Origin of the sequence: Micromonospora sp. 067-2 (assembly GCF_046549295.1) — a bacterium.
Lineage (GTDB): Bacteria > Actinomycetota > Actinomycetes > Mycobacteriales > Micromonosporaceae > Micromonospora.
The window spans coordinates 1-83,515 of record NZ_JAJPWB010000015.1 but is presented as its reverse complement, the minus strand read 5'-3'; the positions used below and the strand labels follow the sequence as shown (position 1 = coordinate 83,515).

The window sequence follows — 83,515 nt, the reverse complement described above, 5'->3', positions numbered from 1 at the left end:
AACGCGGTAGCGGGGCTGTCCGTAGTGCGGGGTGGGCACCTGCTCACCGTACCTGGCACTTGTCTTACCAAGTGCCAACCAAGTGACCCGTTTCGACGTCTAGACAACTCATCCACTTGTAGATACGTTTCCTGGTGTGCGGCTGAGGTGACGGCCCGTGTCAGGGGTGGTCTCGCGTCGGCCCTGGTCGCACCTAATGCGCGGCGTCCTGTCGGACCGGTTGCGGTAGTCGCGCGTACAAGTTGGCTCGGCGATACCCGACCCGTCCGGCGTCGGACGATGCGCCGTGCCTTCATCCGGGCCGGTGGCCGGCCGCATTCCCCCGTGGCTGGCCACCGGTTCCCGCCTACCTGTGGAGGTGCGATGTCCGGCTCTCATCGTCGAAACCATTGGTTCTCGTCCTGGTGGTCTCAAAGGCGCCCAACCGCCCGGGGTGCCAGCAGCATCGGTCGGGCGAGTTCTCGCGCGGCTTCTACGACCTCCTCGCCTCAGTGGTCAGCGGGCGTCACCCAGCAATTGCCTGTGCTCCGGTACGCGCCCTTGATGACGCGGGCCCAGCTCTTTCGAGGCAACGGCGGGCGGTGGCCGCGATGAGCCGTACGAACAAGCCGGCCGCCGTCACTAGCCACCCGGACTGGTGCGTCCCGGATCGCTGCGGTTACCTGGTGCCGCCGGTGATGACGCACATGGCTCGCCGTCATCGCGGCCCAATGCAGCGGGCAGGCGACAGTCGGGCGGGCGGACTCGTCGTTACCTACCTCATCAGCAGTGAGGCTCTGGGTGGCCCCATGGTCGGTGTTCACGTGACGTGCCGAGCCGGGAACGCCTGGGCGGAACTGTCCTTGCCGCAGGCAGCCCAACTGGTCGAGCAACTTCGCGAATCGGTGGCGCAGGCCACCGGACAACAGGGGGCCGGCGATGAGTAGGGGTGCTGACACCCCAGAGGGCCCGTCGCAGTCATCGATCGCACCTGTCGTGTGCCCGATCTGGTGTCGAGGCTGTGGACCGAACGACCCGATGCACCGCGGGCTTCTCTCCACCATCGGACGGGAGCGGACCGGCTGGGTCACCGTCCAATTGGTCGTCGACCGGTTCGCTCGCCGGGATCTGGCCGTGAAGCTCGACGCGACCCGATACGGCGCGACGCAGACCGTACTCCTGTCGCCCGCGCAGGTAGACCGTCTCATTGACGAGCTGGTCTACGCCCAGCTGGAGATGCTGACACCGGCAGATGGTGGCGAGCAGGCCGGAGGGACGGGGTGAACGCCAACACCCGTCGGGGCTCAGCCGTTCCTCGTACTCCTGGCCTGCGCCCTGCGCGGCCACCGCGAGCAGCGGTAGCCGTACCGCCGGTTCCTGAGCGGCCCGCCGGCGGGACCACCTGGCAGACGTTGGAACGTCTAGGGGGTACGGTGACCGGTGTGCAAGGCCGGGACTGGCGCCCTCGCTACCTGCAACTCGCGGAGGAGTTGCGGGCGAAGATCGTGAGCGGCGAACTTGCCCCCGGCACCCTGATGCCCAGCGAAACCGAGTTGGCCGACACCTCGGGCCTGTCGCGCACAAGTGTCCGCAACGCCATCCGGCAGCTCCGGGAATGGGGCCTGGTCCGCGCGGAGCAGGGGCGCGGCACCTACGTGCGGGCGCCTCGCCAGCGGGTACGCCGTCGTAACACCGAGCGGTACCAGTGGGAGAAGGACCGGGTCCTGCTCGGCGAGGACGAGCGGCTGAAGACTGGCGCCACTGAGCACGACACCGGCCTGACCGTCGACGACCTGAAGTTCCACGCCGAGTATTCGCGGGTGGAGGCTGATGCGGAGATGGCAGCAGCCTTGCAGGTCGAGCCGGGTACGCCGCTGCTGCGCCGGGTCTACTGGACGTCCTCCCGGCACGAGAACGCGCCGCTGACCGTGTCGTACTCCTACCTGCCGTACGACCTCGTGGCCGCGAACCCGGACCTGCTCGACGCAGGCAAAGAACCGTGGCCGGGCGGCACGCAGCACCAGCTCCACACGCTCGGCATCGAGCTGGACCGAATCGACGACGAGATCCGCGCCCGCCCACCGTCGCCCGATGAGGCCGAGCTGTTGGACATCGACCCGGGCGTCTCCGTGCTCACCGTGCGGAAGACCTCGACCGACACCACCGGCCGAGTCGTCGAGGTCGCCGACGTGGTGATGCCGGGCGACCGCACCGAGCTTGTCTACTCCCACAAACTCCAGCGGTGGAAAACTTGACGCAGCTCGTCTCACTCATCACCCCGGTCCACGCGCCCAGCATCGAGCACCTGCCCGGCGCCTACGAGTCGTTGGCCAAGCAAGAGATGCCTGACGGCTGGGACTGGGAATGGCTCGTCCAAGAGGACGGGCAGACCGGCGCCCTGGTCGACGCGCTCCCTGACGATCCCCGGATCAGTCTTGGCACCGGCCGTCCCGGTGGGCCAGGTGTTGCCCGTACCCTCGCTCTTTCCCGAGTCTCCGGGCAACTCATCAAGGTGCTGGACGCCGACGACCAGTTGACCCCCGGCGCGCTCGCCCGGGACATCGCCGCGTTCGACGGACACCCGCAAATCGGCTGGACCACCTCGCGGGTCCTCGACCTGCTGCCCGACGGGTCGACCGCCGGATGGGACAAGGACCCGGCCGGCGGGGTCATCGACCGCGGCTCGGTCCTGACGTTCTGGCAGACCAACGACTACCGGTCATCTGTGCACCCCGCGACCCTGTGCCTGCGGCGAGATCTTGTCTTTGCCCTGGGCGGCTGGATGGCCCTGCCCGCCTCCGAAGACACCGGCCTCCTGCTCGCCGCCAACGCGGTCACCGCGGGCTACTTCACCCGGGAGTACGGCCTGCTCTACCGCAAGTGGCCCGGTCAGGTCACCAGCCAGGCCGCGCACCGGGAACCAGCCGAGTACCAGGCACGCATGAGGATCATCGAGGCCCGAGCCAACGCCTTGGCCTCGATGATCCCGAACGGCTTCGGCGGCAGCGCTACGGCGTAGCCTCGTGCCCCGGCATCCCGTGGGTACGCCGCCGCTCCTTCATCTCCGCCTCGAAGATGTGCCGCCGACCGCCGGCCAGCTTCTCCCGCGCGTCCCGCTCGATCTCCTGGAACGCGGCGTAGTAGCCGTCATCGAACTCCTCCACGATCTGGAACGTCCAGCGGCCTGGCAGTACGTTGCGCCCCAGCAGTTCCTTCTGAACACGTTCGGCCATGTCCCTATGGCCGGCATCGTGCAAAAGTGCGACGACTCTGTCGAGAACAAGGTCCGCTCCGCCTACTAGCTGATGGGCAGAGTAGAGGCATCCTCGTACCCGATGAACCGTCTCTAGCGCTTTGCTCAGCTCGCCAAGTGCCTCGATCGTCGTATCGTCGACTCCCGCTGGTCGCTGGTGAGCGCTGTCTGAGCTACGTGCAGTCTCTCTCTTCGTCACGGCGATACGTTACCCTGTTCAACGCCTGCCAATCTCCGAATAGACAGCCTGGGTCAATTCCCTGGATCAATGGTCTCTGGACCGTTCTCGGCTTCCTCTTCCGCGTAACTCAGAAGGGCGTTTTGCATTCGCGCACCCGTCAGGTTGGCGTCATGTATGTTCGCGCCTGCCAGTGAGGAGAAGTGTAAGGTCGAATTCGAAAGGTCAGCGGATGTTAGTTGCGCGTCTGTTAGATCGGCCCTGCGGAGGTCCGCAGATCGAAGACCCGCGTAGCTAAAGTTAACTTCGCGCAATTTTGCCGCCCGCAGGTCGGCTCTACGTAGGTTTGCTGAGAAGAGGTTTGCTCGATAGAGGTTCGCGCCTTCGAGATTTGCCTCTACCAGATGGGCGTTGGCCAACTGGATTCCGCTCATGTTCGCTCCCGAAAGCCGCGAGTTGGCGAATCTGGCGCCCTCCATGCGGGCGGAATAGAAGGATGCCTCTCGTAGATTGGTAGCGTCGAACACTGCGAAGCGGGCTGTTGCTCCAGATAAGTTCGAGTCTTGCAAATCGGAACCAGAGAAATCTGCGTCGTCGAGCTGGGCATCTCTAAGGTTGAGCGACCTTAGGTGCAAGTTTCGAAAATCGAGCAGATGTCTCTCCACCTCACGCTTAGTCGGCCGATGAGCTAGCGCGGTGAAGGCTGCTTGTACATCAGCGAACGGCTCAGCCGGAAGAATAGGGCGTGGATAGATCGTGGGCGAGCTGTCGTCCCGATTGTTCGCCCTTGGCGCGCGTTCCCGTATAAAGGACGAAAGTACCTCTACGCAGTCGAGATAGTGGTCAGCCGAGTCGCGCATCACGTGATCTAGCGCCCTGATTCCGCCAATTCGGATATAGAGCTCGCTAGAGCCGAGCCGTTCCAACGCTTTGGCGAACCGGTCAGTGACTTGTCCGCGGTGAGCCAGGCGATAGTTGCGGGCGGTGTAGAGAAGGCCGGCACCCACAACCAACGCGCCGGCGATCGAGACGGTTAGTAGACGAGCGTTGTGCGCGGCAACAAGTCGGGCTTCTGGAGTTGCTGCGGCGAGGTCATCTACCGCCAGCATTCTCGGTGCACCCCACAGGGCTAAGGCGTACATGACCAGTCCCGCGAGGAAGAGCGGAAGCGTCCAGAATATAGGTCGGATCGTGGCTCGTTTCCGGAGTTCCCGCAAGGAGCTAGTCTGCAATTGCTTCCATATCTTGAGCCGCCACCACGCATTCTTGAGCCTCTGCACGTTCTCATGATGACGGTTTCGGCTTGCCATAGCATCCCTCAGGGACATAGCACGCAAAGCGTGCAGAACGGTCGTGCATGGCTCGACGCTTGTTGACTTGTCTGCCAAGCGCGGTCTACCTTGGATCGCAACTTGGCAGACAAGTTAACAAGTTGGAGGTTGAGCGATGGCTCTGCGCGGCGGTACGAGGTTCGCGGTGCGGTGTGAGGACGTGTTCCCGGCGGGGTGCGCGTTGGTGCCCGAGTCTTTGGGCGAGGTCGAGGACTACGACGAGAAGACCGGGCGGCGTAGCCCGGCGAAGGACAAGCTGACCGGCCAGCGGGTGTGGCAGGTCCGGGTGATGGACCTGGATCCGGAGCTGGGGAAGCGGTCGCGGGAGACGACGGTGAAGATCTCGGCGGACTTCCAGCCGGTGCCGCCGACGGGTGGCCTGTTCGAGGCGGTGGAGTTCGAGGGCATGACCGTCACGCCGTACGTGGGCAACAACGGTCGGATGGCGTATTCGCTGCGGGCGACCGGGATGCGTGCCCCGGCGGGCGTGGCGACGAAGGCGGCGCAGTAGCCGCATCTGGTGGGGGCGGGGCTGTGAGGTCTTGGCGGACGGCAGCCCCGCCCTCTGTCTCTTTCCCCTGCTCTGTCGAGAGAGGTAGTGACATGTCCAAGCGTATGCCTGCCGTCCTGCGGCGGCTCGTCGTGGCGGGTGCGCGATGAGGCGTCGGCCGCGGGGCGAGGTCGTGATGACGACCGCCGGTGACCTGATGGTGATCCGGCCGCGTCGTCTTGAGTTGCCGGTCTGGCTGATCGCGGTCGGCCTGGTGCTGCGGTGGCTGTGGCGGGGCCTGTGGTGGTGTCTTCGCCACCCGGTCGCCGTCGGCCTGGTCGTGACTGGGGTGAGCCTCTACCGGGAGTTCGGCCGGTCCGGCGTAATCGTGCCCGTGGTCCTGGCCGCTGCCGTGTCGGCGGTGTGGCGGTGGCGGCACGAGTCGTCCTGGTGGTCCTGGTGCGCCGGCCCGATCCTCGGCCGGTTTCGTCAGCTCTTTGTCTATCGGCGGGCTTGGCGTGAGGCGATGACGCTCTGCGGCCTGGCCAAGGTGTACGACCATCGCACCGTCCTGCCGGAGCTGCTGCGGGTCCGCTCGAATCAGGCGCTAGACGTGCTGACCATCCGCATGGTTCGCGGTCAGACGCCGAAGGAGTTCCAGAAGGCAACGGCAAACCTGGCGTACGCCTTCGGCCGGCGGCACGCCCGGGTCTACTCCGAGCGCCCCGATGACCCGCCCATCCGGTCCGGCTACTGGGCGCTGGTCCTGACCGCGGTCGACCGGCTGCGGTTCCGGGATCGGCCGTCAGTGGTCTACCTGGTGGTGGTCCGCACGGATGCGCTGCGCACCCTGGTCGACCCGTTCGACGTCCCATCGGTGCCCGACTTCACCGCTCTACCCCTGGCTCGACGGGAAGACCTGCGGCACTGGTGCCTGCACCTGCTCGCCACGCACGTCCTCATCGGCGGCGCCACCCGTTCCGGGAAGGGCTCGGTGCTGTGGTCGCTGGTCCGCGTCCTGGCCGGCGGGATTTCCTCCGGGCTGGTCCGGCTCTGGGTGATCGACCCCAAGGGCGGCATGGAGTTCGCCATGGGTCAGCCGCTGTTCGCCCGGTTCGCCTGCAAGTCGTTCGAGGCCATGGCCGATCTGCTCGACGAGGCCGTGACAGTCATGCGGGAGCGGCAGACCCGGCTTGCCGGCGCGGTGCGGGTCCACACTCCGACCCTGGCTGACCCCCTGGTCGTAGTCGTCATCGACGAGATGGCGGCACTGACCGCCTACCTCCAGGACGTCGACCTGCGCAAGCGCATCGCCGGGTCGCTCGGGCTGCTGCTGTCGCAGGGTGCCGGCGTCGGTGTCCTGGTGGTGGCGGCGTTGCAGGACCCCCGTAAGGAGGTGCTGCCGTTCCGGGACCTGTTCCCGACCCGGATCGCCCTCGGCCTGACCGAGGCCGCTCAGGTCGACCTCGTGTTGGGCGACGGTGCCCGCAACCGGGGTGCCCTCGCCGACCAGATGCCCCGCTGGGCCAAGGGCGTCGGCTACGTGATCCTCGACGGCACCCCCGAGCCAGCCCGGGTCCGCTTCTCCTACATCTCCGACGACCACATTCGGGAGCTGGCCGCCGAGTACCCGGCGCCGGCCGACGCGGCGGACATCCTCGCGCAGGTCGGCCGGGAAACCGCCACCGAACCGGCCCGCCCGCCCCTGCCCCGGCAGCGTCGCGGACCACTGCTGCCCGACTCGCTGCTCAACATCCTCGACCGGGACACCGACGGGGGTGAGCCGCGGTGACCGCCCCGACCGATGGCCGCACCTTCTACCGGCTCCGCGCACCCGGCACCGACGGCGCCACCAGCACGGCGGTGTCCGTGCGCGTCGACCCCGACCGGCCCGACGCGTACCCGGTCTATCTCGCGGTCGGTGGCGGCCGGCGCCGCATGTACCTGACCCCCGACGAGGCATGGGCGCTGTGGCGCTGCCTCTCCGAAGCGGTGGCCTCCCTCGGCGAGCCACCCGACCACATCCGTACCCGCGTCGCCCCGGCCCGGAGGTAACCGATGTCCCTCAAGAGCTTCTTCCTCGGCACCCACCGCCTCAAGCCGCTGCACATCGAACTCAACGGCTCCCCGGACCGGCTCGCCGGTGCCCTGCACGGCCTGGCGCACATGGTCAACCGCCGCCGCGACCTCAACGGCCAACAGATCAGCATCACCCTGACCATCCGCGACAACGGCAGCGGCCGATGATCCGCGCTGAGTCCGGCGTCCGGGTGCTGATCCTGCTCGCCATCGGCACCATGGCCGGCGCCGCCGCCTTCACCCACGTCCACGACCTGACCGTTGCCCACGGCCAGCCCGACTGGATCGGCTGGGCCAACGCCGTAGCCGTCGAGCTGATGGCCATCTACCTCGGCCTGGAGATCCGCGCCCGCCGCCGTGACGGTCGACCCGTCGGCCTGGTCGGCGTGCTCCTGATCGCGTTCGCGCTGCTCTCCCTCGCCGCGCAGGTCGCCGAAGCCGAACCCTCCGTCTGGGGCTGGATCGTCGCGGCCGTGCCGTCGCTGGCATTCCTCGCCCTGGTCAAGGTTGTCCTGTCCAGCGCACCCACCGTCCCGCCGGCACCCGAGCCGGACCAGCCGCAGGCCGATTGGTACGACGAGCCGCAGCATGTCGAACCCGCGCCGCCGGCTCCGGTGATGCCGCCGGCATCAGCCGCGGTCCTGCCTCCGATCAAGGCCATCCAGCCCAACCGGCCCCAGGTCGTCGGGATCATCCGATGACGGCTCCGACCCTGCCCGGTCTCGAACCCGCCCCGACCCCGGTTTCACCTCGGCCGGGGTCGCGGGCGGCCCGCATGGCGCTACCCCGCTCGATCGACGTGCTCAAGGACATCGCCATTGAGTACGGCGTCTGCGTGCGCCCGCTCGCCATGCGCCGCACCGACCTTGACACCGGCCTGACCGAAGTTATTGACCTGCCCTGCGGCGCGACCCGCGAGGACAAGTGCCCGCCGTGCGCCAAGAAGAACCGTCGGCTACGGCAAGCCCAGATCCGCGAGGGCTGGCACCGCGACGACGAGCCACTACCCGGCCCGGAACCCGCAACCGAGGCACAGAAGTCACTGATCCTGTTCCGCGCACACCTGGAGTTCTCCCGCGACGAGGCGGTGAGGGCGGCCCAGTGGGATCAGGTGACCGACCTCGACGAGGCTATCCGCGAGGTGGAGGAAGCCATCGCCGCTGAGGGCCTGCGCGGGCGCGTCGGACCACCGCACGCCAGCGACGACGAGGACCAGGACGACGAGCCGGGCCCGCGGCGCAAGCGCTCCACCAAGCGGCGCCAAGATGCTCCCGAACTGCCTCGGCGCAAGGTCGAGCGGCGCACCGTCGGCAAGACCTACACCGCCCCGGACGGCTCGACCTACCAACCATCGATGTGGCTCACGCTCACCCTCGACTCGTACGGCCCGGTCCGCCCCGACGGCACCCCCGTCAACCCGGCCAGGTACGACTACCGCCGCGCCGCCTGGGACGCGGTGCACTTCCCCCGGCTGCTCGACCGGTTCTGGCAGAACCTTCGGCGGTGCGAGGGCTGGAACGTCCAGTACGCCGGCTGCGTCGAGCCGCAACGCCGTCTCGCACCGCACGCCCACTTCGCCATCCGGGGCACCATCGCTCGGGACGTGCTCCGCACCGTGGCGGCGGCGACCTACCACCAGGTGTGGTGGCCCGGGGTCGACGTCCAGCGCTACACCCTCGACCGGCTCCCGATCTGGGACGAGCAAGCAGCGGCATGGGTCGACCCCGACAACCGCGAGCCACTGACCACCTGGACGGAAGCCCTCGACACCATCGACGACAACCCGGAGGCGGAACCGGTACACGTCGTGCGCTTCGGAGCCCAGGTCGACGCCCGTGGCGTCATGCCCGGCACCGAGGACGCCGAACGGACCATCCGGTACGTCACGAAATACATCACCAAGCACACCGGCGACTGCCACAAAGCGACTACCGATCGACAACGCAAGCACCTCGACCGGCTCTGGCAGCACCTCCAGCTGACCCCCTGCACCGACCGGTGCGCCAACTGGTTGCTCTACGGCGTCCAACCGCGCAAGGCACACGCCAAGCTCAAGCCCGGCCGCTGCAAGGGCAAGGTCCACCAGCGCGACACCCTCGGCATCGGCGGCCGGCGCATCCTCATCTCCCGCGACTGGTCCGGCAAGACCCTCGCCGACCACAAACACGACGCGCGGGCCTGGGTGCGGGCACTGCTCGGCGTCACCACCGACGGCACGCAGCTCGTCGACGACCAGGGCGCCACCACCGAACGGGTCCGGCACGCCTGGGAGTTGGCCCGACCCGATGACCCGGACGTCGGCCCGATGACCCACCGGCTCATGCGGTCGATCAGCGAACGCGCCCGCTGGCGCTCCGAACTGCTCGCCGCCAAGGACCGGGCAGCGCAAGGGTCTTCAGATCTTTCGGCAACTCAGCACAGCGCACAACACGACGGGGAGGAAACGCAGTGAACGAGGAGTTGTTGACCGTTCCGGAAGTGCTCGCCGAGCTGCGCGTACCGCGCTCTACCTGGTTCTACTGGCGGCAGACCGGCAAGGGACCACGGGTGATCAAGCTCCCGAACGGGCAGCTGCGGGTCCGCCGGTCGGCGCTCGGTCGGTGGCTCGGCGACCTGGAGCAGGACGCCGCATGAAGAGCTACGAGGTCCAGATCTGGGAGATCGCCAAGCGCGCCGACCGTAAGGCTCGGCCGTGGCGGGTCCGCTGGGCGGTGAGCGGCCAACGCTTCGAGGACATGTTCCGTACCAAAGCCCTGGCGCACTCGTTCCGCGCCGAGCTGGTCCAGGCGGCCAACGCGGGGGAGCCCTTCGACCCGGCCACCGGCCGCCCGGTCTCCGAGGCCAGAACCAAGAACCCCACCACCTGGTACGCCCACAGCCGCGCCTACGTCGAGATGAAGTGGCCTCGGGCGGCGGCCAAGACCCGGCGCTCGATCGTCGAAGCGCTGACCGCCATCACGGTGACCCTGACCCGTCCAGGGCGGAGGGGTCGACCCACTGACGCCCTGCTCCGTGAGGCGCTGTACCTCTACGGCCTCAACCCACGTCGCTGGTCCGACGAGATCCCGCCCGACCACGCGGCGGCCCTCGCTTGGCTGGAAACCGCGTCCCTCCCGGTAGTCGAGCTGGACTCGCCCGCGATGATCCGCCGCGTCCTCGACAGCCTGTGCGTACGCCTCGACGGCAAGCCCGCGGCTGCCTCCACCGTCCAAAGGAAGCGGGCCACCTTCTACAACGTGCTCGGGTACGCCGTCGAGCTGGAGCTGATCGCTTCCAACCCGGTCGACCGGGTCCAATGGACCGCTCCCGAGGTCGCACAGTCCATCGACCGTCGGGTGGTGGCGAACCCAGCCCAGGTCGCCACACTGCTGGAGGCGGTGAAATCTCTCGGCAAACGCGCCGACAAGGTCACCGCGTTCTTCGGCTGCCTCTACTACGCGGGGATGCGTCCCTCGGAAGCGGCGGACCTACGGCGGGAGGACTGCGACCTTGCCGGCCGGTGCGCCGACTGCGGGGCCGACTTCGACGACCTGGCGGCCGTCAAGCCTTCCCGGTTCTGCGACCACGAGAAGATCGAATATCGCTGGGGCCGCCTGGTGCTCGCCGGCACCTCGCCGCGCGCCGGGTCGCACTGGACCGATGACGGCGGCTCCCACGAGCGGCGCGGACTCAAGCACCGGGGGAGGGCCGAGACTCGTACGGTCCCGATCCCGCCTCGGCTCGTCGAGCTGCTGTGCGCGCACGTCGAGAATCACGGGGTCGGCCCGGACGGTCGGTTCTTCCGAGGCCTGCACGGTGGGCCGCTGTCGGAGTCGGTCTACGACCGGTGGTGGAAGCTCGCCCGCGAGAAGGCGCTGACCGAATCGCAGGTCGCCTCGCCGCTCGTCCGCCGGCCCTACGACCTGCGGCACGCGGCGGCCTCGCTCTGGCTGAATGCCGGCGTTCCGCCGACCGAGGTCGCCCGGCGCCTGGGCCACGGCGTCGCCGTCCTGCTCCGCGTCTACGCCAACTGCATCGACGGGGGAGACGACACCATGAACGACAAGATCGGCGACGCGCTCCGATGACCCGTCTCACCCGGCGGTTTCATTGCTCCACGGGCCAAGCCCTCAACACGACATTGCCGCGCGCCGATACCCTCGCCGCCATGAGCGAAGACGGGGCCCGATCCTACGACCGGCCGGCCACCCGACGCGGCCGCCGAGGTCTGGCCTTGGCTGCCGCCATGCTCACCCTCGCTGGCTGCGCTGACCCAACCGAGCAAGGTCGGCAGGAGGCTACGGACATGGCGCTGAGGGATGCGAAGGTCTATACCCGCGACGCCGAGGTCGCCGCGATCAGTCGCACTGAACTAGGCAACGGGTCCGTGCGCTACTTACGCAAGCATCTCGCAGAGTCGAACGGGCAGGTGTTGGACTCCTGGAGCAGTTCAGGCATGGCCGAGCCGGGGCCGGTGGTCGGTTGGGTCGACGTCGCGCTGACCCGCACATCGTCTGACAGCGTGTTTTCCAAGGGCGCCACGGTGACCACCTGCATGCGCTTCGAGGTGTCCTGGTCTGACGGTAACGGCGCCGAGTACTCCCACCACGTCAAGGACTGCCCAGCGGACTTGTCGCCCCCTCCGGCCCAATAGCTGGCACCGATGCCAGCCCGGGGCCTGCAGTCATGCGACCGCCGAGCTGTCTCCCGGCGTGGGCACATGGTGGGCAGCTGGTCAACCGAACGTTGCATGAGGAAGAAGAACAGCAGCTCAAAGAGGTTGAGGTGGGCAAGATCCCGGACGCCCTGTAAATCCGTCGCGAAAGCTTCGAAGGTTCGAATCCTTCACCCGCCACCAGGTGCAGACACGGCCCCTGATCAGTAGATAATGCTGATCGGGGGCCGCTGTCGTTTGTTTGGCCGAGTCCGGCTGGGTCCAGCCGTTGACGACTGGTTGTCGGCAGATGGTGGGCAGGTTGATCTTGCCTCTCAGGGCTCTTCTGAGGCTTTGACGCTGGCGCTGTGGCGATTTGCTGGGCTGACGTGCTGTTCGTCGGTCGGATCCCCGCTGTCCGTGACGCCCCCGTACCCATTGGCGGCCCAGCTACTCGTGGCCTGCTTCGTGTGTAGCCGCCTCGCTCATTCGCCGGTGGAGGAGGGCGGCGCCGCGGAGGAGCAGAGCGAGTAGGACGCCGATGATGCCGGCCGTCAGCAGGGTCCAGGGGTCCCCCATGATCAGACGCACCAGTGCGTAGGCGGCCAGCGCAACGAGCACAGCCAGTAGAGCCCACCAGAGCCGGCGGTAGATCCGGCCGGCGCTGGCTAACCTTCTCCTGAGTAGCCCGGCGCTCTCGCCCGAGCGGGTGTAGATCAAGGTTCCGACGATGACGGCAACGGCAATCTGCGCGGTGGCGCCACCGATGGCGAAGGGCAGCCCGGGCAGCTCGCCAGCGATCACCATGGCTGTACCACTCGCGGTGAAGCCGGTCAGGCCAAGGAATACCAGCGTGCCGATCCAGATGCTCCTACGCGCGCTGCGCCGGGCTGCGGCCGGGTCGACGAGCGGCACACGATCGTTGCGTACGTCCATGGGGTCAGGTCTCCGTCAACTCTTGATGTTCCAGTCCAAGGTCTTGCCGCCATCGTGGACGCGCCCGTTGGAGATGTCGGAGACCAACGTCGGCCAGTTGCCGCCCGGAAGCCCGTCGCTGTTGTGCAGGCGTTGGTCCAGGTCGCGCATCTGCGTCCATAGGGTGGTCAGGTAGGCGATGGCCGCTGTGACGACGGCGACGGTCAGACCGATGGCCTTGGCGGTGGAAGCACCCGCGGCGGCTGCGGCTGGAGGCGCTGCGACAACGGTTCCGGCAGCTACCACCTCCGCGATCAGCTCCACGATGTATGGCGCCAATACCGCGGCGATGCCGAGCCAGAAGGCGATGATTCCTGCGGCGACCTTCCAGAGGGCGTCGTCGAGTTCATCGGTTGCGGCCTTGATGTTGGCGAGGGCCTTGGCTTGGAGCGGGAGCAGGCCGGTGTACGCGGTGGCGGCAACCCCGGTCCAGTACTCGTCGACCTGTAGTTGCCCCGCATCGACCCTGCCGGCCTGCGCGTGCGCTGGCCCGCCGACGTCGCGGGTCCAGGTCTCGCCGTGCGAGTACAACGTCCAGGGCACGCCCCAGCGGGTGAGGAACTTGCCCACCTCGGAATAGAACCGAAGGACGAGCTCGTTGAAGCGCCGCAGCAGGTCCAGCGCATCCTGGGCGAATGGCCCGAGCCAGGCAAGTGCGCTGTTCACCCGCTCGACGAGCTGGTTGGAGAGCCGTTCGATGCGGCGCATGGCCTCTTCGATAGTGCTGATGAGTTGGTTGAACTCCGCCTCGGACAACGGCAGCGGGCGAGGAAAGGGGTGGGACACCAGCCGGCCTCTCAGTAGATGTTGTTGAGCCGGTGCACGCCGTCCGCCTCGTCGCGTTCATAACCGTCCGCGGTGTGGCGCAGCGACATCGCGATCGTCTCGAAGGTCTTGCTGCCCTCGTTGAGTAGCCGAATCAAGCGGTCCTGGAGCAACTGGTATACGTCGACCAACCCGACCTGGTCACCAATGTAGGAGAAGTGCAGCGCAGCGAGCTCGAGCCGGGCGGCGACCTGGGCCGCGTCTCGCAGAACGTCGCCGGAGTCGTCCCAGACAGCCGCGTCCTTGCGCAGCATCTCGATCGACACCTTCAGCTTCTCGGGGCCGGGAGGTGGCATGCTCACTCACTCCTTCGGGCTTGTCGCGGCGTCAAGCCGAGGTTGGCGAGAAGCTGCGCCGGATCGCCGGTCATCCGCTCGAGCTCGTCGTACGGCCAGGAGTTCCGCAGCCGGCTGGCTTGCTCGCGGTCCGCGTACGCCTGCTGTAGGGCTTGGGTGACCGCAGCTCCCACCTCATCGGCGTGTGCCGAGCGCAACCACGCCTCGTCGATGACTACCGCCGACAGTCGGTCACCGCTGAGCGTCACTCGTGCGCGGTCCTCCGGGTCCGAGGTGGTGGACGTGGTGAGTGCTGCCCGTTCCGCTTCCGCCGTGAGGTCGTCGAGACGGGCGAACGAGTCGGTGAGCACGTGGAACAGTCCCCGGGCAAAATTGACAGCCGACTCGCCTCCCGGCTCAGTCAGGCCAGGCCCTGGCGGCAACGCAGCCGGCGCAGGTGCATCCGGTTCGTTCCCCGCCGCTTGGCTGACGCCGTGCGACCATGCCTCGATCCGCCTGCGGGCCGCCTCGTCGGCAGCCTCGACGATGGCTGCGCCCAACTGGTCGCCGCTGATCCGTCTGCGCCCGTGGAAGAGAACGGTGACTTCACCGATTCGGCCGTCCGCGGCCAAGACCACGTGCACGATCTCGTCTGGATCCCGGGCGGACACCTCGGCTGTTTCCCGTTCGCCGGCCGCGAAGCGCCGCGCCAGGTCTTCCGCCTGGAGGCGGAGCTCTTCAAGTTCCGCGATGTCGTCCAGCGGATCTCCCACGAATCGCTCTCCATCGATCAGGTTGTCGCTGGTCACCACAACCTAACGTGCGCGCCCCGCTACCGCTGTCCCTGGTTCGGCACTCGCTCGCGCCGGACGCCAGCTGGAGCTCGTCGACTTCGGCCAGCGGCCTCGGCGTTCCGCTCTGCTGCTCGACGAGTTCTGGCGGAGACCGGCGGGGCACCGTTGCATCCAGCCTGACGCCACCCGGGCCGGGGCTGCACCATTGGCGGGAACTGGACCGGGTACTGGCGCTGTCGCCAAGAGGCGGTATGGTGGTCGATGGCCGGACACGGAGCGCGGGGGTCGGCGTACTGCCTGCCAACGTCACGGACGGTGACCATCGTGGCGAATTCGAGTGCCTGTCTACGGCTGGACCGAATTGCGTTGAAGGTCGTTATCAACGTTGTGCGAAGCGGTGCGGCGCTCATCAGGCCCTTGATCTGGCCCGGCGCGACGAGGCTGGTGGGCCGAACGGCGGGAAGTCACAGACGGTGGGCCAGTCGGGGCGCTCGCCACTTTCCTGGTCGCCTGCGCTATGGCACGATCGTGGAACCTCCATCAACGTTGTACATCTCCCGACAGGAGCGATCATGTCTGGTCGAAGGCTGGGCCGACTGTGTGGGTCACTCCTCCTCGTTCTCGCTGCCGCCGCCATTGCCGGGTTCCACATCGGTCTTCCTGGCGGCGTGGGTGGCGGTTACCAGGCTGCTGACCTCATCTGGACCATCGGTACGGAGAACACTGTCGTCGACAGTGGTCGCTGAGGGGTTCAGTCCATCCACGCCCGACGGCGGTCACCACACAAGCTGTAGGGAGCGGCATGGCGCCGCATGATCGCTCGCGACGTCGATCAACGGATCGTGTGTGGTTCATAACCGCGCCGTTGGTGTTGTTCGCGGCGGTCTGTTCCACGATCACCGGGCTGGTGTCCGACCAGCGCTTCGGTGAATGGCTGCTCGCGCTCGTGTTGCTGGTCGCCATGGTCGGCATGGGTCTGCCGGTCCTCAACTTCGTCGTCCGCCGGCAGTCGTTCGGCATGACGCTCACCGAAATTCCGCTGGTCCTCGCGCTCCTCCTGCTGCCGCCGCTGACGGTCGTCGCGATCTACACGGTGGCGTCCATGCTCACGCAGACGCGGCACCGGTTCGCGCCGGTCAAGTTCTGGTTCAACGTGGCCAAGGCGGCCGCGGGCACCTCCCTCGCCGTCCTCGTCCTTCAGGCGCTACCGCCGCTGAAGAAGGTCGACCAACCCGGCACCTGGCTGGGTCTCTTCGCGGCCGTGACGGCAGTGATCTTCGTGAGCCTCGCGAGCATCGTCAGCGTGCACACCCTGCTGCAGGGCTGGCAGGCGGGTCGGGACGCTCTTCGCAGCGCACGTCCCGCTCTGCTGACCGCCGCGATAAACGTCTCGCTCGGTCTGATCATCCTGATCGCCGTCATGACCACCTGGTGGTCCGTGGTGCTGCTGGCCGCGCTCGGTGGGGCGCTGGTGCTGGTCTACCGCTCCTATGCGGAGTTCTTCCGGCAACACCGGACCCTGGCCGCGATGTACGACCTGACCCGTGCCATCGGGGAACGGGGTCAGGACGGCACGCTCGTCGATGCTCTCCTGGGTCGGGTCCGAGCCCTCATGCAGGCCGAGTACGCGACTCTCTGGCTGCCCGCCCAGGGCCGCCATCCCGAGGTGCTGCTCACCGCCAGGGTCGACGACCCAGGTCTGCTGGACGTCGTGCTGACGCCGGCTTCCCTCCGTCAGCGCGCCGCGGACGAGAAGCGGACCGTCGCGGTGGGACGTGCCTTCGACAGGGAGTCGAGCGAGCGCCAGGCGCTGAGCCACGACAAGATCAAAGACGTCATCGTGGTGCCGCTCCGGTCCGGCCAGGCGGTCGTCGGCACGCTGGAGGTCGCCAACCGGCTCAGCGATGTCGGTCATTTCACCCAGGGCGACATCCCGATCTTCGAGACGGTGGCCGCGCACGCCGCGGTGGCCCTGGAGAACTCCCGGTTGGTCGACCAGCTGCGGCATGACGCGTACCACGACGCGCTGACCCGGCTGCCCAACCGTCGGCGGATCAGCGGGGCGCTGGAAGAGTCGGTCAAGATCCGCGCGCCCGGCGAGGTCGTCGCGTTGCTGCTCTTCGACGTCGACGGGCTGCGGCAGGTCAACGAGTCGCTCGGCCACGCGGCCGGGGACAAGGTCCTCGCCGAGGTCGCCGCCCGGTTGCGGGCCAGCGCGCCGTCGTCGGCCCTGGTGGGCCGCGCCGGCGGGGACGAGTTCCTGGTGACGCTGCGGTTGGAGAGCGCCGACGAGGCACTGGAGCTGGCCGGCCAACTGCGTGACCAGATCCGCGACGAGATGGTCTTCGACGCGCTCACCCTCGACGTGGACACGGCAGTCGGTGTCGCCGTACACCCGGATCACGGCAGCGACGCGGCGACACTGCTGCTCCGGGTCGACCTCGCCGCCACGGCGGCCAAGTCGGTGCCGGGCAGCGTTCAGCTCTTCAATCCGGGGCTGGAATCCCGGTCACTGCACCGACTGGGTCTGGCCGGCGACCTGCGTCGCGCGTTGGACCAGGACGAGCTGGAGGTCTACTTCCAGCCCAAGGTGACCCTGCGGGATCGTCGCCTGGTGGGGGTCGAGTGCCTGGCCCGGTGGGAGCACCCGACGCACGGCGCGGTCGCCCCGGAGGACTTCGTCGCGGTGGCCGAGCACACCGGCCAGTTGAGCCGGCTCACCGAGGTGGTGCTCCGTGAGGGGCTCCGACGCAGCCGGGACTGGGCCGAGGCCAACCAGCCGTTGCCCATCGCGGTCAACCTCGCCGCCCGGTCGCTCACCGACCAACATTTCCCCGACCGGGTGCAGGAGCTGTTGACCGAGTACGGGGTGCCGGCGCAGCGACTGACCCTGGAGATCACCGAGGCGGGGGTGCTGGACGGCACCGACCGACCCATCCCGACCCTGCACCGGCTGCGGGATCTCGGCGTCCGCCTGTCGGTGGACGACTTCGGCACCGGCGACTCGTCGCTGGCCCATCTGCGGCGGCTGCCGGTGCACGAGGTGAAGGTGGACCGCTCCTTCGTGCAGGGCATGGCGACCGATCCGGGGGACCTGGCCATCGTCAACGCGGTGGTGACCCTGTCCCAGCAGTTCGGCCTGGCCGTGGTCGCGGAGGGCGTGGAGAGCGAACTGACCCTGGAGTTGCTCCAGGACATCGGCTGCGAGATCGGTCAGGGCTTCCTGTTCAGCCGACCGCTGCCGTACGAGCGGCTGGCCGCCTGGTTCGGCGCCCAGGCCGACCCGGAAACGATCTCGGTTGGAGAGCTTCCCCGCCTTCGGATTGTGCCCTGAGCTGGGCGTAGACGATCACCGGGGATCCGATTTCACCTGTCGGGCCGGGCCGTGTACTCTTACTTCTGCGCGCCCCACGGGGAGTTCGCGCAGGCCCCCTTAGCTCAGTCGGCAGAGCGTCTCCATGGTAAGGAGAAGGTCTACGGTTCGATTCCGTAAGGGGGCTCGAGGGTTCAGCTGGACCCACCGCGGCGGTGTAGCTCAGATGGTAGAGCAAGCGGCTCATAATCGCTGTGTCGCCGGTTCAAGTCCGGCCACCGCTACTTGCGTCTGCCGGGCTTTACTCCGGTGGTCGTGGGAATGGGCGCCACTGGCGCCCACTTTGCATGTCTGCGCAGTCAGCGTCTAGGCTGACGCGTCGTAGTTGTTTCCGTTAGCGAGGAAGGCACTCCGCCGTGGCGAAGGCTACCGATGTCCGGCCGAAGATCACTTTGGCGTGTGTGGAGTGCAAGGAGCGCAACTACATCACGCGTAAGAATCGGCGTAACGACCCCGACCGCATCGAGCTGAAGAAGTTCTGCCCGCGCGACGGTCGGCACACGGTTCACCGCGAGACCCGCTGACCTGCGGCCGGCCTTCCCGCCGGCCGTTGTTGATGCTTTCCGATCGCCGATCTGACCGGTATGGCGCGGCTCCGCCGCCGCCGACCGAGCAGATCGGCGATTGTGTTTCCCGTGTAGGTTCGCGGCATGTCTCTGGACCCTTCCTTCGTCGGCCGGACGTACCCGCCGACCGCCCCCTATCAGGTGGGCCGAGAAAAGATCCGTGAGTTCGCGAACGCCATCGGCGCCACCGACCCGGCCCACCACGACCCGGCGGCGGCACAGGCGTTGGGGCACCCGGACGTGGTCGCCCCACCGACCTTCCCGGTGGTCGTCACGGTGGCCGCGAGCCACCAGATCGTCGGGGATCCGGCGCTCGGCGTCGACTACAGCCGGGTGGTCCACGGTGACCAGCGGTTCGCGTACACCCGGCCGGTCGTCGCCGGGGACGAACTGGTCTGCACCAGCACCATCGAGGACGTCACCACCCGCGGTGGGCACGGCTTCCTGACCACCCGCACCGACGTCAGCACCGTCGCCGGCGAACCGGTCGTCGCTGTCTGGTCCAAGATCGTCGTACGTGGGGAGGCGTGACATGGAGCTGCCAGCCAAGACGTTCCAGGTGACCCGTGCGGACCTGGTCCGCTACGCCGGCGCCTCCGGTGACTTCAACCAGATCCACTGGAGCGACCGGTTCGCCACGAAGGTGGGGCTGCCCGGGGTGATCGCGCACGGCATGTTCACCATGGCGCTGGTCGGGCGGGCGATCACCGAGTGGGCCGGTGCGCCCGACGCCGTGGTCGACTACGGCGTCCGCTTCACCCGGCCGGTGGTGGTCCCCGACGACGACCAGGGGACCGAGATCGAGGTCACCGCCGTGGTCCGCGAGGTCACCGAGGACGGCCTCACCCGGCTCGATGTGACGGCGACCTGTCGGGGCGAGAAGGTGCTCTCGCAGGCCCGCGCGACCATCCGTACGACGCGCTGACTCCCGCCCGCCACGCGTGGCGGGTGGACCGGTTGGGAAAGTCGGTCGGCTACCCGTACACTGGTCCGCCGTGGGGCAAGTGACCCCTGCTCGGTCGTCTGTGGCCGCGTGGGGCGAGTGTTGCCGCACAGGGGTGTAGCTCAATTGGCAGAGCAGCGGTCTCCAAAACCGCAGGCTGCAGGTTCAAGTCCTGTCACCCCTGCGCCTCAGGCCTGACCGTTCCCGTGGGTCGCGCCGCCGAGATGGCGGCGCTCGGCCCGTGGTGGTGGCATTGGCGGGGTGGTTCCGAGGCATCGGGCCCTCTGGTCGATCCACCGGCCGCGGCCCGTCGCGGAACGGCTGGTCCGGCCGGCGTGACCAACGCCGCGCACGCCGCCCGGCGTGCGACCCCAGATTCCGCGACGGAGGGCGAAGTGGCCGACAACAAGCGGCGCGGCGACGACGACGGCGACGATCGTCTGGACGACGAGATCGTCGACGACGTAGCCGACGACGACGCCACCAGCGCGGACGAGCCGGTCTCCCGGGGGGGCACCGCGACGCGGTCCCGTGCCCGGGCGGAATCGGCGGACAGCCGGCCGACCACCCGGTCGGAAACCGGTCGGGTGGGCGTGTTCGGCCGCATCGCCCGGTTCTTCCGCGAGGTCGTGGCCGAACTGCGTAAGGTCATCTGGCCGACGCGCAAGGAGTTGCTGACGTACACCGCCGTGGTGGTGACCTTCGTCGCGGTGATGCTGACGATCGTGGGTTTCCTGGACTTGGGCTTCGCCAAGGCTGTGCTGTTTGTCTTCGGCAACTCGAGCTGACCGGCTGCCTCCAGAGCCGATAGTGACGGAAGTGAGCGAGCGTGCCTGAGTACGACGAGACCGCCGGACCGGTGGACGAGCAGTCCACGGTCGCGACGGCGGCTGGTGACGAGTCGGTTGAGGCCGCCAGCGAGCCGGAGTTCCCAACCACCGAGCCCGCGCCGGACGAGGAGTACGACCCGGTCGCCGAGCTGCGGCAGAAGCTGCGCTACGCGCCGGGCGACTGGTACGTGGTGCACTCCTACGCCGGCTACGAGAACAAGGTCAAGACCAACCTCGAGACCCGGATCACGAGCCTCGACATGGAGGACTTCATCTACCAGGTCGAGGTGCCGACCCGGGAGGAGGTCGAGGTCAAGAACGGCAAGCGGTCGCAGATCCAGGCCAAGGTCTTCCCGGGCTACATCCTGGTTCGGATGGAGCTGACCGCCGAGTCGTACTCGTGCGTCCGCAACACCCCGGGTGTGACCGGCTTCGTGGGCGCGACCGACCGGGCCGACCGGCCCGCGCCGCTCTCCCTCGACGAGGTGCTGAAGTGGCTGGCGCCGGCCATCGAGACCGAGCAGAAGAAGTCGAAGCCCGAGATCAAGGTCCTCGACTTCGAGGTCGGCGACTCGGTCACCGTCACCGACGGCGCGTTCGCGTCCCTGCCGGCGACGATCAGCGAGATCAACGCCGACCAGCAGAAGCTGAAGGTGCTGGTGTCGATCTTCGGTCGGGAGACTCCGGTGGAGCTCAACTTCAACCAGGTCGCCAAGATCTGACCGGTCGTCGGCGGCGGGCGCGACCCGCCGCCGACGTCGGCGTACGCCCTCCCGCTCGACCTCGGCGGACGAGTGGGCTGCGGCCTGCGCTACTCTTGAACGTCGCCGCTGTCGCACCGCGCTGACCGTGCGCGCCTCGAGGGCGGCGTCAGCCGCATTTTCCCAGCTCCAAGCCCCAGGAAGTGACATGCCTCCGAAGAAGAAGCTCGTCAAGACGTTCACGCTTCAGCTGCCGGCGGGCCAGGCCACGCCGGCGCCGCCGGTCGGCCCCGCGCTCGGCCAGCACGGCGTGAACATCATGGAGTTCTGCAAGTCCTACAACTCGCAGACCGAGTCCCAGCGGGGCGACATCGTCCCCGCCGAGATCAGCGTGTACGAGGACCGGTCCTTCACCTTCGTGCTGAAGACCCCGCCCGCCGCCCGGTTGCTGATCAAGGCTGCCGGTGTGCAGAAGGGCTCGGGCGTTCCGCAGAGCGAGAAGGTCGGCTCGGTGAGCCGCGCCCAGCTGCGTGAGATCGCCGAGAAGAAGATGGCCGACCTCAACGCCAACGACCTGGACCAGGCCGAGAAGATCATCGCCGGCACCGCCCGGTCGATGGGCATCACCGTCAACGACTGACGTCGGCCCCGTCCAACGACCTGACCGTGGGAGGGCCCGCGCTTCGGCGGCCCGCCAGAGACCACAGGAGTAATCAGCAATGCAGCGTAGCAAGAGCTACCTCAAGGCCGCCGACGTCATCGACCGGTCCAAGCTCTACACCCCCTCCGAGGCCGTGAAGCTGGCCAAGGAGACCACCAACGTCAAGTTCGACGCCACGGTCGAGGTCGCGATGCGCCTCGGCGTCGACCCCCGCAAGGCGGACCAGATGGTCCGCGGCGTGGTCAACCTGCCGCACGGCACCGGTAAGACCGCCCGCGTGATCGTTTTCGCCGCTGGCGCGAAGGCCGAGGAGGCTGTCGCGGCGGGTGCGGACGAGGTGGGCACCGACGAGCTCGTCGCCCGGATCCAGGGTGGTTGGCTCGACTTCGACGCGGCGATCGCCACGCCGGACCAGATGGCCAAGATCGGCCGGATCGCGCGGATCCTGGGCCCGCGCGGTCTCATGCCGAACCCGAAGACCGGCACGGTGACCATGGACGTCACCAAGGCGGTGCAGGATATCAAGGGCGGCAAGATCACCTTCCGGGTGGACAAGCACTCCAACCTGCACCTGATCATCGGCAAGGCGTCCTTCTCGGAGAGCCAGCTGGTGGACAACTACGCGGCGGTGCTCGACGAGGTGCTGCGCGCCAAGCCGTCCTCGGCGAAGGGCAAGTACCTCAAGAAGGTCGTCCTGACCACCACGATGGGTCCGGGCGTTCCGGTCGACCCGAACGTGGTGAAGAACCTGCAGGAGGGCTCGGCCGAGGCCTGAGCCGACACATCGCTCCACCGGGGCGCCGCCACCACCGTGGCGGCGCCCCGGCGCGTCCGGGGTGTGGCAGTCTCGACCGCATGTGGCTGGAGAACGTCTGGTTGCGGTACCACCGGCGTGGTCCGTGGGTGCTGCGCGGCGTGGACGTGCGGATCGGTCCCGGTGAGGTCGCGGTCGTGCTGGGCCGCAACGGAGTGGGCAAGTCCACCCTGCTCCAGGTGGCCGCCGGGGTGCTGCGACCGGGCCGCGGCCGGGTCACCGACCGTCCCGGGCGCGTGGGCTGGGTGCCGGAGCGGTTTCCGGCCGACCAGCCCTTCACGGTGGCCCGCTACCTGACCGGGATGGCCCGGATGGCCGGGCTGGACGCTGCGGCCGCCAGCGAGGCCGTGACGGCCTGGACCGACCGGCTCGGGCTCACCGCTCACCACGCGGTCCGCCTGCCGGAGTTGTCCAAGGGCACCGCGCAGAAGGTGGGCCTCGCCCAGGCCATGCTGCGTCCGCCGGGCCTGCTGGTGCTCGACGAGCCGTGGGAGGGCCTGGACGCCTCCACCCGTGAACTGGTTCCCGAGCTGATCGACGAGGTGCTGACCGCCGGTGGTGCGGTCCTGGTCAGCGACCACCGCGGCGAGACGGTCCGCCTGCCGCAGGCGCGCCGCTGGACGGTGGCCGACGGCACGGTGACCGAGGAGCCGTCACCACCGGACGAGGCGATCGCCGTGGTTGAGGTCGCGGTGCCGGCCGCGCGGGTCGCCGGCGCCGTCGCCCGCTTACGCGCCGAGGGTCACCACGTGCTGCGGGTACGCCCCGACGGGTCGCCGCCCCGGCCGGCGGAACCGGGGTCCGTGGTCGAACAGACCGCGGGGGAGGCCCGATGAACGCTCTGATCCGGATGCGGTTGGCCGGTTTCCTGCGAACCGGGCGGGCAGTCGCCCCGTTGCTCGCCGGGCTCGTCGTGCTCGGCACCCTGTACGGCGGCGGCCGGGCCCAGCCGGCGGAGGCGTACGGCGTCTCCGCCGTGGTGCTCTTTCCGGTGCTCGCCTGGCAGACCAAGATCCTGCTGGACGTCGAGCCGGACGTGCAGCGCCGGCTGGCCCAGGTGACGGTCGGGGTGGCCCGGGAGCGAGTGGCCGGGCTGTTCGCCGCCGGCGTGGCGGCGCTGGTGGGGGTGGCCGTCGCGCTGGCCTTCCCGTGGCTGGTCGGCGGGGTCACCGGCCCGGTCGACGCGGGGGGCCGTCCGGTGGCGGTGGGCGTCGCGCTGGGGGTGTGGGCGCACCTGCTGGTCGTACCCGCTGCGGTGGCCCTCGGTGCGCTCGCCAGCCGGGCGTCCGTGAGCAGCGCGGGGTACGGCGTCGCGGTGCTGGCTCTCGGCGGCGTCGGCGCGGTGGTGCTCGGCCTGACCGGCTCGGTGGTGCCCTGGCTGGCACCGCCGATCATGGCCACGGCCCGGACCGTCGCGGGCGACGCGGCCGCGCTCACCCTGCTCGGGCTCACCGCCTGGGCGGTCGCCTGGAGCGCGACAGCGGTCGGCGGATACCTGTGGCGGCGGCGGGCCCGGAGCTGAGGCACCCGAACGGCCCGCCGCTCGGTGGCCTGGCTCACGGGGATCGATTTGGCGCTGGTCACCGGGTCGCGTATTCTTCACAAGTCATCCGTGTTCTCATGGATGAGGAACCACCCAGAGACCGCTGGTCACCGTGCTCCGGCACGGTCGAAGGCCCCGCGACAACGGGCGACCCGCGCAGGGCGGCAAGCGTAACTCGGCAGAGAGCATGGTCCGCCGACCGTGACGATCCGCCGGCCCTCGCCCCGTGCGCCCTGCGCCGGGGCTTTTTCGTTGTCGTACGGCCTCCGCCCCCGATCCGGCTTCGGCCGTGACGGGGACCAGCCTCGAGTAACGAGAGAGGAGGGACATGGCGGACAAGCCGATCCGGGCCGACAAGGCCACGGCCGTCGCTGAGCTGACCGAGAACTTCCGCAGCGCGGGCGCCACCGTGCTGACCGAGTACCGCGGTCTGACGGTTTCCCAGCTCACCCAGCTGCGGCGCACGCTCGGCGCCGAGACCAGCTACACGGTCGCGAAGAACACGCTGGCGAAGCGTGCTGCGACGGACGCGGGCATCACCGGCCTCGATGAGCTGTTCACCGGTCCTACCGCGCTGACTTTCGTTTCGGGCGACGTCGTCGAGGCGGCGAAGGGGCTTCGCGACTTCGCGAAGGCCAACCCGAAGCTCGTCATCAAGGGCGGCGTCTTCGAGGGCAAGGCCATTTCCGCGGCCGAGGTCACGAAGCTCGCCGACCTGGAGTCCCGCGAGGTGCTGCTGGCCAAGCTGGCCGGCGCGATGAAGGGCAACCTGAGCAAGGCCGCGGCCCTGTTCCAGGCCCCGCTGTCGAAGACCGCCCGTCTGGCGGCTGCCCTGCAGGACAAGCGCGAGAAGGAGGGCGCCGAGGCGGCCTGAGGCCCCCACGGCGCACCAGATTCTTACTTATCAGAAACAGGAAAGGACGCCAGACATGGCGAAGCTCAGCACCGACGAGCTGCTCGACGCGTTCAAGGAGATGACGCTGATCGAGCTCTCTGAGTTCGTGAAGCAGTTCGAGACGACCTTCGAGGTCACCGCCGCCGCTCCGGTCGCGGTCGCCCAGGGCGGCGGCGGCGCCGCTGCTGCCCCGGTCGAGGAGGAGCAGGACGAGTTCGACGTCATCCTCGAGGCTGACGGCGGCAAGAAGATCCAGGTCATCAAGGTCGTGCGCGAGCTGACCGGCCTGGGCCTCAAGGAGGCCAAGGACGCGGTCGAGGCCGCGCCGAAGGCCATCCTCGAGAAGGTCAACAAGGAGACCGCCGAGAAGGCCAAGGCCAAGCTCGAGGGCGAGGGCGCCAAGGTCACCCTCAAGTGACCTGACGCTCCACCAGCGCGTGCCCCGCTCGGTCGAGCGCGGACACGATCGCGTCGCGGCGGGCGGTGATCCGACACGGATCGCCGCCCGCCGTGTCGGTTGGTCCGGGCAACGACCCGTCCTGAGCTGGGTGCCGACAACCACCGACGGGGGTCCGGACGAGCCTCCCGGCGTCGCCCTCCGGTGGGAAAGAACGGATGACCCGGGTACCGGCCCTTGACGCGGCCCCGGCCTGCCAGGCACGCTGACACCAGCAAGACACCGCGCTTGCGACGGCCACGACGTGGGTAATGACAGCGGCGGCACCATGGGCCGCGGCAACCCGAACGGCCCAGCGGGAACGTTGCGTTCAGAGCGGCCCGGCAGACCCCGGTTTTCGGGGGCCGAGGCGCGTTCCGCAAACGACCTGCGGGGTGGGCTGGACAGCGGTTAGCCTCTCGGCTACACTGCTAGTTTGCGCTGCCTTCCGACTTGACCCCTGCTCGGAAATGTCCGTTTGCGGATATTTCTGGTGGGGTCATTGGAGTGCACGCGTACCAGCCGTTCTGCAGCACCGGTCCTCGGAAGGACGCATCTTGGCAGCTTCCCGCCCTGCGAAGACCAGTCGTACGTCGAGCGCATTCGCTCCCCGCCGAGTTTCATTCGGCAGGATCACCGAACACCTCGAGGTCCCCAACCTCCTCGCCATCCAGAACGAGTCCTTCGACTGGCTCGTCGGCAACGAGGGTTGGCAGGGCCGGTCGGCGGACGACCCGCACGCACGCTCGGGTCTCGCGGAGATCCTTGAAGAGATCAGTCCCATTGAGGACTTCTCCGGCACCATGTCACTCTCCTTCTCGGCGCCGCGCTTCGACGAGGTCAAGGCCTCGATCGAGGAGTGCAAGGAGAAGGACCTGACCTACTGCGCTCCGCTCTTCGTGACCGCGGAGTTCACCAACAACACCACTGGCGAGATCAAGAGCCAGACGGTGTTCATGGGTGACTTCCCGATGATGACGCCCAAGGGCACCTTCGTCATCAACGGCACCGAGCGCGTCGTGGTCAGCCAGCTCGTCCGGTCTCCGGGCGTGTACTTCGACAAGCAGCCGGACAAGACCTCCGACCGCGACCTCTCCAGCGTCAAGGTCATCCCGAGCCGGGGTGCCTGGCTGGAGTTCGACATCGACAAGCGCGACACGGTCGGCGTCCGCATCGACCGCAAGCGTCGGCAGGCCGTCACCGTCCTGCTCAAGGCCGTCGGATGGTCGGCCGAGCGGATCCGCGAGCGGTTCGGCTGGTCCGAGCTGATGATGACCACGCTCGAGAAGGACCACATCGCCGGCGCCGACGAGGCCCTGCTCGATATCTACCGCAAGCTGCGCCCTGGCGAGCCGCCGACGCGCGAGAACGCCCAGACCCTGCTCGACAACCTCTTCTTCAACCCGAAGAGGTACGACGTCGCCAAGGTCGGGCGTTACAAGTTCAACAAGAAGCTCGAAGTCAACGTTCCGATCACCACCGGCACGCTGACCGAGGACGACATCGTCGCCACCGTGGAATACCTGTGCCGGCTGCACGCCGGCGAGGACGGCTACGAGGCAGACGACATCGACCACTTCGGCAACCGGCGCCTGCGCACCGTGGGTGAGCTGATCCAGAACCAGGTTCGGGTCGGCCTGTCCCGCATGGAGCGGGTCGTCCGTGAGCGGATGACCACGCAGGACGTCGAGGCGATCACCCCGCAGACCCTGATCAACATCCGCCCGGTGGTGGCGGCGATCAAGGAGTTCTTCGGGACGTCGCAGCTGTCCCAGTTCATGGACCAGACCAACCCGCTGGCGGGCCTGACCCACCGGCGTCGGCTGAGCGCGCTCGGCCCGGGTGGTCTGTCCCGGGAGCGGGCCGGCTTCGAGGTCCGCGACGTGCACCCGTCCCACTACGGCCGGATGTGCCCGATCGAGACGCCGGAGGGGCCGAACATCGGCCTGATCGGCGCGCTGTCCACCTTCGCCCGGGTCAACCCGTTCGGCTTCATCGAGACGCCGTACCGGAAGGTCATCGAGGGTCGGGTCACCGACCAGATCGACTACCTGACCGCGGACGAGGAGGACCGGTTCGTCAAGGCTCAGGCCAACGCGCCGCTGCGGGCCGACGGCACGTTCGCCGAAGAGCGGGTCCTGTGTCGTCGTAAGGGCGGTGAGACCGAGGACGTCGTCCCCGGTGCCGTCGACTACATGGACGTGTCGCCGCGACAGATGACCTCGGTCGCGACCGCCATGATCCCGTTCCTCGAGCACGACGACGCCAACCGGGCACTGATGGGCGCGAACATGCAGCGCCAGGCGGTGCCGCTGGTCAAGGCCGAGGCGCCGCTGGTCGGTACGGGCATGGAGTACCGGGCCGCGGTCGACGCTGGCGACGTGGTGGTCGCCGAGGTCGGCGGTGTGATCGAGGACCTCTGCGCCGACTACGTCACCATCCACCAGGACGACGGCCACCGCCGGACGTACCTGCTGCACAAGTTCCGCCGCTCCAACGCCGGCTCCTGCGTCAACCAGAAGCCGGTCGTCTTCGAGGGCGACCGCGTCGAGGCCGGTCAGGTCATCGCCGACGGTCCGTGCACCGACGAGGGCGAGATGGCGCTCGGGCGCAACCTGCTCGTGGCGTTCATGTGCTGGGAGGGTCACAACTACGAGGACGCGATCATCCTGTCGCAGCGCCTCGTGCAGCAGGACGTGCTCACCTCGATCCACATCGAGGAGCACGAGGTCGACGCCCGGGACACCAAGCTCGGCCCGGAGGAGATCACCCGCGACATCCCGAACGTCAGCGAGGAAATGCTCGCCGACCTCGACGAGCGCGGCATCATCCGGATCGGTGCCGAGGTCGTCCCCGGTGACATCCTGGTCGGCAAGGTCACGCCCAAGGGTGAGACCGAGCTGACCCCGGAGGAGCGGCTGCTTCGCGCGATCTTCGGTGAGAAGGCGCGTGAGGTCCGGGACACCTCGCTGAAGGTGCCGCACGGCGAGACCGGCACGGTCATCGGTGTGCGTACCTTCTCCCGCGAGGACGGCGACGAGCTGCCTCCGGGCGTCAACGAGCTGGTCCGGGTGTACGTGGCCCAGAAGCGGAAGATCCAGGACGGCGACAAGCTCGCCGGCCGGCACGGTAACAAGGGCGTCATCTCCAAGATCCTGCCGATCGAGGACATGCCGTTCCTGGAGGACGGCACCCCCGTCGACATCGTGCTCAACCCGCTTGGTGTGCCGAGCCGGATGAACATCGGCCAGGTGCTCGAAACCCACCTCGGCTGGGTCGCCAAGACCGGCTGGAAGGTCGAGGGCGACGACGCGTCCTGGAAGAAGCAGCTGCGTTCGATCGACGCGCACGAGTCCGAGGGGGACACGAACGTGGCCACCCCGGTCTTCGACGGCGCCCGCGAGGAGGAGATCGCTGGTCTCCTCTCGTCGACGCTGCCCAACCGGGACGGCAACCAGCTGATCGGCTCCAGTGGCAAGGCGCAGCTGTTCGACGGTCGCTCCGGCGAGCCGCTGCCGGACCCGATCGCGGTCGGCTACATCTACATCCTGAAGCTCAACCACCTGGTCGACGACAAGATCCACGCACGGTCGACCGGCCCGTACTCGATGATCACGCAGCAGCCGCTGGGTGGTAAGGCGCAGTTCGGTGGTCAGCGTTTCGGTGAGATGGAGTGCTGGGCGATGCAGGCGTACGGCGCCGCGTACGCCCTGCAGGAGCTGCTCACGATCAAGTCCGACGACGTGCTCGGCCGGGTGAAGGTCTACGAGGCCATCGTCAAGGGCGAGAACATCCCGGAGCCGGGCATCCCGGAGTCGTTCAAGGTGCTGCTCAAGGAGCTGCAGTCGCTGTGCCTCAACGTCGAGGTGCTGTCCAGCGACGGTGTGGCCCTGGAGATGCGCGAGACCGACGACGAGGTGTTCCGGGCCGCCGAGGAGCTGGGCATCGACCTGTCCCGGCGCGAGCCGAGCTCGGTCGAAGAGGTCTGAGGTGAGCGGTCGGGGGCCGGCGAGCCGGCCCCCGACCCCGCCCGAGAATTAGCAGTACAGACGACGACATAGGGGACATAGTGCTCGACGTCAACTTCTTCGACGAGCTGCGCATTGGTCTCGCCACCGCCGACGACATCCGTCAGTGGTCGCACGGCGAGGTCAAGAAGCCTGAGACGATCAACTACCGCACCCTGAAGCCGGAGAAGGACGGGCTCTTCTGCGAGAAGATCTTCGGTCCGCAGCGGGACTGGGAGTGCTACTGCGGTAAGTACAAGCGCGTCCGGTTCAAGGGCATCATCTGTGAGCGCTGCGGCGTCGAGGTGACTCGCTCCAAGGTCCGTCGCGAGCGGATGGGTCACATCGAGCTGGCCGCTCCGGTGACCCACATCTGGTACTTCAAGGGCGTGCCGAGCCGGCTGGGTTACCTGCTGGACCTCGCCCCCAAGGACCTCGAGAAGATCATCTACTTCGCCTCGTACGTCGTGACGAGCGTGGACGCGGAGTCGCGTCACCGCGACCTCTCGACGATCGAGAACGAGATCCTGGCCGAGAAGCGGCAGTCCGAGAACAGCCGCGACTCGGAGATCGAGAAGCGCGCCGCCAAGCTCGAGGCCGACCTGGCCGAGCTGGAGGCCGAGGGTGCCAAGGCGGACGTCCGGCGCAAGGTCAAGGAGGGCGGAGAGCGCGAGATGCGCCAGATCCGCGACCGGGCCCAGCGCGAGATCGACCGCCTGGACGAGGTGCTGGACACCTTCCGCAAGCTGGAGCCGAAGCAGCTGGTCACCGACGAGCTGCTCTACCGCGAGCTGCGCGACCGGTTCGGTGAGTACTTCACCGGTTCCATGGGCGCCGAGGCCATCAAGGCGCTGGTCCAGAACATGGACCTCGACGCCGAGGCCGAGAGCCTGCGGGAGACCATCCGGTCCGGCAAGGGTCAGCGGAAGATCCGGGCGCTCAAGCGGCTCAAGGTCGTGGCGGCGTTCCTGAACACCCGTAACTCGCCGCTCGGCATGGTGCTGGACTGCGTCCCGGTCATCCCACCGGACCTGCGCCCGATGGTGCAGCTCGACGGTGGCCGGTTCGCGACCTCGGACCTGAACGACCTGTACCGCCGCGTGATCAACCGGAACAACCGCCTCAAGCGGCTGATCGACCTCGGCGCGCCCGAGATCATCGTCAACAACGAGAAGCGGATGCTCCAGGAGGCCGTCGACGCGCTGTTCGACAACGGTCGTCGCGGCCGGCCGGTCACCGGCCCGGGTAACCGCCCGCTCAAGTCGCTGTCCGACATGCTCAAGGGCAAGCAGGGCCGGTTCCGCCAGAACCTGCTGGGCAAGCGCGTCGACTACTCCGGCCGTTCGGTCATCGTGGTCGGCCCGAAGCTCAAGCTGCACCAGTGTGGTCTGCCCAAGCAGATGGCCCTGGAGCTGTTCAAGCCGTTCGTGATGAAGCGGCTGGTCGATCTCAACCACGCGCAGAACATCAAGTCCGCCAAGCGGATGGTCGAGCGGCAGCGCCCGGTCGTGTGGGACGTGCTGGAAGAGGTCATCGGCGAGCACCCGGTGCTGCTCAACCGGGCGCCGACCCTGCACCGTCTGGGCATCCAGGCCTTCGAGCCGCAGCTGGTCGAGGGCAAGGCCATCCAGATCCACCCGCTGGTCTGCACGGCGTTCAACGCCGACTTCGACGGTGACCAGATGGCGGTGCACGTGCCGCTGTCCGCCGAGGCCCAGGCCGAGGCACGGATCCTGATGCTGTCGTCGAACAACATCCTCAAGCCGGCCGACGGCAAGCCGGTCACCATGCCCACCCAGGACATGGTCATCGGCCTCTACCACCTCACCCACTTCACCCCCGGTGAGAAGGGCGAGGGTCGGGCGTTCAGCTCGGACGCCGAGGCGCGGATGGCTTTCGACAACGGCGAGCTGCACCTGCAGGCGCCGGTGCGGATCCGGCTGCGCGGCGTGGTCGGTGTCGACAACGGCGCCGGTGCCGAGCCGTGGACCGCCCCGGAGGGCTGGGTCGAGGGTGACCCGCTGACCGTGGACACGACCCTGGGTCGGGTGCTGTTCAACGAGACGCTGCCGCAGGGCTACCGCTTCGTGAACTACGAGATCCGCAAGGGTCAGCTCTCCGCGATCGTCAACGACCTCGCCGAGCGCTTCCCCAAGGTGGCGCTGGCCGCCACCCTGGACGGGCTCAAGGAGGCCGGTTTCCACTGGGCCACCTGGTCCGGCGTCACGATCGGCATGGAGGACGTCATCGCTCCGCCGCGTAAGGCGGAGATCCTGGCGAAGTACGAGAAGGAAGCCGACCGGATCGACAAGCAGTACCAGCGTGGTCTGATGACCGCCGAGGAACGTCGCGGCGAGCTCATCGAGATCTGGACCAAGGCGACCAACGAGGTCGCCAAGGAGATGGACACCGCGCTGCCGCAGGAGAACCCACTGTGGAAGATGATCCACTCGGGTGCTCGCGGTAACCTGCTCCAGCTCCGGCAGATCGCGGCGATCCGTGGTCTGGTGGCCAACCCGAAGGGCGAGATCATCCCGCGGCCGATCAAGGCCAGCTACCGGGAGGGTCTGTCCGTGCTGGAGTACTTCATCTCCACGCACGGTGCTCGTAAGGGTCTCGCCGACACGGCGCTGCGGACCGCCGACTCGGGTTACCTGACCCGTCGTCTGGTGGACGTTTCGCAGGACGTGATCATCCGCGAGGAGGACTGCGGCACCGACCGGGCGATCCCGATGCAGATCGGCGAGCGCCTGGAGGGCGGCAAGCTGGTCGTGCACGAGCACGCCGAGACCAGCGTGCACGCCCGTACCCTGGCCGACGACATCAAGGGGCCCGACGGCACCGTGGTCGCCGAGCGGGGTCAGGACATCAACTCCATCGGGGTCGACAAGATCGTCGCCGCCGGCGTGGAGACGGTCCGGGTGCGCAGCGTGCTCACCTGCGAGTCGAAGCTGGGTGTCTGCGGTGCCTGCTACGGGCGTTCGCTGCCGACCGGCAAGACCGTGGACGTCGGCGAGGCGGTCGGCATCATCGCCGCCCAGTCGATCGGTGAGCCGGGTACGCAGCTGACGATGCGTACCTTCCACACCGGTGGTGTCGCGGGTGAGGACATCACCCAGGGTCTGCCGCGTGTCCAGGAAATCTTCGAGGCCCGGGTCCCGAAGGGTAAGGCGCCCATCGCCGACACCCCCGGCCGGATCCGGATCGAGGACGGCGAGCGCTCGCGGAAGATCATCGTGGTTCCGGACGACGGCAGCGAGGAGATCGTCTACGACAAGATCTCCAAGCGTGTCCGGCTGCGGACCCACGACGGCGGTCACGTCGAGGTCGGCGAGAAGCTCACCGAGGGCACCATCGACCCGCACGAGCTGCTGCGCATCCTCGGCCCGCGCGCGGTCCAGGTCCACCTGACCCAGGAGGTCCAGGAGGTCTACCGCTCGCAGGGTGTGCTCATCCACGACAAGCACATCGAGATCATCATTCGCCAGATGCTCAAGCGGGTGACGGTCATCGACTCCGGCTCGACCGAGTTCCTGCCGGGTGTGCTGGTCGACCGTGCGCTGTTCGAGTCGGAGAACCGCCGGCTCGTCTCGGAGGGCGGCGAGCCCGCCGCCGGCCGTCCGGTGCTGATGGGTATCACCAAGGCCTCGCTGGCCACCGACTCCTGGCTCTCGGCGGCCTCCTTCCAGGAGACCACCCGGGTGCTGACCGACGCTGCGATCAACTCGCGCAGCGACTCGCTGGTCGGCCTCAAGGAGAACGTGATCATCGGAAAGCTCATCCCGGCCGGTACCGGTATCAGCAAGTACCGCAACGTCCGGGTGGAGCCGACCGAGGAGGCCAAGGCCAAGGTCTACTCGATGACCGGTTACCCGGAGACCGACTACGGATTCGGGCCGTCCAGTGGGCAGGCCGTGCCGCTGGACGACTTCGACTTCGGGTCGTACCGCTGAGCACCGAGCACCAACGACGACGAGGCCCCCGGCATCCGCCGGGGGCCTCGTCGCATCCGGACCGGCCCACCCGCGGGCCGGGTTCGGCATGATGGAGGCATGACGACCGCACCCGGGCAGGTGTCCGTGGCGCAGCAGGACCTGCGACACCCGCTGGATCCCGACCCCGCCCGTGCCACGAAGGCTCGGGCGGTCTTCGCGTTGGGGCTGCTCGGCCTGTTGACCGGCCTGTTCATCGGCGGGGTCGTGCCCGCCACGGTGGCGCTCCAGCTGGCCCGGCAGGCGCGCCGGGAGGCGTACGCCTCGGGGGGCTTTCTGACCGGCAGCGCGTGGCTGCGGCGGGGGGAGCGGCTAGCCTGGGCCGGTCTGGTGCTGGTTGTGGTCAGCGTGGTGGCCGCGGTGGTGATCGGCGTGGTCCGGTTGGCCGGCGCGCCGTTCGGTCACGACTACCCCGCGAACATGGACTGAGCCGCCCGCGGCCGCCCGGCGTGGGCGGCGGCACCCTCGGCGGTAGCCTGGCGGGTGTCCGCCGCGCGGCGGTGGCGGCCCTGTCGACAGGAGGACCTCGTGACGGAACCGGCGCGGCCCCCGGACGAACCGGCCGGGCATCCTGGCGCGCCGGACCAGGCACCGGGCCGGTCCGAGCCGAGCGCCTGGGCGCGGCCCGACCCGGGTGGGCAGCCGGGCCCGCCGGCCACCTTTCCCGACCCGGGTACGACGCCAACGTCCTCGCCCCAGTGGAGCGCCCCGGTGCCGGCCGCGCCCGCCTGGGGCGCACAGCCCCCGCACGCGTCGCCGTCCGGTTGGGGCGGAGCCAACCCGCTCCGCCCAGCTCAGCCGTACCCGGTCTCCGGGGCGCCGCAGTCGTCGCCGCACGGCTGGGGTCAGCCGTCCTCCGGACCGACGGGCGGGTTCGCGGCGCCGCCGGGCTGGGGACAGCCACCGGCGGGGCGCGGCCCCGGCTGGGGCCCGGCGCCGGGCGGGGGGGTGCCGCCGCCCTCGGACGATCAGCGGCGGCCGCCGAAGCGGGTGGAGCAGGTGCCGGGAACGCCGTTCGGCGTGGTGTACCTGGACGTGCCACCGGTCACCTCCGGGCTGGCCGTCGGGGCGCTGGTGGCCGGGATCGCGTCGATCCTGGTCGCGCTGCTGGTGATCTGCATCGGGGTGGCCTTCGCGGCCGACGCCGGGGCCTGGGCGTCCGGGGCGTTCGCGGTCCTCGGGGTGCTGGCCGGGGTGGCCGCCATCGTCTCGGGCCTGCTCGGTCAGCGGCAGATGCGCCGGCCCGCTCCACCACCCGGGGTCCGCTTCAGCGGCCGGGGGCTGGCGGTGGCCGGTATCAGCTGCGGTGCGGCGGGAGCGCTGCTCAGCCTGCTGGGCCTGGGTCTGGCCCTGGTGATCTCCCTGACGTGAGGCTGATCACCCGGGCCCCGGCCGGATCGGCGCAGATGGCGCGCCGGCTCTCCGGTCCCGGTCCGGGGGCGACGGGTGACCCTGCGGGGAAGCCGGTACACTTGTCCCCGTAGGTGCCCGCTGCGGGCGACGGGGCAGAACGAGATCGGGCTGGCGGGTGTGAGACGTCGCCGGGCCATTCCGTTTTGACCTGGCCGGCTGTGGTAGGTACTCTTTCCCCTTGTGCCCGGGCGTGCCCGGGCAACTCGTGCGTGCGCTGGATCCGGATTCCGGACCGCGGCACGACAAGCCAGATCCGGGGCGGGGCGATCCGCGTGCCGGTGAACAAAACCCGGTACGCCCGCGGAAGCGTCCGTACCGGGACCGTGAGTGGGGCGACACGCCCGACCGCGGGTGCCGGGGCCTCCGCAAGGTGGCCCTGGTCGGAATGTAGGAGAGCCGGTCATCAGGCCGGCTAACGAGCAGACGGCGCGGCCGCAACACTGCGGCCGAAGGGAGCGGAGAAACCCGGTGCCCACGATTCAGCAGCTGGTCCGAAAGGGCCGCCAGGCTAAGACGACCAAGACCAAGACCCCGGCGCTGAAGGGTTCCCCTCAGCGGCGCGGCGTGTGCACCCGCGTGTACACCACCACCCCGAAGAAGCCGAACTCGGCGCTGCGCAAGGTCGCTCGTGTGAAGCTCAGCAGCCAGATCGAGGTGACCGCCTACATCCCGGGCGTCGGTCACAACCTGCAGGAGCACTCGATCGTGCTCGTTCGCGGCGGCCGGGTGAAGGACCTCCCCGGCGTGCGTTACAAGATCGTCCGCGGTTCGCTGGACACCCAGGGTGTCCGTAACCGCAAGCAGGCGCGCAGCCGTTACGGCGCGAAGAAGGAGAAGAGCTGACATGCCGCGTAAGGGACCCGCTCCGCGGCGGCCACTGGTCGCTGACCCGGTGTACAACTCGCCGCTGGTCACCCAGCTGGTGAACAAGATCCTGCTGCGCGGCAAGCGTCAGCTCGCCGAGACGATCGTGTACGCGGCCCTCGAGGGCTGCCGCGAGAAGTCCGGTACCGACCCGGTCGTCACCCTCAAGCGGGCGATGGACAACGTCAAGCCGACCCTCGAGGTGCGCAGCCGTCGTGTCGGTGGCGCCACCTACCAGGTTCCGGTCGAGGTCCGCCCCACCCGGGCGACCACGCTGGGCCTGCGTTGGCTGGTCACCTACTCTCGCGCCCGGCGCGAGAAGACCATGGTCGAGCGGCTCATGAACGAGCTGCTGGACGCGAGCAACGGCCTCGGTGCCGCCGTCAAGCGGCGCGAGGACACGCACAAGATGGCCGAGTCCAACAAGGCCTTCGCGCACTACCGCTGGTAACACCCTGGTTCCGGCGCCTTCGGGCGCCGGAACCGCCACCAGTTGAGTCGAGACGACGATAAGTAGGGATTGAAGTGGCCGCCGCAGACGCGCTCGCCAACGTACGCAACATCGGCATCATGGCGCACATCGATGCCGGTAAGACCACGACCACCGAGCGGATCCTGTTCTACACCGGTATCACGTACAAGATCGGTGAGGTCCACGAGGGCGCTGCCGTCATGGACTGGATGGAGCAGGAGCAGGAGCGTGGCATCACCATCACCTCCGCTGCTACCAAGTGTGAGTGGAAGGGCCACACGATCCAGATCATCGACACGCCCGGACACGTCGACTTCACGGTCGAGGTCGAGCGGTCGCTGCGGGTGCTGGATGGTGCGGTAGCGGTCTACGACGGTGTCGCCGGCGTGGAGCCGCAGACGGAGAACGTCTGGCGGCAGGCCGACAAGTACAACGTCCCGCGGATGTGCTTCGTCAACAAGCTCGACCGGACCGGCGCCGACTTCTTCCGCTGCGTGCAGATGATGATCGACCGGCTCAACGCCACCCCGCTGGTGCTCCAGATCCCGATCGGGCTCGAGGGTGACCACATCGGTGTCGTCGACCTCATCGGCATGCGCGCCCTCACCTGGCGTGGGGAGACCCAGAAGGGTGACGACTACACGATCGAGGAGATCCCGGCCGAGCTGGCCGACTCCGCGGCCGAGTGGCGCGAGAAGCTGATGGAGACCCTGGCCGACGTCGACGACGCGGTGATGGAAAAGTACCTGGAAGGCGAGGAGGTCTCCGTCGAGGAGATCAAGGCCGCCATCCGGCGCGCCACCATCGCTGGCAAGGCCAACCCGGTGCTCTGCGGCTCGGCGTTCAAGAACAAGGGCGTCCAGCCGATGCTCGACGCCGTGGTCGACTTCCTGCCGTCGCCGCTGGACGTTCCGGCGATCGAGGGCACGGCCACCGACGGCGAGACGCCGCTGCTGCGCAAGCCGTCCAAGTCGGAGCCCTTCGCGGGTCTGGCCTTCAAGATCCAGACGGACAAGCACCTCGGCAAGCTCACCTACGTCCGGGTCTACTCCGGCCTGCTCGAATCCGGTTCCCAGGTGGTCAACTCCACCAAGGACCGCAAGGAGCGGATCGGCAAGATCTACCAGATGCACGCCAACAAGCGGGAAGAGCGTCCGTCGGCGCAGGCCGGCGACATCATCGCCGTGCAGGGTCTCAAGCAGACCACCACCGGCGACACCCTCTCCGACCCGGCGAACCCGGTGATCCTGGAGTCGATGACGTTCCCGGAGCCGGTCATCTCGGTGGCGATCGAGCCGAAGACCAAGTCCGACCAGGAGAAGCTGGGCACCGCCATCCAGCGCCTGGCCGAGGAGGACCCGACCTTCCGCGTCCGGTTGGACGAGGAGACCGGTCAGACGGTCATCTCCGGCATGGGCGAGCTGCACCTGGACATCCTGGTCGACCGGATGCGCCGCGAGTTCAACGTCGAGGCCAACGTCGGCAAGCCGCAGGTGGCGTACCGCGAGACCATCCGCCGCAAGGTGGACAAGGTCGAGTACACCCACAAGAAGCAGACCGGTGGTTCCGGCCAGTACGCCCGGGTCATCGTGAGCGTCGAGCCGCTGCCTCTGGACAACGACTCGCCGACCTACGAGTTCGCCAACGGCGTCAGCGGTGGCCGCATCCCCCGGGAGTTCATCCCGTCGGTGGACGCGGGTGCGCAGGACGCCCTGCAGTACGGGATCCTCGCCGGCTTCCCGCTGGTCGGTGTCAAGCTGACCCTGCTGGACGGCCAGTACCACGAGGTCGACTCGTCGGAAATGGCATTCAAGATCGCCGGCTCGATGGTGATGAAGGACGCGGCCCGCAAGGCCGACCCGGCGTTGCTCGAGCCGATGATGGCCGTTGAGGTCACCACTCCTGAGGAGAACATGGGTGACGTCATCGGCGACCTCAACTCCCGCCGCGGCCTGATCCAGGCGATGGAGGAGCGCAGTGGCGCCCGCATCGTGAGGGCTCTGGTGCCGTTGTCGGAGATGTTCGGCTACGTCGGCGACCTGCGGTCGAAGACCCAGGGCCGGGCTAGCTACAGCATGCAGTTCGACTCCTACGCCGAGGTTCCGCAGAGCGTCGCGAAGGAGATCATCGCCAAGGCAACGGGCGAGTAACCGTCCTGAGCAGGTGATTCGTGGTCGGCCGCGGGAGGTTTTCCCCGCCCGCGGCCACCACGATCGGATCGCGTGAGACCGGGCCTGTAGGCTTCATCGCCGCAGAACCCACAAAAGCTTCCCGGCCGTTCGGCCGGAAAGGCTGTCGACAGAGTCCTAAGCGCCGACCGGCGCGCCGGGCGTACGAACCAAGAAGTCCACAGGAGGACACCAGTGGCGAAGGCTAAGTTCGAGCGGACTAAGCCGCACGTCAACATCGGCACCATTGGTCACATCGACCACGGTAAGACGACGCTGACGGCGGCCATCACCAAGGTCCTGCACGACCAGTTCCCGGACCTGAACCCCTACACGCCGTTCGACGAGATCGACAAGGCGCCGGAGGAGAAGGCCCGCGGCATCACGATCTCGATCGCGCATGTCGAGTACCAGACCGAGGCGCGGCACTACGCGCACGTCGACTGCCCCGGGCACGCCGACTACATCAAGAACATGATCACCGGTGCCGCGCAGATGGACGGCGCGATCCTGGTGGTGGCGGCGACCGACGGCCCGATGCCGCAGACCCGCGAGCACGTGCTGCTGGCCCGTCAGGTTGGTGTGCCGTACATCGTCGTGGCGCTGAACAAGAGCGACATGGTCGATGACGAGGAGCTCCTGGAGCTCGTCGAGCTCGAGGTCCGTGAGCTGCTCTCCTCGCAGGAGTACCCGGGTGACGACCTGCCGGTCGTCCGGGTCTCGGCGCTGAAGGCCCTCGAGGGTGACCCCGAGTGGACCGGCAAGCTGCTGGACCTGATGACCGCGGTCGACACCTCGATCCCGCAGCCGGAGCGCGAGGTCGACAAGCCGTTCCTGATGCCGGTTGAGGACGTCTTCACGATCACCGGTCGTGGCACCGTCGTCACCGGTCGTGTGGAGCGCGGCGTTCTCCTGCCGAACGAGGATGTCGAGCTCGTCGGTATCAAGGAGAAGAGCTTCAAGACCAAGGTCACCGCGATCGAGATGTTCCGGAAGACCCTGGACGACGCCCGCGCAGGCGAGAACGTCGGCCTGCTGCTGCGTGGCACCAAGCGCGACGAGGTCGAGCGCGGCATGGTCGTCGTGAAGCCGGGCTCGAACACCCCGCACACGGAGTTCGAGGCGACGGTCTACATCCTCTCCAAGGAGGAGGGCGGCCGGCACACCCCGTTCTTCCAGAACTACCGCCCGCAGTTCTACTTCCGGACCACGGACGTCACCGGTGTCGTCACCCTTCCCGAGGGCACCGAGATGGTCATGCCGGGTGACAACACCACCATGTCGGTGAAGCTGATCCAGCCCATCGCCATGGAGGAGAACCTCAAGTTCGCGATCCGCGAGGGTGGCCGCACCGTCGGCGCCGGGTTCGTCACCACCATCGTCAAGTGAACTAGGTAACCCCGATTAGACCCGCCGCCGGTCGTGCGGCATACTAGTCAGGTTGCGTAACGACAGATTGTCACCTGTGTTCTGCTTTCGCTGAACCTCCGGGTGACGAGACAGTCGAGCGTGGGGTGGTTGGCGGCCCAGTCGCCAACCACCCTCGCACGGCGTTCAGGTCGCGGTAATGCGATCGGCGCCTTGACCCACCGCGCGGTCAGCACCGCTCCGGAGTTCCGGGGCGGAGCCCGGTCCGAGGGCGCGACACGCCCGACCGCGGGGGTCGGCGAAGTGGGCCTGTGCCAGCCGGTACAGGCGCCCGCAACACAGCGGCATCGAGAGAAGGAACAGAAGCCACCATGGCGGGACAGAAGATCCGCATCCGGCTCAAGGCCTATGACCACGAGGTCGTCGACTCCTCGGCTCGGAAGATCGTCGAGACGGTGACGCGCACCGGGGCGCAGGTCGCGGGCCCGGTGCCGCTGCCCACGGAGATCAACCGTTTCTGCGTTATCCGCTCGCCGCACAAGTACAAGGACTCGCGCGAGCACTTCGAGATGCGCACGCACAAGCGGCTGATCGACATCATCGACCCGACTCCGAAGACGGTCGACTCGCTCATGCGCCTCGACCTGCCGGCTGGCGTCGACATCGAGATCAAGCTGTAGGGACCGGACAAATGGACAGGCAAGTCAAGGGGATCCTGGGCGCCAAGCTCGGCATGACCCAGGTCTGGGACAACAACCGTGTTGTTCCCGTGACCGTGGTCGAGGCCGGCCCGTGCGTCATCAGTCAGGTTCGTAGCGCCGAGAAGGACGGTTACTCCGCGGTCCAGCTGGCGTACGGCATCATCGACCCGCGCAAGGTCAAGAAGCCGATCAGCGGGCACTACGCGAAGGCGGACGTGGCGCCGCGCCGGCACATCGTCGAGCTGCGCACCACGGACGCTGGGGAATACTCGCTCGGCCAGGAGGTCACGGTCGACGAGTTCCCGGCGGGCGTCACGATCGACGTCACTGGCAAGACCAAGGGCAAGGGCTACGCCGGCCCGATGAAGCGGCACGGCTTCCACGGCCTGCGCGCCAGCCACGGTGTCGAGCGCAAGCACCGCTCGCCCGGTTCCATCGGCGCCTGCGCCACTCCGGGTCGTGTCTTCAAGGGCACCCGGATGGCCGGCCGGATGGGCGGCGTGCGCTACACCGTGCAGAACCTCACCGTCCAGGCGGTCGACACCGAGAACAACCTCCTGCTCGTCCGTGGTGCCATTCCTGGTCCCAAGGGCGCGCTGGTTCTGGTCCGTACCGCGGCCAAGAGCAAGGTGAAGAAGGGCGGTGCGGCCAAGTGACCACCGTTGACGTGCGCACCGTCGAAGGCACCACCAGCAGCTCCGTCGAGCTGCCGGCGGACATCTTCGACGTGCAGGCCAACGTCGCGCTGATGCACCAGGTCGTGGTGGCCCAGCTCGCGGCGGCCCGACAGGGCACGCACAAGGCCAAGACCCGCGGCGAGGTCGCCGGTGGCGGCAAGAAGCCGTACAAGCAGAAGGGCACCGGTCGCGCCCGCCAGGGCTCGATCCGCGCGCCGCAGTTCGCCGGCGGTGGCGTCGTGCACGGTCCCGTGCCGCGCGACTACAGCCAGCGGACCCCGAAGAAGATGAAGGCCGCCGCTCTGCGGGGTGCCCTCTCCGACCGGGCCCGCGCCGGGCAGGTGCACGTCGTCGAGGCGTTCGTCTCGGGCGAGAAGCCGTCGACCAAGGCGGCTCTGGCCACGCTGACCAAGCTCACCGAGGCCCGTCGGGTCCTGGTCGTGCTCAGCAGCGCCGACGAGCTGAACTGGGTGTCCCTGCGCAACGAGCCGCGGGTGCACCTCATCGAGTCCGGCCAGCTGAACACGTACGACGTGCTGGTGGCCGACGACGTGGTCTTCACCAAGGACGCCCTGGACGAGTTCCTGGGTGTGCCCGCCGAGACCACCGAGGAGGGTGGCAAGTGAGCACCATCGCCGACCCGCGCGACATCATCGTGGCGCCGGTCGTCTCGGAGAAGAGCTACAGCGAGCTGAACCGGAACTGGTACACCTTCCTGGTGCACCCGGACGCGAACAAGACCGAGATCAAGATCGCTATCCAGCAGATCTTCGACGTCCGCGTCCTGACGGTCAACACGCTCAACCGCCAGGGCAAGCGCAAGCGCACCAAGACCGGCTTCGGTCAGCGCAAGGCGACCAAGCGGGCGATCGTGAAGCTGGCTGACGGTGACCGTATCGAGGCCTTCGGCGGCCCGGTCAGCTGAAGGGTGTAGACAATGGCTATCCGTAAGTACAAGCCGACGACGCCGGGCCGACGTGGCTCGAGTGTCGCCGACTTCGCCGAGATCACCCGGTCCACGCCGGAGAAGTCGCTGCTGGCTCCGCTGCCGAAGAAGGGCGGGCGTAACGCCCACGGCCGGATCACCACGCGGCACCACGGTGGCGGTCACAAGCGCCAGTACCGTCTGATCGACTTCAAGCGGGTCGACAAGGACGGCGTGCCGGCGAAGGTCGCTCACATCGAGTACGACCCGAACCGCACGGCGCGCATCGCGCTGCTGCACTACGCCGACGGCGAGAAGCGGTACATCCTCGCGCCGAAGGACATCAAGCAGGGCGACCGCGTCGAGTCCGGTCCGGGCGCCGACATCAAGCCCGGCAACAACCTGCCGCTGCGCAACATCCCGGTCGGCACCACGATCCACAACGTGGAGCTGCGTCCGGGTGGCGGCGCCAAGCTGGCCCGGTCCGCCGGGGTCGGAATCCAGCTGCTCGGCCGTGAGGGCGCGTACGCGACCCTGCGTATGCCGTCCGGCGAGATCCGGCGTGTGGACGTGCGCTGCCGCGCCAGCGTCGGCGAGATCGGCAACGCCGATCAGTCGAACATCAACTGGGGCAAGGCCGGCCGTATGCGGTGGAAGGGCAAGCGCCCGACCGTCCGTGGTGTCGCCATGAACCCGGTCGACCACCCGCACGGTGGTGGTGAGGGTAAGACCTCCGGTGGTCGCCACCCGGTCAACCCGCAGGGTAAGCCCGAGGGCCGCACCCGCCGTAAGGGCCAGCCGAGTGACCGGCTGATCGTCCGCCGTCGCTACGCCACGCGTAAGCGCGGCTGAGGGAGATAAGACATGCCTCGCAGCCTGAAGAAGGGCCCGTTCGTCGACGACCACCTGCTCAAGAAGGTGGAAGTTCAGAACGACAAGGGCTCGAAGAACGTGATCAAGACCTGGTCGCGGCGCTCGACGATCATCCCGGAGATGCTGGGGCACACGATCGCCGTGCATGACGGACGCAAGCACGTCCCGGTGTTCGTGACCGAGGCGATGGTCGGGCACAAGCTCGGCGAGTTCGCGCTGACCCGCACGTTCAAGGGTCACGAGAAGGACGACCGGAAGAGCCGTCGGCGCTGACGCCGCGGGCATACGGATAGAGGGAACAAGGGGTTACAGCGATGCCAGGAAAGGGCGACGCTCCGGTGCTTCCGGGCGCGCGGGCGGTTGCGCGGCACGTGCGCATCTCGCCGATGAAGGCGCGCCGGGTGGTCAACCTCGTCCGCGGCCTGCCCGCGAAGGAGGCTCTCACGGTGCTGCAGTTCGCGCCGCAGGCTGCGAGCGAGCAGGTGTACAAGGTGCTCGCCAGCGCGATCGCCAACGCGGAGAACAACGAGCGGCTGGACCCCGACGCGTTGCTCGTGAGCGAGGCGTTCGTGGACGAGGGCCCGACGATGAAGCGGTTCCAGCCGCGGGCGCAGGGCCGGGCCTACCGGATCCGCAAGCGCACCTGCCACATCACCGTGGCGGTCGAGGCGGTCGCGCCGGCAGCGCCGAGGAAGGCCGCGGCGAAGAAGGCCGCCCCGGCGACGCAGGCCGCACCGGCCGAAGCGCAGAGCAAGACGGAGGACGCCGAGTAATGGGTCAGAAGGTTCACCCCACTGGGTTCCGGCTCGGCATCTCGACCGACTGGAAGTCCCGCTGGTTCGCGGACAAGCTCTACAAGGACTACATCGGCGAGGATGTCAAGATCCGCCGGATGATGTCCAAGGGCCTGGAGCGCGCCGGCATTTCCAAGGTCGACATCGAGCGCACCCGCGACCGGGTCCGGGTCGACATCCACACCGCCCGGCCGGGCATCGTCATCGGCCGTAAGGGTGCGGAGGCCGACCGGATCCGCGGCGAGCTCGAGAAGCTCACCGGCAAGCAGGTCCAGCTGAACATCATCGAGGTGAAGAACCCCGAGTCGGACGCCCAGCTCGTCGCGCAGGGCGTGGCCGAGCAGCTCTCCAGCCGGGTCAGCTTCCGTCGGGCGATGCGCAAGGCCATGCAGTCGGCGATGAAGAACCCGGTCTGCAAGGGCATCCGGGTGCAGGTCTCGGGTCGCCTCGGCGGCGCCGAGATGAGCCGGACCGAGTTCTACCGCGAGGGTCGGGTTCCGCTGCACACGCTCCGCGCCAACATCGAGTACGGCTTCTTCGAGGCCCGTACCACGTTCGGCCGGATCGGCGTGAAGGTGTGGATCTACAAGGGTGACGCGGTTCCTGGTCGGGAGACTCCGGCCGAGGCCGGTCCCGCCCGCCCGCGTCGTGGTGAGCGTGGCGACCGTCCGGAGCGGCCGCGCCGTGGTCGGTCCGGTTCGTCCGGCACGACCGCCGGTGGCACCGAGGCTGGCCGGGCTGCCGCGACCACCATCGCGCAGCAGGCCGAGACGCCGAGCGGTGAGCCGGTCGACACCGGCGCGGTCGCCGCCGTCGCGACTCAGCCGGCAGAAACGCAGCAGGAGGGCTGACAGATGCTGATGCCGCGCAAGCCCCCGAAGGGCTTCCGCAAGCCGCACCACCCGGACCGCAGTGGCGCGTCCAAGGGTGGCAACCGGGTGGTGTTCGGCGAGTTCGGGATCCAGGCTCTCGAGCCGGCGTACGTGACCAACCGGCAGATCGAGTCGGCGCGTATCGCGATGACCCGTCACATCAAGCGTGGTGGCAAGGTCTGGATCACGATCTTCCCGGACCAGGCCCTCACCAAGAAGCCTGCCGAGACCCGGATGGGTTCCGGCAAGGGCTCGCCCGAGTGGTGGGTCGCCAACGTCAAGCCGGGGCGGGTTCTCTTCGAGATGTCCTTCCCCAACGAGCAGACCGCGCGAGAGGCCATGCGTCGCGCGATCCACAAGCTCCCGATGAAATGCCGCATTGTTACGCGCGAAGTGGGTGAATCCTGATGGCAGCGGGCGTTAAGGCGACCGAGCTGCGTGAGCTCTCCGAAGAGGAGCTGGTCACGAAGCTGCGGGAGGCCAAGGCGGAGCTGTTCAACCTCCGCGTGCAGGCCGCAACCGGGCAGCTGGACAACAACCGGCGGCTGCAGGTCATCCGTCGGGAGATCGCCCGGATCTACACGATCATGCGTGAGCGCGAGCTGGGGCTCTCGGTCGCGCCGACTGAGGTGACTGCATCATGACCGAAGAGACCGCCACCGCCGCCGCGCGGTCGCGCCGCAAGGTCCGCGAGGGCCTGGTGATCAGCGACAAGATGGACAAGACCGTCGTGGTCGAGGTCGAGGACCGGGTTCGGCACGCGCTGTACGGCAAGATCATGCGCCGTACGGCCAAGCTGAAGGTGCACGACGAGCAGAACGCCGCCGGCACGGGTGACCGGGTTCTCATCATGGAGACCCGGCCGCTGAGCGCCACCAAGCGTTGGCGGATCGTGGAGATCCTGGAAAAGGCCAAGTAGCGAAGGCTCGAGCCCGGCGATACGTCGGGCGTAGGTTCCGCCAGGCTCCGGTCGCCACGGCGGCCGGAGAACCGGCAGACATAGGAGATAGACGTGATTCAGCAGGAGTCGCGACTGCGCGTCGCCGACAACACGGGTGCTCGGGAAATCCTGTGCATCCGGGTTCTCGGCGGCTCGGGTCGGCGCTACGCGAGCATCGGCGACGTCATCGTGGCCACCGTCAAGGACGCGATCCCGGGTGCCGGTGTGAAGAAGGGCGACGTCGTCAAGGCGGTCATCGTTCGCACGGCCAAGGAGAGGCGCCGGCCGGACGGCTCGTACATCCGCTTCGACGAGAACGCCGCCGTCATCATCAAGGACGGCGGGGACCCGCGTGGTACCCGCATCTTCGGCCCGGTGGGCCGGGAGCTGCGGGACAAGCGGTTCATGAAGATTATTTCCCTCGCGCCGGAGGTGTTGTGACCGTGAAGGTCAAGAAGGGCGACACGGTCGTCGTCATCGCCGGCAAGGACAAGGGTGCCAAGGGCAAGGTCATTCAGGCCTACCCGCGGCAGGACAAGGTCCTGGTCGAGGGCGTGAACCGCGTCAAGAAGCACACTCGCATCAGCACCACTCAGCGTGGCGCCAAGACCGGTGGCATCGTCACCCAGGAGGCCCCGATCCACGTCTCGAACGTGCAGGTCCTGGACTCCGACGGCAAGCCGACCCGCGTCGGTTACCGGATCGACGACAACGGCCAGAAGGTCCGCATCGCGCGTAGCACCGGTAAGGACCTGTGATGACCACGGCTACCGAAAAGACCCTGCCGCGCCTCAAGGAGCGGTACCGCAACGAGATCGTGGCGCAGCTGCGTGAGCAGAACAGCTACGGCAACCCCATGCAGGTGCCGCGGCTGGTCAAGATCGTCGTCAACATGGGTGTCGGCGAGGCTGCTCGCGACGCCAAGCTGATCGACGGCGCGGTCCGCGACCTCGCCACGATCACCGGCCAGAAGCCGCAGGTGCGGCGGGCGACCAAGTCCATCGCGCAGTTCAAGCTCCGCGAGGGCATGCCGATCGGCGCGAAGGTGACCCTTCGCGGTGACCGGATGTGGGAGTTCCTGGACCGGCTGCTCTCCATCGCGCTGCCGCGTATCCGCGACTTCCGCGGTCTGGACGGGCGCAAGCTCGACGGGCACGGCAACTACACGTTCGGTCTGACCGAGCAGTCGGTGTTCCACGAGATCGACCAGGACCGGATCGATCGCCAGCGGGGCATGGACATCACGGTGGTCACCACCGCCACGACCGACGACGAGGGCCGGGCGCTGCTCAAGCTCCTGGGCTTCCCGTTCAAGGAGAACTGAGATGGCCAAGAAGGCGCTGATCATCAAGGCGGCCGCGAAGCCGAAGTTCTCGGTTCGCGCGTACACCCGCTGCCAGCGGTGCGGGCGTCCGAAGGCGGTCTACCGCAAGTTCGGTCTCTGCCGGGTGTGCATCCGGGAGATGGCCCACCGCGGTGAGCTGCCGGGCGTGTCCAAGGCTTCCTGGTAAGGGCGACCGCGTCCCGGCCGTCGGCCGGGAACTCCTGCACCGATTAGGTATTGCTCTTCGCCGTAGGCCCGGGGCTGATGCCCCGGGAACCCCGGCGAGAAAGGCTGACGAAATCCATGACGATGACCGACCCGATCGCAGACATGCTCACGCGTCTGCGTAACGCCAACCAGGCGTACCACGATCAGGTGAAGATGCCCTACTCCAAGATCAAGGCGAACATCGCCGAGGTCCTGAAGGCCGAGGGTTACATCGCCACCTGGTCGGTCGAGGAGCCCGAGGAGGGCGCCGTCGGCAAGCGACTGGTCGTCGAGCTGAAGTACGGCCAGAACCGCGAGCGGAGCCTGGCCGGCATCAAGCGCGTGTCCAAGCCCGGTCTCCGGGTGTACGCCAAGTCGGACGGGCTCCCGCGGGTGCTCGGTGGGCTGGGTGTGGCGATCATTTCGACGTCCCAGGGGCTGCTGACCGACCGGCAGGCCCGCAAGCGGAGTGTTGGCGGGGAAGTCCTCGCCTTCGTCTGGTAACGGGAGACAGGTAGAAATGTCGCGAATTGGACGTAAGTCGATCCCGGTACCAGCCGGCGTCGACATCACGATCGACGGGCAGACCGTCAAGGTCAAGGGCCCCAAGGGCCAGCTCCAGCACACCCTCGCCGAGCCGATCAAGATCGAGCGGGCCGAGGATGGGCAGCTGAGCGTCAACCGGCCGAACGACGAGCGCAAGGCCAAGGAACTCCACGGCCTGAGCCGTACGCTGGTTGCCAACATGATCGTCGGGGTCACCGAGGGCTACCGCAAGAGCCTGGAGATCGCCGGCACCGGTTACCGGGTCACCGCCAAGGGTTCGGACCTCGAGTTCGCGCTCGGGTTCTCGCACCCGGTGGTCGTCCCCGCCCCGGCGGGCATCACCTTCACGGTGGAGCGGCCGACCCTGTTCCACGTGGCCGGCATCGACAAGCAGCAGGTCGGTGAGGTCGCCGCCAACATCCGGAAGATCCGCCCGCCGGAGCCCTACAAGGGCAAGGGCGTCAAGTACCAGGGCGAGGTCATCCGCCGCAAGGCCGGAAAGGCAGGTAAGAAGTGAGCGCCACGCTGCTCAAGCGCCGCCGCGGCGTTGCCGCCAAGCGCGCCGTTGGGCGTGCGCGTCGGCACTTCCGCGTCCGCAAGAACGTCAACGGTACGGCCGAGCGTCCGCGCCTGGTCGTCACCCGTTCGCTGCGGCACATGGTCGCCCAGATCGTCGACGACACCAAGGGTCACACCCTGGCGTCGGCGTCGTCCCTGGACGCCTCGCTGCGCGGGACCGAGGGCGACAAGAGTGCCCTGGCCGGCAAGGTCGGCGCACTGCTGGCCGAGCGTGCCAAGGCCGCCGGCGTCTCCAAGGTCGTCTTCGACCGCGGCGGTAACCGGTACGCCGGGCGCGTCGCCGCGCTCGCCGATGCCGCCCGCGAAGCCGGGCTCGAGTTCTAACAACCCCGTCACGAGAGATAAGGAAGGCTGCTGATGCCAGGTCAACAGCGCCGTGGCGGCGGGTCCGGTGGCAACGAGGGTGGTCGCCGCGACAACCGCCGTGAGGGCGGCCGCGGAAACGCGCCCGTCGAGAAGACCCCGCACCTTGAGCGGGTCGTCGCGATCAACCGCGTCGCCAAGGTCGTGAAGGGTGGTCGTCGCTTCAGCTTCACCGCCCTCGTGATCGTCGGCGACGGCGACGGCACGGTCGGCGTGGGCTACGGAAAGGCCAAGGAGGTGCCCGCGGCCATCGCCAAGGGTGTCGAGGAGGCCAAGAAGCACTTCTTCAAGGTTCCGCGTATCGGCCAGTCGATCCCGCACCCGGTGACGGGTGAGGACGCCGCTGGCGTCGTGCTGCTCAAGCCGGCTTCGGCCGGTACGGGTGTCATCGCCGGTGGTCCGGTGCGTGCCGTGCTGGAGTGCGCCGGGATCCACGACGTGCTCTCCAAGAGCCTCGGCTCGTCGAACCCGATCAACATCGTGCACGCCACCGTGGCGGCCCTGAAGGGGCTTGAGTCCCCCGAGCAGGTCGCGGCGCGTCGTGGCCTGCCGGTCGAGGACGTCGCGCCGGCCGCCATGCTGGCGTCGCGTGCGGGGGTGGCACGCTGATGGCACGTCTGAAGGTCACCCAGCTCCGGTCCGGGATCGGGACCAAGCACAACCAGCGTGAGTCGCTGCGTTCGCTCGGTCTCAAGCGGATCAACGACGTGGTGGTCAAGGAGGACCGGCCCGAGATCCGCGGCATGATCTTCACTGTGAGCCACCTCGTGAAGGTCGAGGAGGTCGAGTAATGACGATCAAGGTGCATCACCTGCGCCCGGCGCCCGGTTCCAAGACCGCGAAGACCCGCGTGGGTCGTGGTGAGGGTTCCAAGGGCAAGACCGCTGGTCGCGGTACCAAGGGTTCCAAGGCCCGCAAGAACATCTCGGCGGCGTTCGAGGGTGGGCAGATGCCCATCCACATGCGCCTGCCGAAGATGAAGGGCTTCAAGAACAAGTTCAAGGTGGTCTTCCAGGTGGTCAACCTGGACCGGCTCGCCGAGCTGTTCCCGAACGGCGGCCAGGTTGGCCCGCTGGAGCTGGTCGAGTCCGGTGCGGTCCGCAAGGGTCACCCGGTCAAGGTCCTCGGCACCGGGGACCTCGGCGGGGTGGCGCTCCAGGTGTCGGCGCACGCGTTCAGCGCGTCGGCCAAGGAGAAGATCGCCGCCGCCGGTGGCTCGACCACCGAGCTGTAAGGCGTACACCCATGGCGCCCGTCCAGTTGTGCGTAACTGGCGGGCGCCATGGTCTGCCTGGGGCGTATGCGCCCGGTAATATCGGTTTCGGTTTATGTGGCCGGGCGCATCTGCCCGGACCGGGACAGGGCTGTTAGAGTCCCATCCCAGCCATGGATTCCGGGCGCTCGCCCGGGATGCACCCCGACCCGCCAGGGATCACCGGCGGCCCGCCTCGCGCAGGAGGAAGAAGTTGCTGTCCGCCTTTCTCAGTGCGTTCCGTACGCCTGACCTGCGCAAGAAGCTGCTGTTCACAGTAGGCATCATCGCGGTCTACCGACTGGGTGCCACGCTGCCCAGCCCGGGCGTCTCGTACGGCAACGTGCAGAAGTGCCTCGACACCATCCAGGGCGACACGACTGGTGCGTTGAACCTGCTCAACCTGTTCTCCGGTGGAGCGCTGCTACAGCTCTCGGTCTTCGCGCTGGGCATCATGCCCTACATCACCGCGTCGATCATCCTGCAGCTGCTGACCGTCGTGATCCCCCGGCTCGAGCAGCTCCGCAAGGAGGGCCAGGCCGGCCAGGCGAAGATCACCCAGTACACCCGTTACCTGACCCTCGGTCTCGGTGTGCTGCAGGCCTCGGCCTTCGTGGCGCTGGCCCGCTCCGGGCAGCTCTTCCAGGGCAAGTGCGACCAGTTCCCGATCGTCCCCGAGGGCACCGGCATCCCGAACTGGCTGACCGTGTCCATTCTGGTGATGACGATGACCGCCGGCACCGGCATGGTCATGTGGCTCGGTGAGCTGATCACCGACCGGGGCGTCGGCAACGGCATGTCCGTCCTGATCTTCACCTCGATCGCCGCGCGGCTGCCCGGCGAGGGCTGGCAGATCAAGACCACCAAGGGCTGGGGCAAGTTCGCCCTGGTCATCGTGCTGGTCCTGGTGGTCATCACCCTGGTCACCTTCATCGAGCAGGCGCAGCGCCGCATCCCGGTGCAGTACGCCAAGCGGATGATCGGCCGACGGATGTACGGCGGCACCTCGACCTACATCCCGCTCAAGGTCAACCAGGCGGGTGTGATCCCGGTCATCTTCGGCTCGTCGCTGCTCTACCTGCCGCAGCTGGCCCTGCAGTTCTTCGATCAGACCGACCCGGGCAAGATCCAGGCGTGGATCCAGAACAACCTCGTCAGCCCGAGTAGTCCGATCTACATCACGGCCTACTTCCTGTTGATCATCTTCTTCACCTACTTCTACGTCTCGATCACGTTCAACCCGACCGAGGTCGCAGACAACATGAAGAAGTACGGCGGGTTCGTGCCGGGCATCCGCCCCGGCAAGCCGACCGCCGACTACCTGGACTTCATCCTCAGCCGGATCACCCTGCCGGGCGCGATCTATCTCGGCGTCATCTCGATCCTGCCGAACTTCTTCTTCATCTGGCTGGACAACCAGCAGTACCAGAACTTCCCGTTCGGTGGCACCGCTGTGCTCATCATGGTCGGCGTCGGTCTGGAGACCGTGAAGCAGATCGAGAGCCAACTCATGCAGCGGAACTACGAAGGGTTCCTGCGGTAGATGAGACTCGTTCTGGTTGGCCCGCCGGGCGCGGGCAAGGGCACTCAGGCCGAGTTCGTCGCCGCTCACCTGTCGGTCCCGAAGATCTCGACCGGAGACATCTTCCGGTCGAACGTCACCCAGGGCACGCCGCTCGGCATCGAGGCGAAGCGTTACATGGACGCCGGCGAGCTGGTTCCGGACGAGGTGACCATCAACATGGTCCGGGACCGGCTGGCCGAGCCCGACGCCAGCGAGGGTTTTCTGCTCGACGGCTTCCCGCGGACCACTCCGCAGGCGGCCGCGCTCGACAAGCTCCTCGCCGACCTGGGCACCGCACTGGACCTGGTCCTGGAGTTGGTGGTCGACGACGACGAGGTGATCCGTCGGCTCTCGGGCCGACGCACCTGTCGCGGCTGCGGCAAGATCTGGCACGTCGAGTTCGACGCCACCACCCGATCCGGCATCTGTGACCGGTGCGGCGCCGAGTTGTTCCAGCGCGACGACGACAAGCCGGAGACGATCTCCACCCGGCTGCGGGAATACAGCGAGAAGACCGCCCCTCTGGTCGACTACTACGGCGCCCAGGGCAAGCTGGTCGGGATCGACGCCACCGGCCCGGTGGAAGACGTCACCGCCCGCGCCATCGACGCGCTGCGGTCGTACGGCGGCTGAGGCCCGGCCGGGCTCACGCGGATAGAGTGCGAACAGCGGGGTACGTGCGACGTGCCCCGCTGTTCGGCAACGAAAGGTATCGGCTCCATGCGTCGTCCCCAGCTGGACATCCAGCTGAAGACCCCTGACCAGATCGAGAAGATGCGGGCCGCCGGGCTGGTGGTGGCCGAGGCGCTGCGCCGGATGCGCGAGGCGGTGGCGCCCGGCGTGAGCACCGCCGATCTGGACGCCATCGCCGAGTCGACCATCCGTGAGGCGGGCGGCGTCCCGTCGTTCAAGGGCTATCACGGCTTTCCGGCGTCGATCTGCTCCTCGGTCAACGAGCAGGTCGTGCACGCCATCCCGTCGTCCGGGCAGGTCCTCTCCGACGGTGACCTCATCTCGATCGACTGCGGTGCGGTCCTGAACGGTTGGCACGGCGACGCCGCGATCACCGTCGGGGTCGGCAGCGTCGACCCGGCGCTGCTCACGATGGCCGAGGTGGCCGAGGACGCGATGTGGGCCGGCATCGCCGCCGCTGCACGCGGTGCGGCCAGTGGCAAGGGCAGGCTCACCGACATCTCCCACGCCGTCGAGAGCGCGGTCCGCAAGGGCGGGCGGTACGGCATCGTGGACGGCTACGGCGGGCATGGCATCGGTACCGAGATGCACCAGGACCCGCATGTGCTCAACCACGGCCGGCCCGGCAAGGGTCCACGGCTGGTTCCCGGCATGGCACTGGCCATCGAGCCGATGATCACCATGGCGTCGCCGCGCACGGTCGAGCTGGCCGACGGCTGGACGGTGATCACCCGGGACCGGTCGGTCGCGGCGCACGTCGAGCACTCGATCGCGCTGCTGCCGGACGGGGTCTGGGTGCTCACCGCGTTCGACGGCGGCCGCGACCGCCTCGGCGACCTGGTCACCGCCAGCCAACCCGCCACCACCCCCTGATGCCCAACCCCCTTGCGGCGATCCTGAGGGCCGCGTCAGCCGGAGCCCGGATCCTGCCGCCGAGCTCTTGATCAGTGGCCCGAGGACGGGTGGGGGAGCCGGGGTGGCAGAACGGTGGCATGCTTGCCGGCATGGACGGGCGCGACGAGATGCGGGCCGCCGACGCGGACCGTGAGGCGGTTGCCGACCGGTTGCGGGTGGCCCTCGGCGAGGGCCGGCTGGACCTGCACGAGTACGACGAGCGGTTGCAGCGGGCCTACGCCGCACGCACGTACGCCGAGTTGGACGTCCTGCTCACCGACCTGCCCCCGGTGGCGTCCCCGGAGCGCTCGACGCTGGCCACGGCTGGGCTCGCCGGGTCGCCGGCCGGCGGTGTGGGCGGCCAGTCTGCCCCGGCGGGGCGTGCTGTCGCCGCCCGTTGGCTGGCCGAGATCTGGCTGCCGTACCTGAGGGTGATCGCCATCGTGGTGACCATCTGGGCGGTGACCTCGCTGCTCAGCCAGGAGCTGCTCTACTTCTGGCCGGCCTGGGTCGCCGGGCCGTGGGGTGCGGTGCTGGCTGTCCGTACGATCACCGGGATAACCGGGGGAGAGCCCCGTCGCCAGGCGGTCGAGCGGGAGCGTCGGCGGCGGCGCAAGCAGGCGAAGCGGGAACGGCGGCGGGAGCTGCGCGCCGGCGAACCGGACGAACGGGACGACCCCCAGCCGGCCAGCTGACTGCGCCAACGCGGGTGCGGAGATCGTCGAGGCCCTGATCGGGAAGCAGGCGGCGAACGTACGGAGATCATCGGGGGCCCGGACGGACCGCTGGCGCCCGACGCGACGCGTCGACGGGTGGCCGGTTTGGCGCACGCCCGCAGGCGGGCGTACACTTTCAGATCGGCGCACAGCGTCCACTCCGGCATGCCCACCCTGCGCTTCGGTGGGACCTGGAGCCGCGGCTGGCGCGGGCTTCTGATTCTTGGTCAGGTTCCCGTGTAAGACGTTGTGGGCCGCCCGGAGCAATCGACGTCAGGACAGCGGAGGATATGCCGAAAAAAGACGGAGCCATTGAGATCGAGGGTCGGGTCATCGAGCCCCTGCCGAACGCCATGTTCCGGGTGGAGCTCGCGAACGGCCACAAGGTGCTGGCTCACATCAGCGGCAAGATGCGGCAGCACTACATCCGCATCCTGCCGGAGGACCGGGTCGTCGTCGAGCTTTCGCCGTACGACCTGACCCGCGGGCGCATCGTCTACCGCTACAAGTAGTCCTGACGGCGGCCGGGAAGTCCCGTGTCCGTCTTCGACGTCCGGTCTCGCGCTCTGCGCGTCCCCGGGCCAGATGGGAAGTAAGGCAACCGTGAAGGTCAAGCCGAGCGTCAAGAGGATCTGCAACAAGTGCCGGGTGATCCGCCGGCACGGCCGAGTCATGGTCATTTGCAGCGACCCGCGCCACAAGCAGCGCCAGGGCTGATCTCAGCCCGTCCGGCCGCAACGCGGTCGGGTGGCGTTGCCGGGCAGATCCCCAGCGACACACACGAACACACAAGCTCGTCCCAGCCGCGGGCGGTACGCGAGACGTACCCCATCGTGGCTGACCCCCGGTCGGAGGCCGGGGCCCGCTTGGGCAGCGACCGATCCCGGTCGCCGGCGCTGACCGCGTCGGAAGGACGGGACGGCCGGTAGCGGGGTGGGACGGGTCCACACCTCCGCCACACATCACGAGGAGTACGCCCGCACATGGCACGTCTAGTCGGCGTGGACCTCCCCCGCGAGAAGCGGTTGGAGATCGCGCTCACCTACATCTTCGGGGTCGGTCGCACCCGCGCCCTGGAGACACTCGCCGCTACCGGCATCTCGCCGGACAAGCGCGCTCGGGACCTCACGGACGAGGAGCTCGTGCAGCTCCGCGACCACATCGAGGGCAACTACAAGGTTGAAGGCGACCTGCGCCGCGAGGTCGCCGCTGACATCCGCCGCAAGGTCGAGATCGGCTGCTACGCCGGCATCCGGCACCGCCGGGGCCTGCCCGTGCGTGGCCAGCGGACCAAGACCAACGCACGGACCCGCAAGGGCCCGAAGCGGACCGTCGCCGGCAAGAAGAAGCCCGGCAAGAAGTAATTCTTCAACCGGAATTCTGGTCGTTCTCCGCCGAGTAGGCCGGGCTCCAACCGGATCCGGTGTCTACGTCATCGACGGGGCGACAAGCCAAAACCCATTCAGGAGCGCACAGACTTATGCCACCGAAGGCTCGTGCCGGAGCCGCTGTCAAGAAGGTCCGGCGCAAGGAACGCAAGAACGTCGCCCACGGGCAGGCGCACATCAAGAGCACGTTCAACAACACCATCGTGTCCATCACGGACCCGACCGGTGCGGTCATCTCCTGGGCCTCCGCTGGCCAGGTGGGCTTCAAGGGCTCCCGCAAGTCGACTCCGTTCGCCGCGCAGCTGGCCGCCGAGGCTGCCGCGCGTCGGGCCATGGAGCACGGCATGCGCAAGGTCGACGTGTTTGTCAAGGGCCCCGGCTCCGGCCGGGAGACCGCCATCCGTTCGCTGCAGGCCGTGGGCCTCGAGGTCGGCCAGATCGCCGACGTCACCCCGCAGCCGCACAACGGGTGCCGTCCGCCGAAGCGTCGCCGGGTCTGAGAGGTAGAGAGAGATGGCTCGTTACACCGGTGCTGACTGCCGCCGTTGCCGGCGGGAGAAGATGAAGCTGTTCCTCAAGGGCAGCAAGTGCGATGGTCCGAAGTGCCCGTTCGAGTCCCGGCCGTTCCCGCCCGGGCAGCACGGCCGCGGCCGCACCAAGGAGACGGAGTACCTGCTCCAGCTCCGCGAGAAGCAGAAGGCCCGTCGTGTCTACGGCGTGCTGGAGAAGCAGTTCCGCGGTTACTACGAGGAAGCCGTTGGCAAGCAGGCCAAGACCGGTGAGGTCCTCCTGCAGATCCTCGAGTCGCGGCTGGACAACGTCGTCTACCGGGCCGGCTACGCCCACTCGCGGGACATGGCCCGCCAGTTGGTCAAGCACGGTCACTTCACGGTGAACGGCAAGAAGGTCGACATCCCGTCGTACCGCGTCAAGGAGCACGACATCGTCGAGGTTCGGGGCAAGAGCAAGGAGCTCACCCCGTTCATCGTCGCGCAGGCTCAGGCCGGCTCGAGGACGGTGCCGGCGTGGCTGGAGGCAATCCCCAGCCAGATGAAGGTGCTCGTGCACTCCCTCCCGGCCCGGCAGGTCATCGACACGCAGGTCCAGGAGCAGTTGATCGTCGAGCTCTACTCCAAGTAGTCGGGCTCGTTGCGGTGGCCCGTCCTCCGGGGCGGGCCACCGGAACAGTTTGTGTCGCGGACGTCAAATAGCGGGCGTCCCGGAAGAGAAGAGACAACATGCTCATCAGCCAGCGACCCTCCCTCTCCGAGGAGTCGATCAACGAGACCAGGTCGCGGTTCGCCATCGAGCCGCTGGAGCCGGGCTTCGGCTACACCCTGGGCAACTCGCTGCGGCGCACGCTGCTGTCGTCGATCCCGGGTGCGGCGGTCACCTCGATCAAGATCGACGGCGTGCTGCACGAGTTCACCACGATCCCCGGTGTCAAGGAGGACGTGGTCGAGCTCGTCATGAACATCAAGGAGCTGTGCGTCAGCTCCGAGCACGACGAGCCGGTCAGCATGTACCTGCGCAAGCAGGGCCCGGGCGACGTGACCGCGGGTGACATCCAGCCCCCGGCCGGCGTCTCGGTGCACAACCCGGACCTCAAGCTCGCCACCCTGAACGGCAAGGGCCGGCTCGACATGGAGCTGACCGTCGAGCGGGGCCGGGGCTACGTGACGGCGGCGCAGAACAAGCAGTCCGGCGCCGAGATCGGCCGCATCCCGGTCGACTCGATCTACTCGCCGGTGCTCAAGGTGACCTACCGCGTCGAGGCGACCCGCGTCGAGCAGCGCACCGACTTCGACCGGCTGATCATCGACGTCGAGACCAAGCCCTCGATGGGCCCGCGTACGGCGCTGGCCTCCGCCGGCTCGACGCTGGTCGAGCTGTTCGGGCTGGCCCGGGAGCTGGACGAGACCGCCGAGGGTATCGACATCGGGCCGTCCCCGCAGGACGCCCAGCTGGCGGCGGACCTCGCCCTGCCGATCGAGGAGCTGGACCTCACCGTCCGCTCCTACAACTGCCTCAAGCGCGAGGGCATCAACACCGTTGGTGAGCTCATCGGGCGTACCGAGGCCGACCTCCTCGACATCCGTAACTTCGGTCAGAAGTCGATCGACGAGGTCAAGATGAAGCTCGCCGGGATGGGTCTGGGGCTGAAGGATTCGGCCCCGAACTTCGACCCGGCGCACGTCGTGGACACCTTCGGCGAGGCCGACTACGACACCGAGGACTACCGCGAGACCGAGCAGCTCTAGTCCGCGCTGCCGCCACAACTGAGGAGCACCAAAAATGCCCACGCCCACCAAGGGCCCCCGCCTCGGCGGCAGCCCCTCGCACGAGCGGCTGATGCTGGCCAACCTGGCCACTGCGCTGTTCCAGCACGGCAAGATCCAGACCACCGAGACGAAGGCCCGACGGCTGCGTCCGCTGGCCGAGCAGCTCATCACCAAGGCCAAGCGCGGTGACCTCGCCTCGCGGCGGCGGGTGCTGGGCGTCGTCAAGGACAAGGACGTGGTCTACGCCCTGTTCGACCAGATCGCGCCGCGGTACTCCAACCGGCCCGGCGGCTACACCCGGATCGTCAAGACCGGTCCGCGCAAGGGTGACAACGCGCCGATGGCGATCATCGAGCTGGTCGAGGAGCTTCAGGTCGCCGAGCCCAAGGTGAACAAGAAGACCGCCGGCCGTAAGGCCGCGCAGCAGGACAAGGTCGAGGCGCTCGCCCCGGCCGAGGAGACCCCGAAGTCGGCCCCGGCCGACCAGGACTCCGAGGCGCCGGTGTCGGCGTCCGGTGACACCGACGCCGCCCGCGAGGACAGCGACGAGGCCACCGAGAACAAGGCCTGATCAAGGGCACCGTCGGGCCCGGCACCCCACAGGGGTGTCGGGCCCGACCCATGACTGGAGGTACGTGTGGACGAGCGGATCCGGCTGCGGCTGGATGTCTCGTATGACGGCACCGGCTTCTCCGGCTGGGCCGCCCAGCCGACCCGGCGCACGGTCGCCGGGGTGCTCGTCGAGACACTGGACCTGGTGCTCGGCGCCGGCACGGCGACCGGGTTGACCGTGGCCGGGCGGACCGACGCGGGGGTGCACGCCACCGGGCAGGTCTGCCATCTGGACCTGCCCGTCGACGTGTGGCGGCAGCACGAGGAGCGGCTGCTGCGCCGGCTGGCCCGGCTGCTCCCCACCGACGTGCGGGTACGGGCGATGACCGGGATGCCGCCCGACTTCGACGCCCGGTTCTCGGCCACCTTCCGCCGCTACGAGTACCGGGTCACCGACGCGCCGTTCGGCGCCGAGCCGCTGCGCCGGCACGAGGTGCTGGCCTGGCCGAGGCCGCTGGATCCGGGCGCGCTGAACGCCGCGGCGGCCGGCCTGGTGGGGGAGCACGACTTCGCCGCGTACTGCCGGCGTAAGGAGCACGCCACCACGCTGCGTGAGGTGACCCGGCTGGACTGGCGCCGCGACCCGGACGGTCTCCTGGTTGCCACCGTGCAGGCGGACGCGTTCTGCCAGGCCATGGTGCGCAGCCTGGTCGGGGCGATGCTGGTTGCCGGGGACGGCCGCCGACCGGTTCAGTGGCCGGGCAGCCTGCTCGCCCGCCGGGAGCGGTCCAGTGAGGTGACCGTCGCCCCCGCGCACGGGCTGACCCTGGTCGAGGTCGGCTATCCGGCCGACCCGGCCGAGTACGCCCGCCGCGCCGATCTCACCCGCAGGCTGCGGGTTCCGGTCGAGGACTGACCGACAGCGCCGGGGACGGGAGGAGGTCAGTTGCCGCTCTGAGGCGCGCTGCTCTCCGTCGGCGCCGCGGTCGGCTGCGTGGCCGTGCCGCCGTCGACCCGCTTCTGCAGGACGCTCCGGCTGAGGTGCAGTTCGATCATGTCGAACAGGATCTCCCGGATCTTGGTATCGCCGGACCTGACGGCTTCCCCGTCCGCGCGGACCACCAGCGCGTACGCCAGGTAGTGGCCACGAACCTGCCAGCCGATCCGTGCCGGGGCGGTGGCCACCACGTCGCTGCCGTCGCCCTCGCTGCCGACCAGGCCCCGGAACCGGCCCTGCCGATCGTCGAGCAGTTGCCGGATCCGATCCCGGACGCGTTCCGCGCTGACCTTGTCGGTGAGGTTGAACAGGCCGGCGGTGACCAGGTGGTCGCCGTCGGGGGTCCGCAGCGTGGCCCGTACCACCTGGTTGCAGCCGAGCCGGACCAGCAGGTCGGCGATCTCGTCGGTGGCGGCGACGGCACAGCTGCCGCTGGAGTGCGTCGTGAGGACCCGGTAGGCCGGCTGCCCGTCGGTGAGCTTCAGCTCCTTGGCGGAGAAGACCTCCTTGGCGGTGAGCGGAGCCTGGTCGGTGTCCCGGGAGTCGAGGTCCTGACGCACGGCCGGCGCGGATGCGGCCGCGTTCGGCTGGTAGGTCGGGGTGGCCTGCGGCTGCGGGTCGCGATCCACCAGCAGTGCGGCGGCGCCGAGGCCGCAGAGCGCGAGCAGCACCAGGACGGCGGCGCCGCCGATCAGCACCTGCCACAGTCGGCCGCCGCCGCGCGCGGTGGGCGGCTCCATCGGCTGTGCGGAGGTGTAGACCTCCGAACGTGGCGCGGCCTGCGGAATAATCGCGCGGGCCGGCGGACGTGGGGACGACGGCAGCGCGATCTGGTTCGGGCGGCGCAGCGATGGCGCGGGGAAGCGTGACGGAGAGGGGCCGGCCGGCGGAGGTGGGCCACTGGGCACTGCCAGGTCGGACCCGGGCTCCGGGTACTCCTCGTAAACGTCCTGATCGGACTCGTACCGATACACCATGTCGCCTAGAGTAGGAGCCATTGTCCCTTTAGGGGGTAATAACGGGAAATGCGTCTCCGGGCCGTGCCGTGGCGTGCCCGGGCCGGTGCGAGAATTGCGGGCATGACCGGCGACCACTACTTCACCGCTCAGCCCGCCAGCGACGCTCCGCCGCGCGAGGTCGAGTTCTCCGTCGCCGACCGCGACTACCGGCTCGTCTCGGCCGGCGGGGTCTTCTCCGCCAGCCGACTCGACCCGGGCACCGCCGTGCTCCTGCGCAAGGCCGAGCTGCCCACCCCCGACACCACCGGTGACGTGCTCGACCTCGGCTGCGGGTTCGGGCCGATCGCCTGCGTGCTGGCCGACGTGGCACCGGTAAGCACCGTCTGGGCGGTCGACGTCAACGCCCGCGCCCGCGAGCTCACCGTCGCCAACGCGGCCCGGGTCGGCGCCGCCGACCGGATGCGGGTGGCCGCACCGGACGACGTGCCGGAGGAGACCCGCTTCGCCCAGCTCTGGTCCAACCCGCCCATCCGGATCGGCAAGGACGGCCTGCACGACCTGCTGCTGCGCTGGCTGCCCCGGCTCGCCCCGGACGGCGTCGGCTGGCTGGTGGTCGCCCGACACCTCGGCGGCGACTCGTTGCACCGCTGGCTCACCGAACAGGGCTGGCAGGTCGAGCGACGCGCCAGCCAGAAGGGCTTCCGGGTGCTGCGGGTCACCCGGTAATTGGATGTCCCCCCGGCTCGCGTTGGGGCAGGATCCCGGCGTGGGATACGTGGATGTGGCGGCGGTCGGGCACACCCTGCCCGACGGTCGGGAACTGTTCGCCGACGTGTCGTTCCGGGTCGGAGAGGGCAGCAAGGTCGCCCTGGTGGGCCCCAACGGCGCGGGCAAGACGACGCTGCTGCGGATGGTCGCCGGCGACCTGCCGGTGCGTACCGGCGCCGTCGCCCGGGCCGGCGGCCTGGGGGTGATGCGCCAGTTCATCGGCATGATCGGCGACGACTCGACGCTGGCCGACCTCGCGCTGTCACTGGCGCCACCGTCGCTGCGGGAGGCCGGCCGCCGGCTCGCCGAGACCGAGGCGGCCATGCGGTCGGCCGAGGTCCGCGGCAAGTACAGCACCGCCGCCGGCAAGGCCCAGCTGGCGTACGCCGACGCGCTGGGCGCCTGGGGCGAGGCCGGCGGGTACGACGCCGAGGTGCTCTTCGACACGGTCGCCACCATCGTGCTCGACCAGCCCTGGGACGGTGTCCGGGACCGGCCGGTCCGCACCCTCTCCGGCGGGCAGCAGAAGCGCTTCGCGCTGGAACTGCTGCTGCGCGGCCCCGACGAGGTGCTGCTCCTGGACGAGCCGGACAACTTCCTCGACGTGCCCGGCAAACGTTGGCTGGAGGCGCGGCTGCGGGAGTCGACCAAGTCGGTGCTCTACGTCTCGCACGACCGCGAGCTGCTGGCCCAGACCGCCGACCGGGTCGTCGCCGTGGAGGGCGGCAGCGCCTGGGTGCACCCGGGTGGCTTCGCCAGCTGGTACGAGGCTCGGGTGGCGAGGCACGCCCGCCTCGACGAGCTGCGCCGGCGCTGGGACGAGGAGCACCAGAAACTTCGCGATCTCGTGCTGATGTACAAGCAGAAGGCCGCGTACAACGATGGGCTGGCCTCGCGCTACCAGGCCGCGCAGACCCGGCTGCGCAAGTTCGAGGAGGCCGGGCCTCCACCCGTACCGCCGAAGGACCAGGACATCCGGATGCGGCTGACCGGCGGGCGGACCGGCAAGCGCGCGGTGATCTGCGACAAGCTGGAGCTCGACGGCCTGACCTACCCCTTCGACCTGGAGATCTGGTACGGCGACCGGGTGGCGGTGCTCGGCGCCAACGGCACCGGCAAGTCGCACTTCCTGCGGCTGCTGGCCCGCGGCGGCACCGACCCCGACCCGGCGAACGGGCCGGTCGACGGCGCGGGCGCGCTCGCGCCGGTGGCGCACGACGGCTCGGCCCGACTCGGTGCCCGCGTCCGCCCAGGGCACTTCTCCCAGACCCACGACCGGCCCGAGCTGATGTCGAAGACGCTCGTCGAGATCCTCTGGCGGGGCGACGAGCACCGGACCGGGATGGACCGGCACGCGGCGATGGGGGTGCTCAGCCGCTACGAGCTGGCCGGGCAGGGCGACCAACGCTTCGGCACGCTCTCCGGCGGGCAGCAGGCCCGGTTCCTGGTGCTGCTGCTGGAGCTGTCCGGGGCGACCCTGTTGCTGCTCGACGAGCCCACCGACAACCTCGACCTGGCCAGCGCCGAGGCGTTGGAGACGGGCCTGAACGCGTTCGAGGGCACGGTGATCGCCGTCACCCACGACCGGTGGTTCACCCGCACCTTCGACCGGTTCGTGCTGTTCGGAGGGGACAGCGAGGTGGTGGAGACCCCGGAGCCGGTCTGGGACGTGGGCTGACCCCGCACCGGTCCGGGGTCCTGGTGCGTCCGGCCGGCATAGGGTGGATCTCGTGACTGAGATGACCTATCGCCGGCTGGGCGACTCCGGGCTCGTGGTGTCCGTGGTCGGCATCGGCTGCAACAACTTCGGCCGCAAGCTCGACGTCGACGGCACCCGCGCGGTGGTGGACGCCGCCCTGGACGCCGGGATCACCCTGTTCGACACCGCCGACATCTACGGCGAGCCGCAGGGCGGTTCCGAGGAACTGCTCGGGCAGGCGCTCAAGGGCCGCCGGGACGACGTGGTGGTGGCCACCAAGTTCGGCATGGACATGAACGGGGCAAACGGTCCGGACTTCGGTGCCCGGGGCTCGCGGCGCTACATCGCCCGCGCGGTCGAGGCGTCGCTGCGCCGGCTCGGCACCGACCACATCGACCTCTACCAGATGCACGAGCCCGACCCGGGCACCCCGATCGACGAGACGCTCGCCGCCCTGGACGACCTGGTCCGCGACGGCAAGGTGCGCTACCTGGGCAACTCCAACTTCGCCGGCTGGCAGATCGCCGACGCGGACTGGGTCGCCTCGTCCAACGGTCGGGCCCGCTTCATCTCCGCGCAGAACCACTACTCGTTGCTGGAGCGGTCCGTCGAGACCGAGGTGATCCCGGCCTGCGAGCGGTTCGGGCTCGGCATGCTGCCGTTCTTCCCGCTCGCCAACGGCCTGCTCACCGGCAAGTACAAGCGTGACGGGCAGCCGCCCGCCGGCAGCCGGCTCTCCGGCGGTGGCCGGTACGCGGAACGGCTCGCCGCGGCCGACTGGGACACCATCGAGGCGATCGAGGCGTACGCGGCCGAGCGGGGGCTGAGCGTGCTCCAGGTGGCGATCGGCGGGCTGGCCGCCCAACCGGCGGTGACCTCGGTGATCGCCGGCGCCACCACGCCCGAGCAGGTGCACGCCAACGCCGCAGCCGGCACCTGGGAGCCCACCGACGACGACCTGGCCGCACTACGCGCCATCCTCTGACCCGCCACCCCGCCCGGCTCGTGCCGGCGCGGGTGGCGTGGCGCGGTGACGGGTGGAACAACAGGTACGTCCGGACGGGGTCATGACAGCCGTGGTGTTCCACGCGTGGCGCGATGCTGCCGGCGTCGCGGTTCGCGCGGCGGCCGCCGGGGGGCGGCGGGTGCGGTGGCGGCGTGTCGGGTGGAACAGGGCGGCTGTCACGGGCGCGGTTGGACGCGCCTGGCGTTCCACGTCGTGCTGCGCCGTCGGCGGGGGCAGTCCCGCGTCGAGCAGTAGTAGCCGCAGGCGGGTCTCCATCGGCGACTCACTGAGCGCCTCGGCTGCCGAGGAAGGGCAAGAGGCCCACCTGTCGTGGGATCCGGGCCGGGACGGCATCAGGACAGCATCGCGTGATGGCATGGTCACCCGCTGCCCCGGCTGTCGAGTTCGGACGTTCGTCGGAAAAACGGTGTCCCCGCCCTTGGCGGATCCGGGAAAGCGTCGTACGGTGGCACGCAAGTAACCCACGGGAGCCCGGTGTACCGGGCTGAGAGGGGGGCTGAAGCCCCCGACCGTTGAACCTGATCCGGGTAATGCCGGCGCAGGGAGGAGAGTTGCCGTGCCGTCCCTTGGACGACTGCATCTGATCACCGACACCCGACCCGGGCGGGATCCGCTCAGCGTGGTGCGGGCCGCCCTCACGGCGGCCGGCGCGGACCTGGTGGTGCAGGTCCGGGTCGAGGACTCCGCCACCGATCTCGAGGCGTACGACCTGGCTCGCCGGGTGCTGGCGCTCTGCACGCCGTACGGGGCGAGCTGCCTGGTCAACGACCGGCTGCACGTGGCGTTGGCGGTGGGCGCGGCCGGCGGGCACGTCGGCGCCGACGACCTGCCCGTCGCCGCCGCCCGCCGGGTGCTCGGCCCCACCGGCGTGCTGGGAGCCACCGCCCGCGCGCCGGGGACGGCGGTCGAGGCGGTCGCCGCCGGAGCCAGCTACCTGGGCGTCGGGCCGTGCCACGCCACCAGCACCAAGGTCGGGCTACCCGACCCGATCGGTCCGGCGGGGGTACGCGCCGTCAGCGGTGCCGTCGACGTGCCGGTCATCGCGATCGGCGGGGTGACCGCCGCCCGGGTACCGGCGCTGCGCGACGCCGGCGCGTACGGAGTGGCGGTCGTCGGCGCCGTCTCCGCCGCCGCCGACCCGGCCCGGGTCACCGCGGAACTGCTGAGGGCGCTGACGTGCTGACCGGCCGGTCCGCGTCGACGCCATCCGACGAAGGGGCCCGGCCGGATGTGGCGGTGGTGGGTGCGGGGCCGATCGGGCTCGCGGTCGCCTGGCGCTGCGCCGCCCGCGGGCTGCGAGTGGTCGTGCACGATCCGGCCTCCGGCTCCGGCGCTTCGGCAGTGGCCGCCGGCATGCTCTCCCCGGTCGCCGAGGCGTACTTCGGTGAACGGCAGCTCACCGGGTTGCTGCTGGCGTCCGCCGCCCGCTGGCCGGCGTTCGCCGCGGAGTTGACCGAGGCGACCGGCGCCGAGCTCGGCTACCGGACCGAGGGCACCCTGATGGTCGGGCTGACCGGCGACGACCTGGCCGAGGCGCGCCGACTCTGGGCGTACCAACAGGGTCTGGGGCTGCCGGTGACCCCGCTGCGCCCCACCGAGCTGCGCGACCGCGAGCCGGCGCTCGCCCCCCGGGTGCGCGGTGGGGCGCTCGCCCCCACCGACCACCAGGTCGACCCCCGCCTGCTGGTGCCGGCGCTGCGCACGGCCGCCCGGCGGGCCGGCGCGGTGCTCGTGCCGCAGCCGGTCCGGCATCTGGGCGAGGTCGACGCCCGGGTCACCGTGGTCGCCGCCGGCTGCGGCGCCGCGGTCCTCACCGGTCTGCCGGTGCGGCCCGTGAAGGGCCAGATCCTCCGGCTGCGCGCGCCCGGCGGCGTCGCGCCGGGCTTCCGGCACGTGATCCGGGGGTACGCCGACGGCGAGTCCGTCTATCTGGTGCCCCGGTCTGACGGGGAGGTGGTGCTCGGCGCGACGGTCGAGGAACGGTCCGACACCACGGTCACCGCCGGCGCGGTCCTGCGCCTGCTCCGGGCCGGGGTCGACCTGCTTCCCGAGCTGGCCGAGTACGACCTGGTGGAGGCGGTTGCCGGCCTGCGCCCGGGCACCCCCGACAACGCGCCCATCCTCGGGCCGCTGCCCGGCCGACCGGACGTGCTGGCCGCCACGGGTCACCACCGGCACGGCATCGTGCTCACCCCGGTCACCGCCGACCTGATCGCCAACCTGGTGACCACAGGCGTGCCCGACCCGCTGCTCGCCCCCTTCGGCCCCGAACGATTCGGCGGTGCGGGCTCGGCCGGGGTGGACGGGCCTGGACGGACGACGGAGGAGGACCGATGGAGCTGACGGTGAACGGAGCCGGGCGCACTGTCCCGGGTGGCGCGTCGGTGGCCGACCTGGTCCGCGACATCGCCCCTCAGCAGCGCGGGGTGGCGGTCGCGGTCAACGGCGAGGTGGTGCCCAGAACCGGCTGGCCGGCCGCGCTGCTGCGCGACGGTGACCGGGTCGAGGTGCTCACCGCCGCCCAGGGCGGGTGAGCGGGGTGCCGTTGCACCTGGGCGGTGAGACGTTCACCTCGCGGCTGATCCTCGGCACCGGCGGTGCCGCGAACCTGCACGTGCTGGAGAAGGCGATCCGGGCGTCCGGCACCGAGCTGGTGACCCTGGCGCTGCGTCGGGTCGACACCGCCCCGGGCTCCGCCGGTGGGCTGCTCGAGCTGCTCGACCGGTGTGGCGTACGCCTGCTGCCGAACACCGCCGGCTGCCACACCGCGGCCGAGGCGGTGAAGGTGGCCCGGCTGGCCAGGGACGCGTTCGACACCGACTGGATCAAGTTGGAGGTGATCGGCGACGAGCGGACGCTGCTGCCCGACGGGGTGGAGCTGCTCCGCGCCGCCGAGGAACTGGTCGCCGACGGTTTCACCGTGCTGCCGTACACCAGTGACGACCCCGTGCTCGCCCGTCGGCTTGCGGACGTGGGCTGCGCCGCCGTGATGCCGGCCGGCGCGCCGATCGGCTCGGGACTCGGCATCGGCAACCCGCACCACATCCGGCTGATCCGGCAGGGCGTGGACGTGCCGGTCATCCTCGACGCAGGCATCGGCACCGCGTCCGACGCGGCGCTGGCCATGGAGCTGGGGTGCGACGCGGTGTTGCTGGCCAGCGCGGTCACCCGGGCCGCCGACCCGGTGGCGATGGCCACGGCGATGCGGTACGCCGTCGAAGCCGGCCGTCTGGCGTACGGCGCGGGCCGGATCACCCGCCGCTTCCACGCCCTCCCGTCCACCTCCGACGACGGAAGGCCCGACCTGTGACGTCCTCGGCGGCGTTGCCCGGGGCACCGGCCCGCGCTCCGGCAGATCGTGGGGGCGAACAGCCCGCAGAGGGGCTGTTTCCCTCCACGATCTCCGCGGATCCCGAGGCGGAGACGGAGCTGGAGACGACGGGGTCCGTGCCGTGGGGAGTCGTCCTGTTGACGGATCGGCAGGTGGCGCGAGGGCCGCTCGACCGGGTCGTCGCGGCGGCTGTGGCCGGGGGAGTGCGATGGGTGGTGCTGCGGGAGAAGGACCTGCCCCGCGCCGAGCGTGTCGCCCTCGCCGCCGACCTGCGCGGGATCCTCGCCGACGTCGGCGGGACGCTGATCGTGGCGGGCCCCGACCCGCTCGACGGCGCGGCCGTCCACCTGGCCGCCGCTGGCCCGTACCCGCCGCCGACCCACCCGCTGGTCGGCCGCTCCTGTCACGACCAGACGGAGTTGCACCGCCTCACCACCGAGCACTACGCCACCCTCTCCCCGGTCTACCCCACGAGGACCAAGCCCGGCTACGGCCCACCCCTCGGACCGAACGGGCTGCACAGGCTGATCGAGGTCAGCACCGTGCCGACCCTCGCGCTGGGCGGCATCGAGACACCGGAACACGTGACCGCCTGCGTCGAGGCCGGAGCCACCGGAGTGGCAGTGCTGGGCGCGCTCATGCGGGCCGAGAACCCGATCGAGACAGCAGCGACGTTGACCAGGGCCTTCCACATCGCGACCACCGAGGGGGAGACGTGACACCGAACACCGTGCTCACCATTGCCGGCTCCGATTCGGGCGGTGGCGCGGGCATCCAGGCCGACCTGAAGGTCTTCGCGGCGCTCGGCGCGTACGGCACCAGCGTCCTCACCGCCGTCACCGCGCAGAACACCCGGGGCGTCGACGCCGTCCTGCCGCTGCCCCCGCGCACGGTCGTCGAACAGCTGGACAGCGTGCTCGCCGACTTCACGGTCCGCGCGGTCAAGACGGGAATGCTCGGCACCCCCGCCGTCGCCGACGCCGTGGCCGAGGCCGCGCGGGACGGCCGGCTGCCCCAGCTCGTCGTCGACCCGGTGCTCGTCGCCACCAGCGGGCACCGGCTCGGCGTGGTCGGCGCGGTCGAGCGGCTGCTTCCGTACGCCAGGGTGGCGACGCCGAACTGCGCGGAGGCCGCGGCCATCACCGGACGCCCGGTGGACGACCTGGCGGGGATGGTCGCCGCCGCCGAGGCCCTCGCGGCCGGCGGCCCGGAGCACGTGGTGGTCACCGGCGGCGACCTGGACTCCGGAGAGGCGGTCGACGTCCTGCACGGCGGCGGCGTCACCACCCTGTTGCGCGCACCGCGGGTGGACACGCGGCACACCCACGGCACCGGGTGCTCGTTCTCCGCGGCGATCGCCGTGCGGCTCGCCCTGGGCGATCCGGTGCCGGTGGCGGTCGGGGCCGCCAAGGAGTACGTGCTCCGTGCGCTGACCGGCGCGCGGAGTTGGGAGCTGGGCGCGGGGCGCGGGCCACTGGACCACTTCGGCTGGTCCGCTTGATCACCAGGGAGGCTGTCATGCAGGCACGAGGCAAGGTGTACGTCGAGGGGTCACGCCCGGATGTCCGGGTGCCCTTCGCAGAGGTGGCGCTCACCGGCGACCATCCGCCGGTACGGCTGTACGACACGTCCGGTCCCGGATCCGACCCCGAGGTGGGGCTGCCGCCACTGCGCGGACGGTGGATCGCCGAACGGGGTGACGTCGCGCCGGTGCGGGGTGCGGGTACGCCGTTGGCAGGGCTGGCCGAGCGCCGTCCGACACAGCTCGCCTACGCGCGGGCCGGTGTGGTGACGCCCGAGATGGAGTTCGTGGCGATCCGGGAGAACGTCGACCCGGAACTCGTCCGGGCCGAGATCGCCGCCGGTCGGGCGGTGCTGCCGCTCAACGTGAACCACCCCGAGTGCGAGCCCGCCATCATCGGCAAGGCGTTCCTGGTCAAGGTGAACGCCAACATCGGCACCTCGGCGGTCAGCTCGTCGGTCGCCGAGGAGGTGGAGAAGTTGACCTGGGCCACCCGCTGGGGCGCGGACACCGTGATGGACCTGTCCACCGGCAGGCGGATCCACGAGACCCGGGAGGCGATCGTGCGGAACTCGCCGGTGCCGATCGGGACGGTGCCGATCTACCAGGCGCTCGAGAAGGTCGGCGGCGACCCGGTCAAACTGAGCTGGGACGTCTTCCGGGACACCGTGATCGAGCAGGCCGAGCAGGGCGTGGACTACATGACCGTGCACGCCGGGGTGCTGCTGCCGTACGTGCCGCTGGCTGTGGACCGGGTGACCGGGATCGTGTCCCGAGGTGGCTCGATCATGGCGGCGTGGTGCCTGGCACACCACGAGGAGAACTTCCTCTACACCAACTTCGCCGAGCTGTGCGCGCTGCTGGCCCGCTACGACGTGACGTTCTCCCTCGGCGACGGGCTGCGGCCCGGCTCGATCGCCGATGCCAACGACGAGGCCCAGTTCGCGGAGCTGCGCACCCTCGGCGAGCTGACCACGATCGCCTGGGAGCACGACGTCCAGGTGATGATCGAGGGCCCGGGCCACGTGCCGATGCACAAGATCAAGGAGAACGTGGACCTCCAGCAGGAGTGGTGCCACGAGGCGCCGTTCTACACGCTCGGCCCGCTGACCACCGACATCGCGCCGGCGTACGACCACATCACCTCGGCGATCGGCGCCGCGATGATCGGCATGTTCGGCACGGCGATGCTCTGCTACGTCACCCCGAAGGAGCACCTGGGCCTGCCGGACCGGGACGACGTGAAGGCGGGCGTCATCGCGTACAAGATCGCGGCGCACGCGGCGGACCTGGCCAAGGGCCACCCCGGCGCGCAGGACTGGGACGACGCGCTGTCGAAGGCACGGTTCGAGTTCCGTTGGGAGGACCAGTTCAACCTCTCACTCGACCCGGAGACCGCGCGCTCGTACCACGACGCGACGCTGCCCGCGGAGCCGGCGAAGACGGCGCACTTCTGCTCGATGTGCGGCCCGAAGTTCTGCTCCATGAAGATCACCCAGGAGCTCAAGGAGTATGCGGCCCGGGGCATGAGGGACAAGTCTGAGGAGTTCGTCTCCGGCGGCGGCCAGGTCTACCTGCCGCTGGCCTGAGCACCCGCCCGGTGCCGGCCCGGTCGATGGACGGCGGGCCGGCGCCGTGGCGTCCGGGGTGGTCAGTCGCGGTGGTGCCGACCGGTCGAGCGCAGCGAGCGGCGCTCGTTCTCCTGCTCCGGGTCGTTCTCGGTGATCGGCTTGCTCAGGCCGGCGACCCAGTCGACGAACTCCTCGTCCTTCGCCGGCAGCGGCTCCGGCGTATCCGAGGCGGCCCGGCTCTCCTCCTCCGCGCGGGTCCGGTTACGGCGGAACAGGCCGCCGAGCCGTCCCCGCCGGGAGGGCTGCTCCGCGTTCTCCGTCCGCGCGGCCGGTCGGACGTCGGCGCTCGCCGGGCCCACGGCGTCGTTGTCGGCCGCCGAAGGCGCGCCGGCCCGCTCCGGCACCACCGGGAACGCTGGGGTCGGGTTTGCCGGTGCCGCCGGGAGGACGGGGTCGGAAGAAGCAGCCCCGAGGCGCCGCTCCGGCGTGCCCGCTGGCCGCCGCCAGCCGGCGGCGGTCCGGTCCGACGTGCCTGCTGACCGCTGCCGGGGGTCGGCGGCTTGGCCCTCCGACGTCCCGTGCGGATCGGCCGGAGTGGAGGTGCCGGTCGGGTTCGCCCAGTCGGCGGGAGTCGCAGAGTCGATGGCCTCGGTCGAGCCGGGGGAGGCCGACAGGGAGTCGGCCGCCGAGCTGTCCTGCCGGTCTGCCGAACCGGCCGTACGGGCGGTCGTGAAGGCGTCCCAGCTGCTGACCCTGCTCAGATCCGGCAGCGGCGCCCGGTGCCGGGGCCGGGGCGTCCACTCCGTCGGATCCTCCGGGCCGACAGGGGCGTCCGGTGTGCTGGACCCGGAGTCATTGACCTGCGGTGCCTTCCGCGCCGGGGTGTTCGGCCAGGCCGGCGGGGCAGGCGTCCACCGGTCTACCTCCGGGTTGCCGGCAGCCGGCCCGAACAGCGGGACGACGGAACCGCCGCCGGCCGAGGACATGTCGGTGTCGGTGGCCCGTTCGGTGTCGGCCGTCCTGGCGACTGCGGAACCGGCGGCCTGGTCGGCCGTTCCGGTCGGCGTCGAGGCCACCGCCGGGTCGGCCCTGCCCGCCGACGCGGGGGCCTCGACGGGTCCGACGGCGGCGGCCGGGATCGCCGCGGTCGTGCTCTGATCGGACGCGGTGCCCCGAGTCCCCTTGCCAGGCCGGGCAACGACGCTGGCCGTGTCGGACCCGGCGCCGTCGCTACTCCGGTCCTGCCGGGTGGCCTTCCTGCTGCCGCGGGCGGTCGGTGGGGCAGCGGGTGCCGCAGCGGCGGCGCCGGTCGCGGCGGCCGCGGGGCTGGTCGCGGCGGCCGCGGGGCTGGTGGCGGAGGTCGCGGAACCAGTGGTGGCGGTTGCGGGGGCGGGGTTGGTGGCAGCGGCCGCAGGGCCGGTGGCGGGGGTGGCAGCGGCGGCGGGGCCGGCGGTGGGGGTGGCGGGGCCGGTGGCGGTCGCGGGGCTGGGGGTGGCGGTTGCGGGGGCGCCGGTCGCGGGAGCGGTGGTGGCGGCGCTCCTGGCCGAGCCGCTGGGTGCGGGCCGGGCGACGCGTGGCGCGGGAGAGCGTGGCGCCTCGACGGTCGGATCGGGTGTGCCGTCCGACGAGGTGCCGTTGACGTCGCCGACGTCGGTGCCGGTCACGTCGTCGGCTGCTCCCGCGTCGGTCGACGCCGTTGCGGCGGCCACGTCCGAGGTCGTGGCCGCCGGGGTGGACTTCGGCTTGCGCGGCCGGCGCGGCTTGGGTGCCAGCGCGTCGGTCGTGCCCGTGCTGGTGGAGTCCGCGCTGGTCGTGCCCGTGCTGCTGTTGGTCGCGCTGGTCGACGCCGTGCTGCTCGTGGTCGCGGTGGTCGACTTCGTGCTGCTCGTGGTCGCGCTGGTCGGCCGGTCCGTACCGCTGCTGGCCGTCGCCGCCGTGCTCGCCGTGCCGTCGTCGTCGCCCGTCTGGCCGGCGGCCTCGGTGGTGGCGCTGGTTCGGTCCGCCGCGGCGGTGGCCACCGGGGCCAGCTCGCTCGGGCTGGTGGCGGCACTGGTGCCCGGCACGGGCTCGGTGCCCGCCGGGGCGGCATCCCGACCCCGGTCGGTGTCCGCGCTGGCGGCGACCACCGAGTCGGACTCGACGGCGGGGGAGGTGCGCGCGTCTGCGTCCCGGCTCGGTGTGTCCTCGGGTCGCCCGGCGGCGAACTGGCCGGTCGGCGCCGTCAGCCAGGCGGCGGGAGCGGTCGGGGTGCGACCACCGGCGCGGCGGGGCGACCGCCCCTCGGCCGGATCGTCCTGAACCGACTCGCCGAGCGACACCCGGTCCGTGTTCGGCTCGTCCACGGCGTCGCTGCGGGCCGGGTCGAGCAGGGCACCGGTGCGGTGGCGGAGGAGATCGGCCGGTCGGACATCGGTGGTGCCCTCCGGACCGGTCCGCTCGACCGGGGCCGGACCGTACTGACCGCTCGCCGTGGCCGCCGGCCAGTCCCAGTGCGCCGGGACGGTACGGACGGTGCCGGTGTCGCCGCTCGGGGCCAGTCCCGCGCCGGTGCGGCCGGACATGGTGGGCTCGGTGTGCTCCCGGTCGTCGGACGCGGGCGCCGACTCGGCTCCGGGCAGTGCCGGGCCGGCGGGCAGCGAGCGCAGGATGGTGGTGGGCGCGATCGCCTGCGTGTCGGCGGTGCGGGGACGTGCCGGCCAGCGTGACAGGGCGGCGGCGGTCGCGCCGAGCGCACCGGCGAGGACGGCGATCAGCGCGCCGTAGTAGGGGGTGGTCTGGTAGCGGTCCACGGCGTCGCCCGGACCGGCGGTCAGATAGGCGAACGCCACCAGCACCGGACCGGCCACTCCGGTGGCGCCGCTGACCAGCGGCACCTGACCCCGCGAGCGGGCCAGCGCGGCCGTCGCCGCACCGGCGAGCAGGGCCGCGATGGGCAGCAGGACCAGCCCCAGCCGCTGTGCCGCGCCGTCGTCCAGCCAACCCGGCTCGAGCACGCCGAGCCGGACGGTGGGCAGCGCACCGGCGGCGCCGAGCGACGGCAGGACGGAGATCAGTGCCACCGCCCACACGATGCCGGCCAGGGCTGCGACGTTCCAGCCCAGCTCGGGCCGGAGCAGGACGGCGATGGCGGCGCCGGCCCCGATCACCGCACCGAGCACGGCGCAGATGCCGACCGCCCAGACCGGGTCGACGGAGATCAACTCAGCGGCTCGGGCGGGCTGCATGCAGAGCGGCGCGACGGCGGTGGCACCGAGCGCGGCGGCAGCGGCGACGGCCAACTGCCGACCGGTGCTGCCGGGCAGCCCGTCCCGGCGGGCCAGGCGTCCGGTCAGGACGGCGCCGACGACCGCGGCGTTCGCGGCGAACCAGCCCACCCAGACGAGTTGGGCCGGCCACTGGTTGACGGTCGTACCGGTGAACGCGCCGGTGAGCCGGACGATGCCGAAACCGTACGCGACGCCGAGCTGGCCGGCTCCGGCCAGCACGCTCACCCCGAGCGCCGTGAGCAGCAGTCTGCCCCAGGTCCGAAAGGCCATGTCCGGCACGTTACGCACCCGCGACACCGGACCGCCACCGGCGCGCCGCGCGGCGTGGCGGACCGCCGTCGGCGGGTCTACTTGAGTTCGACCAGCCGAGCCAGGTAAGTCGTCTCTCCGACATTGGTGAGCATGTGTACGGCTCCCGGGTCGCGGTAGACCACTCCGCCGGTGGGCTCGTCGGCGTCGATCCGGGTGCCGTCGATCGTCTGCACGACGTTCTTCGCGCCCTCGATGGCCACCACCAGATAGGGGTGGTCGTGCCGGTGCAGGGGCTGTAGCTCGCCCGGTTCGAGCCTGATGTGCCAGACCCGGACCCGGTCGTTCTCGTACACGATCTCCTGACCCACCGGGCCGAGCTCGCTCATCGTTCTCCGTCCAGTTGCGGGAGCACCTCGGCGGCGATCAGCTCGAGGTGGTCGAGGTCAGCGAGATCGATCAGGCGCAGGTGGACCCGGGTGGCGCCGATCGCTGCGAACTCGCCGATCCGCTGCACGAGCTGCGCGGGTGAGCCGACCACCGGGTCCTCCGGTGGCAGCGCGCTCTTCTCGTGCAGTGGCGCGGCCCGCCTCTGGGCCTCCGCGTCGGTCCGGCCGATGGCCACCACGATCCCTGCGGAGAGCACCAGGGGAGCGCGTCCGGTCTCGGCACGGCCGTTGCGGTCGCACGCCTCGCGGACCCGGTCGTACGCCGTGGCGGTCTCCGCCACCGACTTGAACGGCATGTTGAACTCGTCGGCGTACCGGGCGGCCAGCTCGGGAGTGCGCTTGGGGCCGCGGCCGCCCACGATGATCGGCGGCCCGGGCACCTGCACCGGCCTGGGCAGGGCCGGGGCGTCGACCAGGTGGTAGTGCGCGCCGGAGTAGGTGTAGGTCCCGCCCGGCGGGGTCCGCCACAGCCCGGTGATGATCTCGAGCTGTTCGGCCAGCCGGTCGAAGCGCTCGGCGACCGCCGGGAACGGGATGCCGTACGAGGTGTGTTCGCGCTCGTACCAGCCGGCGCCGATGCCCAGCTCGATGCGACCGCCGCTCATCTGGTCGACCTGGGCGACCATCACCGCCAGTGGTCCGGGCAGCCGGAAGGTGGCCGACGTCACCAGGGTGCCCAGCCGGATCCGCTCGGTCTCGCGGGCCAGCGCGGCGAGGGTCAGCCAGGCGTCCGTGGGACCGGGCAGACCGGCCTCGGCGCCCATCGACTGGTAGTGGTCGGCGCGGAGGAGACCCTCGAAGCCGCCCGCCTCGACCTGCCGGGCGAACCGGAGCTGGTCGTCGTAGCTGGCGCCCCGGTGCGGTTCGATGAAGACCGACACCCGCATGTTCATCGTCCTTCCGCGCCGGCCGCGGCCGGCTGGTCGCGTTCCATCAGCAGCTCGTGCAGGTCGGCGCTGACCTGGGCGACGTCGGCGAGGTGGGCGTTGCGGCCCAGGGTGCGGGGCCGGGGAATGGTCACCTCGACGATCTTGCGAATGCGACCGGGGCGGGGGCTCAGCACGACCACCCGGTCGGCGAGCAGGACCGCCTCGTCGATCGAGTGGGTGACGAAGACGATCGTCGGCTTGTTCTCCATGTGCACCCGCTGGAGTTCCCCGGAGAGTTCCTCGCGGGTGAGCGCGTCCAGCGCGGAGAACGGCTCGTCCATCAGCATCACCCGGGGCTCGCCGATCAGCGACCGGCACAGGGACACCCGCTGCTGCATGCCGCCGGACAGCTCGTGTGGCAGCCGCTTCTCGAAGCCGGCCAGGCCGGCCACGTCGAGCAGTCGCCGGGCACGATCACGGTGTTTGGCGCGGCTCCAGCCGAAGACCTCCACCGGCAGCAGGACGTTGTCCAGCACGGTGCGCCAGGGCAGCAGCGCCGGCTTCTGGAACAGCATGGCGATGTCCCGGCGGGGCTGGGTGATCGGCGTGCCGGCAACGGTGATCTCGCCAGCGGTCAGCGGGAGCAGCCCGGCGACCAGCCGCAACAGCGTGGACTTGCCGCAGCCGGAGCGGCCGAGCACGGCCACGAACTCGCCCTCGGCGACGTCGAGGTCGATGCCCCGCAGCGCCTCCACCCGACCGGATCGGCCTTCGAAGGTGCGGGACACCCCGGACAGTCGGATCATCTCCGGCGGACCTCCGCTGAGTGGACGGTCAGGAATCCGACAAAGGCTAGCCCGCGCGTCCGCCTATCGCACCGTCCGGGGTGGTCGTCAGGTTGTTTCCGTTCCGCAACCGGGTACGCCTGGCGTCGCAAAGGTGGGTTTCTCGTACGCTGTGCCCGCGAAGAATCCCCTCATGACGGTGGTGCCCGGCTTCACGCCCCTGCCGAGCACGCCGCGACAACCCCCTCCGGTGGCCTGCCGGCCCCGGTCGGAAAGGACATGGTGCTACTGATGAGAAGGCTGACCCGTACGGTCGCTACGGCCGCGCTGGCCACCGCCCTCGCCCTCGTCTCCGCCTGCAGCAGCGGGTCGGACTCGTCCGACGCCAAGGGCGGCGACGGCAAGGCCCTGGAGAAGGTGACCTACCTCACCTCCTTCGGCAACTTCGGCCGTGACTCCTACGCCTGGGTGGCGAAGGAGAAGGGCTTCTTCAAGGACGCCGGCTTCGACGTCGAGATCAAGGCCGGTCAGGGCACCGGCGGTGTGATCCAGACCGTCGTCGGTGGTCAGGCCGACTTCGGCCCGATCGACCTCACCGGCGGCCTGCTGCAGCTCGGCAACGGCCAGGCCAAGGACTTCGTCGCGGTGGCCGCCATCCAGCAGCGCACCATGGCGGGCATCGCCACCCTCGAGGGCAAGAACATCGCCTCGCCGAAGGACCTGGAGGGCAAGAAGCTCGCCGACACCCCCGGCTCCGTGGTCCGCAACCTCTTCCCGACGTACGCCCGGCTCGCCGGCGTGGACGCCAGCAAGGTGACCTGGGTCAACGGTGAGGCGCAGGCGCTCATCGGCACGCTGGCCTCGGGCTCGGTGGACGGCATCGGCCAGTTCGTCGTGGGTCAGCCGACCATCGAGGCGGTGGCCAAGAAGAAGGCCGTCATGCTGCCGTACAGCAACGTGATGCAGGACCTCTACGGCAACGTGCTGATCACCTCGTCGAAGATCGCCAAGGAGAAGCCCGAGATGGTGAAGCGGTTCACCGCCGCGCTGCTCAAGGGCCTGGAGTACAGCCTGGCGAACTCCAAGGAGGCCGCCGACATCCTGAAGAAGAACATCGACGCCACCAACCCGGCGTCCGCCGCCGCCGAGCTGGAGCTGATGGCCGCGTACGTCCGTTCCGGCAACTCCGGCACGGCCCTCGGCACGCTGGACAGCGGCCGGGTCGCCAAGAGCATCGCGATCCTGCAGGGCGCCGGTGCGCTCAAGCAGAACATCACCCCCGAGCAGATCATCGACTTCAGCCTCGCGCCGAAGGCCTGATCGTCCGGTCGTTGCCAGGGGGTACGTCCCGCCGATCCCGGTGGGGCGTACCCCCGTCGCTCGTCGGTCCCCTCGGGGGCCGTTGGGATATCGAGGAGGACAAGATGACCGACGTGCGGTCAGCGGAGCCGGCGGCGGGGGTGCCCGCACCGCTCGGCACCGGCCCCGAGGCGCGGCGAGCGGGTCGGGGCACCGGCGTCCGCGCCGGGGCCGGGGTGGCGCTGCTGCCGGTGGCCGGCATCCTGGTCGCCCTGGCGGCGTGGTGGCTGGTCGCCCGGCTGGAGCTGATCCCGCCGGCCGCCCTTCCGCCGCCGGGCGACGTGTTCACCGCGTTCGTCGACAAGCCGGCGCGGATGCTGGAGCACACCTGGTACACCCTGCTGGAGATCCTGTTCGGCTTCGCCCTGTCGGCGGCGGCCGGTGTCCTGATCGGACTGTCCCTGGCCAGCTCCCGCACGGTGGAGCGGATGTTCACCCCGCTGCTGGTCGCCGTCAACGCGGTGCCGAAGATCACGCTGGGGCCACTGCTGGTGGTGGCGCTGGGTTGGGGTCAGAAGCCGATCCTGACCATGGTGTTCCTGCTCTGCTTCTTTCCGATCGTGCTCTCCACCGCGACCGGGCTGACCACCACTCCGGCCGACCTGGCGGAGCTGGTGCGTTCCTGGAACGCCTCCCGCTGGCAGTCGTTCCGCAAGGTGCGGTTCCCGGCCGCGCTGCCGCAGATCTTCGTCGGGCTCAAGGTGGCCATGCCACTGGCCGCGATCGGTGCGGTGATCGGTGAGTTCCAGGCCGGCGAGCGCGGTCTGGGCTACGTCATCCTGCAGTACGCCGGCGTCGGCGACTACGCCACCGCCTGGGCGGCGATCCTGCTGGTGGCGCTGGTGAGCATCCTGCTCTACTCGGCGCTGGTGCTGGTCGAGCGGATCGCCCTGCCCTGGGTGCGGGAGACCACCAGCCGTTGAGTGGGGTGTGGCCCGCCGTGTCCCGGCGGGCCACACGTCCGCACTATCCGGCCAGTCGCCAGCGGCCGTTGCGGGCGACCAGCGTGGTCAGCGCCTGCGGCATCAACCCGGAGTGGTTGTCCGGCGTCATCCGGATCGGGCCGGAGAGCCCGTCCATCTGGGACGTCTCCAGGACGTCCCGGATCCCGTCGCGGTCGACCTTCCCGGCCGTCCCGCCGGCACGCAGCTCGGCGTCGGCGATCAGCTGGACCGCGTCGGCGGCGAAGGACGAGGACCCGTTGTACCCGCCGAAGCGCGCGGTGTAGTCCTGGAACCACTGCCGCCGGGCCGCCTTGGCCGGGGTGGTGGCGATGACGTCGTCGATCACCATGGTCTGGGTGAAAATCAGCGTTGCCCGCTCGGTGGCCCGGGCCGCCGCGCCGAGGAAGAGGTCCCCGGCCGCGCCGGCGTCGAAGAAGAGCGAACCACGGAAGCCGGCCTGCTGGGCGCTGTTCGTGGCGAGCGTCGCCTGCTCCGGTGGGGTCCAGATGACCAGTGCGTCGGGCTTGGGCTTGGTGAGCCGCCCGATCTGCTGGCCGACCTCGGTGTCGGTGGACTTCACCGTCTCCTCGCCGACCGACTTGATCGAGACCTTGTTCAGCTCACGGCTGAGCGCGAGGGCGCCCTCCCGGCCGTAGTCGTCGTCGCTGTAGAGCAGGCCCACCTTCCGGACGTTCTTACGGCGTAGTTCGGTGGTGAGGGCGGCGGCGCTGTCCACCGCGTTCGGGCCCAGCTTGAACATGTAACGCCGAGCCGCCACCGGGCTGGCGATGGCCCCGGAGGCGGCGAGCGCAATGGTGGGAATGCGCTTCTCGTTGATGGTCCCGACCGCGCCGACCGCGCATTCGCTGCAGCCACCCATGATGATGGCGCTGACTTGGGAATCGCTGCTGAAGTCGGCGATGTTGCGCAGTGACTCGGCAGCGTCGGAACGGTTGTCCTTCAACCTCAGCTTGATCTCCCGGCCGTTCAGTGCTCCCGAGGAGTTCAACTGCTTGATCTTGAGATCCAGGGCCCGTTGGTATGCGCGGCCGACCGGGGCTGCGGCGCCGGAGAGTTCGAGGTCCGCGGCGATCACGATCGGACTTGTGTCCTTCTCCGCCCCGCCGAACTGGCAGCCGGTGAGCGTGGTGGCCACTACGGCCGATGCGAGCGCCGCGATGGTCGCGGAGCGGATGGGGCTCAACTCAGTCCTCCAGGTGCGGGCGCGGGCGCTGCCCGGTCACCGCCGCTAATCCGTCCTCGATGGAAAGACGGGATCTCCTCTGCCGTACGGTGTGCGCGAAGCCTGCAAAACCTTGCCAATGGCCGACGCTGTGGTCAAGCGCGGACCCTGGTCGCATTTTCGGGACGGCCATCCCACATGCTGGGGTAACGCAATGTTTGCAAACGCTCACTTTGCATACACGCGTGACCACTCTGGAGTTACATGCCCTGTTCAGGGGCTTGCGGAAATGAAGGTATCAGTTGCCCGGATCACGGGATGCGCGCCGTCCGACCGTTTCCTACCTCACTGCGGCTTCCCAAAGAGTGTCTTCTCTGATGAAATCGCGGCCGTGCCGCGCGTGGTCCCCTCCGTCCGCGGCATGGTTCGGCGGGTCAGGCGGGGAAGAAACGACGGAGGCGATGTCGTGAGCACCGGACCGACGACCCTGCCCGCGCTTGGCGACACCGCCGGGCGTACGCGCCGGCGGTTGCCGAGACTGCGGGACGCCCGGATCCGGTCCAAGCTGGCGTTGATCCTCGTCGTCCCCGTGGCGGCGGTGATCGCGCTGGCCACGGTCCGGTTGATCTCGGTCGGCGAGGGCGCCCTCGACGCCACCCGGGCGCGGTCGCTCACCGCCCTCTCCATCGACGTCAGCGCGCTGACACAGGACCTCCAGTCCGAGCGGATGGCCGCGGCGGCCTACCTGGCCGCGCCGCAGCAGCCGGCCGACGCGTTCAACCTGCGGGTCCGCCAGACGCAGCAGCGGGTGGACGACTACCGGGCCGAGCGAGGCCGGATCGGCGAGGTGCCGGCGGCGCTGCGCGACCGGCTGGCCGCCATCGACGGGCACCTGGCCACCCTGGACGGCACCCGCCAGCAGGTGCTGGACCGCCGACAGATGGCGGTCGCCGAGGCGGTCCTGCGCTACGGCATCATCCTCACCGACCTGGTCGCGTACGGCGACGGGCTGGCCCAGTTGCCCGGCGAGGAGCGCCTGTCGGACAGCCGTCGGGCAGTCGCCGCGTTCGCGCGCGCCAAGGCGTCCGTCGCGGAGGAGCAGGCCGTCGCCTTCACCGCGCTGAGCGCCGGCCAACTCGACTCGGAGCAGTTCTCCTCCTTCGTGGCGACCCTGACCAGCCAGCAGGAGGCCCTGGTCGCCTTCTCGCTCGCCGCCGACCCGGCACAGCGGGCCCTGGTCGACAGCACCGTCTCCGGTGACGCCGTCGGCCTGTCCGACCGGGTCGCCACCGACATCACCCGGTCGGTCGGGCAGCGCGCGTCGGTCAGCGTGCAGGACGCCACCGCCGCCATCGGCGCGGTCAACGACCTGATGCGCTGGGCCGAGGTCCAGCTGCAGAACCGGCTCCTCGAACAGGCCGACGAGGCGCGCGCGAACGTCATCCGGCAGGCCGTGGTCGAGTCGGTGCTGGTGCTGCTGACCCTGATCATCGCCGTGTCGCTGGCCGTGGTGCTGGCCCGCTCGCTGAACCACTCGCTGCGCCGGCTGCGCGAGGGCGCGCTCTCGGTGGCCAACCACGACCTGCCCGACGCCGTGCGGCGGCTGCAGAACATGGGAAGCGTGGGCGACGGCGGGGTGGAGGAGATCGTCCGGCAGGTCCGGGACCCGATCCAGCTCACCAACCGCGACGAGGTCGGTCAGGTGGCGTTGGCCTTCAACGTCGTACACCGGGAGGCGGTACGGGTCGCGGCCGAGCAGGCCGCCCTGCGTACCAGCGTCTCGGCGATGTTCCTCAACCTGGCGCGCCGCAGTCAGACCCTGGTCGACCGGATGATCGGCGAGCTCGACGCGATCGAGCGCGGCGAGGAGGACCCGAAGCGGCTGGCGCAGCTCTTCGAGCTCGACCACCTGGCCACCCGGATGCGCCGCAACGACGAGAACCTGCTGGTCCTGGCCGGCGCCGACTCTGCCGTACCCCGTCGCGAGGACGCGCTGGTGGTGGACGTGCTGCGCGCCGCCCAGTCCGAGGTGGAGCTCTACAACCGCATCGAGTTCGGCACCGTGGACACCGACATCTCGGTCGCCGCGCACGCGGTCAACGACGTGGTGCGGCTCGTCGCCGAGCTGCTCGACAACGCCACCCGCTTCTCGCCGCCCAACACCACCGTGGTCGCCGACGGTCGCCGGATCCGGGACTACGTGCTGATCCAGGTCGAGGACCGGGGGCTCGGCCTCACCGACGAGCAGCTCGACTCGCTCAACCGCCGGCTGGCCGCGCCACCGAGCGTGGACGTCGCCGCGTTCCGGCTGATGGGTCTGGCCGTGGTGAGCCGGCTCGCCTCCCGCTACGGCATCCGGGTCGAGCTGCGCCGCAACGTCGAGGGCGGCACCGTCGCCCAGGTGACGCTGCCCGCCGCCACGGTGGTGCTGCCCGCCAACCGGGGCCGCGAGCAGGTGCTCGCCCGGCCGCGCCAGCCCATGGCGGTCGAGCAGGCGCCACTCACCCCGCTCGGCCACTCCGAGCCGTTCACCGGCGTCGGCACCGCAGCGGCGACGCTGCCCGACCAGTGGCGGACCAACGCGCCGGCCCCGGCGCAGTGGCAGCCCCCGCTGGACGCGCGGGACACCGCCCCGGCCGTGCAGGCCGGCGGATTCGGCGGATCGCCGACGGCGGCATCGGCCCCGGCCGCCCCGGTCCCGCCGGTGCGACCCGGGTTCGGCAACGGCTCGGGTGCCTCGATGGGTGGCCCGACCGTGGCGTACCCGACCATCGACGCGCTGCCCAGGCGTGGTTCGACGGACGACGCCGCCGACGGGCGGAGCGCGCCGGTGCTACCGGTCGGGCCGGTAGCCGGGTCCGGCGCGGTCGCGCCACCGGTCCCGCCGCCGGCTCCGGCCGCCCCGGTCAGCACCCGGCCCGAGTTTCCCGCCGAGGCGCCGATCTTCCGGGAGATGGAGGCGGTCTGGTTCCGGTCGCACGGCGACGACGCCACCGCGATCTTCACCCGGCCGAAGTTCGACTCGCCCCCGACCACCGACAGCGCCGGGCCCGCCGCCGCGGGGCTACGCACGGGCAACGGCGGCCAGCCGGCCGCCGCGCCGGCCGCGACACCGGCCCGACCGCCGCTGCCCACCCGTACCCCGGGCAGTTCCAACGCCGACGGCATCGGCAGCACCAACGGGTTCGCCACCAGCGGGCGCGGCACTCCGCCGCCGGCACCGCCGTCGTACACCCCGCCGCCGGCCGCCCGGACGGCGCCCACACCCGCCGCACCCACGCCTACGCCCGCCGCGTCGCCCGCGCCGGCAGCGTCTCCTGCGGCCGCAGCGTCGCCGGTAGGGTCTGCCACCGATACCGACGCCTGGCGCACGGCGGCGGACGAGGGCTGGTCCCGGGCCAGCCGGGCCGCCGAACCGGCTCCCGCCGGAACGACCCGCTCGGGCCTGCCCAAGCGTGTGCCGCAGGCGCAGCTCGTGCCGGGCGGAATCGAACCGAAGAGCGGTCGGGACCGCAGCCGGCGGACCCCCGACGAAGTACGCGGCCTGTTGTCGGCATACCACCGCGGCGTGCAGCGCGGTCGAACGGCCGGAACGGATTCGAACAGCACCTCGACCAAGGAGAGCCGATGAACAGGCCAGCTGCCATGCAGGACATGGGTTGGCTGCTCACCAACTTCGCCGACAGCGTGGCGGGCATCGCCCACGTGGTGGCGGTGTCCGCAGACGGGCTGCTGCTCGCGTCCTCCCGGGATCTGCCGGGGGACCGGGCTGACCAGCTCGCTGCGATCACCTCCGGTGTGGTGAGCCTGACCGAGGGCGCGGCCCGCATGTTCAGCGCGGGCGGGGTGTTGCAGACCGTGATCGAGATGGACAGCGGTTACCTCTTCCTCATGTCGATCAGCGACGGTTCGTCGATGGCCGTCCTGGCCGCGCGCAGCTGCGACGTGGGTCAGGTGGGCTACGAGATGGCGTTGCTGGTGGAACGGGTGGGTGCCGCGCTGGTGCCGCTGCCGCGCGACGCGGTGCGCTCGTAGCGCCTGGACAGGGCGCGCGGTCCGCGCGCCGGACCAGGGACGGGGAGACGGCGGGGGCCGGCTTTGCAGGGAACGAGGAGGTGATCGGGAATGGACCAACGACGCGCTGACCCGCGCGGCGCTCTGGTGCGTCCGTACGCGGTCACCCGTGGTCGTACCGAGCCCCGGCAGGACATCGCCCTCGAGGCGGTCCTCACGGCTTCTCCCACCCAGGTCGCCGAGTCCCGCTTCGCCGGGCATGACAAGCACCGCATCGCCACGGTCTGCGAAGGCCGGGCACAGTCGCTGGCGGAGATCGCCGCGTACACCCGGATGCCGCTGGGCGTCGCCCGGGTACTGGTCGCCGACATGGTGGCCGAGAGCCTGCTGACGTTACACACTGCTGCTCCCGCCGAAGGATTCGAGGAGCGGATGGAAATGCTTGGAAGGGTGCTAAGTGGACTTCGCAGGCTATGACCCCGCTGGGGGGCGGCAGAGCCGGGGAATCGTCTCCGCGAAGATC

Annotated in this window: 92 protein-coding genes, 3 tRNA genes and 1 riboswitch; of the genes, 83 read left to right on the top strand and 12 right to left on the bottom strand. The window is 69.7% G+C overall.

The annotated features are described in order from the left end of the window. The first annotated feature begins 1,113 nt into the window (after positions 1–1,113). The 3 genes from ACLJN9_RS30175 to ACLJN9_RS30165 all read left to right on the top strand — a co-directional run bounded on the left by ACLJN9_RS30175 (position 1,114) and on the right by ACLJN9_RS30165 (position 2,998). Positions 1,114–1,263, top strand: a complete 150-nt coding sequence (locus tag ACLJN9_RS30175) for a hypothetical protein (protein ID WP_410815075.1) — start codon at positions 1,114–1,116, stop codon at positions 1,261–1,263. Between the two features lie 149 nt (positions 1,264–1,412). Next, positions 1,413–2,234, top strand: a complete 822-nt coding sequence (locus ACLJN9_RS30170) for a GntR family transcriptional regulator (RefSeq protein ID WP_410815074.1) — start codon at positions 1,413–1,415, stop codon at positions 2,232–2,234. Then, positions 2,222–2,998: a glycosyltransferase family 2 protein gene (locus tag ACLJN9_RS30165; protein WP_410815073.1), complete on the top strand. Its 777-nt coding sequence runs from the start codon at positions 2,222–2,224 to the stop codon at positions 2,996–2,998. The genes ACLJN9_RS30170 and ACLJN9_RS30165 overlap by 13 nt, the downstream gene beginning before the upstream one ends. Here ACLJN9_RS30165 and ACLJN9_RS30160 read toward each other — a convergent pair. After that, complete coding sequence (locus tag ACLJN9_RS30160) at positions 2,988–3,437, bottom strand: hypothetical protein (protein ID WP_410815079.1); 450 nt, start codon at positions 3,435–3,437, stop codon at positions 2,988–2,990. The genes ACLJN9_RS30165 and ACLJN9_RS30160 overlap by 11 nt on opposite strands. 47 nt (positions 3,438–3,484) lie before the next feature. Then, the gene (locus ACLJN9_RS30155) at positions 3,485–4,690 is read right to left on the bottom strand and encodes a pentapeptide repeat-containing protein (RefSeq protein ID WP_410815072.1); all 1,206 of its coding nucleotides are present in this window, start codon (positions 4,688–4,690) and stop codon (positions 3,485–3,487) included. A gap of 166 nt (positions 4,691–4,856) precedes the next feature. On the opposite strand from ACLJN9_RS30155, the gene ACLJN9_RS30150 reads away from it, so the two are divergent. From ACLJN9_RS30150 to ACLJN9_RS30110, 9 genes are all read left to right on the top strand, one after another. After that, positions 4,857–5,252: a transcriptional regulator gene (locus ACLJN9_RS30150; protein ID WP_410815071.1), complete on the top strand. Its 396-nt coding sequence runs from the start codon at positions 4,857–4,859 to the stop codon at positions 5,250–5,252. Positions 5,253–5,427: 175 nt separating this feature from the next. After that, the gene (locus tag ACLJN9_RS30145; RefSeq protein ID WP_410815070.1) at positions 5,428–7,023 is read left to right on the top strand and encodes an FtsK/SpoIIIE domain-containing protein; all 1,596 of its coding nucleotides are present in this window, start codon (positions 5,428–5,430) and stop codon (positions 7,021–7,023) included. Beyond that, on the top strand, positions 7,020–7,286 hold the full coding sequence (locus ACLJN9_RS30140; protein WP_410815068.1) for a hypothetical protein: 267 nt from the start codon (positions 7,020–7,022) through the stop codon (positions 7,284–7,286). Before ACLJN9_RS30145 ends, ACLJN9_RS30140 begins: the two co-directional genes overlap by 4 nt. Before the next feature lie 3 nt (positions 7,287–7,289). Then, positions 7,290–7,478 (top strand): hypothetical protein, encoded by a 189-nt coding sequence (locus ACLJN9_RS30135; RefSeq protein WP_210923555.1) that lies wholly within the window; start codon positions 7,290–7,292, stop codon positions 7,476–7,478. Continuing rightward, positions 7,475–8,011 carry a DUF2637 domain-containing protein gene (locus ACLJN9_RS30130; RefSeq protein WP_410815066.1) on the top strand — a complete coding sequence of 179 codons (537 nt, stop codon included), beginning with the start codon at positions 7,475–7,477 and terminating at the stop codon, positions 8,009–8,011. The genes ACLJN9_RS30135 and ACLJN9_RS30130 overlap by 4 nt, the downstream gene beginning before the upstream one ends. After that, complete coding sequence (locus tag ACLJN9_RS30125) at positions 8,008–9,762, top strand: replication initiator (protein WP_410815065.1); 1,755 nt, start codon at positions 8,008–8,010, stop codon at positions 9,760–9,762. Before ACLJN9_RS30130 ends, ACLJN9_RS30125 begins: the two co-directional genes overlap by 4 nt. Continuing rightward, complete coding sequence (locus ACLJN9_RS30120) at positions 9,759–9,944, top strand: helix-turn-helix transcriptional regulator (RefSeq protein ID WP_030329852.1); 186 nt, start codon at positions 9,759–9,761, stop codon at positions 9,942–9,944. The genes ACLJN9_RS30125 and ACLJN9_RS30120 overlap by 4 nt, the downstream gene beginning before the upstream one ends. Next, the gene (locus ACLJN9_RS30115) at positions 9,941–11,377 is read left to right on the top strand and encodes a tyrosine-type recombinase/integrase (protein ID WP_410815063.1); all 1,437 of its coding nucleotides are present in this window, start codon (positions 9,941–9,943) and stop codon (positions 11,375–11,377) included. The genes ACLJN9_RS30120 and ACLJN9_RS30115 overlap by 4 nt, the downstream gene beginning before the upstream one ends. A gap of 80 nt (positions 11,378–11,457) precedes the next feature. After that, positions 11,458–11,943: a hypothetical protein gene (locus ACLJN9_RS30110; RefSeq protein ID WP_410815062.1), complete on the top strand. Its 486-nt coding sequence runs from the start codon at positions 11,458–11,460 to the stop codon at positions 11,941–11,943. A 450-nt stretch (positions 11,944–12,393) separates the two neighbouring features. Here the strand turns inward: ACLJN9_RS30110 and ACLJN9_RS30105 are convergent, their stop codons facing one another. The 4 genes from ACLJN9_RS30105 to ACLJN9_RS30090 are packed head-to-tail and all read right to left on the bottom strand — an operon-like array spanning position 12,394 to position 14,827. Further along, positions 12,394–12,879, bottom strand: a complete 486-nt coding sequence (locus ACLJN9_RS30105; protein ID WP_410815060.1) for a hypothetical protein — start codon at positions 12,877–12,879, stop codon at positions 12,394–12,396. 15 nt (positions 12,880–12,894) lie between these two features. Further along, positions 12,895–13,704 carry a hypothetical protein gene (locus tag ACLJN9_RS30100; RefSeq protein ID WP_410815059.1) on the bottom strand — a complete coding sequence of 270 codons (810 nt, stop codon included), beginning with the start codon at positions 13,702–13,704 and terminating at the stop codon, positions 12,895–12,897. 11 nt (positions 13,705–13,715) lie between these two features. Then, entirely contained in the window at positions 13,716–14,039 is a 324-nt protein-coding gene (locus ACLJN9_RS30095; protein ID WP_410815058.1) for a hypothetical protein, read from the bottom strand. Between the two features lie 2 nt (positions 14,040–14,041). Then, positions 14,042–14,827 carry a hypothetical protein gene (locus ACLJN9_RS30090; protein ID WP_410815056.1) on the bottom strand — a complete coding sequence of 262 codons (786 nt, stop codon included), beginning with the start codon at positions 14,825–14,827 and terminating at the stop codon, positions 14,042–14,044. A 787-nt stretch (positions 14,828–15,614) separates the two neighbouring features. On the opposite strand from ACLJN9_RS30090, the gene ACLJN9_RS30085 reads away from it, so the two are divergent. From ACLJN9_RS30085 to truA, 56 genes are all read left to right on the top strand, one after another. After that, positions 15,615–18,146 carry a putative bifunctional diguanylate cyclase/phosphodiesterase gene (locus tag ACLJN9_RS30085; RefSeq protein ID WP_410815055.1) on the top strand — a complete coding sequence of 844 codons (2,532 nt, stop codon included), beginning with the start codon at positions 15,615–15,617 and terminating at the stop codon, positions 18,144–18,146. Between the two features lie 93 nt (positions 18,147–18,239). Further along, a tRNA-Thr gene (locus ACLJN9_RS30080) sits at positions 18,240–18,312 on the top strand. Between the two features lie 24 nt (positions 18,313–18,336). Further along, positions 18,337–18,409: transfer RNA gene (locus ACLJN9_RS30075), tRNA-Met, on the top strand. Positions 18,410–18,541: 132 nt separating this feature from the next. Further along, the gene (rpmG, locus tag ACLJN9_RS30070; RefSeq protein ID WP_007073056.1) at positions 18,542–18,709 is read left to right on the top strand and encodes a 50S ribosomal protein L33; all 168 of its coding nucleotides are present in this window, start codon (positions 18,542–18,544) and stop codon (positions 18,707–18,709) included. A 126-nt stretch (positions 18,710–18,835) separates the two neighbouring features. Continuing rightward, the gene (locus ACLJN9_RS30065) at positions 18,836–19,282 is read left to right on the top strand and encodes a MaoC family dehydratase N-terminal domain-containing protein (RefSeq protein WP_410815053.1); all 447 of its coding nucleotides are present in this window, start codon (positions 18,836–18,838) and stop codon (positions 19,280–19,282) included. Position 19,283: 1 nt separating this feature from the next. After that, positions 19,284–19,676, top strand: a complete 393-nt coding sequence (locus ACLJN9_RS30060) for a MaoC family dehydratase (protein ID WP_410815052.1) — start codon at positions 19,284–19,286, stop codon at positions 19,674–19,676. Between the two features lie 129 nt (positions 19,677–19,805). After that, a tRNA-Trp gene (locus ACLJN9_RS30055) sits at positions 19,806–19,878 on the top strand. Between the two features lie 211 nt (positions 19,879–20,089). After that, a complete protein-coding gene (secE, locus tag ACLJN9_RS30050) occupies positions 20,090–20,482 on the top strand; it encodes a preprotein translocase subunit SecE (RefSeq protein WP_410815051.1) in 393 nt (130 codons plus the stop codon). A gap of 41 nt (positions 20,483–20,523) precedes the next feature. Next, positions 20,524–21,246, top strand: a complete 723-nt coding sequence (gene nusG / locus ACLJN9_RS30045; RefSeq protein ID WP_393249855.1) for a transcription termination/antitermination protein NusG — start codon at positions 20,524–20,526, stop codon at positions 21,244–21,246. Positions 21,247–21,433: 187 nt separating this feature from the next. Next, positions 21,434–21,865, top strand: a complete 432-nt coding sequence (gene rplK, locus ACLJN9_RS30040; protein ID WP_278141730.1) for a 50S ribosomal protein L11 — start codon at positions 21,434–21,436, stop codon at positions 21,863–21,865. A gap of 79 nt (positions 21,866–21,944) precedes the next feature. Continuing rightward, on the top strand, positions 21,945–22,661 hold the full coding sequence (gene rplA, locus ACLJN9_RS30035; RefSeq protein WP_410815050.1) for a 50S ribosomal protein L1: 717 nt from the start codon (positions 21,945–21,947) through the stop codon (positions 22,659–22,661). A gap of 80 nt (positions 22,662–22,741) precedes the next feature. Continuing rightward, entirely contained in the window at positions 22,742–23,536 is a 795-nt protein-coding gene (locus ACLJN9_RS30030; RefSeq protein ID WP_410815048.1) for an ATP-binding cassette domain-containing protein, read from the top strand. Beyond that, on the top strand, positions 23,533–24,222 hold the full coding sequence (locus ACLJN9_RS30025; RefSeq protein ID WP_410815046.1) for a hypothetical protein: 690 nt from the start codon (positions 23,533–23,535) through the stop codon (positions 24,220–24,222). Before ACLJN9_RS30030 ends, ACLJN9_RS30025 begins: the two co-directional genes overlap by 4 nt. A gap of 349 nt (positions 24,223–24,571) precedes the next feature. Further along, positions 24,572–25,117, top strand: a complete 546-nt coding sequence (rplJ, locus tag ACLJN9_RS30020; protein ID WP_357079478.1) for a 50S ribosomal protein L10 — start codon at positions 24,572–24,574, stop codon at positions 25,115–25,117. Between the two features lie 55 nt (positions 25,118–25,172). Next, complete coding sequence (rplL, locus tag ACLJN9_RS30015; protein ID WP_410815045.1) at positions 25,173–25,556, top strand: 50S ribosomal protein L7/L12; 384 nt, start codon at positions 25,173–25,175, stop codon at positions 25,554–25,556. Positions 25,557–26,131: 575 nt separating this feature from the next. Further along, positions 26,132–29,563: a DNA-directed RNA polymerase subunit beta gene (locus ACLJN9_RS30010; RefSeq protein ID WP_410815044.1), complete on the top strand. Its 3,432-nt coding sequence runs from the start codon at positions 26,132–26,134 to the stop codon at positions 29,561–29,563. An 80-nt stretch (positions 29,564–29,643) separates the two neighbouring features. After that, the gene (locus ACLJN9_RS30005) at positions 29,644–33,534 is read left to right on the top strand and encodes a DNA-directed RNA polymerase subunit beta' (protein WP_410815043.1); all 3,891 of its coding nucleotides are present in this window, start codon (positions 29,644–29,646) and stop codon (positions 33,532–33,534) included. Positions 33,535–33,633: 99 nt separating this feature from the next. Beyond that, complete coding sequence (locus tag ACLJN9_RS30000; RefSeq protein WP_410815042.1) at positions 33,634–34,002, top strand: hypothetical protein; 369 nt, start codon at positions 33,634–33,636, stop codon at positions 34,000–34,002. Positions 34,003–34,563: 561 nt separating this feature from the next. Next, positions 34,564–34,944, top strand: a complete 381-nt coding sequence (locus ACLJN9_RS29995) for a phage holin family protein (protein ID WP_410815077.1) — start codon at positions 34,564–34,566, stop codon at positions 34,942–34,944. Between the two features lie 510 nt (positions 34,945–35,454). Continuing rightward, positions 35,455–35,829, top strand: a complete 375-nt coding sequence (gene rpsL, locus ACLJN9_RS29990) for a 30S ribosomal protein S12 (RefSeq protein ID WP_007465318.1) — start codon at positions 35,455–35,457, stop codon at positions 35,827–35,829. 1 nt (position 35,830) lies between these two features. Continuing rightward, on the top strand, positions 35,831–36,301 hold the full coding sequence (gene rpsG / locus ACLJN9_RS29985) for a 30S ribosomal protein S7 (protein WP_030489583.1): 471 nt from the start codon (positions 35,831–35,833) through the stop codon (positions 36,299–36,301). A gap of 74 nt (positions 36,302–36,375) precedes the next feature. Further along, on the top strand, positions 36,376–38,472 hold the full coding sequence (fusA, locus tag ACLJN9_RS29980) for an elongation factor G (protein ID WP_410815041.1): 2,097 nt from the start codon (positions 36,376–36,378) through the stop codon (positions 38,470–38,472). A gap of 213 nt (positions 38,473–38,685) precedes the next feature. After that, the gene (gene tuf, locus ACLJN9_RS29975; RefSeq protein WP_410815040.1) at positions 38,686–39,879 is read left to right on the top strand and encodes an elongation factor Tu; all 1,194 of its coding nucleotides are present in this window, start codon (positions 38,686–38,688) and stop codon (positions 39,877–39,879) included. A gap of 350 nt (positions 39,880–40,229) precedes the next feature. Beyond that, positions 40,230–40,538 carry a 30S ribosomal protein S10 gene (gene rpsJ / locus ACLJN9_RS29970; protein WP_007073037.1) on the top strand — a complete coding sequence of 103 codons (309 nt, stop codon included), beginning with the start codon at positions 40,230–40,232 and terminating at the stop codon, positions 40,536–40,538. Between the two features lie 11 nt (positions 40,539–40,549). Next, positions 40,550–41,215: a 50S ribosomal protein L3 gene (gene rplC, locus ACLJN9_RS29965; RefSeq protein ID WP_328420545.1), complete on the top strand. Its 666-nt coding sequence runs from the start codon at positions 40,550–40,552 to the stop codon at positions 41,213–41,215. Beyond that, entirely contained in the window at positions 41,212–41,862 is a 651-nt protein-coding gene (gene rplD / locus ACLJN9_RS29960; RefSeq protein ID WP_410815038.1) for a 50S ribosomal protein L4, read from the top strand. The genes rplC and rplD overlap by 4 nt, the downstream gene beginning before the upstream one ends. Continuing rightward, the gene (gene rplW, locus ACLJN9_RS29955) at positions 41,859–42,161 is read left to right on the top strand and encodes a 50S ribosomal protein L23 (protein ID WP_088998352.1); all 303 of its coding nucleotides are present in this window, start codon (positions 41,859–41,861) and stop codon (positions 42,159–42,161) included. Before rplD ends, rplW begins: the two co-directional genes overlap by 4 nt. A 12-nt stretch (positions 42,162–42,173) precedes the next feature. Beyond that, complete coding sequence (gene rplB, locus ACLJN9_RS29950; RefSeq protein ID WP_355590466.1) at positions 42,174–43,013, top strand: 50S ribosomal protein L2; 840 nt, start codon at positions 42,174–42,176, stop codon at positions 43,011–43,013. 12 nt (positions 43,014–43,025) lie between these two features. Further along, complete coding sequence (gene rpsS, locus ACLJN9_RS29945; RefSeq protein WP_007465299.1) at positions 43,026–43,307, top strand: 30S ribosomal protein S19; 282 nt, start codon at positions 43,026–43,028, stop codon at positions 43,305–43,307. Between the two features lie 41 nt (positions 43,308–43,348). Next, on the top strand, positions 43,349–43,807 hold the full coding sequence (rplV, locus tag ACLJN9_RS29940; RefSeq protein WP_089018943.1) for a 50S ribosomal protein L22: 459 nt from the start codon (positions 43,349–43,351) through the stop codon (positions 43,805–43,807). After that, a complete protein-coding gene (gene rpsC / locus ACLJN9_RS29935; protein WP_410815037.1) occupies positions 43,807–44,679 on the top strand; it encodes a 30S ribosomal protein S3 in 873 nt (290 codons plus the stop codon). Before rplV ends, rpsC begins: the two co-directional genes overlap by 1 nt. A 3-nt stretch (positions 44,680–44,682) precedes the next feature. Further along, the gene (gene rplP, locus ACLJN9_RS29930) at positions 44,683–45,108 is read left to right on the top strand and encodes a 50S ribosomal protein L16 (protein WP_053653940.1); all 426 of its coding nucleotides are present in this window, start codon (positions 44,683–44,685) and stop codon (positions 45,106–45,108) included. Beyond that, the gene (gene rpmC, locus ACLJN9_RS29925; RefSeq protein ID WP_357006882.1) at positions 45,108–45,344 is read left to right on the top strand and encodes a 50S ribosomal protein L29; all 237 of its coding nucleotides are present in this window, start codon (positions 45,108–45,110) and stop codon (positions 45,342–45,344) included. The genes rplP and rpmC overlap by 1 nt, the downstream gene beginning before the upstream one ends. After that, entirely contained in the window at positions 45,341–45,619 is a 279-nt protein-coding gene (rpsQ, locus tag ACLJN9_RS29920; RefSeq protein ID WP_030489590.1) for a 30S ribosomal protein S17, read from the top strand. The genes rpmC and rpsQ overlap by 4 nt, the downstream gene beginning before the upstream one ends. Positions 45,620–45,712: 93 nt before the next feature. Then, complete coding sequence (gene rplN, locus ACLJN9_RS29915) at positions 45,713–46,081, top strand: 50S ribosomal protein L14 (RefSeq protein ID WP_023358185.1); 369 nt, start codon at positions 45,713–45,715, stop codon at positions 46,079–46,081. Continuing rightward, positions 46,078–46,398, top strand: coding sequence for a 50S ribosomal protein L24 (gene rplX, locus ACLJN9_RS29910; protein WP_172899047.1), 321 nt, complete (start codon positions 46,078–46,080; stop codon positions 46,396–46,398). Before rplN ends, rplX begins: the two co-directional genes overlap by 4 nt. Further along, positions 46,398–46,964 (top strand): 50S ribosomal protein L5, encoded by a 567-nt coding sequence (gene rplE, locus ACLJN9_RS29905; RefSeq protein ID WP_124776994.1) that lies wholly within the window; start codon positions 46,398–46,400, stop codon positions 46,962–46,964. Before rplX ends, rplE begins: the two co-directional genes overlap by 1 nt. Position 46,965: 1 nt before the next feature. Beyond that, on the top strand, positions 46,966–47,151 hold the full coding sequence (locus tag ACLJN9_RS29900) for a type Z 30S ribosomal protein S14 (RefSeq protein ID WP_007465272.1): 186 nt from the start codon (positions 46,966–46,968) through the stop codon (positions 47,149–47,151). A gap of 116 nt (positions 47,152–47,267) precedes the next feature. Beyond that, a complete protein-coding gene (rpsH, locus tag ACLJN9_RS29895; protein WP_007465270.1) occupies positions 47,268–47,675 on the top strand; it encodes a 30S ribosomal protein S8 in 408 nt (135 codons plus the stop codon). Between the two features lie 16 nt (positions 47,676–47,691). Further along, positions 47,692–48,234, top strand: a complete 543-nt coding sequence (gene rplF / locus ACLJN9_RS29890; protein ID WP_410815036.1) for a 50S ribosomal protein L6 — start codon at positions 47,692–47,694, stop codon at positions 48,232–48,234. Beyond that, complete coding sequence (gene rplR, locus ACLJN9_RS29885; RefSeq protein WP_410815035.1) at positions 48,231–48,620, top strand: 50S ribosomal protein L18; 390 nt, start codon at positions 48,231–48,233, stop codon at positions 48,618–48,620. Before rplF ends, rplR begins: the two co-directional genes overlap by 4 nt. A 33-nt stretch (positions 48,621–48,653) precedes the next feature. Continuing rightward, on the top strand, positions 48,654–49,268 hold the full coding sequence (gene rpsE, locus ACLJN9_RS29880; protein ID WP_007465263.1) for a 30S ribosomal protein S5: 615 nt from the start codon (positions 48,654–48,656) through the stop codon (positions 49,266–49,268). Further along, positions 49,268–49,450 carry a 50S ribosomal protein L30 gene (gene rpmD / locus ACLJN9_RS29875; RefSeq protein ID WP_007465262.1) on the top strand — a complete coding sequence of 61 codons (183 nt, stop codon included), beginning with the start codon at positions 49,268–49,270 and terminating at the stop codon, positions 49,448–49,450. The genes rpsE and rpmD overlap by 1 nt, the downstream gene beginning before the upstream one ends. Further along, the gene (gene rplO, locus ACLJN9_RS29870; RefSeq protein WP_112584816.1) at positions 49,450–49,893 is read left to right on the top strand and encodes a 50S ribosomal protein L15; all 444 of its coding nucleotides are present in this window, start codon (positions 49,450–49,452) and stop codon (positions 49,891–49,893) included. The genes rpmD and rplO overlap by 1 nt, the downstream gene beginning before the upstream one ends. Positions 49,894–50,125: 232 nt before the next feature. Then, positions 50,126–51,454 (top strand): preprotein translocase subunit SecY, encoded by a 1,329-nt coding sequence (secY, locus tag ACLJN9_RS29865; protein WP_410815033.1) that lies wholly within the window; start codon positions 50,126–50,128, stop codon positions 51,452–51,454. Further along, positions 51,455–52,108 carry an adenylate kinase gene (locus ACLJN9_RS29860; protein ID WP_410815032.1) on the top strand — a complete coding sequence of 218 codons (654 nt, stop codon included), beginning with the start codon at positions 51,455–51,457 and terminating at the stop codon, positions 52,106–52,108. It begins immediately after the preceding gene. A gap of 87 nt (positions 52,109–52,195) precedes the next feature. Continuing rightward, positions 52,196–53,041 carry a type I methionyl aminopeptidase gene (gene map / locus ACLJN9_RS29855; protein ID WP_410815030.1) on the top strand — a complete coding sequence of 282 codons (846 nt, stop codon included), beginning with the start codon at positions 52,196–52,198 and terminating at the stop codon, positions 53,039–53,041. Positions 53,042–53,172: 131 nt separating this feature from the next. Then, positions 53,173–53,757, top strand: a complete 585-nt coding sequence (locus ACLJN9_RS29850; protein ID WP_410815028.1) for a DUF1707 domain-containing protein — start codon at positions 53,173–53,175, stop codon at positions 53,755–53,757. A gap of 311 nt (positions 53,758–54,068) precedes the next feature. Further along, entirely contained in the window at positions 54,069–54,290 is a 222-nt protein-coding gene (gene infA / locus ACLJN9_RS29845; protein ID WP_007073013.1) for a translation initiation factor IF-1, read from the top strand. A 91-nt stretch (positions 54,291–54,381) separates the two neighbouring features. Next, positions 54,382–54,495: a 50S ribosomal protein L36 gene (gene rpmJ / locus ACLJN9_RS29840; RefSeq protein ID WP_043965539.1), complete on the top strand. Its 114-nt coding sequence runs from the start codon at positions 54,382–54,384 to the stop codon at positions 54,493–54,495. 266 nt (positions 54,496–54,761) lie between these two features. Beyond that, on the top strand, positions 54,762–55,142 hold the full coding sequence (rpsM, locus tag ACLJN9_RS29835) for a 30S ribosomal protein S13 (protein ID WP_030329917.1): 381 nt from the start codon (positions 54,762–54,764) through the stop codon (positions 55,140–55,142). 116 nt (positions 55,143–55,258) lie between these two features. Continuing rightward, entirely contained in the window at positions 55,259–55,666 is a 408-nt protein-coding gene (gene rpsK / locus ACLJN9_RS29830) for a 30S ribosomal protein S11 (protein WP_030329919.1), read from the top strand. A 13-nt stretch (positions 55,667–55,679) separates the two neighbouring features. Continuing rightward, positions 55,680–56,306 (top strand): 30S ribosomal protein S4, encoded by a 627-nt coding sequence (rpsD, locus tag ACLJN9_RS29825; protein WP_410815026.1) that lies wholly within the window; start codon positions 55,680–55,682, stop codon positions 56,304–56,306. Between the two features lie 98 nt (positions 56,307–56,404). Next, positions 56,405–57,427, top strand: coding sequence for a DNA-directed RNA polymerase subunit alpha (locus ACLJN9_RS29820; RefSeq protein ID WP_354964788.1), 1,023 nt, complete (start codon positions 56,405–56,407; stop codon positions 57,425–57,427). Between the two features lie 34 nt (positions 57,428–57,461). Continuing rightward, a complete protein-coding gene (rplQ, locus tag ACLJN9_RS29815; RefSeq protein ID WP_410815025.1) occupies positions 57,462–58,019 on the top strand; it encodes a 50S ribosomal protein L17 in 558 nt (185 codons plus the stop codon). 66 nt (positions 58,020–58,085) lie between these two features. Beyond that, positions 58,086–58,916, top strand: a complete 831-nt coding sequence (truA, locus tag ACLJN9_RS29810; protein WP_410815024.1) for a tRNA pseudouridine(38-40) synthase TruA — start codon at positions 58,086–58,088, stop codon at positions 58,914–58,916. 26 nt (positions 58,917–58,942) lie between these two features. On the opposite strand, the gene ACLJN9_RS29805 is transcribed toward truA, so the two are convergent. Beyond that, entirely contained in the window at positions 58,943–59,974 is a 1,032-nt protein-coding gene (locus tag ACLJN9_RS29805; protein ID WP_410815023.1) for a hypothetical protein, read from the bottom strand. 102 nt (positions 59,975–60,076) lie between these two features. Here ACLJN9_RS29805 and ACLJN9_RS29800 point away from each other — a divergent pair, with 102 nt between their 5' ends. The 10 genes from ACLJN9_RS29800 to thiC all read left to right on the top strand — a co-directional run bounded on the left by ACLJN9_RS29800 (position 60,077) and on the right by thiC (position 69,892). Continuing rightward, entirely contained in the window at positions 60,077–60,682 is a 606-nt protein-coding gene (locus ACLJN9_RS29800; protein ID WP_410815022.1) for a class I SAM-dependent methyltransferase, read from the top strand. A gap of 40 nt (positions 60,683–60,722) precedes the next feature. Continuing rightward, the gene (locus ACLJN9_RS29795) at positions 60,723–62,402 is read left to right on the top strand and encodes an ABC-F family ATP-binding cassette domain-containing protein (protein ID WP_410815021.1); all 1,680 of its coding nucleotides are present in this window, start codon (positions 60,723–60,725) and stop codon (positions 62,400–62,402) included. A gap of 43 nt (positions 62,403–62,445) precedes the next feature. Then, on the top strand, positions 62,446–63,408 hold the full coding sequence (locus ACLJN9_RS29790) for an aldo/keto reductase (RefSeq protein ID WP_410815020.1): 963 nt from the start codon (positions 62,446–62,448) through the stop codon (positions 63,406–63,408). 495 nt (positions 63,409–63,903) lie between these two features. Next, positions 63,904–64,012, top strand: a riboswitch (TPP riboswitch). Then, positions 64,007–64,633, top strand: a complete 627-nt coding sequence (thiE, locus tag ACLJN9_RS29785) for a thiamine phosphate synthase (RefSeq protein ID WP_410815019.1) — start codon at positions 64,007–64,009, stop codon at positions 64,631–64,633. (Overlaps the previous riboswitch by 6 nt.) Beyond that, positions 64,627–65,793: a glycine oxidase ThiO gene (gene thiO, locus ACLJN9_RS29780; protein ID WP_410815018.1), complete on the top strand. Its 1,167-nt coding sequence runs from the start codon at positions 64,627–64,629 to the stop codon at positions 65,791–65,793. The genes thiE and thiO overlap by 7 nt, the downstream gene beginning before the upstream one ends. Continuing rightward, complete coding sequence (gene thiS, locus ACLJN9_RS29775; protein ID WP_410815016.1) at positions 65,784–65,984, top strand: sulfur carrier protein ThiS; 201 nt, start codon at positions 65,784–65,786, stop codon at positions 65,982–65,984. The genes thiO and thiS overlap by 10 nt, the downstream gene beginning before the upstream one ends. Further along, a complete protein-coding gene (locus ACLJN9_RS29770) occupies positions 65,981–66,760 on the top strand; it encodes a thiazole synthase (protein ID WP_410815014.1) in 780 nt (259 codons plus the stop codon). Before thiS ends, ACLJN9_RS29770 begins: the two co-directional genes overlap by 4 nt. Positions 66,761–66,897: 137 nt before the next feature. Beyond that, positions 66,898–67,500, top strand: a complete 603-nt coding sequence (locus ACLJN9_RS29765; RefSeq protein ID WP_410815076.1) for a thiamine phosphate synthase — start codon at positions 66,898–66,900, stop codon at positions 67,498–67,500. Then, a complete protein-coding gene (gene thiD / locus ACLJN9_RS29760) occupies positions 67,497–68,282 on the top strand; it encodes a bifunctional hydroxymethylpyrimidine kinase/phosphomethylpyrimidine kinase (protein ID WP_410815012.1) in 786 nt (261 codons plus the stop codon). The genes ACLJN9_RS29765 and thiD overlap by 4 nt, the downstream gene beginning before the upstream one ends. A 17-nt stretch (positions 68,283–68,299) precedes the next feature. Beyond that, a complete protein-coding gene (thiC, locus tag ACLJN9_RS29755; RefSeq protein WP_410815011.1) occupies positions 68,300–69,892 on the top strand; it encodes a phosphomethylpyrimidine synthase ThiC in 1,593 nt (530 codons plus the stop codon). A gap of 62 nt (positions 69,893–69,954) precedes the next feature. Here thiC and ACLJN9_RS29750 read toward each other — a convergent pair whose 3' ends face one another. The 4 genes from ACLJN9_RS29750 to ACLJN9_RS29735 all read right to left on the bottom strand — a co-directional run bounded on the left by ACLJN9_RS29750 (position 69,955) and on the right by ACLJN9_RS29735 (position 75,513). After that, positions 69,955–73,410 (bottom strand): hypothetical protein, encoded by a 3,456-nt coding sequence (locus ACLJN9_RS29750; protein ID WP_410815010.1) that lies wholly within the window; start codon positions 73,408–73,410, stop codon positions 69,955–69,957. 77 nt (positions 73,411–73,487) lie between these two features. Beyond that, on the bottom strand, positions 73,488–73,778 hold the full coding sequence (locus ACLJN9_RS29745) for a cupin (protein WP_410815009.1): 291 nt from the start codon (positions 73,776–73,778) through the stop codon (positions 73,488–73,490). Further along, positions 73,775–74,725 (bottom strand): LLM class F420-dependent oxidoreductase, encoded by a 951-nt coding sequence (locus tag ACLJN9_RS29740; RefSeq protein WP_410815008.1) that lies wholly within the window; start codon positions 74,723–74,725, stop codon positions 73,775–73,777. Before ACLJN9_RS29740 ends, ACLJN9_RS29745 begins: the two co-directional genes overlap by 4 nt. Positions 74,726–74,727: 2 nt before the next feature. Beyond that, entirely contained in the window at positions 74,728–75,513 is a 786-nt protein-coding gene (locus ACLJN9_RS29735; protein WP_410815006.1) for an ABC transporter ATP-binding protein, read from the bottom strand. Between the two features lie 270 nt (positions 75,514–75,783). On the opposite strand from ACLJN9_RS29735, the gene ACLJN9_RS29730 reads away from it, so the two are divergent. Both ACLJN9_RS29730 and ACLJN9_RS29725 read left to right on the top strand, forming a co-directional pair. Then, positions 75,784–76,812, top strand: a complete 1,029-nt coding sequence (locus ACLJN9_RS29730) for an ABC transporter substrate-binding protein (RefSeq protein WP_410815005.1) — start codon at positions 75,784–75,786, stop codon at positions 76,810–76,812. Between the two features lie 104 nt (positions 76,813–76,916). After that, positions 76,917–77,774 carry an ABC transporter permease gene (locus ACLJN9_RS29725; protein ID WP_410815004.1) on the top strand — a complete coding sequence of 286 codons (858 nt, stop codon included), beginning with the start codon at positions 76,917–76,919 and terminating at the stop codon, positions 77,772–77,774. Positions 77,775–77,817: 43 nt separating this feature from the next. On the opposite strand, the gene ACLJN9_RS29720 is transcribed toward ACLJN9_RS29725, so the two are convergent. Then, positions 77,818–78,999 carry an ABC transporter substrate-binding protein gene (locus tag ACLJN9_RS29720; protein ID WP_410815003.1) on the bottom strand — a complete coding sequence of 394 codons (1,182 nt, stop codon included), beginning with the start codon at positions 78,997–78,999 and terminating at the stop codon, positions 77,818–77,820. A gap of 445 nt (positions 79,000–79,444) precedes the next feature. Here ACLJN9_RS29720 and ACLJN9_RS29715 point away from each other — a divergent pair, with 445 nt between their 5' ends. The 3 genes from ACLJN9_RS29715 (at position 79,445) to ACLJN9_RS29705 (ending at position 83,469) form a co-directional block, all read left to right on the top strand. Beyond that, positions 79,445–82,609, top strand: a complete 3,165-nt coding sequence (locus ACLJN9_RS29715) for a nitrate- and nitrite sensing domain-containing protein (RefSeq protein ID WP_410815002.1) — start codon at positions 79,445–79,447, stop codon at positions 82,607–82,609. After that, on the top strand, positions 82,606–83,013 hold the full coding sequence (locus ACLJN9_RS29710; RefSeq protein ID WP_007465177.1) for a roadblock/LC7 domain-containing protein: 408 nt from the start codon (positions 82,606–82,608) through the stop codon (positions 83,011–83,013). The genes ACLJN9_RS29715 and ACLJN9_RS29710 overlap by 4 nt, the downstream gene beginning before the upstream one ends. A gap of 90 nt (positions 83,014–83,103) precedes the next feature. Further along, a complete protein-coding gene (locus ACLJN9_RS29705) occupies positions 83,104–83,469 on the top strand; it encodes a DUF742 domain-containing protein (RefSeq protein ID WP_410815001.1) in 366 nt (121 codons plus the stop codon). The last annotated feature ends 46 nt before the right edge of the window (positions 83,470–83,515 follow it).

What these genes read in the sequence shown, in the direction of transcription:
- ACLJN9_RS30150 (WP_410815071.1), top strand. Translation starts at nt 4,857, where the DNA reads ATGGCTCTGCGCGGCGGTACGAGGTTCGCGGTGCGGTGTGAGGACGTG.
- ACLJN9_RS30145 (WP_410815070.1), top strand. Translation starts at nt 5,428, where the DNA reads ATGACGACCGCCGGTGACCTGATGGTGATCCGGCCGCGTCGTCTTGAG.
- ACLJN9_RS30135 (WP_210923555.1), top strand. Translation starts at nt 7,290, where the DNA reads ATGTCCCTCAAGAGCTTCTTCCTCGGCACCCACCGCCTCAAGCCGCTG.
- ACLJN9_RS30130 (WP_410815066.1), top strand. Translation starts at nt 7,475, where the DNA reads ATGATCCGCGCTGAGTCCGGCGTCCGGGTGCTGATCCTGCTCGCCATC.
- ACLJN9_RS30125 (WP_410815065.1), top strand. Translation starts at nt 8,008, where the DNA reads ATGACGGCTCCGACCCTGCCCGGTCTCGAACCCGCCCCGACCCCGGTT.
- ACLJN9_RS30115 (WP_410815063.1), top strand. Translation starts at nt 9,941, where the DNA reads ATGAAGAGCTACGAGGTCCAGATCTGGGAGATCGCCAAGCGCGCCGAC.
- ACLJN9_RS30110 (WP_410815062.1), top strand. Translation starts at nt 11,458, where the DNA reads ATGAGCGAAGACGGGGCCCGATCCTACGACCGGCCGGCCACCCGACGC.
- ACLJN9_RS30105 (WP_410815060.1), bottom strand. Translation starts at nt 12,879, where the DNA reads ATGGACGTACGCAACGATCGTGTGCCGCTCGTCGACCCGGCCGCAGCC.
- ACLJN9_RS30095 (WP_410815058.1), bottom strand. Translation starts at nt 14,039, where the DNA reads ATGCCACCTCCCGGCCCCGAGAAGCTGAAGGTGTCGATCGAGATGCTG.
- ACLJN9_RS30085 (WP_410815055.1), top strand. Translation starts at nt 15,615, where the DNA reads ATGGCGCCGCATGATCGCTCGCGACGTCGATCAACGGATCGTGTGTGG.
- ACLJN9_RS30065 (WP_410815053.1), top strand. Translation starts at nt 18,836, where the DNA reads ATGTCTCTGGACCCTTCCTTCGTCGGCCGGACGTACCCGCCGACCGCC.
- ACLJN9_RS30060 (WP_410815052.1), top strand. Translation starts at nt 19,284, where the DNA reads ATGGAGCTGCCAGCCAAGACGTTCCAGGTGACCCGTGCGGACCTGGTC.
- rplK (WP_278141730.1), top strand. Translation starts at nt 21,434, where the DNA reads ATGCCTCCGAAGAAGAAGCTCGTCAAGACGTTCACGCTTCAGCTGCCG.
- rplA (WP_410815050.1), top strand. Translation starts at nt 21,945, where the DNA reads ATGCAGCGTAGCAAGAGCTACCTCAAGGCCGCCGACGTCATCGACCGG.
- ACLJN9_RS30030 (WP_410815048.1), top strand. Translation starts at nt 22,742, where the DNA reads ATGTGGCTGGAGAACGTCTGGTTGCGGTACCACCGGCGTGGTCCGTGG.
- ACLJN9_RS30025 (WP_410815046.1), top strand. Translation starts at nt 23,533, where the DNA reads ATGAACGCTCTGATCCGGATGCGGTTGGCCGGTTTCCTGCGAACCGGG.
- rplJ (WP_357079478.1), top strand. Translation starts at nt 24,572, where the DNA reads ATGGCGGACAAGCCGATCCGGGCCGACAAGGCCACGGCCGTCGCTGAG.
- rplL (WP_410815045.1), top strand. Translation starts at nt 25,173, where the DNA reads ATGGCGAAGCTCAGCACCGACGAGCTGCTCGACGCGTTCAAGGAGATG.
- ACLJN9_RS30000 (WP_410815042.1), top strand. Translation starts at nt 33,634, where the DNA reads ATGACGACCGCACCCGGGCAGGTGTCCGTGGCGCAGCAGGACCTGCGA.
- rpsG (WP_030489583.1), top strand. Translation starts at nt 35,831, where the DNA reads ATGCCGCGTAAGGGACCCGCTCCGCGGCGGCCACTGGTCGCTGACCCG.
- rpsJ (WP_007073037.1), top strand. Translation starts at nt 40,230, where the DNA reads ATGGCGGGACAGAAGATCCGCATCCGGCTCAAGGCCTATGACCACGAG.
- rplC (WP_328420545.1), top strand. Translation starts at nt 40,550, where the DNA reads ATGGACAGGCAAGTCAAGGGGATCCTGGGCGCCAAGCTCGGCATGACC.
- rplB (WP_355590466.1), top strand. Translation starts at nt 42,174, where the DNA reads ATGGCTATCCGTAAGTACAAGCCGACGACGCCGGGCCGACGTGGCTCG.
- rpsS (WP_007465299.1), top strand. Translation starts at nt 43,026, where the DNA reads ATGCCTCGCAGCCTGAAGAAGGGCCCGTTCGTCGACGACCACCTGCTC.
- rplV (WP_089018943.1), top strand. Translation starts at nt 43,349, where the DNA reads ATGCCAGGAAAGGGCGACGCTCCGGTGCTTCCGGGCGCGCGGGCGGTT.
- rpsC (WP_410815037.1), top strand. Translation starts at nt 43,807, where the DNA reads ATGGGTCAGAAGGTTCACCCCACTGGGTTCCGGCTCGGCATCTCGACC.
- rplP (WP_053653940.1), top strand. Translation starts at nt 44,683, where the DNA reads ATGCTGATGCCGCGCAAGCCCCCGAAGGGCTTCCGCAAGCCGCACCAC.
- rpmC (WP_357006882.1), top strand. Translation starts at nt 45,108, where the DNA reads ATGGCAGCGGGCGTTAAGGCGACCGAGCTGCGTGAGCTCTCCGAAGAG.
- rpsQ (WP_030489590.1), top strand. Translation starts at nt 45,341, where the DNA reads ATGACCGAAGAGACCGCCACCGCCGCCGCGCGGTCGCGCCGCAAGGTC.
- rplE (WP_124776994.1), top strand. Translation starts at nt 46,398, where the DNA reads ATGACCACGGCTACCGAAAAGACCCTGCCGCGCCTCAAGGAGCGGTAC.
- ACLJN9_RS29900 (WP_007465272.1), top strand. Translation starts at nt 46,966, where the DNA reads ATGGCCAAGAAGGCGCTGATCATCAAGGCGGCCGCGAAGCCGAAGTTC.
- rpsH (WP_007465270.1), top strand. Translation starts at nt 47,268, where the DNA reads ATGACGATGACCGACCCGATCGCAGACATGCTCACGCGTCTGCGTAAC.
- rplF (WP_410815036.1), top strand. Translation starts at nt 47,692, where the DNA reads ATGTCGCGAATTGGACGTAAGTCGATCCCGGTACCAGCCGGCGTCGAC.
- rpsE (WP_007465263.1), top strand. Translation starts at nt 48,654, where the DNA reads ATGCCAGGTCAACAGCGCCGTGGCGGCGGGTCCGGTGGCAACGAGGGT.
- rpmD (WP_007465262.1), top strand. Translation starts at nt 49,268, where the DNA reads ATGGCACGTCTGAAGGTCACCCAGCTCCGGTCCGGGATCGGGACCAAG.
- rplO (WP_112584816.1), top strand. Translation starts at nt 49,450, where the DNA reads ATGACGATCAAGGTGCATCACCTGCGCCCGGCGCCCGGTTCCAAGACC.
- ACLJN9_RS29860 (WP_410815032.1), top strand. Translation starts at nt 51,455, where the DNA reads ATGAGACTCGTTCTGGTTGGCCCGCCGGGCGCGGGCAAGGGCACTCAG.
- map (WP_410815030.1), top strand. Translation starts at nt 52,196, where the DNA reads ATGCGTCGTCCCCAGCTGGACATCCAGCTGAAGACCCCTGACCAGATC.
- ACLJN9_RS29850 (WP_410815028.1), top strand. Translation starts at nt 53,173, where the DNA reads ATGGACGGGCGCGACGAGATGCGGGCCGCCGACGCGGACCGTGAGGCG.
- infA (WP_007073013.1), top strand. Translation starts at nt 54,069, where the DNA reads ATGCCGAAAAAAGACGGAGCCATTGAGATCGAGGGTCGGGTCATCGAG.
- rpsM (WP_030329917.1), top strand. Translation starts at nt 54,762, where the DNA reads ATGGCACGTCTAGTCGGCGTGGACCTCCCCCGCGAGAAGCGGTTGGAG.
- rpsK (WP_030329919.1), top strand. Translation starts at nt 55,259, where the DNA reads ATGCCACCGAAGGCTCGTGCCGGAGCCGCTGTCAAGAAGGTCCGGCGC.
- rpsD (WP_410815026.1), top strand. Translation starts at nt 55,680, where the DNA reads ATGGCTCGTTACACCGGTGCTGACTGCCGCCGTTGCCGGCGGGAGAAG.
- ACLJN9_RS29820 (WP_354964788.1), top strand. Translation starts at nt 56,405, where the DNA reads ATGCTCATCAGCCAGCGACCCTCCCTCTCCGAGGAGTCGATCAACGAG.
- rplQ (WP_410815025.1), top strand. Translation starts at nt 57,462, where the DNA reads ATGCCCACGCCCACCAAGGGCCCCCGCCTCGGCGGCAGCCCCTCGCAC.
- ACLJN9_RS29805 (WP_410815023.1), bottom strand. Translation starts at nt 59,974, where the DNA reads ATGGTGTATCGGTACGAGTCCGATCAGGACGTTTACGAGGAGTACCCG.
- ACLJN9_RS29800 (WP_410815022.1), top strand. Translation starts at nt 60,077, where the DNA reads ATGACCGGCGACCACTACTTCACCGCTCAGCCCGCCAGCGACGCTCCG.
- thiS (WP_410815016.1), top strand. Translation starts at nt 65,784, where the DNA reads ATGGAGCTGACGGTGAACGGAGCCGGGCGCACTGTCCCGGGTGGCGCG.
- thiC (WP_410815011.1), top strand. Translation starts at nt 68,300, where the DNA reads ATGCAGGCACGAGGCAAGGTGTACGTCGAGGGGTCACGCCCGGATGTC.
- ACLJN9_RS29750 (WP_410815010.1), bottom strand. Translation starts at nt 73,410, where the DNA reads ATGGCCTTTCGGACCTGGGGCAGACTGCTGCTCACGGCGCTCGGGGTG.
- ACLJN9_RS29745 (WP_410815009.1), bottom strand. Translation starts at nt 73,778, where the DNA reads ATGAGCGAGCTCGGCCCGGTGGGTCAGGAGATCGTGTACGAGAACGAC.
- ACLJN9_RS29740 (WP_410815008.1), bottom strand. Translation starts at nt 74,725, where the DNA reads ATGCGGGTGTCGGTCTTCATCGAACCGCACCGGGGCGCCAGCTACGAC.
- ACLJN9_RS29735 (WP_410815006.1), bottom strand. Translation starts at nt 75,513, where the DNA reads ATGATCCGACTGTCCGGGGTGTCCCGCACCTTCGAAGGCCGATCCGGT.
- ACLJN9_RS29730 (WP_410815005.1), top strand. Translation starts at nt 75,784, where the DNA reads ATGAGAAGGCTGACCCGTACGGTCGCTACGGCCGCGCTGGCCACCGCC.
- ACLJN9_RS29725 (WP_410815004.1), top strand. Translation starts at nt 76,917, where the DNA reads ATGACCGACGTGCGGTCAGCGGAGCCGGCGGCGGGGGTGCCCGCACCG.
- ACLJN9_RS29710 (WP_007465177.1), top strand. Translation starts at nt 82,606, where the DNA reads ATGAACAGGCCAGCTGCCATGCAGGACATGGGTTGGCTGCTCACCAAC.
- ACLJN9_RS29705 (WP_410815001.1), top strand. Translation starts at nt 83,104, where the DNA reads ATGGACCAACGACGCGCTGACCCGCGCGGCGCTCTGGTGCGTCCGTAC.